We start from the raw sequence: 115,343 nt of genomic DNA on the forward strand, positions 1-115,343 counted from the left end.
ATATCAAAACAACCATTGGTCATCACAATACGTTCACCGCGTAAACGTGCCTGATCCATCGCATAAGCTAATTGATCTTCTGTCATCACCCCAAAGCCAGACTCGCCATGGTTAAGGGCTAATGCCTGAATTAATTCGATGCGGCTGACCGTCGAGGTACCGAGTTTACCCACAACCACGCCTGCTGCGGTATTGGCAATCGCACAAGCTTGCGCTAACGTCGCGCCCGCAGCAATGGATGTCGCTAAGGCTGAGATCACGGTATCACCGGCACCCGTTACATCGTGAACTTCACGGGCAACCGTTGGAATGTGCAGTTCAGGTTGATCTTGCGATACTAAGGTCATGCCTTTTTCTGAACGAGTCACTAAAATGGCATCAAAATCATGCAATTTAATCAGTTTTAGGGCTTTTTCGATTAAATCATTTTCGCTGGTCACCGTACCGACAACCGCCTCAAACTCACTCATATTTGGCGTAATTAATGACGCACCATGATAACGGGCAAAATCATGCCCCTTAGGATCAACTAATACTTTTACCCCTTTGGCTCGCGCTTTAGCAATAAAATCCTTAGGTTCATCAATGGCGCCTTTGGCATAATCTGACAATACCAATACATCAACATTGTCTAAAATGGCTTCGCTTTGAGCGAATAACGCTTGGCTAGTGGCTTTATCAAACGGTTCTTCAAAATCTAAGCGGATCAATTGCTGATTGCGCGACAAAACGCGTAATTTAGTAATCGTTGGCTTGTCGGCGACCGTTAACCACTGTGGCTCAACGCCAAACACTTTCACCCCTTGGGTTAATGCTTGCGCGGTTTCATCTTGACCTACAATACCCGCTAGGTGGACATGCCCACCTAATGTAGCAATGTTTAATGCCACGTTGGCGGCACCGCCGGGTCTATCTTCGATTTGATTAATTTTAACAACAGGTACCGGGGCTTCGGGTGAAATGCGTCCCGTAGGGCCTACCCAATAGCGATCTAACATCACATCGCCAATCACTAAAACGCGCGCATTTTCAAAAGCGGGGAGAGAAACCTTCATGGTGTATTCGCTGTCTTGTAAAATTTAACCATGATTGTACCTAATTTTCAGCAAAATATGAGGTAGAATAACAAATAATTTTTATGAACTAGACGAGTTATCTGTGGTCGAGAAAGCCGAATTTTCTTCTGATTTATATCATCCTAAACATTGGCTAATGTGGTTTGGCGTCGGGTTAATGCGCTTGACCTTGTTATTACCCTTACCGTGGCAAATGAATATTGGCAGTGCACTTGGCCGATTAGTGATGAAAATAGCCAGTGGTCGAACCCATACCGCAAGGCGTAACATCGATTTATGCTTTCCAGATATGAGTGATACAGACAAACAACAACTGCTTAAGCGGACCTTTGAAGAAACCGGCAAAGCCTTATTTGATACCATTAACGCCTGGTGGTGGTCAAACGATCGCGTCCAGCAACACATGACGATTAAAGGCACTGAACATGTTAGTCAAAGCTTGGACAGTGGCAAAGGGGTGATTTTATTTGCGGTGCATTGCCTACCACTTGAAATGGGCGCGCGTATATTTGGTCAATTTGCCCCTGGTATTGGGGTATATCGTCCACACAACAATCCGGTAATGGAATACTTACAAGTAAAAGGTCGCTTACGCTCAAATAAAGGCTTAGTGCCTAAGCGTGACGTGCGCCAAATGATCCGCAGTTTACGCAGCCCTGACGTGATTTGGTACACAGCGGACCAAGACTTTGGCCGCTCAAGCGCGGTGTTTATTCCTTTCTTTGGGGTACCGGATGCAGCCACCATTACCGGTGCAACCTCTCTGGCGAGATTAGGCAAAGCCAATGTTGTGCCTTTTTTTGTTGAACGTAATGCTGATGATAACGGCTATACCCTCGAGATCATGGCGCCTTTAGATAACTTTCCCGGCGACAATGAAACTGATGACGCCATCCGAGGCAACCAGATAATTGAACAACTGATTAGCCGCAACAAACCACAATATATGTGGCTGCATCGTCGCTTTAAAACGCGTCCCACCGAAGATACACCCTCGTTATATGACTGAAGTTAGTTAATCGAGCGGCCGTATTGGTCATAAAAGCGTCTTTAGACGCTTTTTTATTGGCTCATCATTTACCACTCGTTTGATTTGTTACACCTAATACCATGCCAATTTATCAATGTGGTGACACGATTATCGATGTTGATTTGAAAAGCCACACCGCAAAGCGCAAAAACATTGCCACTACCAACGCAGTTTTGATGGCGTTTATTGAGAACATAATGATCCGAGCAGTATGGGGGGAACTTAGCATGAAGAGGCATATTGACACCCAAACCTTCACCGCACTAGCCCGGCAGGAATCGTCATTATATAAAATCACACATTTCACTGAGCGACTTCTTTTCCAGTGCATGTTGTGGGATGGTCGCATCATCTGCAGGATACCCAGCAATAATAAGCATATAGGGGCGTTCATTATCATTGTCGCGCCCACACACTTTACTTAAAAAGCTCATCGGTTTTGGGGTGTGCGTTAAAGTACCAAGGCCTGCGTGATGCAATGCTTGGATTAAAAATCCCGTCGCAATCCCCACTGATTCATGGACATAATAATTACTCTTTTGTTCACCCGCCGCTTCGGTGCGTTTTTTACTGAACACAGCAATTAGCCAAGGCGCATGTTCTAAATACGGTTTATCGGCGTTAGTCCCTAAAGGTTTCAATGCCGCTAACCATTCCTCGCCGGCACGACCGGCATAAAACGCTTGCTCTAATGCCTCAGCTTGTTGACGAATTTGCGCTTTTATTTGCGGACTGTTAATTGCCACAAAATGCCACGGCTGATGGTTGGCCCCATTAGGTGCCGTGCCCGCCGCTAAAATGCACTGTTCAATAATGGCTTGCGGGACTGCACGGTCAGAAAACGCCCTAATAGAATGACGCCGTTTAACCTGCTGGTAATTATCTTGTGCCCGTTTGAGCATTTCATCGGGTGAATATTCAATAAAATCGGTCAGAGGTAAATGCGTTTGGGTCATAATGGATCCTAATGATTACGCTTACTTGTTACTGTTATGTTGAGCTTACACTCATGTGTGTTGCGATAACGCTAGTTTTTTGGAATAACACTAATATTTCTGCAAAAACACTAATATTTCTGCAAAAACACTAATATTTCTGCAAAAATACTACGCTAACAAACAGGATAATAATGACTATTAAAATATTCTTATTGAAACCATTGGAGCGACAGATTAGAGTCTATGCGAGTCAGTTTAGCTTTCTAAAGGATCATATGATTGCAGTAATAATAGGTGCGACGGGGTTAGTGGGTAATACCTTACTGGCTCGCATCATTGAAAGTGAACAGTATAGTAAAGTATTGGTCATTGGCCGTTCGGAACCTAATTTGGTCGAACATCAATTTGGCGCCGAAAAAGTACAGTTTATTGACAGCCAGCTTGACGAACTTCATGAACTTACATTGGCAGACAAAGTGGATCATGCCTTTTGCTGTTTAGGTACCACTATCAAGCAAGCTGGTAGCGAAGAGGCCTTTATTCAGGTTGATAAATTAGCCGTACTGGCCTTTGCTAAACTGTGTCAAACCCAAGCAAATCCTTCGCTTAAATTTATGGTAGTGACCTCACTGGGTGCGGATGCTAAATCAAGCGTGTTTTATAACCGGATAAAAGGCGAGGTTGAACAAGCGCTTAAGGCGTTGTCCTTACCGGTAATGAATATTTTTCAACCCAGTTTATTATTAGGACCTCGAGATAATAGACGTCTTCTGGAAGATATTGGCCAAACCATTTTGGGGGGGTTATCGTTTTTGTTTATCGGCCCGCTGCGTCAATATCAGCCCATTGATGCACAAATGGTCGCGGAGTCGATGTACCAAGTCGCTCTGAAGCCTCAAGTCGCTCCCACCACTCAAATTATCACTAATGCCATGATGCATCACTGTCATTATTCATAAGAGTACGCTCGACAATAATGCATGTTTGTGACAAGTTAATACCAATGTGTTGTTTAATGCTAACGACATAAAAGTATAACTGTAACGATTAAGTAAGGAGAACGAGATGAGTGATGCTAACGATTTAACCTTAAATGAAGTCTGTGAAATACTCGACAAAAGCCCTACTACAATTAAGCGTTATGCTCGCGAAAATTTACTGTTCACTGAACAACACGGTAATGTGCTTAGTTTTAATAAAGCCGAAGTGATGCGTTATTTAGCGTTTTCTGAACGTTAATCCCTCTTTACCCGTTTAACGTTCTTTGCTCAAAGTTCTTTACTAAAAGTTCTCTGCTAAAAAAATCCCCAAACCGTCATTGACAGTATTGGGGATTTTTTTATCGGCTTAGTGAGTACTGCACAGCAAGACGTTAGTCACCAAAGTCATCGAGTAAAATATTCTCCGACTCAACCCCTAAGCTTTCTAGCATAGCAATAACCGATGAATTCATCAGCGGAGGGCCACACATATAATACTCACAATCTTCCGGCGCTTTATGCTGTTTTAGGTAATTCTCGTACAGCACGTTATGGATAAAGCCTGTGTATCCGGTCCAATTATCTTCTGGCAATGGATCCGACAAGGCCACATTCCAAGTAAAATTGTCATTTTCAGCGGCAAGTTGATCAAAATCTTGTTGATAAAACACTTCGCGAGTTGAACGAGCCCCATACCAAAAGCTCATTTTACGCTTAGTGTTAACACTTTTTAGCTGATTAAAAATATGCGACCGCATTGGCGCCATGCCAGCACCACCACCAATAAACACCATTTCAGCATCGGTTTCTTTGACAAAAAACTCACCAAATGGACCCGAAATAGTCACCTTATCACCGGCTTTTAAGCTAAAGATATACGACGACATTTTCCCTGGTGGTAAACCGGCTTTAGGCGGGGTAGCGATACGTACATTAAGCAGTATACTGCCTTTTTCATCAGGATAATTGGCCATCGAATAAGCACGTAATACGTCTTCATCCACCGTAGAGACTAAATCAAATAAACCATACTTAACCCAGTCATCACGGTATTCGTCCGGAATATCAAAATCAGCATAACGGACTTGATGGGCAGGCGCTTCAATTTGAATGTAACCTCCAGCCTTAAATAACACGTCTTCGCCTTCGGGAATTTTTAATAACAGTTCTTTAATAAAGGTCGCTTGGTTATTATTTGAAATAACCTCACATTGCCATTTTTTAACCCCAAAAATTTCTTCATCAATCTCAAGATCCATGTCGGTTCGCACGGCGACTTGACACGCCAAACGAGAGCCGTCTTTGGCTTCTTTTTTCGAGATATGATCCAGCTCAGTCGCTAAAATATCACCGCCACCGGCTTTCACTTTTACGCGGCATTGACCACAAGTACCACCACCGCCACAGGCTGATGGAATAAATATCTGTTGCCCAGACAATGCAGCCAATAATTTATCACCCGCAGGGGTTTGCACGCTTTTACTGGCATCACCATTAATGCTAATCGTCACATCACCGGTGTTCACCAATTTTCGTTTGGCGACTAAAATCACCACCACTAGCAAACTTACCACTATGGTAAACATGCCAATACCTATTGCCATTTCCATTAAATAACCCTTTTCTTTAATGCGTTATAACGTAATGCCCGCAAATGACATAAAGCCCAGAGCCATTAAGCCGGTGGTAATAAATGTGATCCCAATGCCTTGTAATCCATCAGGAATAGCATGAAACTTCATCCGTTCACGCAATCCTGCTAATAACACGATGGCCATCGCCCAACCCACAGCAGAACCCGCAGCAAAGACCACTGACTCAGTAAAGTTATAGTCACGGTTAGCCATAAAGATAACTCCGGCAAAAATGGCGCAATTGACCGTTAATAGCGGTAAGAAGATCCCTAATGACTGATATAAGGTCGGAATATAACGGTCTAAAAACATTTCTAAAATTTGCACTAACGCGGCTATCACCCCGATAAAGGTAATCAACTGTAAATAGCTTAAATTAAGTTCAGCAAACCCCGCCCACGCTAATGCGCCTGGCGCTAAGATATTGACGTAGATAATTTGATTGAGTGGCACTGCCAGCATCATCACCACAATCACTGCGATCCCTAAGCCAAATGCAGTTGAGACCTTTTTTGATACGGCTAAAAAGGTGCACATACCTAAGAAAAATGACAGCGCCATATTGTCGATAAACGCCGCTTGGATAAATAAATTAATATAGTGTTCCATGCTGTTTCCTTATCCGCGCTTGCGCTGAATGATTTTAATGACCCAAATCATCACGCCAATGATAAAAAAGGCACTGGGTGGCAATGTGAACATCTCATTCGCCAAATACCAGCCGCCATTTTCGACAGTGGTTAAGATTGAATGACCAAACAAACTGCCACGACCCAGTAGTTCACGAATAAACGCCACGCCCATTAAAATCACCCCATAACCCAAGGCATTGCCTAAGGCATCGAACACGGCTAGGTGAGGAGGATGTTTCATCGCAAAGGCTTCGGCGCGGCCCATAATGATACAGTTAGTGATGATCAAACTCACAAACACAGATAACTGTTTCGATAGCTCATACGCCACATCTTGTAGCACCATATCGACAATAATCACCAAGGACGCAATCACGGTCATTTGCGCAATAATGCGCACACTGTTGGGAATAAAGTGGCGAATGCTTGAAATAATCAAGTTCGAAAACACCAACACAAACGTCACCGCGAGTGTCATCACAAATGCGGTTTGCATCGAATTACTGACCGCTAAGGCCGAACACACACCTAATACCTGCATTGCCACTGGATTATTGGCAAAAATAGGCGATGTCAGGATCTCGCGAGTTGAAGTGGTATTACTCATTTACTTATCCTCTGCAGCGGCTAACGTGTGTAGATAAGTTTGGTATCCCTCTACGCCAAACCAAAACTCGACTAAACGTTGGATACCGACACCCGAACGAGTCGCACCACTGACACCATCGATGCCGTGAATGTCACCGTCTTTTGCACCGCCCTTAATCACTTTAATGGCAATGTTACCTTTGGCATCAAATAGCGTTTTGCCTTGCCACAAGGCTAACCATTGTGGGTCAGTAATAAAGTCAGCAATACCTGGGGTTTCGCCATGCTCATAAAACACGATGTTCTCAATGGTGTTTAAGTCAGGTTTTATCGCCATGTAACCGTAAATAATCGACCACAAACCTTTGCCGTAAATAGGCATAACAATACTGGCAAGTTGACCCTTGGTGTCGTACACCTCAAAAATGCGAATATCGGTCGCCATGGTTTTAATCTTGGCGATGTCTTTTTTAGGTTTAGTAGACGTTTCAGGGTTAATGGCCGCCATGCGTTCGTCAAAATCAAGTAAGTTAGCTTTTTCAGTCACTTTACCTGTCGCCAAGTTAACCATTTTCGGTTGAACTCGCTGAGTAAACAACTCGCTAAAGTCACCTTGGCTGATGTCGATGTCAGCAGCCTTTAACACATACTGCTGCACTTCTTCACGCTTCTTGGCTAATTTGCGCTCTTTTAAAATCTCGACAGTACCCGTGATCATAAACGAACAAACTAAGCTTAAAATGATAATAAAAACCATGGTTCCAGCGACGGTATCTTTCTTAAAGGCCATGACGTTTTAGTCTCCGTTTAATATTAGCGCGAGCGACTAAGTAGTCGAATAACGGTGCCCATAAATTAGTAAACAAAATAGCCAACATAATACCCTCTGGCATTTTGGTATTGAGTAAACGAATAATAATGGTCATAAAGCCAATCATAAATCCAAAAACAAACTTGGCCTTACGGGTATAGGATGCCGTCACCGGATCGGTGGCCATAAACATCATTCCCAATGCAAAACCACCGGTCACTAAGTGCCATGTCCACGGCATTGCCGACATGGGATTTCTGCTAGAACCAAAATAGTTGAACAACAAGACGGTAATGATCATTCCCAGCATAACGCCGGCTACCACACGCCAATCAGCTACGCGGGTTAGGAGTAAAATACCGCCACCAATAAGAATGGCTAAGGTACTGGTTTCACCCACAGCACCTGGGGTAAAGCCTAAAAAGGCATTCCACCAGCTCGGATCACTCACCACGCTAAACCAACTCACATCGACAAAGCTTAATTTTTTAGCCACGGTAAGAGTTAATGTGGTTGCACCAGAAAAGCCATCAACCGCAACAAACTGTCCTAACGCCACCACTTCGGTTGGATAAGCAAAGTAAATAAACGCATAACCCGCTAGCGCAGGATTTAAGAAGTTGTAGCCCATGCCGCCAAACAGTTCTTTTGCCACCACAACCCCAAAACTGATGCCTAAGGCCACAATCCATAATGGTGTAGAAATGGGTAAAATTAACGAGAACAATAAGGCAGTGATAAAAAAGCCTTCATGTAATTCTTGGCGACGCACTTTGGCAAACACCACTTCCCATACCAAGTTTACTATCAGCGCCGTTAAGTAAAACGGCACATAAAAACTGGCACCATAAGCGAATAAACTGATCAAACCTGCACTTTCAGTCAGCGAGCCAAACATCGCGTTATACAAGGCTAATTGCCATACATCAGGCTGGGTTGCCCCGGCAATAATGGCCATTTGCGCCTGAAGACCAATATTGTACATACCCAATAACATGGCAGGAAATAAACACATGCCGACAATGTGCATGGTGCGCTTAACATCAATAGCATCACGAATATGCACATCACCTTTAGTGCTGCGGCCATTGGCTATCCACAAAGACCGTAGATAACTCCGCATTGAGTTACCATGGGCGTAGTAACTGTCTTGGGTGCTGGTTTTTTTCTGTTGCTGACTCATTAACCTTCCCTCTCGATAATATCTAGGCAAGCACGTAATTCTTTACCGAAGTCATATTTCCCAGGGCACACAAAAGTACATAGTGCTAAATCTTCTTCATCTAGTTCTAATGCCCCTAATAACTGTGCCTCATCGGTATCGCGTACCACTAAGTCGCGCACTAAAAGCGTGGGCAGAATATCTAATGGCATCACACGATCAAGTTGACCAAATGCCATCATGGCCCGTGGAGAACCACCAGCTTGGGTCGTAAAGTCGAACAGTTTTTTGGTGCGACTAAAGCCTGACATCATGATGCCGGTCATTGAGAATTTTCGGCTATCATGGCGAACCCAAGGTAAAATCTCTTGTTGTCCATTTTCAGTGAGCACACTAATTTGATTATGAAAGCGGCCAAGATAATCATAAACGCCGACAGCCGTATGGCCTGACAATAGTGATCCAGAAACAATACGGGAATCTTGTTGATTGATTTCATCCAGGGTCAAATCGCTTAGCTTCGCACCCAATTGAGTTTTCATTAATCGTGGCATTAACACATTAGGGCCGGCTAATGACACGATACGATTGGTATACAGTTCGCCGGTTAAAAACAGTTTGCCAAAGGCAATCACGTCTTGATAACCCACATGCCACACTTGGCGTTCAATACTGGCAGGTAACAGATAATGAATATGGGTGCCAACTAATCCGGCAGGGTGCACACCGTTAAAACGCTGAACACTGACTTGCGATAAGTCGTGCTCAATGCTGGCATCGGCCAATAACGAAGCGCCATCGTCTTGGCATAGATACACCTGACCGCTAGTCAAAAACGTTAGGGCAAATAATCCGGCCTGAAAAGCCTGTGGTTGAGTCGCAATAATAACCCGTGGATCGGGCGCAAGAGGATTGGTGTCAATGGCGGTGACAAATATACCGGCAGGGCTTGCATCTAACTGGGGCACTCGAGAAAAAGGACGTGTGCGCAACGCGGTCCATAAGCCACTGCGGACTAAACCGTCTTTAACAGCTTGATGTGATAGTGCCTTAATATCCATAGACTCAAGAATGAAACAGGGCTCTTGCTTGGCATCACAATCAATGACCACCGACTGCAGGACCCGACGCTCTCCGCGATTAATAGCGACAACAACTCCGCTTGCTGGCGCGGTAAATAACACCCCTGGCGTTTTTTTGTCTTCAAATAACACTTGGCCTTTGACGACACTATCGCCTACTTCAACCGACATTGTTGGCTTTAAGCCCACATATTCTTCACCAATTAACGCCACTTGGGTCGTTTTAGGTGCGTCATCTATTTGCTGTAGTGGTTCACCAGCAACCGGGATATCAAGTCCACGCTTAATAGTTATCACTGGATTGTTAGCACCAGCCATCACATTCACCATCTAAAAATATTCGATAGCTAATATTATATGTTTGCAACTACTAATATAACAACAAAGATCACAGTCCGAGTGAGAACTGTAATTTTTCAACATAACCGAATACCAAATGTGTGAACCAAATCAATTTATTGACCAATATGATGCAATTTGTGTAATTTTAAAGTCAAAAAGGTTTTTACATTTCGACGTCATTTCCGCGGCGATTTACTAATAATTATTAACAAAAATAGCCGAAAGCCACTTCATTAAAGGCCAACTTACGCCCATTAATGATGTCGCATTAAAATGGCGAACCGCTGATATTCTATATCGTTAGCCAGAGACGTTAATCAGCCAATTGTTGAATTAACCGTCCTTGCTGAAAAAGGTACACCGAATCCATTTGTTCTAACGCGGTCAAGCGATGGCTGATCATTAGCAGGGTTTTGTGCTGGGCAAAATCGAGTAAGACGTTGAGGATTTCACGCTCGGTACGTTTATCGAGTCCTTCAGTAGGTTCATCTAACAGCAGCAAAGGAGCATCACGCAATAATGCCCGAGCAACGCCAATTCTGCGCTGCTCGCCACCGGATAATTGTCGGCCGCCCTCACCGATCCAACAATCTAATGGTTTATCGCCTTGCAACAAGGTTTGCAGACCCACTTGCTGTAACACTTCAATAAAACGTTGATCATGTTCTTTTTGGGCCTCACCGTGCAGATACGGCAACGCTAACGCTAAATTGTCACGTAAAGTACCTGAAAACAGGTAAATACGTTGACTAACCACAGTCATCGCAGCACGAAGATTGGCATCGCTGTAGTCACTTATTGGTTGACCATCAAGCGTAATGGACCCCTGCTGCGCCGCCCAGTCACGGGTGATCAGTCCCAATAAGCTTGATTTACCACAACCAGTAGGACCTAAAATAGCCACCTTTTCACCGGCTTTAATGGTTAAGCCAAGGCCTTGTAACACCGGAGAGTGCGCGTGATAACCAAAGTGAACGCCACTGATCTGCAAAGCTCCGTGATGGGCTTGTAAGTGACTATCAGGATTAAATACCACACTCGGTGTTTGCTCGGTTATTTCCGTCACCCGCCGCGCAGCCAGTACCGTGCTTGATAAATGTTGGAATGCACCGGCTATCGGCATCATCATTTCAAGACTGGCCATAGTGGCGAACACCATTAATGCCATTAACGGCCCTGGCGGCGAGAGATCACCGACACTTTGGCCCGCTAAATACAGCATAGAGACGACCGCACTGCCATTGATTAATATCAATAATGCTTGGCTTAGCCCGGTAATATTGGCCATGGTGGTTTGCTGACTAAATAAACTGTGCTGCGCTTGTTCAAGTTGAGCCAAATAGCGCTTATTAGCGCCAAATAAACTTAACTCGGCCTGCCCCTGAATAACATCAAGTAACTCAACTCGATATTGCCTTTGCGCCTGCATTAATACTTGCCCAGGCGCCTTACCTAAGTAATAAAATACTAGCGGTAAGATAAACCAAGCGGCTAATAACAGAGTGCATAAACTCAAGGCTAAATGGTTATCAAACCAACCGAGAAACGCCAACAATACACCAATCATCATCAAAGATGCGGCCATTGGCGTGAGTAAGCGTAAATAGAGATGATCTAAGGTATCAATATCGGCAACCAAACGATTGAGTAAGTCACCTCTTCGCAGACCTTGCAAGTTAGCCGCGCTTAACGGCAGTAACTTCTTCCATGCCCAAACACGCAGTTGCGTCAATAATTTAAAGGTCGCTTCATGGGTTGCTAACCGCTCACCGTAACGGCTTGCAGTACGAGCGATGGAGAAAAATCGCACACCTCCGGCGGGGGTGAAATAGTTAAACGTCTGCGCGGTAACCACCGCTAAGCCTGCTACTGCACTGGCAGATAAAAACCAGCCCGATAATGACAATAAGCCAATGCCCGTCAGTAATGTCGTCGATGTGAGCAAGAGCCCCACTAACATCATCAGCCACTGGCGGCGAAACAAAGCAACAAAAGGGCGTAATACCTGGATGATACTGCGCGGTTTCGCGTCAACGGATTGTGACATCAGCACACCTCCTGTTGTTGATTCTGTTGTTGATTGCGCATTTGCGACAATAACCCATCAACCTGTTGTAAATCATTAACATGGCCTTGTTGTACGACCCTTCCTTTGTCCATGACCAAGACGCAATTCATCGTGTGTAAATCATCTAATTTATGGGTCACGGTTAATCCCGTTGTCGACTGCATTGCGCGCTGCAACGTGGCCATCACAGACTGCTCACTTTGGGCATCTAAACTGGCTGTTGGTTCATCTAATAAAAATAACTTCGCCGGTTGTGCCAACGCACGAGCCAAAGCAAAACGCTGAGCTTGGCCTACCGACACACCCGCGCTTTGATCGCTGATGATTAAATCGAGCCCTAATGGATGCTGTAACACAAACTCACTGATGTTGGCCTGTTCAAGCAACGCCATAATCTGCTCATCGTTTAATTGCGGGTTGGCCAAAGCAACATTTTCTCTAACGGTGCCATGGAATAATTGCGGATCTTGGCCTAACCAAGCCAGATGCTGACGCCATTGCGCCACATTAAGGTGCGATAATTCATGACCATTAATCAGCAATGATCCCTGATAAGGTAAAAACCCCAATAATGCATTCAGCAAACTGGTTTTTCCCGCGCCACTTGGACCCACAATGGCCCAGTGTTCACCTGCGGGTAACGTAAATGAAACAGGCCCAACTAAACGCTGACCATCTAAACTAAACACTTCAGTCCCAATGGCTTGGATACCTATGCTATCGGCAGAGAATGTATTATTTTGTGGTATTGAATCGATAGCCACTGTGCTGACTTGGTAATCAAGCAGCTCAACTAGCGCTTCTGCTGCGCCAATGGCTTGAGCTTTGGCGTGATAATGGGTGCCTAAGTCGCGAAGCGGTTGATAAAATTCTGGCGCTAAAATCAACACAAACATACCGGTAAACAAACTCACCTGCACGCCATAATGACCAAAGTCGAGATGACCTAAGTAACTAAAGCCAAAATACACCGCCAATACCGCAATCGACACTGCGGCAAAGAACTCTAATACCGCTGAACTGAGAAAGGCTAAACGTAATACCGACATAGTGCGGGCGCGAAAGTCTTCTGAAGCCTGTTCAATATTGACTAACTCCGCGGCGCCGCGATTAAACAGCTTTAACGTTTGCAGTCCTTTTAGCCGATCCATAAAGTGGCCGCTTAAACGCGACAACGCCTGCATATTTTTACGGTTAGCATCTGCCGCACCCATGCCAACTAAAATCATAAACATTGGAATTAAAGGCGCAGTGGCCAACAAAATGATCCCTGCAGCCCAATTAAGCGGAAACACACACGCTAAGATCAGCAAAGGAATAAACCCCGCTAACATCATCTGCGGTAAGTATTTAGCATAAAAGTCATGTAAATCTTCAACCTGCTCAAACACTAAGGTTGCCCATGCTCCAGCAGGTTTACCTTTAATAAACACCGGACCCAGTGCCACTAACTTATTAAGCACAGCTTGACGTATATCTTCGCGTAAACGTTTTCCAGCCTCAAAACTAAGCCGTTCACGCACTTGGGCTAACAAGGCTCGTATCAATAACAAGCCAATAAGTGCATAGAATTCATTGCTTAATGCGCCAGGTACGAGGTTATCAATAATGACACCCTGCAAAATCTGGGCAATAAAATAGGCCTGTCCCACAATGGCAATGCCATTTAACACCCCACATAACACAGATAATTTAAGGAAAATACCACAAGAAGATTGTTGGTTTTTAAGCCATTTTGCTAATGACTTTTCTAACGACTTGTCCATGAAGCTCCGGCGCAGTTATTGATGACCACTTTTATCACGCAGTATCGCAGTACTGGCATCTAGTTAACACTTAAAACGGTGTAAATGATATCTGATTCACATTTTGCTAATAAAGCCTGATTTAATAATTAAATTTAGTAACAATATCAATTACCTTAAATATCTTCTCGAAACATATCGCATTCAGTAAAGTACCTCTTGTGAAAATAGCCTAGTTTATCCCAAGCCAATATCACATTGCTCAGCATAATAATGATGAATCGTATAACCAAGCTAATTGATGAACAGAACACAGAGGGAGGCGATAGGCTAATATCAGTTTAGCATCGATAACACTCTTTACTGAGTGGTACTCTCACCGTATTTAACCAACACGTGCCAGAGTAACTTTAAGTCTTGTCGTTTTTTAGAATGTGCTCCCCGCTCACTCCAAGAAGCAGGTTGTTTTTGTAATTGGTATGCCGCACGGCCAATAATTTCTGCATTGATCAACTCATTTTCAGCAATACTTTGTGCCAAAATAGGCATGGCAGCACCACGAAAATCATCCGGTACTTGCGCCACATTAATTTGACGCCCTTTATGCCAATGCAATTCAATTTCGTATTCGTTACACAAGGCGATTAATGAATCCCCTATGGCGCTCCCCATAAATGACGGATCCGCGACTAATATGGCGACATCTTCCTCCAGCATCACATCACCGTGAATTTGGGCTTCAATATAATGATCTAAATTAGCGCTTGGCATAGCGTCAAAGCGGCGGCTGATATCATCGGTTAAATGCTGACTAAAATGTTCAATTAGCTTACTCGGTTTAAGCCCTGGAATGCCCAACGCATATTGACGTTCAAAACTTTCACTTAATAATGCCGCTATAATCGCATCAAAACACTTTATGGTGCCCTTTTCTTTGGGCAATCGATAAGAGTCCAGGTAACTAAAGGTACATCGCGACAATATTTGAGGATGGGTGACAAAATAACAACTGCCAAAGCGAGGCGCTGGGCCTAGCGGACATAAACCAAAATCTAACGCACCATATTTAGGCCGATGCTTAATACCAGAATAAGTGTGACCAAATAATTGGTTTTCCCAATGGTCGCGAGACCCGCCTAATTCTGGCGATAAGTGGCCATTAGAAACATGAGTTTCAAACTGACTTTTATACACACCATCACGCAATAACCCATCAACAACGGTGAGGCCGCGGTTATCAATTTGATCGGGATGAAAATGCAAAGCGACTCGACTATGTTGCGCTAGCTCACGCATAGCGAGTTGGAGTGATAAGGTTGAAATATTAGACATTAACAACACATTCTTGATCACGGCATGAGCATGATCTCGCAGCTCATACGCCATTTTCTCTATGTGTGTTTGTGCCGTTAATTTCATCAGTAAGAGACTCCTAAGTTAAGTAACCTCAGCTCGGGATAATAAACGGTTATCAAACAACCCTTCCCCTGCTAACTGCGTTGTATTGACTTGCAATTGAGTCGCTGTTGAAGCGTCAATCCTCTTTATTAGCAAAACACATGGCAAATTAGCGATAAATTAGCTGAAATGTTCTGATTTTAGCTTACTTACCCCATATATTAACCCGAGATCAGCTTAGTAAAACCCTGCTAAGTCGCTGAATATTGCATTAGAAAACAGCTTATCGTTTTATTGTATGTAATAAGTCGACGTTTAGCACTGTTGCAAGTCTTAAGATTAACACGATTTCATTCAACCGCTGTATTTGGGATAATAACCTCTGTATTTGAACGATTAAATCGCCCATTATTGATTGCAACCCAAGAGGATACATCATCGCCCACTAAGGGATTTGATAGCACTTATAGCGGTTTTCAGGTAAGCTTCACGGCCGCCGTTACTGGCTACCTTTTATTCAAAGCAACAATGCGTTGCCCAAAGAGATTTTTCTATGAGTTTTTCCTCACTTGGTCTGAATGCTGCTATTTTAAAAGCGGTTGAAAAACAAGGTTACGACACCCCCACTCCAATTCAAGCACAAGCAATTCCAGCCGTTTTAGCGGGCCAAGATGTAATGGCAGCGGCACAAACTGGGACAGGAAAAACAGCTGGTTTTACCCTGCCAATTTTAGAATTGTTGTCTAAAGGTGAACGCGCGCAACGTGGTCAAGTCCGTGCGCTCGTGTTAACACCAACACGTGAACTTGCAGCACAAGTACAAGAAAGCGTCGCCACTTATGGCGTCAACTTACCGTTAAAATCAGCCGTGGTATTTGGTGGTGTGTCTATCGTGCCACAATTAGCTGCGCTCAGAAATGGGGTCGACATTTTAGTCGCCACCCCTGGCCGTTTACTCGACTTATGCCAGCAAAAAGCCCTTAGCTTCAGCAAATTAGAAATTCTCGTGTTAGATGAAGCAGACCGCATGCTAGACATGGGCTTTATTCGTGACATTAAAAAAGTATTATCGATGTTACCTGCTAAGCGTCAAAACCTGATGTTTTCAGCGACTTTTTCGAATGAAATTCGTGAACTGGCTAAAGGTTTGGTTAACAATCCGGTAGAAATTTCAGTAACGCCTCGCAACGCTACCGCCGCCTCGGTGACACAATGTGTGTACCCATTGGATAAAACACGAAAATCAATGGCACTAATCGAACTGATTAAAACCAATGATTGGAAGCAAGTATTGGTCTTTTCGCGCACCAAACATGGCGCCAACCGTTTGGCCAAGAGTTTAGATGCCGCCAACATTAAAGCTGCAGCGATTCATGGTAATAAAAGCCAAACCGCACGCACAAAGGCTTTGGCTGATTTTAAAGCTGGCGCAGTACAAGTGATGGTCGCAACCGACATTGCCGCTCGCGGTATCGACATAGATCAACTGCCATGTGTTGTGAACTTTGACTTGCCCAATGTACCTGAAGATTATGTACATCGTATTGGCCGTACAGGCCGTGCAGGTTCAACAGGTCAAGCGGTATCATTAGTTGGCTTAGAAGAAGTTAAGTTACTGCATGATATTGAGCGCTTAACTAATCGCGTCATTGAGCGTAAGCAGCTTGATGGTTTTGAAGCACCGTTCACAATTCCTGAACCTAACCTCAAATCAAGTGGCAGCTCAAAAAGCACTCAAGCGAGAAAGCCAAACCCGAACCGCAGTAAACATGCTCAGCAACATGCTAATGATGGTGCTCAAGGTGATAAGCCAGCGCGTAAGTTTGACTCACGCCAGCAATCACGTGGCCACGACAATAACGCTAACCCTGCTGATCCTAAGGCAGAAGCTAGAGCCAATGGTAATAAACCACCACAACGTTCACGTCCGCCACGTCGAAGTGGTACTGCACCAGTAACATCGACAAGCAGTAATCCTTATGCCAATGCTAAAGTAAAAAGCTAACTAGCGATAAAGCATAAAAAAACCGGTGAACATTGTTCACCGGTTTTTTATTATTCAGGCATCATCAATCGACTATAAATTGACCGATTACACATTAATTGGTCACATAAACCAAGCGCGGTAATTACGGCCTTTTAACTTACCTTTACTGATGATATTCATCGCTTGTTTAGACACATTGCTTTTTACTGCAACGTAAGCGCGAAAGTCAGTCACTTTGATTTTACCTATATCGTTAAAATCTAAACCATTGCCACCCGTTAATGCCCCAACAATGTCACCTGGACGGATTTTTTGCTTTTTACCCCCTTCAATCTGAATGGTGATCATCGCAGCCGCTAATGGCTGCTTGTTGAGTACGCTCATTGCAGGTAAAGGCTCACTGACTACGTCTTTGTTCATGGCTTCTTCAATCATCGCCATTTTGTAACCGTCTTCTTCACCAAACAAAGTATATGCGGCCCCTGAACTGCCAGCTCGGCCAGTACGGCCTATACGGTGAATATGCACTTCAGTATCGTAAGCAATATGATAGTTAAATACTGCGTCTAACTCATCAATATCCAATCCACGCGCCGCAACGTCGGTGGCCACTAAAATACGTGCACTACGGTTAGCAAACTGCAATAACATTTGATCGCGATCGCGCTGCTCTAAATCGCCATGTAATGCTAATACACTAAAGCCAAATTCATGTAGTGAGTCAGCTACTTGTTGGGTTTCACGCTTGGTATTACAAAACACTACTGCGCTTTCAGGCTGCTTATCTAATAACAATAAACGCAATGCTTCAAGACGGCCCTGGTTATCTTCGATACGATAAAAATGTTGATCGATAGTTAGGTTATCGTGCTTAGCTTCCACTTTAACCATTACCGGTTTATACAGAATTTGATCGGCAATCGCTTGGATCTGATCAGGGAACGTGGCGCTAAACAGTAACGTTTGACGCTCACGAGGTGCGGCAGCAATGATTTGGTCAATGTGCTGTTGGAAGCCCATTTCTAACATGCGATCTGCTTCATCTAAAATAAGCATGTTCATGTTACTTAAATCTAAACGGTTGCGATCTAAATGATCAACAATACGACCCGGTGTACCGACAATAATATGCGCACCGTGCTCTAATGAACCAACTTGCGGTCCCATAGGTACGCCGCCACAAAGTGTTAATACTTTAACGTTATGAATACCACGGGCCAAGGTACGAATGTCTTTCGCCACTTGGTCGGCTAATTCGCGCGTTGGACATAACACCATAGTTTGAATGCGAAAACGTTTTACATCCAGCTTATTGAGTAGCCCCAAACCAAAGGCTGCGGTTTTACCAGAACCTGTCATCGCTTGGCCAATGACATCTTCACCAGCCAAAATAGGCGGTAAACTTTCAGCTTGGATCTGAGTCATCGATTCAAAACCCATAGTGTGGAGGTTTTCAAGCAATTCAGGTTTTAAATTAAGTGATGCGAAAGCCGTGTTAACGGCCTGTTCTGTAGACTGACTCAAGGCAAATATCCTCTGATATCGAAAGGTAAAAAAGCAGACAAATGCTGCAAAAAAATACCAATACCATTACATAAATGAGCCATTATCGCGCAAAAACAATCATTTAATAGCGAAACAAAATTAGCATATAGAATGGAGCTATATGAAAAGTGCTTACCGCAATATGCGAACGATTTATCTTGCCAGAAGGAACAGATAATAAATAAGATTGGTGTTAGCAAAGGTGTTAAAACAAACCTAAGCCAGATATCAGCTATTGTAGCAATTTTATTGCCCGTTCGCTGACAAATATTTACCCATAACTCAGCTTATGTTGAGCGCAATCCTAGAAAATTTGCTCAAAAAGACCTTGCTGATAATCGAGTACTGCTTGCTCTATCTCAGCTTGACTATTCATCACAAACGGCCCCATATAAACAATTTCTTCATTTATAGGTTTTCCCGCAAGCAACAATAATCCTGCACCTGTCGATTCCGTTTGAAAATGACTAACGTCATGTGGATCTAATACCAAAAACTGTCCTGCTCTGGCCGTTTCTCGCAGACCTTGTGCATCAACATAGTTAAGTTCACCTTGATACACATAAGCACACACCGTTTGGTATTCTGCAAGATTAAGTGTGCCATGGCCATACTCAGCTAAGGTTAAATCGGCAATAGCACCATGGCCGGCTAAACCTTGAATACTTGAGCTAATTTCATGTGGGTCATGATTAAAGCCCCAGCTCCCCGCCAAGGCAACAAGTTTTGCGCCGTGTTCGTTATCTATACACGGATTAGCCTGCTTGCTGGTGTCTTGATAAATGGGCGGACGCATTTTATGTTTTGCTGGCATATTGAGCCAAATTTGAAACCCATGCAGCCCTTTTTTAGCATCCGCTAATGGCATTTCAGAATGCACCACACCACTGCCAGTACTCATCCACTGCACGTCTCCGGCACGAATAGGCTTAACATTGCCCATTTGATCGCGATGTTCAAAGCCACCTGTACGGATATAGGTAAAGGTTTCTATGCCGCGATGAGGATGAGGCGGAAAACCACCAATAAAATCTTGCTCGTTATCAGACTTTATTTCATCCATCATTAAATAGGGGTCAAAACGAAGCTTATCGAAATCGGCAATACGATTGATGTTAACACCATCACCGTCCATAGCAGGCAATGCACTGTAGCGATTCAATACTTTCATCATAAACCCCATTTATTTAACCTCAACTCAAGATAATAAACGGTTATCAACCAGCTATTTTCTCGTTCACTGCATTTTACTGACTCGCAGTAGCACGCTATTGACGCGTTATTAACGTGTCATTGCACCTCGTTAACAGAACAAATGATGAGCTTGATATGACAGATAAATAGATAATTTATTTTATCTCTATAACCCGAGCAGAGGTTATTTATATCAATATCACTTGAGCATAGCAGGCAATATAGTTAATGAGTATTGTATAATAGTGTGATTTTCATTCGATGACATCGACTGCAAAAGCATGCTCACGCGCTTATGGTGTCGCGATAAAGCGAGTTAATCCTCTGAGGTTTACGGCTCAAAAAACGATCAAAGCAACAACAAAGATACAATAGAAACAAACGGCGATAGCTTGAAAAGGATGTATGCCAAGTAGGTCGACATTCCCCAAGTCATCGCAAATCGCTCAACCTAGGTGGCTAATTGTAATGCCACACGGCGGTATGCAATGACATAAGGAATATTGCAGAGCCAACGGCGTTGGCCATGTATAAGGTAGGATTATTATGCTCAATCTATATCGAATTAATATTGACGTTCAAAACGTCTAATTAAACTGTGACACCAACTCTGTTTGGCGAACACCTTGACCACTAATTTCTTGGCTATGTATTGCAGCATTATGGCAATTTTGTTCGAATTGATTGATACCAGCTTGTAATGCCATCGCATTATTATAAATTTGATTAACGACAGTGGCTTGTTCTTCAGCAGCAACTGAAATTTGCTCTCCATTACCCTCGATAATGTTCATCACTTCACTGACAGAAATCAGGCTTTGCTCAAGCATGTTACTGGAGTCAATGCTCTTGTCTATTAACAAATGACTTTGATCCATTTGCGCTACAGCCTCTGCAGTCGTGTGACTGAGTGTATTGATAATAGCGTGTATTTCAAGAGCAGACGTTGCTGAGCGGCTTGCCAAGTTACGCACTTCATCGGCGACCACTGCAAATCCTCTGCCCGTCTCTCCAGCGCGCGCGGCTTCAATGGCCGCATTAAGCGCCAGTAAGTTTGTTTGCTGCGCAATACTTTCTATCACATCGACGGCTTGATTCACGCTTTGGCATTGTTGATTCAGGGTAGAAATAGCAACACGCGACTCTTCGAGTAAGCTATTAATTTCAGTTGTGGCGGTTTTACTGTTAACTAATGCCACCTTAGTTGCCTGTATTTGTTCCACTAATTGATGGATTTCTGCCGTTGAGTTACTGGTGTTTTGGGCAATGTCAGTAACAGAAGCGTTCATTTGCCCAATGGCTGTAACGACTTGTTCTAAATTTTGTGATTGCTCAACCAACTGGCTCTGATTGGCTTGATTTTGTTGTTGATGCTCTTCTAAACCTTGCTGGAGTTCTTCACCACTGTCTTTGATACGTCCGACCACGGCAAGTATTTCTGCTTTTTGCATCCGTAGGCTTAATTCTATGTGAGAAAGCTCATCGGTATAACCCGTGTAAACAAATTGATTGAGTGGATTATCATGTATTTTTTTACTCAAAATAAGTATGTTATCAAAACGCTGTTTAAGAACATAAAGCGGTCGACAAAAACATATAATGGCGATAATAAAGGTTAACATAGTGAAGAAAGCACTGGCGTAAGGTAAGGACATGAATAACCCTACTGAAAACAACCAGCCCAATAGCAGTTTAGTGATAATACTGGCGCCAAACTTTGGCTTGGCTGCTTTGCCAGCATTGACCGCATCATAACAGGCTTGAGCACGTTCAGTGAGCTCAACTTCAGGTTGAGTTCTAACCGACTGGTATTCACAAATAGTACCGTTGCGTTTAATGGGGGTGACATAGGCGTTAACCCAATAGTATTTGCCATTTTTGCAACGGTTCTTCACTAGCCCCATCCAGCTTTGTCCTTGCTTAATAGTATCCCAGAGGTCAGCAAATGCGGCTTTAGGCATATCAGGATGGCGGACAATATTATGTGGCTTGTTGATTAATTCTTCTTTTTGGTAGCCACAAACAGTAACAAAGTCATCATTAACATGGGTAATGATACTGTCTAGATCTGTTGTTGAAAGAATTTTATAATCTGACGGATACGTGATTTCTTCATCAATAATTTCTTTTACAGTCATGGTGATACATTAAACGCAGTCAATTAAATAAGTGAGGCGATTATTAATCAGTCAGCACGACATTGATGTGATGATTAGCTAATTTAATCGCCAAATATTTAACATTTGTAAAATACACGAGTTAAGTCACATGGATGGTTTTTAAGATCGAGGTGATGTCTCAAGCATTAGCCGCTCATTTGGATGGCATCGGTAAATAATGTTAATATTTGTTCACCTTGTTAGTGACTTTTTTCTTCAGACGATAGCAGCGGATAAGGTCATTAAGCGTCAGCTATAAGGCCGATCATCTATTTAACCAATAACATAGCGAAAAATATCTTGGTAGACAGACTTTGATTTGTTGCCCATCAGCAAACGACCATTTGAAAAACATATTTATGGCGCTATTTTAGATCGACTATTTTAATCTAGCTGACTCTATCTCAACGGTGTTTTAATATAAAAATGAAAAGTCATATTCATTCAAAGAGGTTAATTCCAGGTATGGATCGCTTGCTCTTTTGTGGTTGCCTTTTACATAATAGTCGCTTAATACCCACCATTTTTCTCATCGCCAACAGCGAGAAAGGAACGGGAGTTGAAGCAAAAATAAGCGTTTATACTGTGACGATTCTCTAGCAATTAGTTATCGCACCATGATCACTCTTGATGTGTGCTGGATAACGTTAAAATAATCAAAACACAGTATAATCATGGTTAATTAATGATTGGTGGGAAACGAAGTGCTGACACAAATTCTAGTCACGATATTAGTAATCGTTGGCGCTATTGTATATTTACGCAGTGGCCGGGGCAGTAAAGCGAGTCGCAGTGCTGCAATAGCAGAGGAACAAAGCTCGCCATTTTTTAGTCGGGTGATTATTTACGCTATGATTGCAGTGTCGATGTTAGCCTCAACTGGCTATTGGGGTTGGAGTCTGTATGACGAAAACACCGTGGTTGAAGTGACGATTACATCACCCATTGAAGCGATGACCACAAGCTACAAAGTACGTAAAAAAGATATTGAAGCCAAGCGGATTACCACCGTTGATGGGATTCAAATCCGTTTATCTAATCAAGAGCGATTAACGATTAAAGCGGCAGAGGCACAGTAATTATTTGTACCTAATCAGAGTCACCCTGCCGCCCACTCATCTGGCGCTATTTTACTGCCACTATGCCTGATCGCAAAGCGCCTGCCATTGGGCGCTAGCAACAGGGTCGCCATTTTTAAAACCAATATAGCTATTCAGTTTACGGCTGATATCACTCTGGCATTGAGTTTCTACAGATGTGGGGATTTCGATCAAATGCAGCCCGCCTGTGGCTGTTTGTTGTAGGGTCTGTATCAGCTGTGCCTGAGTCTGACAATAATGGCCCTGCCCGCCGTAAGCTTGGATCAACAACTTAGGATCAAAACCTTCTGCATTGCAGTGATATATGGGCGCATTGCCTGCTTTGCCTAAATGAAACACATTGTTTCGCATGTAAAGTATCGTGACATTGGCATGCTGTTTCTGCAAATTAATCAACTCATTAGCCTGAAAATTAAACCCGCCATCACCTGTGATAACCAAAATAGGCACTTGACTGCCAATGTAAGCGAGTTCATCGGCTACCGCTCTGGCATAGGGAAGGCTTGTGCCCATGGCGGCATACCAAGGATTGGCCAAAAAACTGCGTCCAAGTTCAGTGCTTAAGGTATTAAGCTCGAAGCTGGCGAAGAAGGCATTGCCTATTTCAGGAATAAATACATAGGGCTGAGGCAAAGTGGCTTGAGCTACATTGATCACCTTTGCCAAATTGGCATAGCTTAGGCTCTGCTGGGCTTCAATGTTTTCTCCCATAACGGCAACAGCATCTTGCGGCGCAGCCTGCGGTGATAGTTGAGGTTGTTTTGTTGTGGCTTCTAGCCTGTGCTGCAGCCCCAACTCTAGCAGGGTGACGACGGCGATGATGTCTTGCTCCCGGTGAGCAGTGCCCTTTAACATCGTCTTATTCTGGTGCTTGTCTATGGCATGAGTCTGGCTGCCAAAGGCATTGTTGGTGTCGGATGGAAAAATAGCTGTGCCTATTTCCAACACATAATCGGCGATGGTTTCAATGTAGATTTTACCTGGGGTGTGGCTGAATACGCCGTTATAGCAGCCAAGACAGAGAGGATCACTTTCATCGACCATACCCTTGGCAAACCAAGTGACGGCATAGGGTAGTTGCAACTGATGACATAGCTTGACCAATCTTGCCAATAGATCGGGATTAAGGCGCAACTTTTCCCCAAGAAACAGTAAGGGAGCCTTAGATTTGCTCAGCTTATCGAGTATGTTCGCGGCGATAAGTTCAGCGCCGCTCAAATTAAGGTGTTGTCCTTGGAGAGAATCCAGACTTGGGGGTAAAGACAAGGCTTGGGTCGGTTGCTGCACCAGATCCCTGGGGATCTCGATATACACAGGTTGGCGATGTAAATAAGCATGAGTCATTAATGCTAAGCATTGCTCAGCGGCAATATTAGGCTGACCAGTATGACGCTGTCCTTGTAGTCGCTCTGCGCGAATACCTAGGGCTTTAAACGCATTGAGGGCAGCATTGAGATCCGTATTCCACGCGGTATGAGGATGCACAGTATGGTGCAAGGAATGCTGGGCGATTTCATTCTCCCCAGGAGCACCGGATATAAAAATAACAGGTAAGCCTTCGGTGCGGGCTAGGGCCGCGGCAGAAATACAGGGTAAGCTGCCGACTGTGTATGTTGTAAGGCAGACACCAAGGCCTGCTACCTCGGCTTGAGCACATGCGCTAAAGCCTGCGTGCATCTCATTACTTGAGGGCAGCACAGTAAGGCTCGGCTCAAGTGCATTAATAAGGTTGGCGACAAAATCGCCACCCACACCATAGAGCCGCTTCGCCCCAAAAAATTGCAATAACTGGGCAAGGCTATGTCCTAGTTGTGGCAAGCTGTCATGGTACTGCTTGCCAAAATTGTGTTGAATCGATGAGGTCACATTACGCTCCTATAGTCGTTAATGGCCTTAGACTAAGCGCAAGTGCTAGATCATGTATTGATCGAGATCAGCTTTATAAAATTGCCCTGCAGATGCGGTTGTCACAACGCCCTCCCCATAACCAAGCAACCCATTTTGCTAATCCTCTCCCAATGGCCAATCGGCCACACCACTAGAACAACTCATTTCACCGCAGCTCAAACCAAGTGACCCATTGAAAATTTAAGCGAGGTTTAAGTTTGGGTTAAGTAACCTACTCCTAAACCACAATTAGGCGCGTCACATCATGCCATTAAATAACTTGCACACCATTAACGTCTGGGATGTGTTGATCCGCATATTCCATTGGTCACACGTTGGTTTTTTTACTCTAGCCTATTTAACCGAGGGCGAAGATGAGTGGATGACCATTCACAGCTACGCGGGTTACAGCATCTTAATCTTATTAGTTTTTCGCCTGTTATGGGGATGCATCAAAAGACCCGCAAAGCAATCGACCCCATGGCACAGTCCATTACCATCGATCGCTTAACCGACAGTGCCAAAATAGAAAAATGGTTCACTCGTAACTTTAGTCGCTACGCCACAGCTAATATAAGATGCAAACTTCGGCATTCCCTTTATATAATTACTTTCAAACCAATCGATAGTGAACCCGCTGCTTTGTATATTTTCAATCATAGGCCTATTTAAATTACAGCCACCAAAGGCGTTACCCCATAAACGATTTAAACGATTTTGCCATTTTTTAATTGAGTCATCAGGAGCTTGACCATGCTCACAGAAAAGAATTTTACCATCGGGCTTTAATACTCTGTGTATTTGCTTCATTGCGGCACGCCAATCAGCAATAGTGCAAAGCGTGTACGTTAACACGACTGAGTCAACACAATGATCATCAAGCGGAATTTGTTCACCGGGGAGACTTAGCCACTCAACCTGAATAGGGGATTTAGCTAGATTTTTTAGCGCTTTTTTACGCATTCCAAGAGAAGGTTCAAGCCCCCATATCATGTTTACTTTCATAGGATTATATAAAGTCATGTTAACAGCAGACCCCATACCAACCTCTAACACATTGCCATAAGCTAAAGGAACGACTTTTTGCCTAAGTTCCATTATGACACTTGAAGAACAAGCGCAATTGATAATGTGTGGAAGAATATTGTTTTCATAAAAACTCAAAGGTAAAACCTCTCTATAATTTGAGATTTACATGTCGAACGTTCAATATAAACCGCGCGAGCTTCAGCGGCTATAGGGCGCGAATGTATATTATGGTTAGCGCGCAATGTAAACCTCATCGGCTATTTCCCCTCGGCTCAATATGTATCTATATGCCTATATTGCCCTTATTTCTTGAATCCAGCCTTAACCGTAACCAGTGTAGTGGCCTTCTGGTTCGGAATTATAACTCCCGCGCACTTTATTAACTGAGGGGATTGGTACCGTTTATTTAACACCGAGATCCGATCCAGTCGATCACAGTTCAAACCAATAGCAGATCTTGTCATTAAAAAATGATAGCTAACTTTAGCCTAATCCCGCTGTTTTTATTACGATGGGCATAAGAACTTACACAGCTTAAAGTAAACTACAATATGGCAAAACCGAATAAGAAAGGACCTTCCCGAACCGTCGACATCTTCTGCGCTAAGTGTAAAACCCAGCTGTTTAAGTATCGCAAGGGAGGTAAAGGCGCCTTAATCAAATGCTTCAAGGAGCGTATTGTCGAAAACAACACCAAAGTCCCCTGCACTTGCCCTGAATGCGGCCAGGTATTTGCCCGAGAGACTTTAGTCCGCGGCGCGCCAGCCTTTAAAATGGTGGGTGGAAAAGTCACGTTTAAATAATTCCTAGCATCATCAGTAACAATGACACTACTGCGGATCTATCCATGGCGAGTGTGGGTCTCAATGTGAATATGAGTAAAAACGGCCACCTTGTTGCAAAAGGCTCATCATCCCCGCGCCAGTGAGTATACTAACCCCCGATAATGGCAAACACTGCTTTCTGCCACCACAATCAAGCAAATAATCACCATCAGCCATTTTTTAGGGGGACATGAGTCGCATCAAAAGCAATGATAAAAGTGAAGCAATTGAATAGAAAACTAAGGCCAACAGCCTTCGAAGAGTAGACGATTGCCCTGACTCATCGACAGCGTCCATATATGACATGTTTATTACGGCTATTTTATTTATGGAGTGATTAATCAGTGATTAATTGACCGAGTAATAGAACGCGGAAAAGCCAAATGCTAACTCAATCAATAAATGAAACGTTAACGCAGGCCATAAACTGCGAGTCTTAATGGTTAAATAGGATAATAAAGGCGAGGCGATGATCATGCCGATGGCTTCGTAGATAGGTTTTTTTATGTGGAATAATACTTCGAAGATGCACACGATAATGGTCATTATAATCGCTGCCGCCATTGGATTAAGTTTGTAATGCTTGGTTAAACAATATTGGCCACCGCCCAATAAAAATCCTCGGTGGAGGACTTCCCAGCCTATGATGGTCGATGCGGTAAAAATGAGAAAACGCTGAAACTTACCCGCTTCTCTGAGATCCTCTAAAGAACGTCCATGGCGATAGTGAGAGAAATAATCTGCGGCAAAAAATTGTAGATAAATAAATAAACAAAGCAGAAGACCAAAAAAGACAGCCATAAGCAGCAGGTTTTCACGATTAATTGTAGGTTTAGAGAAATACAGTTGTTTTAACGGTATCGCCAGCAAAAAAACCAGAACAAAAGGAAAGACTAATCGGCTTAAAACCCAATAACCTTTAAAGCCTCCCGACGCTAAAAAATTATTGCTGACATACACACCAACCACCTGTAACAGTAATATTACTATTAATAATATGCAGAACGGAGCCGCCATTTTGGCGCTAAGGATCTGGTCTTGGTGTGACATGTTTGTTATTTCCTTTTATGCTTTTTTAGAGCATTTTTTAGGGCTGCTTTAGCAATTGACGCCACAATATCTTATGTGGGCTCCCTTGAATGCCACCCATTCATCTAACGAATGGACGCCTAAGAATGCCACGACTTCTTAAAAATGCCACCCATTCTTCTGACGATAACGTTTTAAGTTGACGCGACTTCTTAAAAATGCCACCCATTCTTCTGACGATATTCGTCTAACGAATGGACGCCTAAGAATGCCACGACTTCTTAAAAATGCCACCCATTCTTCTGACGATAACGTTTTAAGTTGACGAAAGTGACTATTGCGACGTGTTAATAGTGGCTGTCTACATTATTTGTCTCTAGATGATGCTCTAATTATGTGTGGGATAGCCGATAAATGTCTCAAATTTGGCCTTCTGGGTCGCTCCATATCCTAAATCCATTGAGTCGAGGTGCCACTGATATTCGAAAGGATTAGAAAGCGTCAGGCAACATTATTTATTTTAAAAGAATTCGCAACAAGAGTGCCTCTATATGCGGTGTTTTTCAAGGTAGTTGGCACTCTTTACTTAAATTTTAAGCTGCATTTCTTGTTTCTGTTTCAGACTTCTTATCTGGGTTCAGTGTGACTTCACCTACAGCGTCACAATTCCTTATACCGTTTGGCCAGCGTTTAGGATTTCTTGACCTCGCTTCCTCTAGCACTATCTTACGCTTAGATAAAATAGTCCTGTCTTGCATCGCATGACGCTCACTCGGTGACACAAAGTTGAGCTTGCTGTGTTTATGCTTAGTATTGTACCAAGTCACAAATACTTCGACCCATTCTCGTGCTTCGGTGATGCTTTTAAAGCCAGAGCTGGGCCATTCTGGCCGATACTTTAATGTTCTAAACAGCGACTCGGAGTAAGGGTTATCGTTACTGACACTCGGGCGGCTTAATGACGCGGTAACGCCCAACTCTTCAAGCTTGGCTTTCATTGTTAACGACTTCATCGGAGCACCATTATCTGAGTGCAATACCAGTGGCTTCTTAAAGCATTGCTCACGCAGCATATTGCGTTGCATTAACTCGGCCGCTAGCTCACCACATTCACGTTCATGGACTTCATAACCCACAACCTTACGGCTATAAATATCCTCAAACATATATAGATAATAAAAGCGTCCTTTGATGACCGAAGCTAAATAAGTGATATCCCAAGACCACACTTTGTTCGGCCCATCTGCAACATAAGCATCTGGTTTACTTCTTTTTGTTATGCTTTGGCTTCGTCCACGTCGATTTAATTGAGCATTGGCTTTTAACACTCGGTAAAAACTCGACTCTGAAGCGATATAGACCCCTTCATCAAGCAGCGTCGGCACGATTTGTGAGGGAGGTAGACTCGCAAACCTTGCCTCATTCGAGGTTGCCAGTATCAGCTTTTCCTCGTCATCACTAAGCTTGTTGGCTGGCTCCTGTCTTACCGCCGAGGGCCTTAAATCAGCTTGTACTTTTCCTGCTCGATACCAGCGCCGATACGTCCGCTTACTTAGCTCTGCTTCAGCGCAAGCCTTGTAAAGACGTGCACCGTGGGCATACGCTTCTTGTATTAAATTCACCAATGTTATGCGCTTAGGCAAAGGCGTTAACTCTCCTCGTTGTCGTCCTCCCAAAGCGCATTGAGCTTTTTTCTAAGCACCAGTAAAGCCGCTGTTTCTGCTAACGCCTTCTCTTTGTAGCGTAGCTCTCGTTGCAGGGATTTGATTTCTGCTTTGTCTGATTTGGCTTGCTGCTTAATCGTTTTGGCTTGAACTTCACTTGTCGTAAAGCCCCCTAAACAATCTTGTTTCCACTGCTGAACTTGTTCTCGAAACAAACCATTTTCTCGGCAATATTGGCTTACTTCAGCTTCAGACATTGGCGCTGTTTCAATGAGAACGGCAAACTTAGCTTCGGCCGACCAATCATTACTGGTCAATTTTTTACCTGGCACTGGGCGACCCTCTTTTTTAGCTTTATCGCGCCAATGATACAGGGTTTGGTAGGCGATCCCTTCACTACGTGCCACTTCCATGACGGTCATATTGTGGGGAGGCAATAACTTCTTTAAAACTGCTTCTTTACGTTCAGATGAATATCGTGCCATTGAGCTCTCATTGACCGCCCCCTCTATTTAATTATTGGATGATTTTAAGGGGTGACAACAATCCTGACACAGGGGGTATGTGTTGGCATCCTTTTACTTGCAAGCGCACGACGATTTAACCGCTAACCGACATACGAAGTAGATGAATCAATAGCCAAATAAGCCACTCACTTATCGAGTTCCATAACGTTTGGTTTCATTAGCAGTTGCGATTATTTGCGAACTTGATCGCGTTTTACAAGGCTACACTGCATAATTTTCGTTTATTGTGCTAAATTTAGAACTCACAGTTCTAAATTTATATATTGAGAAGCAACAATGGCGCATCGTTGGCAAATTGCAATTTCTGCGGGTTTATTAGCGGCTATTTGGGCTGGTCTTGCTGATGTGTTTCATCTAGTGACATGGGTTGGCTTTCTCGGTTGCAGTACTTTTTTTGCTCAAACTGAATCTGGCGCTAAAGGGATGATGATGGCGATGATGACCAATCTTTCAGGTGTATTCTGGGGATGGTTAATTATTGCGGGGAGTGGTGTACTGGGTTCGCCAATAATAAGCTATGCATTAACGGGTATTGTCACTGCAATGATGTGCTTACAAGCCAGTAATAAAAACTTCGCTTTTATTCCCGGCACGTTTATTGGTTGTTGTATTACATTCGCGTTAAATGCTGATATCGCAGCAATTATTCCACCTCTAGTTATAGGCGCAGCGCTAGGCTATAGCATGAGCCTACTAACCGGCTTATTGATAACGTTAACGGCTAAAACAGCTGAATCGTTGAAAGATGAAACCGTAAAAGAAATCTAAGCACAGATTCGATGCCTCAATCGAGTCTGACACAAACGTTGAACGAGGCACTAGAGACTTAGAACAAAACATGCCGCCCATTTTATAAAACATCAAAACATAGCAACATCAAAACATAGCAACATCAAAACATAGCAACATCAAAACATAGCCACCCATTTTATTATGAATTAACATAACCAAAACATAGCCACCCATTTTATTATGAATTAACATAACTGCTTTTAGCTTTGATTGCGATAGCCTTCAGCACTATTCAAATGTATAAATTAAACGGGAATTATCAACAAACTGAGCGTTAGATAAAAAAACAGTAAGCAATACGGCAGATTCAAAGCAGCACTAGTGGCTTGATTGATATCAAGCTGGAAATGAAAGTATTGTTTTAGTGTTAGTTCTAGATTTAGAGATTAAGCCTTAAGCACACAGCCAGCGCAGGCAGTTTGATGCGCCTTGTCGACGTTTGCGTTCTAGATGTTCACAATATTCTGTTAATGCCGGTAACGCCCCTACTGCGCCTTTAAATAATGACCCAAACTCAGTGGTAATTTTCAGCCAGTTTTCTGCTGGAATATTGAGTCTGTTAAGAATATGTTGGCTACTGGCACTAATTGCACCACGCTTATCCTCTCGAATAATTCGCCCTGTATCTTCCACCAGCACAATATAGTCTTTAACACTGAACATCAGGCCATTTGGCATATCCTGACGTTCATTACCGACAAAAGGCAGTAACTCTTTTGGTTGCTCGCCTTTTATCGCTGAGTGTATTCGGCGTTGAATGCTGGTGTAGTCTGAAGTTTCTGCTGTGGTGGCCATTTTGGCGCGGATAGGATTCAAGTCGACATAAGCCATACAAGCTAAGACTGCGGCTTCATCGAGCAGCGCTTGGGATTTAAACCGCCCTTCCCAGAATCTGCCTGTGCACTTATCTTCTTTATTGGCCATTCGAGCAATCGGCTCACTCAAGGAGCGCATAAACCAACTGATATCGACCAAGCGTTGTCTGTACTGGGTTATGCAATCATTCACTGTGTTAAGTTCAAATTCGTTTAGGTCTTCACCCTTAACAAACTTCTGCGTCAGTAACGTCCCCTTAAAGCCTTTGTGCCACTGCATAAGCACGTCTTTATCTGACCAAATTTTAGCTTTGTCGCCATCGACTTTAATCACCACATGCAAATGATTACTCATCACTGCATAGGCACAGATATCAATGGCAAAGATGGTGGCAAGTTCCAGTATACGAGAATCAACCCATGTACGCCGATGCTCAAAGTCCTCACCTGTTGAATTATCAATCCCACACAAAAAGGCTTTACGCACTACCCGTGAGCAACAGTGATAATAAGGCGTGTCATCTAAGCTAACAATTGTTTGTCTTGGTCTGGCCATCTTTAATTACCATTTTGAAAGGGTAAATAAAGCGTAGGTTATTGTGCATAATTTAGCCAATAATTTTGGGTGGCCATGTTATTCTTTAGCAACAGTGATAATAAGGCGTGTCATCTAAGCTAACAATTGTTTGTCTTGGTCTGGCCATCTTTAATTACCATTTTGAAAGGGTAAATAAAGCGTAGGTTATTGTTTGTTATTTAGCCAATGATCGTGGGTGGCCATGTTATTCCTATTGTTTGTCTTGGTCTGGCCATCTTCAATTACCATTTTGAAAGGGTAAATAAAGCGTAGTTTATTGTTTGTTATTTAGCCAATAATCATGGGTGGCCATGTTATTCTTAATATTCGACCACTCGATATCTATTTTACCGTGTCTAACGATGATAAAGGCATCAAAGAAGCCGTGAGACTCATAAAAAAACACAACCCTGAACGTATTGTTATAGAAGCGACTGGGAGGCTTGAAATGCCCTTTATCATCGCTTGTGCTAATGCCAATTTACCCTTCGTTATCGCTAATCCTGTACACATAAAACGCTTTGCTGGTGCAATTGGCCAACGAGCTAAAACCGATAAGCTAGATGCACAACTTATCGCTCATTACAGTGAGGCCATCAAACCTCGTCTATCAACGCTAAAACCCGATATCATGCAGGCTATGAGCGATTTGGTCGGAAGACGAAATCAACTACTGGTCATGCAAACTATGGAGAAGAATAGACTTCAAATTCTTCCGAAAGAACTTGCGATGACCATCAAACCTATCCTGACGGTGTTTAAAAATCAGATTGCAAAAATTGAAACTAAAATCGTCAATCTCATCGAGTCAAACCCTGACTATCAAGCTAAAAACCTCATCCTGCAAAGCATGAAAGGGATAGGTAAAATTGCCGCAGCGTCAATCATCAGCAATCTACCGGAATTAGGCTATATCAATAACAAAGAAGCCAGTTCGTTAGTCGGTGTAGCACCAATGAATAAAGAAAGTGGACGCTTCAAAGGCCACCGAAAAATCCAAGGAGGACGACATCAAGTTAGAACCGTTTTATACATGGCCATGATGTCAGCGATACAGTCTAACCCCGTTTTTAAAGGGACTTATCAGCGATTAGTGGCTGCAGGAAAACCAAAGAAAGTGGCTATTATTGCCTGCATCAGGAAGATGGTTGTGATCTTAAATTCGATGCTAAGAGATGGTGTTTTATGGGAAGCGCCAAAAGCATAAAATTAACTATTGACGCCATAGTCTCTTGTTATGTTTCCGATTCATCATCGAAGTACATATCCCACAATATATCCAAACCTAATACTGAAAGTCTACGCATTAACTCTACTGTTAAAGATGGACCACCTTGCCCCGTAGAATCCCAGAAATTTGTAATCTTAGTTTCACAACCTTTATTCCTCAGGTTCTCAAGAACACTTTCCTTACCCTCTAATTTTTTGAGAATAATATTTAGATGTTCGATGTTATCAGTGGTTTTACATAAATCCTGAGTCGTCCATTTCCAAATATTACGCTCTCTGCGGTGTTTATATTTATGTTCGGGATCTTTTACCCAAATATCATGAGCAAAGAAGCCTAATGACTTATTGATTTCATCAGGAGTAATATCCTCAGAAAATATTAACAAGGTTGAATAAGTTTCAGTACACGCCAAGTGAATCTAACTCCGAACTTTACAAGGAAACATAACGCCGCGTTAAGCGGACTAAAATTGTTGGTTATAATGTGTAGCGAAGCGAAACCTAACCAACTGTTTTAGTTCCGTTTTCAACGCCTTGTTATATTTTTTATTTACCTTTTGCAAGAGATATCACACCCATCATAGAATGAGAAAAGCCTTTCCCTTCTGCCTTTTCATCCAATTTATCAGAAACATATTTCCCTGCGGCAGCGGCTCCAATTGGTAATAAAGCACCTAAAAATGGAGCTAAAACAGGAAGTATTGTCACTCCTAGAGTACCCCCAGCAATTAAAGCAGTATACTTATGCTTTGCTGCATATTTATCTTTAAATGCAGACACTTGCCTTTCATGTTTTGACACTGCTCTTTCAACATGAGAGCAAACTTCAGATGCAACATAACCCAGATCTTCTAGTTTTGTTTCTGGAAGGCTATTAACTAAATCTCTTAACTCTCTCCTGAACTCTACGTTTTCGTTAGTTTTTCTTATTTCTATTAGCTGAGCATCATTTATATTTGCTAAGTAATCTAGCCTCTGAGAGTTTAGTGATTGTAAAATTGCAGTTGTAGACGGATCAAATGAAGCTTTTTCGGATGCTTTTGCATTCTTCATTTTGGCAATTAATTGGTAATAATGAGCTTGAGCACTAATACATAAAAATGGGTGACTTCTAAGTTCGTCTGCATTCTCTAAAAGATGAAAATTTGGTGATACACGTTCAAAAATAGCATTGGTAATAATACTAATATCTCCATTTTTAAAAAGGTTATTACACCATTCCTCAGAGCGCCATTGTCTCATTTCAGCTTTGTAGTTCTCAATCTCATATTTTATTGTTTCGCCAGGTTCACTTCCTGGCGAAACAAATAAATTATTTTTTTCAATTTGTTGTAAATATTTCTCAGGGTATTTGGTGGCAAATTCCATTATATTTTTAGGATGCTTTATTCCAGAATCTACATAATGCGAAAATACATCTGTAATCAATTGAATTGTATTTTCCTGTGTCTGAGGATCATGCTCTTCAAGTGATTTCTCAAAGCTTGGAAAAACAAAGAATGGAGGAATATCAAATTCAGAACCAATCAAATCCGATAGATGTAATATGAAAAAAGCCATTTCTAGTATTCTGACTAAGTTAAACTTTTCTTCATCTCGCCTTTTTTCAAGCCATGGCATTATCGGGTCAGGAATTAGAACAGTATCAGAATATAATAATGAACGTCGGGTTGCATTTAAATGAGTTTGAAGAAAGCGACTACCACCGCCTAAATTTATTTTACAAGCATCTATTTTTTTCGCAGAACGAAAAGCTATTCCGCCTTCATCTTTATATAACTTAAGAAGTTTTTCTTCCAAAATAGAATACGAGGCTATAAATTTTTCTGTTTTTTGGGTGCTTTTTACAACAACCCCTGCCATTCTTTTAACCGAATCAGAGAAGTCTTCGATTGATGAAAAATCTCGTGGCAACGAACCTGTCACATTGACAAAAAACTCAGTTAATATTTCAAAGTATTTGTCTTGATAAATAATCAAATCATGAATTTCTTTCTGAGACATGTAGCAACCTCGATAAAATATAACGCCCGCAGCAACAGCAGGCTAAAATTGGCGGTTTTTGTGCGTTCTTTTGCACAAAAGGTGACAGTTTTAGACTGTCAGATTGACTGCGTTTGTTATGAGTTGATTTCATGATTATGTTTAATGTAATTAGTTTTTTCAGAAATACTATTACGAAGTTTATCCAAGTAGTCATTAGCCTTTGGGAGCATAGAATAGCTGCCATCTTCTAGTTTTTTAGTAAGCACTAAATCGTTGAAAGAGCCCATACCGCCATAAGCACCAAGGACTCTCTCTATGCCCTGATAATCACTATTTTCTATCATTGAAAGGCACCTCTTAAACCATGCACACCAGTGACTTTCGTTTTCTTTGTCTAGGAAAACTACCAGTTCTTTAAGCTCGCCGATTAATTCGATAGTTACATTACCCATAAAGACTCATAACGCCCTATTAAGAGGCAAATGATAGTTGGCTAAAATAAGCGACGAAGGAGTAAATAGCCAACTGTTATTTGTCCTGCTTGAATAGCTTGTTGAACGAAGCCGCTCTGCGGCAGAAAAGATAAAAACACATCTTTAGCCCCATCATAAATACTTACTAGACCCTGCCTACCTTGGCAGCTATCTAGGAGTATTACTATGAACGCTCACGAACAACAACGCTTTGATTGTCTTTATGAACAACATCTTACCAATTTAACGCTGCAAGGCAAGCGGCCTGCTACCATCGACGCTTATAGCCGCGCTGTCAGGCGTATTAGTGCTTATTTTGACTGTTGCCCTGATAACCTTTCAACCGATGATTTAAAACGCTACTTCGCTGATTTAATTGCCTCTCACTCCTGGAGCACCGTAAAACTCGACCGTAATGGATTACAGTTTTTCTATCGATATGTTCTTAACCAGCACTGGGAGTGGCTGAGTATTGTGAAGCCTCCGCAGGTTAAACGTTTACCCGATATATTGACCCCTGCCGAAGTATCCATCGTCATTAGCCTCACCCATAAGCTGCGATATCAAGTGTGCTTTTTAACCCTTTACAGTATGGGGTTGCGCCTCGGCGAAGCAATTTCATTGCAGGTTGGCGATATCGATTCCGCGTTGATGCAGGTGCATATTCGTGACGCCAAGGGCGGTAAAGACAGGCTGGTCCCTTTACCTCAACGCACATTACTTGCACTGCGATATTACTGGCAAACCCATCGCCATCCCCGGCATGTACTTCCCGGTAAAGATGGCAAGCCAGGTTCAATGATAGATAAAGGCGGTATTCAAAAAGCACTAAAGCGAGTGATTAACGACTGCAACATCCACAAATCCATCAGCCCACATAATTTACGTCACAGCTATGCGACTCATCTGCTCGAACAAGGGTTAGATTTACGCTCAGTACAGCACTTACTCGGCCACAACAGCCTTAACACTACCGCACGCTATACCCGCCTCACCACCATCACCCGCAAGAACACTGTCCTGTCAGTTAACCAGCTCACTGATAATTTGGTGCTTAAGTGGGAGTGTGACTCATGACATTCATCGATATTTTACGTGACCATCTTGATGCCTTTAATCAGGCTTATGATGGCCAAATTACCCCGTCAATGCGCCAAGCGATTAATGCCATGCTCAGTTGCCGCTCTCATTCCCAAAGAGCCAGCCACTGGGCTTGCCAGGGTTGCACGCATACCGCTGACTTTCCGCTGTCATGTGGTCATCGCAGCTGCCCGCAATGTCAGTACAACACCACGGCAGATTGGCTCACTAAGCAACAAGCCAAGTTACTGCCCGTCGACTATTTCATGGTGACTTTTACATTGCCATTTGAGCTGCGTGTTGTGGCTAAATATCACCCAGAAGCGCTCTATCCAGCCATGTTTGCCGTCGCTGCCAGTGTGCTCAAAGACTTTGCCCTTAACTCACCAAAGCTTGCCGGTGATATTGGTTTCACCGGCGTGCTGCATACTCACAGCCGGCGACGGGATTTACATCCGCATATTCACTTTATTATTCCTGCGGGCAGTTTTAACAAAACTCAACAGCACTGGAAAAAGAACAAAGGCAAATACCTGTTCAACGCCTTTAATATCGCCAATGTCTGGCGTGCACGCTTGCTGGAGTATTTGGCAAAGCTTAATCTCACACTGCCAACCTCACTGCCCAAAAAGTGGGTAGTAGACTGCCAACATGTGGGCAAAGGCTTGCCTGCACTGCAGTATTTATCACGATATCTTTATCGCGGCGTACTGGCTGACAAAAATATCAAAAGTCATGTCGATGACAACGTGAGTTTCGAGTATGAAGACAGCCAAACAAAGTCGACAAAAGTACGCACCTTACCCGCCATAGAATTTCTCTGGTTAATACTGCAACACGTATTACCGAAGGGATTAAGGCGAGTGCGTGACTATGGATTACTCAGAGGTAACGCCAAAAAGCTCAGGCTACAAATACAGCTTATGCTGGCAGTTGCAGGGGCAACGTTTCCAATCATTCCTGAGATAAAGCGCAGATTAGCAACCCGCAGTTGCCCCTGTTGCCAGCAACCAATGCGCTTTATGGGCGTAGTGGCACGACCGACAAACTTAATGACCTCAACCTAATGTTGAAAATAATAAGAATAATGGTTTAACTGAATACCGTGGAGGATTAATTTAACGCACTGAAATTAATAGAGTTAAATAATTAGCAGAGGGGCTAAGGGTACTTGCTGACTACAAAAAACTAGCACGATAACCATCACATCAAACAGCGCGTTTTCTCGAGCTGTTATTTACATAATAAAGAGTCACTCTCGGTGTTCGGGCTTGTTCAACACTTGGGATAAGGACGCGGCTTCGCGCGGCCTATCCTTATTTGTTAGTTGCTCTTTATTAAAAACACCAAACTTACAATAAGTTACCATATTTGAGGGCTCTGCGAAAGAAACCAAAAACACAGGCCACAACTTAGCCGCCCAACGCGATTTTGAGCCATTTACACTTTACGAATTATGCCACCTAAAAGTAAAATGGTGAAAACTTTATTGCCAAAACGCAGAATAAATTATAAAACTTAATATTTGCCAAGTAAAAGAAATGATACAAGTACAAATCTTTTAGGTAAAACACCACAAGTTAAAAACAAATTCTATTGGAACAAGTTGTGCAACTAACAGCTTATTGAACGGCTCGACCGATAAAGCCGACCGTTTAAGTTATTGATTTATATCATCCTACATTTTCTATCTCATTGATGTAAAGCAATTTAATGACTCTTAACCTCCGATATAAAACTTCGATTGCGCGTTAAAAGTGTCGGAATTAAATACTAAAAAAATTAATCACCTAATATCAATAGATTAGGTTTTATCTATTTATTCATCTTTAGCACTTTAGATTGTTTTTTGTACACGTTTTATTGCAATTCATTCAAAACCCATTATAACTGTATGGATGCACAGTACAGGTAACATAAAGGGGGACTTTATGGCGGGAGCAGGATATATAGAAGCAATTCGACAACAAATTCGAGTGAGGCATTACAGTTACCAAACTGAAAAATCATACCTTTATTGGAACCGTTATTTTATAAAATATTTTAAGTTTACTGCTGCAAAACATATTTTACCTACACACATTGAACAGTTTTTATGTTTTTTAGCAAACGAACGGCGTGTTTCCAGCAGTACACAACAGCAAGCCCTTTGCGCCCTTGTTTTTGCGTTTAAACATGTACTAGCCATCGATACCGACAATTTGCAGTTCCCGTATGCAAAAGCACCAACTCGAATTCCGCAGGTTTTAAATGATGCAGAGGCCAAACAGGTCATCGACCATTTACACGGTAAATACCAACTGATTGGCTGTTTATTATATGGCGCGGGGTTAAGATTAACTGAAGCTTTAAGTATTAGACTTAAGGATATCGATTTTGAAAATCGAACACTTTTTGTATTTAGAGGTAAAGGTAAAAAAGATAGAGTTTGTATTTTACCTAAAATGACCATTGATCCCATACAGCAGCAGATGTGCCACGTGCGAGAGACTCATGCTCACGATTTGTCTCAGGGATTAGGGATGGCTTCATTACCTCCTAGCTTACTCAAAAAGTTTGGAACAAGCCCCAAACAATTACATTGGCAATACCTTTTCCCTTCGGTTCACTGCGTGTCGCATCCTGTTAATGGCTACATATGCAGACATCATATTGACCCAACAACATTTAGAAAGGCATTAAAAAAAGCAGTTCAGAAAACGACGATCACTAAACGCATTACCGCTCATACTTTTAGGCATTCTTTTGCAACAAACTTACTGAGGCGTGGTCACGATATAAGAACCGTGCAGGAATTACTCGGCCATAATGATGTAAAAACAACCCAAATCTATACCCATGTTGCAGGTTTACACCAAACAGGTGTACAAAGCCCAATGGATTACAGTTAAAAGTGATAATTAGCCCGCCTGTGAATAAGCCTACAAGGTAAATATTTTCTAATTTACACCCACAAAAAAGGACTCTTGCGAGTCCTTTCTAATTCATTTTCTGCGTGTTACGTATTAGCTACGCAACCCAATGCCGCGCGATATCAAGTAATAAGCCAGTGTCCATAAGCTGACGCAAAAGCCCAGCATAATGGCAATGGATAACGGTACGCTGAGATCAGCAAACCCTAAAAAGCCGTAGCGGAATACGTTGATCATATACACCACAGGGTTTAAGCCCGACACACCTTGCCAAAAAGGTGGCAATAACGATAACGAGTAAAATACCCCACCTAAATAGGTGAGTGGCGTAAGAATAAATGTCGGAATAATACTGATATCATCAAAGCTTTTGGCAAACACCGCATTAATTAAGCCACCAAGTGAGAATAACACTGAGGTTAAAAACATGGTTAAAATAACCAAGCTAACGTGATGCAAGGAGATATCAACAAACAACATCGCCACCACGGTAACAATTAAGCCAACGCACAAACCGCGGGCGACACCGCCACCAACGTAACCGGCTATCATCACATAATGGGGTACGGGTGCCACCATGATTTCTTCAATGTTACGTTGAAACTTGGCGCTGTAAAACGATGAGGCCACATTAGAGTATGAGCTGGTGATCACCGACATCATGATTAAACCAGGGGCAATAAACTCCATATAGCTCACGCCGCCCATTTCACCGATGCGGCTACCGACTAAGTTACCAAAAATTAAAAAATATAACGTCATGGTAATCGCTGGCGGTACTAGCGTTTGGATCCAAATACGGGTAAAGCGATTAATTTCTTTGGTTAAAATACTTTTAAAAGCCACAAAATACAGGTGGTTCATTATTTTGACTCCTTGGCTTTCTCTACCCGCTCAACAAACAATTCTTCTAAGCGGTTGGCTTTGTTGCGCATCGACAGTACTTCAATATTGGCTGCGGTCAACTGGGTAAATAACTCATTAATGTTGTTCGATTTAGCCACGTCGACTTCTAATGTGTGGTCATCCGTTAAACGGCAAGTCATGTTGGTTAACTGCGGCGCTACGTCGAGATGCTTTCGTAAATCGAAAATAAAAGTTTCAACATCAAGCTTACTCAGCAATGCCTTCATGGTCGTACACTCAACCAGTAAACCATTATCGATAATACCTATGGTTCGGCAGAGCATTTCGGCTTCTTCAAGGTAGTGAGTGGTTAAAATAATGGTCACGCCTTGTTGATTGATTAGCTTTAAAAAGTCCCACATTGAGCGACGTAATTCAATGTCTACCCCCGCAGTGGGTTCATCTAAAATCAACAATTTAGGTTCATGCATTAACGCACGGGCAATCATTAAACGGCGTTTCATTCCACCGGATAGCTCACGTGCTTGCGCGTGGCGTTTATGCCATAAATCCAATTGGCTTAGGTACTTTTCAGCACGCACTAAGGCAACCTCTTTTGGCACCCCATAGTAACCCGCTTGGTTAACGACTATTTGTTGCACGGTTTCGAACTGATTAAAGTTGAATTCTTGCGGTACTAAACCAATACATAACTTGGCATGTTCGAGTTGCTTATCTATATCAAAACCAAATACCGACACCGAGCCCGCTGTTTTTTGTACTAACGAACTGATGATGCCAATGGTGGTAGATTTACCTGCACCATTGGGGCCAAGCAGAGCAAAAAAGTCGCCTTGCTTTACCGTCAAACTGATTGATTTAACGGCTTCGACACCGCCTTTATAGATTTTTTTAAGGTTATCAATTACTAAAGCATTGGCGTTATCGGCCATGTTGAAATCCTCTACTCGATGAAAACAAAAAATCCCGCCTGTGCGGGAGTCTGGCAAAGAATACCGTATTAATCTAACGGTACCACTTTTGCGATATAAGGCAGGTTGCGATATTGCTCTGCGTAGTCGATACCGTATCCCACAATAAATTCGTCAGGGATGGTAATGCCAATAAAATCGACTAGCACGTCAACTTCGCGACGTTCAGGTTTATCGATTAAGGTACATAATGCTAAGCTTTTAGGCTCACGTAATAACAACATTTCGCGCACTTTATTTAACGTGTTACCGGAGTCGATTAAGTCTTCAACAATCAATACATCACGACCGGCGATGTCTGACTGCACATCTTTAAGTACTTTCACATCGCGAGAGCTGCTCATGGTATTGCCGTAACTTGATACTGCCATAAAATCGATTTCGACATGGCCTTTGATCCGGCGACACAAATCGGCCATAAACACGACTGAACCTTTTAATAAGCCAACCATTAATAAGCGTTCACTGTTGGCATAATGGGCATTAATACGTTCAGCTAACTGGTCTAGGGTTTTATTGATTTCTGCTTCAGAAATCATCATTTCAATTGTGTGCTTCATAAATCTCTCAATTGTCGATGTCGTCATGTAGCTGAGTATGTCCGTATCCCCAGCGACTCGTTAAGTCGTGGTCAATACCCAAATGGTCAAGTATTCGGGAAACCATGAAGTTTACCAGATCTTGTACTGATTTGGGATTATGATAAAAGCCTGGCGCCGCTGGCATGATGGTCGCACCGTTACGCGTTAGGCTTAACATATGCTCTAAGTGTATGGCACTAAACGGAGTTTCTCGTGGCACTAATATCAATTGGCCGCGCTCTTTTAATACTACGTCTGCTGCTCTTTCGAGCAAATGATTACTCATTCCGGTCGCCACGGCCGCTAATGTGCCGGTTGAACACGGGCAAATTACCATTTGTTTCGGTGCAGCGCTACCCGATGCTGGCGGCGAAAACCATTCATCCTTGCCTAATACCACTAACTCGCCTTTGGGTGGTTCATCAGGGTTTGCTAACTGTTGTAATAACTGCGCTTTGGCTTTGTCAGGATTGGCGCTGAGTTGCAAACCGTGTTCGGTGGCGAGCACCACACGCGCCGCACTGGATATCATTAAAAAGACTTGGTAATCGGCCGCTAGCAAACATTCCAGCAGCTTAATGCCATAAGGTGCGCCAGACGCTCCGGTCCAGGCGAGGCTGATTGCTTTGGCTTTTTTGGCGTAGGCCATGTTGTCCCCTCTGTTGGTGATAGCGGTTACGCTAACGCCTTAATAATTTTTTGGTGGATACCGTTAAAGCCCCCATTACTCATGATCACCACGGTATCGCCATCGCTTGCGGTATTAGCTACCGAGGCAATAATGTCTTCAATGTTGTGACACACAGTTACCGGGATGGGCGCATTGGCCATACTGGCGTTTATGTCCCAATCAATATTGTCTGCTTGATATAAATAGCCCACATCGGCTAATGCCATCGAATTGGCTAAGGTGTCTTTATGTACGCCGCTTTTCATGGTGTTTGAGCGCGGCTCTAGCACCACAATAATTTTACCATTAGCATTGTTACTGCTAGCTACTTTGGCTCGTAACCCTTGAAGTGTGGTGGCTATGGCCGTGGGATGATGAGCAAAATCGTCATACACCGACACACCATTGACTGTTGCTAATAGCTCTAAACGACGCTTTGGTGGACTAAATTGCGTTAGCGCTTCAATGGCATGATTTGGTGCTACGCCCACATGGCGTGCTGCCGCTATCGCCATAATGGCGTTTTCAATATTGTGTTGACCTATCAAAGCCCAGTTTAATATCCCCTGCGATGTGCCATTTAACAGCACCTCAAACTCATGGCCATCGTCGGCAATAGTACGCGACTGCCAAGCACTCGGTTCACCTTGGCTCGCTGAAGGCGTGACGGGATGATGGGCGACATCCGTGGCTATGGTTGCGGCTTTAGAATAAATTTCTTGTTCGCTCCAACAGCCCATATCAATCACTTGTTGTACCGCTTCAACATCGCTAGGCCAAATCACCTTGCCTTCGCCAGGTACCGTTCGAATAACATGATTGAATTGGCGCTGGATAGCCGCGAGATCGGCAAAAATGTCGGCATGATCAAATTCAAGATTATTGATCACTAGCGTACGTGGATGGTAATGAACAAACTTAGAGCGTTTGTCAAAAAAGGCGCTGTCGTATTCATCGGCTTCAACCACAAAAAATGGCGAATGACCTAAACGAGCTGATACGCCAAAGTTTTGCGGCACGCCACCAATTAGAAAACCGGGTTGATAACCGCAATATTCAAGGATCCACGCGAGCATGCTTGAAGTAGAGGTTTTACCGTGTGTACCAGATACAGCCAAAACCCAACGTTCTGGCAAAATATGTTCAGACAAAAACTGCGGTCCGGAAGTGTATTTTATGCCGCGATTTAATACGGCTTCAACACAAGGATTGCCCCGGCTCATGGCATTACCAATAACCACTAGGTCTGGTTGATTGTCGCCTTCTTTGCCTAATTGCGCCGGATCAAAGCCTTGAATTAGCTCGATACCTTGCTGTTCAAGCTGGGTGCTCATCGGCGGATAAACATTGGCATCGCTACCCGTCACTTTGTGGCCCATTGCGCGGGCAAGCAGGGCTAAACCGCCCATAAAAGTGCCACAAATCCCTAAAATGTGTACGTGCATGACTCAACTCTAATTGATCCGTAATATGACGGTTATTCTAATCTATTGCGCTGCAGAATGTCAGTTAACAATTAGCCATCTATTTGGGGCTAATACAAAATAAAAAACAATCCCATACTGAGTACTGTCGTTAGCAAGGTGTTGCGGGTCACGTAAGCCAGCACTGTCGCCACCAGCGCACAGGTTAAATAAGGATTGTGCACACTAATAGCCAGTTGGCCTTCTGGCACAAACACAATCGGCGCGAGTATGGCGGTCAGTACCGCAGGGGCTGAATAACTTAAAAACGTTAAGGTGTTTTTACCTAAGCGAATGGGCAGTTTAGGCTCAAGTAATAAATGCCTGCTGGTAAATACCACCACAGCCATTGCTAAAATAATCAGCCAAGTCATAGGTTTTCATCCTTGTTTACTGTAACTGAGCTTTCTGCGGCCGGATCAGCAGTAACTGAATGAGCTGCGGCCGATTGAGACGACCCCGAATGAGCGGTATTCGAAACGGCACTACCCGAATTACCCTCGTTAGTGAGTTTGGCATAAGTCATGCCTGCTGCCATGCCCGAGATTGCCGCAATAAGCAGCCCTGCTTGAATGGTAAATACCGCGCACACCACCGCTAAGGTAAGCGACACTAATACGCACACCAAAATAGATGGCTTGCTAACTGTTGGCACCACAATGGCGATAAAGGTGGCTGCGATGGCAAAGTCGAGCCCCAGCTCATCTAAATTGTCGATAGACTGACCTGCGACAATGCCGAGCAAAGTGGCAATATTCCACCCGATATAAAAGGTTAAGCCACCGCCTAAAGCATACCAGCGATCAAACTGATGTTGCGCTGGCGTATCACCTTTATGAGCTTGATTGGCTATAGCAAACAGTTCGTCGGTGAGCAAGAAGCCCAGGCCTAAACGCCATTTAAGCGGTAACGGGCTAATATGAGTGCGCATGGCCATGGCATACAGTAAATGCCGAGAGGTAATAAGTAAGGTGGTGATCAAAATACTGCCGATACCAATACCGGCTTTTATCATCCCAAGGGCGACCAATTGGGCACTGCCGGCGAAGATAATGGCCGACATCGCTTGGCTTTCAACAGGAGTGAGGCCAACTTCGAGCGCAAATGAACCCGCTAGAATGCCCCAAGGGACCACGGCTATTGTAAGCGGCATCACCGCTAATGCTCCTTTTAGAAAAGAACGGCTTTTGGTTAGTGTAATCGAAGTTAACTCAGCTGTGCCCACGTCATATCCTTATTTACTTACAGCCATTGACTCATATCGTCATTTTCCCCAGTACATAACAATGGGAGACAAGAAAATTAACTTAGCGTAAATATGTCTATAAAGCGCTTGAAAACTGATCAGGGATGTTACGACGATATCGGTTAATCAATAAAGCATTTTGCTGTTATCAATTGCTCGATAAACATATCGATGTAGCCCGCTATTCATTGATCCTAAACCTAGCGTTTTGTGGGTCAGTTTAGGGTTATTGATGCTAAGTGTCGCAATACTCCATGCGGTGACACATGTATTCATGTTTAACAACAAGTCTTAACGATAATATAAAAAATACTTACTTATAATCATACGGTTACTGTTACAAGGTATAAATGCATGAATTCATCAATAAATCAGTCTAATTGATGATTAGTAATATTATCTGAATTTGGATTTAACGAGTAACTAAAGGATAATGCCAACTTAACTATATTAGCTTAAGCTTTAATAGTATTTGTGATAAAACGATTAACCTCTTATTCCTTTGTACTGCATACCTTAAAAATAATATCTAGATTTTTATATTTACCATTTACATTTATCAAATATCGATAGTATCACCAAGATTACCGCAAATATTTTACATTTCTAAATTGCAGTATAATAAATATGTAATTTACATATTTATTATCGATAACGACAAATACCACATTATACATTTATAGCATTAACATCATTAACAAAAATGCCAGCAATAATGGCTATAGAACAAGTAAATAAAATGCATGCAAAAAGATTACATAAGATGTAATTAATATGCCTATTGAAATGAATTTGTAAATCAAAAAATAGAATATAAAAAATACTCGGGAGTTAATTTTTAAAGATTTAAGCTAAAATCATTCACTCAAATTCATTCTAAAAAGTTAAGTTAATGCTATATTTTAAATAGCTTCCTACAGCAAAATAAATCATTATTCAATAGCGATTAACGGTTCAGAGGGTCGACAGATAATAGTCAGAAAAAAGATAATAGTAAGACAAAAATGAAATACGCGGGTTCACATCGAAACATATATCGATAATGCATTTATAGCGTAAACAAAAACTGCGTAGACTTTATTTTTCAAACAAGCTCATGGGTTAACTCGCGGATCTGCTGTTTTAACCACGTCGCATCTTCATTTTCTGCATTAGGATGAGTCACTAAGACTAGCTTTAATGGTTCTGCAACTTCAAAAATACGATTTACTTCACATTCAGATAACTGACAAGCATGTAAACCAGAGTCCTCGTCTAGCATATCGTAAACCGCTTTATAGGGTGTCAAAGCCAGTGACTTACAATCTGAAAGATAATCAAATAAAGAAGATACACCAGTAATGGTCATTTCGTTATGAAGAGGCAAATCCTTAATCCGACAATACTCCTGAAATGGGTTAAGTGTTGCTGGTTGGATCCCGATAAAGGTATTGATATAAGGATATGAAGCAATGCTTTCTAAGTTGATTTCTTGTTTTAAAATGGGGTGGTTTTTACAGCTTATTAAGTATAATTGGGTAAATGTCGCGAGCACTTCAATCTGCAAATTTTGGTTAAAACAAAGGATCTCTTCTGGGTTTTTGCAGCAAAATGTAACAATACTGTTAGGATCATTCGCAACGTTCTCTAGGGAATGACTATTCCAGTTACTCACATTGATATGAATGTCTTTATGATGACCTTTAATCTCCTGCATTAATGCTCGTGGATAGGCATAAGCAATCATTCCAGGCATAACCAATTCAAAGTATCGACTATGTGACGATTCTGAACTATTCATCCGATTAAAATTCTTTGAGCAATCAACAATTTCTTTTGCAATCGGATAAATTTTGCCGGCAAAATCATTGGGGACTAATCCATATTTTCTTCTTATAAAGAGTTCATCACCAAAAATAGATCTTGCCGTTTGTAAACAACGACTTATTTTTGAAGCTGGCACATCCAAAATCCTAGAAACATGAGTGGCGGACTTATTTTCATAAAGGCTCACTAATATAGTCAATGTTAATAAATCTAATTTATCTAAGTCAATCTGTCTCATCTGAAACGCTCCTTTTGAGTTATATAGCCTAATATTCTACCTTTCCCCTAATAATTCATAACATTATCTTAATTTTCCACCTATTACTTATTCCAGATCATTAAATTTGAGTTATTTTAAATATCATTTATCATATATTAAATTTGAACAAACGATACATTAGCTGCGGACGTTGATTTCAGGAACTGAAATATCCGATTTAACAAAATAGATTTTGATAAGTTGCATTTACACATTTTAGTTTATTAATTTATCACTTATTATTTTCACTATCTTTAATTAAAACTAAATGACAAATGCCATTACTTAATTTGATTAATCAAAAACAATAACCTATTAATTAATAATACCAATAAAAGCAATAAGAGCCAGATCATAACTACAATCAAATAAATTAAAATCACCTCATTTAATTGATTACGATCAATTAATTAATTAAACATAAGGATAGTATTAATCGTACATCAATGACGTATTGATGATTCATAAAACAATAAATTAAAAACTGATTTTTTTGGAGGCTTATATGATTACTTCAGTCTTTTTAAGTTATGCGTTTATATACTCTGTGTTGTTTATCGCAGTTCCTTTTATATTGGTTGTTTTCATTATGACTTGTATAAAGTTCTTTAAACCTGATACAGAGGATCACGCAATTAAGTTTAAGAAAATGCTTTTTGATACTCAAAGCTTTGACTTTTTAAAATCACTAAAAACAATGGTGGGAGGAAAATATGACGTTTGTTGCAACGTTCCAATCGATACCGTGTTTGAAATGGATGCCCAAACCGCAGCCGAAAATCATGCGCGATTCGATTATGTTGTGATTGACCATGACTCGTCAGAAGTGAAATTAGTTATCTCTGATTTCAGTGAGCAAGATGATGCTAACGCAAAAAGTTTGTTCGAAAAATTCAACATTAAGTTAGTTGAAATCGTTCGAGGCAAACCTTACGACATGCAAATGCTAAAGCAATCCCTACCGGTATGAAGACCCTGTCGGGTGATAACAAACTGTTTTCACCCGATATTTTGTATTAATCAATTATTGTAAAGAGGGCTGATTATGTCCCGGAATTACTGGCTACTGATGTTATATGTAGGCTTATTGTCGCTTACACTTATCAGTCATGAAGCAAATAGCGCGGACTCTACTGAGCAAATTAATAATGACTCATGCATGAAATGCCATAAACGCAATGGCTCAATGCAAGGCAATCATGCCCAAGACCGGCTAAAAATGAGCTGCAGTTCATGCCATGGTGAAAAAGGCAATCACCCTAGGAAGCCTAATGATTTGATGGTGTTCTCTTCGGAAAACGACATCACAATTGACGCTAAAAATGGCGTATGTCTTAAATGCCATACCGTTAAAAAATTAGCCAAAGCAGAGTGGACTCATAACGTACACGCACAAAAAACGAGCTGTACATCTTGCCATAAATTGCATCCTAAATCTGACCCTATGATGGGGTTAAGTGTAAAAGATCGCAGTAATGTGTGCCGCAACTGCCACACGGTGCAGAGGTAACTAATCATGGAAAATTCAAGAAGACATTTCCTTAAAAGCACCTGCGCATTGGTTGCCGGCGTGTCGGTATATCCGCTCAGTAGCAACCAGGCCAATGCCGAAACGGCCGTAGGAACAAACAATACAAAATACGCCATGCTTCACGACGAGACCAAATGCATTGGCTGTAATGCTTGTGTGGAAGCCTGTAGAGAAGTTAATCATGTACCCGAGGGCGTTACGCGGCTAAGCATCGAAAGATTGGGCCCGTTTGGAGAATACCCTAATCAGTTTTATCATTTTACTCGACATTCTTGCCAGCATTGCGAAGATGCGCCTTGCGTTAACGTCTGCCCGACGGGTGCCGCCTTTATCGATAAAGAAACCGGTATTGTCTCGGTCAACGCCGATAGATGTGTTGGTTGCCAATACTGTATTGCAGCCTGTCCTTATGAAGTGCGATTTATTAACCCAGTGACCAAAGCAGCGGACAAATGTGACTTCTGCCGTGAAACCAATCTCAAACAGGGTAAACAGCCAGCATGTGTAGAAGCATGCCCTACAAAAGCACTGGTGTTTGGCAATCTTAAAGATCCCGAGTCTGAACTGGTTGCGCTATTAAAAGCTAATCCAACTCAGCGCTCTAAACTAGATTTAGGCACCCGACCTAAACTCTTTCGTATCAAAGCGAAGCAAGGGGAGATTATATTATGAGTGCTTTCCATTTTGACACCTTGGTCTGGCATTGGCCCATTGCCATATACCTGTTTTTAGCTGGGGCATCCGCAGGTGCAATGTTCTTTGCGGTGTTGCTAAAACATGTTTGCCTTAAAGAAAAAGCTTATCAGTCTGGATTTGTCCAAGCAGCGTGTATTGTTGCGGCGATTGCCGTCTTAGCAGGCTTGGGGATCTTGGTATTAGATTTAACCAAACCTTGGGATTTTTGGAAAATTCTGGTGTTTTATAATCCCACCTCAGTGATGTCTATGGGGGTGTTGATCTTAATGCTTTATCAAGTGTTTATGTATGCTTGGATTGCAATAACATTCCGACAACCTATTGATGATTTTTGCAAAACCCGTTTACCCATTGTCGGTAAACTAACGAGTATGCTAGCCCGTTATGAAGCAGGTATCACCGGTTTACTGGTCATATTCTCTGTGTCATTAGGGGCCTATACCGGATTTCTATTATCGGCTCAACCTCACTTCCCTATGTGGAATACCCCTGTGTTACCCCTGCTGTTTTTAGTTTCGGGCTTGTCTTCAGGTGCTGCAGCATCGCTACTGGGTGGTGTGTTACTTAAAGGTAGTCCTAATGGTCAGGAAGTGCGATTTATCCATAAAGTAGAGATCCCACTGATATTAGGCGAGATGTTACTTATATTTACCTTCTTTTTAGGTTTAGTCTTCAGTGGTGGTCAAAGCAAGGTAGCAGCATTTAATGCTATCGGTGAAGGCTTTTGGGGATTGGTATTTTGGTTCGGTATTATGGGATTAGGATTGTCGGCACCATTAGCGATGAATTTATTTATGACTGCCACTTCAAAGCGCAAGTATTCCTATGTTGCCGGAACCGCCTGTCTGAGCTTATTAGGTGTAATACTGTTACGTAACTTTGTGCTTTATACTGGCCAAATGGTGGTAAATTAGTCTCATAAACGGTGATGGCACGCATTAACAAGCGGACTGTCACCGTAACAGAATGAATCACTCACCTTGTCATTAGCTGATAACAGGTTTAATCCCCATCAGAAACAGTTGTTTAAACAACTAACATTAATTCAATTGATAAAGCTCTGTCACCGTAACAGGATTAATACCCATCAGAAACCGTTGTTTAAACAACTAACATTAATTCAATTGATAAAGCTCTGTCACCGTAACAGGATTAATACCCATCAGAAACAGTTGTTTAAATAACTGACATTAATTCAATTGATAAAGCTCTGTCACCGTAACAGGATTAATACCCATCAGAAACCGTTGTTTAAACAACTAACATTAATTCAATTGATAAAGCTCTGTCACCGTAACAGGATTAATACCCATCAGAAATCGTTGTTTAAACAACTAACATTAATTCAATTGATAAAGCTCTGTCACCGTAACAGGATTAATACCCATCAGAAACAGTTGTTTAAATAACTGACATTAATTCAATTGATAAAGCTCTAACGGTAGGCCGTCTGGATCACTGAAAAAGGTGTAGTATTTTCCGGTATATTCGTCGATACGGATCGGTTCAACCACCACATCATAAGCCTGCAAATGAACCACCACCGAGTTAATATCATCGACTTTAAACGCTAAATGACGCAAGCCTTGTGCTTCGGGATAACTGGGTCTTGGCGGCGCGCCATTAAACGAAAATAATTCAATTTGACTGCCATCGGGTAAGGCTAAATCAAGTTTGTAAGAATCACGGGCTTGGCGGTAATGCTCAGCAATAATCTTAAGCCCTAAAACTTGCGTATAAAACGCTTTTGAACGTGGGTAATCGGCACAAATAATCGCGACATGATGAATTCCGTTTAACATGGCTGTCCTTGTAAACCTATTTTTGGCAAAAAATGCTTTATACACAAAACATAAAACCCTGATAGCGCAAGTCTATCAGGGTTTTATCCTAGTTTACATATGGGCAATTTACATCAGCGAACGTTAGATTGTCGCTAAGTAACCGCCCATTTATGGCTGCGGATTATATACCCACTTCACCACCATCATTTTTACGGATCATCACAGTTGCGGCACGTGGACGCACCAAAGTGCCAGCTGGTGTGGCTTGGTCAGCTTTATCAGAATATGGCCAGTTGCCAGGATGCTGAATATTAGCAAATACTGTGGTGTAGTCTGGCGTAATCGCAAAACCGGTGACTTCACAACCATTAGGGCCAACAAAGAAACGCTTAAGCTGGGTTTGGTTTTCAGCCGTTACCACTTGTTGGTTACCATCGGCATCAAGCATGGCCGAAGGTACAATCGCCAACATTTGATCGTTGGTTGCTTCAGTAACTTCAGAGGCACCGTTATCGGTTTGTACCCACAAAATACCCCGTTGATCGAACGCTACACCGTCTGGACTAGCAAACTGGTTTAAGTCCGTTAAGCCAGATAAATTTGTTTCGGCATCACCATCAGTAGGTGAACCAAAGACAAAGATATCCCAGCTAAACTCAGTAGCCGAATCACCTTCATCCCAACGAATGACATGACCAAAGCTATTGTTTAAACGGGGATTGGCAACGTTAGTGCTGTCGGTACGCTTGGTATTGTTGGTCAACGTTAAGTAAACAGTGCCGGTAAACGGATCAACCGTTGTCCACTCTGGACGGTCCATCGGTGTCGCACCGACTAAATCCGCCGCGCCAGCAGTATTTAAGATAATCGCCGCTTGCGAATCAAAAGTACCAGCAAGGGTGCTACCGTCTGTCGTCACGCCATCTAATGTTAGCGGTAGCCACTCTCCGATACCGTCTTCAGTAAACTTAGCCACATATAAGGTCCCGGCATTCATGTACTTATCGCCTACCGTTAAGCGATTTGTGCTATTGGCATCGACGGGATCCCATGCTGCGTCAGAGACATATTTATACATGCCTATGCATCTGAGTCAGTTTTGGCCTATTCTTATAGTATAAATCAAGACTAGAAGTGAGATTTGCTATGAAAATGCCTGAAACGAGTTTTTTTGAATGGCAACGTCAATTCAGCGCTGAAATTGATTGCTTAAATCACATTAAGAAAATGAGATGGCCTAATGGTTTTGTTTGCCCTAGATGCTCTTGTGAGCATGCCTATGAGCTTACAACCCGCAATGTATATGAATGCAGTCAATGTCATAAACAAACATCGGTCACAGCAGACACATTATTCCACGGTAGCCGTATTCCTATCACTAAGTGGTTTTGGGCAATCTACTTTTTAGGCTCAGATAAAGGCAGTATTTCAGCATTAAGATTGAGCAAGCACATTGAAGTTAATTGGCGAACGGCACGTTTGATATTAAGTAAGCTGAGAACGGCTATGGGCCATAGAGACAGCTTATATAGACTGTCAGGCGTTATTGAAATTGATGATGCGTTAGTGGGTGGCAGAAGGAAGGGCAAGCGTGGACGTGGAGCAGAAGGTAAAACACCTGTTTTAGTTGCCGTTGAAAGCAAAGGAAAAAGAGCTGGATTTATTGCTATGCAGGCTGTGAATAGCGTTTGCCATGATAGTGTTGAAAAGTTCGTTGCCAAACACTTAACGAGACAGCAAAAAGTGCATACAGACGGCTTACCTGCGTTGAACATTATAGATAAGACTCAACAACATGAAGCGAGGGTTACCCCCAGTGAGCTTGTTGATGAATGGCTGCCTTGGGTTCATATTGCCATTGGTAACTTAAAGGCATTTTTACTTGGGACATTTCATGGTGTTTCAGGAAAGTACCTACAAGAATACCTGAGCGAGTTCTGTTATCGGTTCAATCGTAGACAAATGGAAAGAGAAATACCTAACAGATTGTTAAATTTGGCAATAATTCACACGCCAATACATTCTTACTGAGCCAACTGCATAGGCATGTATTTATATAAATATTCAAAACGTGAATCATGGCCTGAGTAGAATGAAATGGGTTTGCCTTCTTCAAGCTTACCAAAGGCACAACCTTCATGGCGGAAGCGACCTAATGCAGTACGCTTAGTCGCGCGAGAGTTTGGATTGTATGGGTCAATTTCAACAATATAACCGTGGCCATTAGCTTCGTTACGGTAATCGTTCGCCGCGCTTGAGCCTGTTGGCGTGACATCAAAACGAGCAAACTCGTCTAAACGTTCGTCGTCATCACCGGCTAAATGGTTCCAGCCATAACGAGTATCAGAGGTAGAAATACCAATTCGAGTTTGTTGCTCGGTTAACGCGCCTTTATTAACAAAATATCCTGGCCAGTTTTCCTCACAGGTTAGATAAGTGCCCCAAGGCGTATAACCATTACCACAGTTATTTAAGGTACCGCGCGCTTGACTGCCGTCGGGAGAATAACGCGTTTCAAGGTATGAACTGTACGCTAACGGACCGGCGATATCCATCACGGTTGCGCCGGTGAAACGGCGGTTATGGCTGTCGTTTTCGACCACTTGCCATAGGTTGTTGACTAATTTAATCCGTACAACTGAAATACCATGGGCATTGATTTCTTTGCGGATTTCATCAATAACGCTGCGCTTACCATCAGCATCAAACGTTGGGCCGCTTGGGTGCAATGCATCTTGGTCGATGTATTCATGGTTGATACACAATAAACCGTCATCTGCCGCATCATTCAGCGGGAAGAAATGCATACCATCATGGTGCATCCCGACAGAGTTTGCTTGGTCTATAGCGGTATTGCTGCCATCGGCTTTCCATGCTGCCGCTTTTGAATTTAATGGTGTTCCCCAAGGCGCTAGCACATAAGCTGAATATCCTGCAGGAACCACCACAGCATCGGTTTTAGACCCTGCAATAGACTCAAAGCCTAATACCGCAGAACTCTGAATTGGTGCAACTGGCGCTGTAGCGGCACTAGGCGTTGTCGGGGTTTGCGCTGCGGTGTCGTTATCAGAACCACAAGCACTCAATCCGAATCCGCCAAACGCAGTCATCGCACTAAGGCCTAGACCACGCTTAACAAAATTACGACGAGATAGATGATTATCCATCACTTCATTGAAAGGAGTATTTTTGCTGTTGTTAAAACGAGTTGGATCAAATGTCGCCTTGCTCATAAATTGTCCTTAGCTATGCTCTGAAAAAAAACGGATCAAATATTAGGTATAATTATTTGTTAATTAACATAAGCGTCTAATGTGACAACAAGGTACAAACTGGATGACAAAAATGTGGCAATAAAAAGACAATCAGGATACCGCAGCATCTGATGACATCAATATACACACTCTAATTCTAATACTGGCGACTAACGACTAACGACAGATGACTAAATACGAATATTAACGACTCATAAAAATAGATTTTAGCGTTTTTTAGCGCCAGTAGATGATGCCGCTAGGGCTTTTTTACGTGCTTGTTGTTTTAATGCAGATTTAGTTGTTTTACGGGTAACCGGAGCGATCAAATTAAGGTCTGGCTCAAATCCGCCCAGCCATTGCTGCGGTAAACGGCGGTCTAAAAAGGCTTCGAGTTTAGTCAGTAACGGCTCGTCATCAACACTTAATAAGGTAATAGCTTGGCCTTGCTTACCCGCTCGGCCCGTTCGGCCGATCCGGTGTACATAGTCTTCAACTTGAAACGGTAATTCCATATTAACGACAAAATTTAACTCGTTAATGTCTAACCCTCTTGCAGCCACATCGGTGGCAACTAACGCGGTCACATCACCCGCTTTAAAAGCAGCCAACACTTGTTCGCGCACGGCTTGAGTCAGATCAGCATGAAACGGTTCTGCAGCTACGCCAGCTTGCTTCATTTGCTTAACCAATGCGTCTGCGCCTTGTTTAGTACGGCAAAATATCAAGCTTTGTTGCCAGCTTTCTTGGGCAATTAAATGACACAGCATGGCGCACTTTCGGTTGGCATCGACATTAAATACCCGCTCGACAATATGGCTAGCGGTGGTATTACGTTGTGCCACTTCAATCACTTGCGGCGAGCGCAATAAACGGCGACTAAAGCTGAGCATACGATCATCTAAGGTGGCTGAAAATAATAGGGTTTGCCGTGTACTTGGCAAGCGCTTGAGTACCTCGACAATTTCATCTTTAAAGCCCATGTCCAGCATGCGATCCGCTTCATCAAATACCAAATGGGTTAACTGCGACAACGACAATGCGCGCTTACGTAATAAGTCCAATAAACGCCCTGGTGTTGCTACAAGAATATCGGTGCCTGCGGCTAATTGTTGTACCTGAGCCCCAATACTCACCCCGCCATAAACCATCACACAGCCAATATCACTGCCTTTGGCGTATTGCTCGATACTCAACTGTACCTGTTGGGCCAATTCGCGCGTGGGCACCAACACTAAACAGCTAATTACCGCTTTGGCGCTGGGTGTTTCTGCACCGCTATGGGGATCAATAGATACATTACGTCGACTCAATATATTGTGCAGTATTGGTAACGCAAAGGCAGCCGTTTTACCGGTACCTGTTTGCGCTCCCGCCATCACATCTTTACCGCTTAAAATGACCGGAATAGCGCGTAATTGGATAGGGGTCGGTTGCTGATAATTGAGCTCAGCTAAGCGATTAACCAAAAAGGTATCTAATGATAACGCGGCAAAAGACATACAAACTCCAAACATGTGGATGGCCTGTTTACCACACTCATCCAGGTCAAAACAAAGGCTCTACGCTTTACTTGCCAGCATTCTCGTCAATAAAAGTGGCGCTTAAATGTGATGTTGAGCACATCTCAAGTACGTTAGGCTTATGGCGAAAGATAATACTTGACTAAAAAAGTAGGAATTATACAATTAAATACATGCAAATAATAAGCATGTTTAGCTTTCGTCATAAGCTTTCACCACGAAATTCCACCAAGTGACTCTATTACGAGGTATTACCATGAGTTTTTCAATTAGCGGTATTTTCAAGCCAGCCAAGCAAACTGAACCTGTTAGCAATGTGGCACCTAAAGCCGATGACACGAATGCAACAGAAACCAAAGCGCCTCAAACTGAAAACACTGCCAAAAAAGAAGGTAATGGTGGCAGTTGTTGTGGTGGATGTGGCGGCAGCAATCATTAGTCCACTAAATGTTAAACGTTACCACGTCTGAATAAACGTAAATTGTCTTTACTGATGAGTTGCGAATACTGCGCTGTAACGTCGAAAAAGCCATTGGCATACGCTACTGCTACTGAGCCTTGGTTCTGTTTATCGATATAAGCAAAAACAGGGCTCGAAATAAATTCCTTTAAAAACATTTCCACTGCTTTGGTGGCAATGCCCTTGCCCCAATGTTCACGTCCAATCCAATACCCCACTAAACGCATTTGCGGGTCGGTCTTTGCGGCTGAGTCGGTATTAATCCACGATACGACATTACCCACTAAAACATCATCTATCCAAATCCCTTGTGCTATAGCCTTTTCATTAGCCAATACTTTTTGCTGCCAATGCAGGTTAAAAGCTTTACGTTTACGCGCCGGAAAATCTGCCATTTTATTAGCAATAGGGTCGTGTTCAAATTCAAACAATATATCTAAATCCGCTTCAGTAATGGGATGAAGAGAAATATTCATTTCAGGTTCGCCTTTTCTATGTTGTGTCACCAAGATCATTTATATTATATATAACCTCAAATCTGTATAAGAGATGAGATCAATCGTTAAAAAAACGGGTTTATTTCAAGTCTTCAATCTCAAACTTGCCATGTGTTTTGCTAACATAGCGTATTGACGCATCAATAGCAGGCCTATTGTAAGCCGATACACCTTAGATCGCGAAACAAAGGGCTGTTTAATAAACAATTATTATCCAGTATTGAGGTTATTACTCTCATTTATCGACACGCTTGACGATGAATTATCGTATCAAGATGCATTAAAGGATGACAGGATGAAAAGCATTAAAACGTGGCAATGGTTAGGCTTTGCTGGCCTTTTACCTTTTATTATTCTCAGTGTGTTGGCGTTCAATCATAGTCTATTAGCACCCGAACATACTATATTGGGATTTGTGAGCTACAGTGCCATTATTTTAAGTTTTGTTGCCGGTTCACTTTGGGGCAAAGCGGTAATCTTAACCTTAGATGACAATATCGCTAAGTTACTTATTATTAGTAATATTATCGCACTCGCAAGCTGGATTGCACTGTTAACTCCGTTTGTATTATCCGCGCTTATTCTGCTCGCTAGTGGTCATCTGTATTTATTATATGTTGAATTTAAAGCCAAACAATTATCAACCACCAACGGCTATCTCACATTACGCACAATATTAACCTCTGTCGCCGTAACATGCCATGTGGTTGTCATGCTCAGTCTGTTAGGCGTTTAGCAAAAGATTAAATCGAATAACAAGCCTATGCAGCTAAGCATGAGCTTTTTATTTGTCACACAAAATAGCTCAACTCAAAAACTTATAAGCCAGTTTGACACTGCTCTTGCTGGTTTATCATCGGTGATAAAATAGGCATCATGCCTTTAAGCACTTGTAATGGCAGTGCTGAAGTAAAGCTAAAGTCGTCAGCTTTCTCCCCTGGCACAAACGCCGTTAGGGTACCAAAATGATGATCGCCTAAATAGAACACAAACGTCGCAGTGCGGTTAATGGCCGTTGAAGACACTTTGCGGCCATTACGAATTTCAGTCGCTATGCGGTTATCACCCGTACCGGTTTTGCCGCCCATAACCACAGGTTGGCCGTTGTTATCCAACAAGCTACCTTTGAGCCTTCTGGCAGTACCATTTTCAACCACATTTGCCAGCGCCCGCTTTAACGCGCGGGCCACTTCTTGATGCATTACGCGGGTGATCATTTGCTTGTCGTTGACTAGCGTCACTTCGTAAGGCGTGTCTTTAGCAAACTGTAATTCATCAATTCTGACCGTTGGGTAACGATAACCATCATTTTGAATAATGCCCATTAGCTCAGCCAGCGCCGCAGGTCTATCACCCGAGCTACCTAATGCAGACCCCAATGACGGTACCATGTATTCAAACGGATAACCCATTCTTACCCAACGTTGGTGAATGCTTAAAAAGGCCTCGACCTCTAACATCACTTGAATACGCACATCGCGTGCATTTTGATGGCGGGTTCGAAATAACCAACGATACACTTCTTGTAATTGCGGTTGCGCGTCTTCTAACACTTGGCTCAGGCCGGTTTCTGGGTAGTCATTTAAATAGCGCAATACCCACAGTTCTAACGGATGCACCCGAGCAATATAACCTTGATCCGCAAGGTTGAATTTATCTTCACCGTATTTGTTGTACAGCAGATTAATTTGTTTCTCGCTAAAGTCTTTTGCGGGTAAGCGTTTGACTAAAAAGGCCTTTAACTCTTGGACGCCATCGTAGGGTTTTAAATAGCGATAAACAGCCGTTAACTTATGATCTTGTTGTTGAATCCCGTCAAACAACACCTCAAGGCGTTGCTCTGGGGCCAGCTGACGATATTTGCGATAAAAACGTTTTACAAACGAACTGCCTTCACGTTTAGCAAACGCTTTGAGGTATTCTTCACGACGAGGATCTTTGTCGTTACGCAATAACTGCGACACACTGCCTTCGCTGTTATAACTACTGCTGTAATTAACAATGTCTTGCATTAGCCGCACAAATGGCAAGTTTATTGACTCTTGTAATGCCTGATATAACGTTGGTACGCGACTGTTTTCTTTGCTATTAAAATTATTAAATACATGTAAACCACCACCAGTGAAAAAACGCTCATTTGGTGAGGCCGAATACTCACGCAGTAAGGCTGCATCCAACATCCGGGTTAAATTGCGATCTCGAGTCGTCATCAAATAATCGACGACCCAACGCGTAATGTGGTCTTTACGTTCCACATCCACTTGGCGCAAATCAGCCACCGTCATGGCCGAAAAACGCTGTTGTAACTCGGCAATAATGTCTAAATATGTGGCTAACACCCGTAATTTAGCCGTTGAACCTAGCTCCAATTTACTGCCTTCATTGATATCAAACGGCTGATCAATACTGTCGGTTTGAATGCGAACGCGGTTGGCACTGTCGGTACTCTCGTACAACGTAAAACTGTACAGTACTTTATCTAACTGTTGCACGGACAGTAAACGCTCACCCAGCAATCCAATACGCTCAGCGGTTGGCTCAGAGGCTAAGCTGCGTAAGTAATCGCTAACTTGTTGCTGTATATCACCATGGAACGTGCTGTTAATCGCTAAGTCGTAGCGATTTAAATCATACAAACTTAACCCCAGCATCCCAGCAGTACGAATTCGTACCGCATTAATACCTTTATTGTTAGATACGTTAGTGGTTGCTAACTTACTGGTATTAAATTGCAATGTTTGCTCAAGTGCCGACACCATTAGTTGCGTTTCAATCAGACCATCACTGCCCAATAAACGTAAATAACTGTCTACTAACGATTCTAAATTGTCATGGCCTTGAAGTAAGTAATACGACGGCCGACGCTGGGCTATCATTAATGCCACGACTTGACGAAACACCTTGCCGCGCTGTGCCGCATTTTGTTGAGTATGATGGCTCAATAATAATTGATTAGCCTGATTAAAATCAGTTTTGAACCACGCCCATAAACCATCACCAATACCATGGACTTCACCAAAACCGGGAGCTGATGATAATGGTACTGTGTTGAGATAATCTTGTACGATGCGTTGACGAGCGCCAATGGTGCTTTCACCTTGCTGATACACTCGCACTATTGCGGAACCAATTTGCAATAGCTTATCTTTGATACTCAAGGTTAGACCATGATTAGAATGTCTAAATTTTTCAATTTGAGTCGCTAAAGTACTGCCTCCCGCTTTAGACATATCAGCCCCGAAACTGCCAGCAACTTGGCTCGCGCCAGCCAGCACAAACCGAGGCCAGTCAACCACAGGATTATAGTTAGCTTCTGGACTCAACATTTCGCGGTTTTCAATAAACAATAGTGTGTTAATGACTTGATAGGGGATCTTATCTTGGTGTTGATAAACACGTTTAGGATATGAGAAATCGAATACCGTCATGTCACGGCAATCTTTTATCGATAAGCCTGATTGTGCTTTTTCATGATACGGCGGGAAAAAACCCATGTTGGTATAATCCATCAACATCGGTGAAAACGCCACTTGCTGAGTAATTTGATAATTACGCTCAATTAAGCGGGCTATTTTCTGCGGTAATTGGCTATAACCATGGCGATCATCAAACGGGCCATATTTAGGGTAAATTACCGCATTACTGCGATAATCACGTAATGTATAGGTTAATTTGGTGGCATATTGATGCAAAAAATAAGATTGATAATACGATGTCCGCACCTCAAATTCGACGAGATAAGCCGTTGCTAACAATAATACTATGAATAACCAACCCGCTTTACTGCGACGAACCGGAGTCGGTTTGGCGGAAGATGTATTAGGTCGAAAATTATCAAACTGACTGTCAGGATGTGGACTAGACACAAACTCTCCATGTAACGCATAAAATCACAATAATGCACCATTATACTTTTGGTTGAGATGTTCAACACATAGCGGATCTAATTTGTGATAATTTTATCAGATGGATAAAGCCATTAGATATAGACAAAATAACTAAATACTGTTTTTTTAAGCCTTTATTGCCACAATATCGGTGTTTTTATATAAAAGCCCTTACCGCTAATTTAAGGATTATTTTGGATAGCTGCACTTCAACTCCCACAACCTATCCACCATTACGATTAGGTTTAGCCATGTGGTCACAAAATCAATGGCAAAAAACAATATACGGCAATAGCCAAGCGCATCGTCTTGCGCGCTATGCACAAATATTTAATACCGTAGAAGGTAATACCACCTTTTACGCCACTCCGTCATTACAAAATGTCCAAAATTGGCATGCCGCAACCCATGACGGTTTTAAATTTACCTTTAAACTGCCCAAACATATCACCCACGAATTACGGTTACAAAATGCAGGCCCAGCCTTACAACAATTTTTTAGGGTAATGGACCCCCTTATGAGCCGAACAGGGATGTGGAAAATTCAACTTCCCGCCAGCTTTGGACCACAGTCTTTGCCACAATTAGCGCAATTTTTAACACAAGTACCCCAAGGGTTAACCTATGGGGTAGAAGTGCGTAATAGCGCCTTTTTTGCCAAAGGAGAAGCCGAACAAGCATTAAACCGTTTATTGATAAGCCATCAATGCAATCGTATTATTATGGACTCGCGCCCAGTATTCGCCGCCCCACCAACGACCTCTGCTGTGATCGATGCTCATCAAAAAAAAACCAATGTGCCGGTGCATGCAATCGCAACGGCCAGCAATCCAGTAGTACGCTTTATTGGTCATCCGCAAGCAGAGGCCAACGTGCACTTTTTCCAAAACTGGCTTAAACAGTTACCTTTATGGATCGCGCAACACAAGCAACCCTATTTGTTTATCCACACCCCAGACAATCACGATGCGCCGCAATTAGCCGTCGATTTGTACCGTTTACTTCAACAAGAACTGCAACACAGCTCATCGCCACTCACTGATATCAATTTGCTACCTCAACATCAGCACACGACAACGCAACTGGGCTTTGATTTGTAAGACTCATTTTTATAACATAGGCCAGAATTCAGATGATAACCTCTGCAGGGGATAATAAACTGTTAGCTCTTTGTGCTGCTATTTTATGATATTATCAGCGCCGATCAGGTCTGCCCTCGCAGCGCGTTTATGTTGATAAAGGAACCACAATGAGTGAATCTGCAACCCGTCTAAATAAATACATTAGTGAGAGTGGCGTTTGCTCACGTCGTGAAGCAGACCGCTACATTGAACAAGGTAATGTTTTTATCAATGGCAAACGAGCCAAAATTGGTGACGCCGTCGAATTAGGCGATAAAGTCAAAGTTAATGGTCATGATATCGCCCCTCGTGATGAAGCAGATTTAATCTTTATCGTGCTAAATAAACCTGTTGGTATAGTCAGTACTACCGAAAGCACCGAACGCGATAATATTGTCGATTTTGTTAACCACAGTGAACGAGTATTTCCAATAGGTCGCTTAGACAAAGATTCACAAGGATTAATATTTCTCACTAGCAATGGTGACTTGGTCAATAAAATCCTTCGCGCAGGTAACAATCACGACAAAGAATATGTGGTCACGGTTAATAAACCTATCACTGAAGCATTTTTACAAGGCATGCGAGCAGGCGTTCCCATGCTGGGTGTCACCACTAAAAAGTGCAACGTTGAACAAGTCTCAACGTTTGTATTTAAAATCATTTTAGTTCAAGGGCTTAATCGTCAGATCCGCCGCATGTGTGAACATTTTAACGTTGAAGTCACCAAGCTTGAACGTCAGTCAATTATGAATGTGTCACTTAAAGGGCTGCCTGTAGGAGAGTGGCGCGATTTAGACGAACAAGAACTCAGCACCTTAATGAAATTGATTGAACACTCATCTTCGGAAGTCAAAAATACCCCCAAAAAAGCCAAGAAAAAGCCCAACCAAAGCTTACGAGATAAAATTGAAGGTCCAGAACACTTTATGCAAGGTAGAGGGGCAAAGCCTAAAAAGCCAACCGCAAATAAAGGTAAAGTGAGCCATTCAAGAAAACCGAAACGCTAAGCTCAAGCATATGCAGTAACAACCACAACATCCTTAATATCGGCTTTAAGATATAAGATATGGTGTACACCGAAAAACAGTCACTTTACCGTATGCAATAGGTTTAAAGTCTGTAGGCTTGTATTTTGAGTGCTATAAAAATGAACAAATACTGTGTAAAGATTAACAAAAACATATTCCTATATAGTTTACTAAAAAAATAACATTGAATAAAATTCACACAAAATTCTTTTCTATTTATATATTGCGTGTTAGGGTCCGCATAGATTTTCTACAATATTAGCTAAAGCATATAAACGAAATATTGTCGTGAAAACAAAAAATGACAGCAACAGGATGCTGGGTTTTTAAACAAGGAATGTGACATGTTCAGCAATAATATTTTAATCGTAGATTTCCCTGATCACCTTTATGGGCAATTTCGGCACTTCGCGAATTTGATTGAATTTAATCTAATTTCAACCAATGCCAACAACGCATTATCAACAAAATCAAATGCCGAAAATGGCACTACCATTATGGTTCATTATCTTGAGAATCCATTACAAGATATTGGTTGCTTATCTGCCGAATTATTTAAAAGCGACTTGCATATCGCATTCTGTCCTGCGCTGAATGTGGAATTAGAAGTCATCTTTATTTCATCGGGATTTCATGGTGCTATTAGTGTCGATGACGCTATCGCTCAGCAAATACAAAGCATCAAAAAAGTACATGATGGCGACATTAGTTTTCACCCAAAAGCGGTATCCAAATACATTTTACAAAGAAAGCGTATTCCATCTTCAGGTAATCGCGCCAAAATACTCGCGGTGACCACCAAAAAAGAACAGCAAGTCTTGTCCCTCATATTGCATGGATTAACCAACGAAGAAATAGCCAAAGAGCTTAGTATCTCAGTTAATACCGTAAAAATGCATGTCCAAAATATTTATAAAAAGACCAAGATTAAAAATCGTGGTCAATTATTTGCTTTCGCTGCCAGCTGAACATTCCCCCAATAATATTATTCGACTAAATACCGAAAACAGACTCGGCAATCTATTGATGACTTAATACATTGCTTTGTATGAATCAATTTTATGTTTCAAATACACTCTATAAGAGCAAAAAAGCTCTACCCATAATGTAAGGACACATTAATGCATCATAAAAGCTTATTAGCCATGTTAATTTCTGCCGCAATGTTAGTGGGTTGCGGTTCATCTGACGACGATTCTAGTACTGACATTACTCAACCTGATTCTGGCACACCAACAACGCCTGTATCAGAATACAATCACCAGGTTACCGGTTTGGCGGTATATCAAGGTGCATTATTTGGTGCGACTGTTTGCGCCGATTTAAACAAAAACCTAGCTTGTGATACCGATGAACCCTATTCCATTACGGATAATGAAGGTAACTACCAAGTTGATTGGAACAGCGAAATTGAAACACCCGATTATTATTTAGTGGCGAACTGGGAAGCAGCAAAAGCAACTCAAGCAATTCGAGCACGCTCTTTAGCGCTTAACATTAAAAACTCAACCACCCGATCTGCGCCAAAATCTATCGTTAGTGATGCAGGGAAAGGCACATTAATCGCTAGCCCACAATACAATGGGGCGATTAACAACCTGACTCATATTAAACTCTCTCGTGTGATGGAGATGAAGAGTCAAAATCTGTCTGACAGCGAAATTAACCAGTTATCTACTCAATTAGATGGTTTGCTGGCAACCCTATATCAGTTAGACACAGCAACCTTATATGCTGTGTCTGCTGAAGCCTCAGCAACAGCCAGTTTTATTCGTCTTGAATATGCTATTGCGTATTTACAACAAGTGATCGCGACCCAAATACCAAACTTAATTGCTGCTGAAATAATTATTAATGCTATTTATGCTGAGCTTTGGCAAATATTAAGTGATAGTGGCCTTTCTGCAGAAGAATTTTTCTCAACTGACGTATTTACTTTAGCAGCCAACATACTGTTTAGTGACGCCGCTATAGCTTTAGGATTTACTGAATTACCGATTGATTCACGTATTTTGTCACAAAATGATTGGGATATTGTGCTTGGTAACATAATTAATGAAAACGGCTTTACAAATACCTTATCGCTTACCTTATCTTCTGATGTGAATGCTTTTTCAATACAAAATGCTGATAATACAAAAGCTCTTAACTGGGTATATAGGCAACCTAATCTGGAGTTTGCTTTTGAGGTTACGTTAAGAGAGGATGAGGAAGATGATACTCAAACTGAATGCTGGAACAAAACTGATAAGCGCTGGTATACCGAAGACAATGGACCAGTAATTGAACCTACCATTACAGGTAACACTTTTAATACGGTATATGCTGGAGCGAATGTGCCTATTACCATCGATATAGATAAAATTACTGGCGCAAATAATAGTGAATATTGGCAATCGGTTTTAAATATGTCCCCAGAAATCTTAAAGTTAGACACATTAACTTGGCCTGACACTTTATATCGATTAAACATAACTCAAACAGCCGACGTTATGTGTCGTGTCGTTGATGACTATCAAACTTATGAGCTATCAAGCTTTGTGACTGAAGAAACGTTCTCTACTACTATGATTGCGGAAATCTTATTTGATTTTTATTTCCCAGACAATATTAGCATAGATGAAGAAAATCAAACTATTGCACTGCTTGACGATGATGGCAGTATTGAACAACGTTTTCAAATGACTAAAAGCAATAGTCCGAGTGATCAGTTATTAATTGAAGTGGCTGAAATCGTCGAAGGCTCTGCACAACAATATGTGTATCCAGACTACTTTGTACTTGATAACCAACAACTGATTGAAGTTGAACTCAATAAAGCAATGCAAACATCTACAGCAAATAATGTATCGGTAACGTTTGATAACAACACAGGGTTTACCCAAACCTTGTATCAACACCTTTACGACCAAGTCAAGCCATTGATTTTTGGTCAATAAAGGCCGCTACTGATAGAAATAAAAACCCCCATAGCGTTGGTTTATGGGGGTTTATTCATTCAGCAGCGAAATATTATCTAGCTTTAATCATATTGCCTTGTTTATCTTTAAAATTGCCAACAGCAATAATGATAAAAGCGATATGTGATCAAACGCTAAAAAAACATACAACCATTAAAAAATAGATCTACACGCCGAGCTTTACTGCTCGTCATCCTCTTCCGCTTGCATACGTTCTACATCTTCTTTGGTATAGCCCATGGCTTCGGTTACATAACATATCTTCACCAACTGGAACATTTGCACAAAAGAGCTAACCCGTCCTGCATGCATTTGTACATTTAATAACGCCATGGTGGCACCTGCATTATCGCCGGGGGATACTGTAGCGCTCAATTCAGATAACGACTGGTTATTAGCAGAGACCTCATCAATCAAGCTGTTATATTCTGTGACGTTTTCTGGCGTATAACAGGTAGATGTTTCAGGTAATTGCGATAAAAACTGCTCATACTCTTTTACAAACAGCCTAGCTTGCACCAACGTCTGCTCACCGAGTGCTTGTAATTCTTGCACCTTGCCACTTTGGAATACAGCCGACGCATTGCCAGAATCCATGAGCTGATTAAACTCTTGCATCAAGACTAGCTGCTTATCGGATAGCACTTTTGCATCTTGTGCTATGGGTTTGGTTTTAGCTTCAAATGCATCAATAGCAACTTGGTTACTAGCCAATGCAGCAAAACTCATTGTAGTAAACGCCACCATCAAGCTGACTTTTCTCATCATATTCATCGATAACATCCTGTTAGTTGGGTTTTAAATAAGTGCTTTAAATAGATCCATTGTCTTGCGATTCAGATATGGCATTTACCAGCTGTGAATGGCATAGCTGTATTTAGTGGGAATTTTATAGGCTAATGATTCAGTGCCATGCCAAGTGATCAAATAAGTAAATTTAGCAACAACAATGCCACCCATTTTTATAATGAAATAACTTACTGCCTTTTCACTTGAATTACGATAGCCTTTATGACTATAAAAAAAACCAAATACATCCTTTTAAACAGTAAATAAGTTTTTAAGCTTGATAATTAGCTTATAGGCCGAAATCGAGACAACACTAGCTGATTGATATCAACCAAAGTGTCAAAAACATTATAGTTTTCTCGATATTAAGCCTTAAGCACACAACCAACGCTGGCAGTTTGCTGCGCCTTGGCGTCGTTTTCGCTCTAGATGCTCACAATATTCAGTTAAGGCAGGTAACGCCCCTACCGCGCCTTTGAATAATAACCCAAACTCTGTAGTTATTTTTAGCCAGTTCTCGGCAGGTATGTTTAGTCTATTAAGAATAGCTTGGCTGCTTGAACTAATTGCACCCCGTTTATCTTCTCGAATAATTCGGTCGGTATCTTCCACCAGCACAATATAGTCTTTTACGCTGAACATTAAACCATTAGGCATGTTTACACGCTCATTACCTATAAAAGGCAATAACTCTGCTGGTTGTTCACCTTTTATCGCTGAGTGTATTCGGCGTTGAATGCTGGTGTAGTCTGAGGTTTCTGGTGTGGTGGCCATTTTGGCTCTAATAGGGTTTAAATTAACATAAGCCATACAACTCAGAACGGCTGCTTCGTCGAGTAACGCTTGGGATTTAAACCGCCCTTCCCACAAATTCATCGAAAATGAATTTGAACAGCTTTAGCTGGCTCGAAGGGTGAGTGCCATGGATGGCAGCGAATAGAATCTGCCTGTGCACTTATCTTCTTTATTGGCCATTCGAGCAATCGGCTCACTCAAGGAGCGCATTAACCAACTGATATCAACCAAGCGTTGTCGATATTGGGTAATGCAATCATTCACTGTTTTAAACTCAAATTCGTTTAGGTCTTCACCTTTTACAAACTTGTGTGTCAGTAAGGTGCCTTTAAAGCCTTTGTGCCACTGCACCAACACGTCTTTATCTGACCAGTGTTTCACTTTATCTGCATCAACCTTAATCACGACATGTAAGTTATTGCTCCCTGCTTTTTAACAAGAATGCATAAGCACAAATATCAATAGCAAAGATGTCAGCGAGCTCAAGAATACGAGTATCAACCCACTCACGCCGATGTTCAAGGTTCTCACCTGTTAAATTATTAATCCCTCAAAGAAAAGTCAGACGTACTAAACGGGAACAGCAGTGATAGTAAGGCGTATCTTCTAAGCTAACGATAGCTTGTCTTGGTCTAGCCATCTTCAATTACCATTTTTAGAAAACATAATTAAAGTCTAGTTGAGTGTTTAATATTCATTCAAGTGGAATGATTGGCCATATTTAATGCTTACTTAGATATTCGTATTAACGAAAAATTTAATCATAAAAAACCAGTAATAAATACTGGTCTTTTAATTGAATAATTAAAAAATTTAATTATTGTAATTCAATGGTCACGACATTTGTCACACCTTTATCTAGTTTGATCATACCGCTGGTATAAAACTTACCATCCTTTTTAGCTTGAGACTTTAAATAATAGTCACCGCTATTAATAATAATGGCTTCAGCATAATGAGATGTAACTGGATTCTCATTTAACCAACCATTACTATCTTGTGCATATAAATAGGTTTGATTCTCCATAGCTGCACCACTATCTTGATGGAACGCAACAAATCGCACCATTGTCATACCTTTAGGATTTTTCTCGTGTTCAATCGAACGAATAGCACCATATTCTTGAGATAGCCTTGTGTTTTCAGTAATGTAAAATGACTCAGACTTATTCGAATACTGTTGCGTAGGATGTTTGTAAACAGAGCCATTATTAATTGCTGTATCCTTGCCAATACCCGTAATGCCTGATACTGAATCGCTAATCATACGTATATCATTACTTTTACATCCAACTAAACTTAACACTAAAGCGCAAAATAATATTTTTTTCATCTCTAAAGTCCCTTAATTTAATTTTCCCATTACTTTCAGATGCGGTTCTTATAATTTATGTATACATATATTTGCATCAAAGTTTATATACTCTTATTTAAGCAGTAAATTATCAACTGAAATAATATTAGTCAACATTCTTAGAGAGTAATCAATAAACTAGACACAACAACACACCCTAAATAACTATTAATTACAAAAATAACATCACAAGTGATGCAATAAATCGATATCTAACATTTACGCCTAAATTAACTCGTAAAGTAACTGAGTAATACTTATATTCGTTATAAATCAGAAAAAATATTGAAGGTCTTGGGCAATACACCTGTCCCAAGCTGCTTGGGTCACAGGTGATTCATCACTGGTTTTATCAGGCGTTATTGCCTAAAGAAGTGAACTTTTCAGGCTCGTTACGATCAGCTCCTCTGAACACATCACAGGAATCGATATCAGATGGGCAAATCCAAGCACTGCATCACCAACTGGCCTGAATATAACAAAGCCTTGGTCAACAGAGGCTGACTCACTTTCTGGATAGATGAACAAGCGATAAAACAGTGGTGCAGCACCGAGCATCATGGCGGCCGAGGACGAGGTTTTCAGTATCGCGATACCGCTATCTAATGAGCTAATGCTCAAAGGTCTGTTTAATCTGCCTTTGCGGGCGCTAGAAAGTTTCATCAACTCATTGTTTTATCTAATTAATGTGCCTTTATCTTCTCCAGGTTACAGCTGTATTAGCAAGCGGGCTCAGACAGTCGATATCAAGTATCGAAACCCTTGCCGTGGGCCGATTACCCACTTGGTTGTTGATGCCATAGGGCTAAAAGTTTACGGCGAAGGTGAATGGAAGATGCGCAAGCATGGCAAGGAGAAACGCCGTACTTGGCGTAAGTTGCATATTGCCATAGGTACGCGGACCCACGAGGTTATTGCTGCAGAAGTGAGTATGGTCAATGTCGCAGATAATGAAGTATTACCGACTTTTGAAATCCACTCAGGCGTAAGATAGCGCAAGTGTCTGCTTATGGTGACTACGATACAAAAGACTGCCATAAGCTGCTTAAGCGAAAGGGCTGTAAGCCCACCATTCCGCCGAGAAAAAATGTGGCTTACTGGGAGGACGGCCATCCTAGAAATGAAGCAGTTAAGGCGTTGAAGAATGATGCGTTAAAGCAATGGAAGAAAGATAATTATTACCACCAACGCTCACTCTCAGAAACGGGCATGTACCGTTATATGCAGCTCAACAATGCTAAGTTGAGCCTACGAAATGATAACGCTCAAGTGGGTGAGGTTTTAGCAGGGGTGAAGGTCATGAACAAAGTCATAGGACTCGGTATGCCTGTTCGTCAGGCGGTGAATTAGTATCGGAAAACGAGCTGGGGATTGGCTTGCCCAAGACTGATTTGATCAACAAGGTCGTTTGATTAAGCAATTTGCTATTAATCCACAACAAGTTGAAGCAAAAGGGGTTGGTGAATATTCACCTATCGCTAATAACTTTGATGACGCAGGCCAAAAGCAGAATCGACGAGTTGAGTTGGTGATTCGTTCGGACAATAAATAGCCTCAATTCAGGATAATTAACAGTGATAAAACTGAATAAGCAGTCATAAAAAAGTAGCCTTGACGGTAATGCCGTTTAGTTAACAAAAAACTATTGGCTAATCTATCTAATACAGCCGGCTAAATCCGAGTGAATTTAACACACTCGGATTTTTTATGGACATTGCTATTGTGCTCGACATTATCAATGATTGGGAATCATTATAAAATTTATTTTAATACCAATTTAGTTAATAACTGCAACTGAGTCATTAATGCGACATCTTTATGATGTTGACCATTGATACTTAATGTCACTTGCGGATTGTCTAAAAACTCACGGGCGTCTTCCTCACTATAAATAACAGGTGTTGCGAGCTCATAACGCTGATTATCATCCACATTTAATGTTAAGTATAAGGGTTCAGAACGAACCCAACCCCCTGAATCATCAGCATTGTCTTGAAAAATATCTCGATAGTTAATTTCAACCAATTGTTGTCCATGGTTAAGCCCAATGGTATGTTCAAAACTCACGTTTTTACCGTTAATAGTTTCGACTATTATGGAATCCGGTACAGTAATACTAGACGCTTGAGCTGACGCGCCGAATAATAATGCTAAGCCGATTGTGATAGAGCTGAGTAGCGTTTTAGCAGAAAATGAAGTCGTCATAGTCATATTCATCCATATTTCATACTTAACGATTAAGTATGTTGGTCATAATTTAATAGACCTCGAAATATGCCAATAACTTTCAATTTTTTATATTAAAAATACCTTAACAAAAATGAGTGCCTGTCATTAATGGTTATCTTATTGTATTAATAATGGTTTATTACTCAGATTAATACAGAGATAATATTACGTAGACAAAATGAATCAACCGCAATGATAATACCAGGCGATTGACAGCTCCTTATCAACAGAGCCAAATTCAAATAACATACGAGTCTTTCAATAACGTGTTATTTATCCACAGCATAGATTTTTCCTTTACCAAAGGCTACTGCCGATGAAACCAGATCTTCATATTGCAGATCTAATCCGAATATGAAGAATGAGTTGAAAACCCACCGTTTAATGACTTGACTTTACTAGGGGCTTGATAAAATAATCTGATCTAAATCCGACCATGACCAGTGTTTGGCATACTCGGCCACAATATTATTAACATAATGATAAAAATAGACTAATTTTTTATTATTACCCAACTTGAGCTACAGTTAAGCAAGGCAACGCCCTTATTATGTGGAGAAAAAATGGATAGTTTTTTCAGTTTGATGAGCAACGCCGTATTGTTACTGGCTCTTGTGGTCATTTATGACGTCATTACCTTACAAAGGCTAACGCCCGATAAATATAAAAATGTCTTGAGTGGCATTTTTATCGGGATGATTGCGATCAGTGTAATGAATAATCCTTGGGAGCTTAGGCCTGGGATTGTTTTTGATGCTCGCTGGATATTATTAAGCTTGAGCGGTTTATTTTTCGGTTTTATTCCGACATTAATTGCCACTATCCTCGCGGCTTGCTTTCGTATTTATCAGGGCGGAGCAGGTTTATACGTTGGCACATTGGTTATTTTCATCAGTTCTGCCATTGGTTTAGGCTGGCGATACTGGATGCAACATTCAAACAAACAACCCAATTGGCAAAACCTATTGGTTATGGGGATTGTGGTCGAGCTTGCCGTTTTATCGAGTTGGTTATTAATGCCTATAGCAGATAAATACGACATCATGCTTACCATTGGTCCTACATTACTCACCGTTTACACTTGTGGCACTATGCTACTTGGATTACTGCTTAAAAAACATCAACAAAGGCAACAATTAGCACAAGAATCACATCATAATAAATCGCTCCTCGAAGCCGAAAAAAACCTGTTACAAAGCATTATTGATGGTATTCCCGATATTATTTTTTATAAATCAACCGATGGCATTTATTTGGGCTGTAACAAGGCTTTTTCTAATCTGTTGCAACTCAAATCAGAGCAAATAAAATATCATAACGATTATGACTTATTTGATTGCCAACAGGCGGATAAATTTATCAAAGCGGATCAGTTTGTGTTGCAAGAAAATCAGTCGTGGATGGATGAAGAATGGATCACGACACCAGATGGAGTTGAGCATATATTTAGAACCCAAAAAACACCTTTTACTCATTTATCCGGCAAAATTCAGGGCATTGTTGGCGTAGGCCGAGATCTGGCCGCTCAAAAGCATATCGAAAAACAATTACGTCGCAGTGAAATCACTTATCGCAACATTATAACGACTGCCCAAGATGGTTTTGTCATTGTGTCGGTCGATGGCAGGATAATCGAATCAAATCAGAGTTTCGCCAATATGACGGGGTATACTCTAGATGAATTACTCGATAAGCCTATTAATCAAATTGAAACCAGTGAAAAACATCAGTTTTCAAGCCAAAATATCCTTACAGCAAAGCAAACTAAAACCATCAATTATACTTCGCTGCACAAACATAAGCTGGGGCACTTGTTTCATGTTGACGTGAATATCAGCTTTTGGGATGGTGATGACAGTATGTTTTTCTGCTTTGTTAAAGATATTTCAGAGCGAATTAATGCAGAGCAAAAGCTGCTAAACAGTGAATCTAAATTCAGACAAATCTTCGAAAAAATCCCCTCGATTTCGGTGCAGGGTTATGATAAAAACCGTTCGGTTATTTTTTGGAACCAAGCCAGTGAAAGCCTTTATGGCTATTCAAAAGAGCAAGCATTAGGTCAACAACTCGAAAATCTAATTATTCCATTACCTTATAAGAACCACGTAATTAACAACATCAATGCATGGATTAATGATGGTATCCCCATTCCCGCTGGAGAGTTACTCCTTAGACGTGCAGATGGTAGTAGTGTCGCGGTTTATTCATCCCATACGTTAATCAATAACACAGACAACGAAGTGGAAATGTACTGCATCGACATTGATTTAAGCGCTCAAAAAAAGGCTGAGGAACGAGCCCTCACGCTGTCACAAGCAATAGAACAAAGCCCTATCTCAATGATATTAACCAGTATCGACAGCAAAATTGAATATGTTAATAGTGCATTTGAAAAAATTTCTGGCTACACCGCAAGTGAAGTCATTGGCCAACCAGCTAGCATGTTAAAGTCGGGGTTAACCCCTAAATCACTTTATAAAGAATTATGGGATTCGATTTCTCAAGGACATGCGTGGCAGGGTGAACTGCAAAATAAAAAGAAAAACGGTGAGATTTTCTGGGAACATGCTCATATCGCACCCATTTTTGACAATGCGGGCATCACCAAACACTATTTGGCACTAAAACAAGATGTAACGTATTACAAACAGCAAGAAGAAAAAATCCTCCATCAAGCTCATTACGATAGCTTAACAGGCTTGCCAAATAGACTGCTCTCCCTTGATAGATTGTCGCAAATGCTCAAAGACGCTTATCGTGCAAAAAACAGTGTGGCAGTACTGTTTTTAGATTTAGACGATTTTAAAAAGGTTAATGACACCTTGGGCCACTCTGTTGGTGATGAACTGTTAATTAAAGCGGCTGCAAGGTTAAAACACACCATTAGAGACAATGATGTAGTGGGTCGGTTAGGAGGTGATGAATTTATCATTATACTGAGCAACATCAATAATCCCGCTGACGTTGAGATCATTGCCACTAAACTGCTCAAGAAATTTCACATTCCTTTTAGACTCGAAAGCCGTGAGTTAGTGTCAACTATCAGTATTGGTATTGCACTTTACCCGCTAGACAGTGAAGACCCTAAAGAATTACTAAGACAGGCAGATTCTGCCATGTATTATTCAAAAGACCGCGGCAGAAATACCTATAACTTCTATACCCATCAAATGAACCACGATATGAATCGACGCCTTAGGGTTGAAGAGCAATTACGAAGTGCATTGAAGCGCAAAGAGCTCGAGGTTTATTTTCAACCCTTTGTAGACATTAGAAGTCGTAAAATCATTGGCGCAGAAGCGCTGCTTAGATGGAATAGTGATTTACTTGGCCAAGTCACTCCTGATGAATTTATTCCTATCGCAGAACAAACGGGATTGATTGTCTCTATCGGCCAATTTGTTATCGAGAACGCATTTACTGCAGCCAAAAAATGGCAGCTCGAATTTAATCCTCATTTTAAAATAGCCATTAACGTTTCTCCCAAACAATTCCGAGAAAATACCTTTGTTGATATGCTTAAAATTCAGCTAGATATACACCAAATTAATGCTACTTCTGTAGAACTTGAAATCACCGAAGGGGTACTACTCAGTGGCGATCCTATTATAGACAGTAACTTAAGCTGGATTAACGATATTGGTGTCAGTATCTCGATGGACGATTTTGGTACCGGATATTCGTCACTCAGTTATCTGCGCAGTTACCCTTTTAATACCTTGAAAGTAGATAAGAGCTTTATTCACGATATAACGGTTGATCCGGGCGATCTGGAACTGGTCGGCGCGGCGATAGCAATGGGACATGGGCTCAATTTAACGGTCGTTGCAGAGGGTGTTGAAACAGAAGAGCAGTATCATCTGCTCAATGCACTGAAATGTGATTACGGCCAAGGTTACTTATTTAGTAAGCCATTACCTCGAGCTGCATTTGAAGAGCTGTTAAAGACACAGGCAAAAAATAAAAGACCGAATAAGAAGCCCTTATTAAGGCGCTGATCAAAATGCCTATCAGCAAACTGACAGGCATCAATAAATCTGCTTCGCGATAAGAGTTCTCGGTTAACCACGCGCTATTGAAAATAAGCACGCTTAGCGACTTAGCGATTAAACTAAGTCGTTTTCACTTTCCAATTCACTTTTTGTCCGGCAAAAAATGGCACGATAGGATTACCGTTAGGTAAAATAATCTCTTCTGGCACAACCCATTCTTGTTTCACTAATGTCACGGTTCCGGTATTACGAGGGAGACCATAAAAATCGGCACCGTATAAGCTGGAAAACCCTTCGAGCTTATCTATAACACCTAAATTATCAAACACTTGAGCGTATAATTCTAATGCACTCCATGCACTGTAACAGCCTGCACAGCCACAAGCGGACTCTTTACGGTGTTTCTCATGGGGGGCTGAGTCGGTGCCTAAAAAGAACTTACTTGAACCAGTCGCTACAGCCGCTTGCAAAGCTTGCTGGTGAATATTACGTTTCAGTACCGGTAAACAAAAGTTATGCGGGCGTACGCCACCGACTAACAAGTCATTGCGATTTAACAGTAAATGCTGTGGGGTAATAGTGGCGGCAACATTGGTTGAAGCGGCCGCAACAAACTCAGCGGCTTCTTTAGTCGTGATATGTTCAAACACCACTTTGAGGCTGGGAATTGATTCGACAATGCGCGATAAGTAACGATCAATAAAGAGCTTTTCGCGATCAAAAATATCGATATGCGCTTCGGTCACTTCACCGTGAACCAATAGCAACATGCCCTGCTCGGCCATAACCTCAAATATCGGAAACAACTCATCCAATGCTTTTACCGCCGCATCTGAGTTTGTAGTGGCACCTGCTGGGTATAACTTCCCCGCGACAACACCTGCCGCTTTAGCATCGATAATGTCTTGTGCTGAGGTATTATTGGTTAAAAATAGGGTCATTAACGGCTGAAAATCACTTCCGATTGGGCGAGCCGCTAAAATACGATCCCGATAAGCAACCGCCATCGCCGCTGTCGTTACTGGCGGGACTAAATTAGGCATCGCAATCGCGCGTTGAAACAAACGAGCCGTAGCAGGAACCGTCTCACCGAGCATATCCCCATCACGAAAATGAAGATGCCAATCATCGGGAGTCGTTAAGGTAATTTGGGTCATGTGGGTTCCTTGGCTTAAATAACAGGTTGTTAGGGGCTGTTGATCTTTCACATTGGCAGCCAAATTATAGAGCAAGCTAGAGCCAGCAGGCTTTCAAAATTAATTTTCAATTTATCATAGCGGGTAGCTATCGCTCTAAAATGCTTGAGCCGAGCAAAAGCATTTTCAACTAAATGCCGATATTTGTATAAACACCAATCGATATCGCCATTTCCTTGCTTCGAATTTTGTCTTCTAGGGATCACTGGCTTTGAACCACATTCACGCACTTTATCTCTAATCGCTTCACTGTCGTAGCCTTTGTCTGCAATAATAAAATGACTTTGTGGCAATAGTTCAATAAGGGCATTAGCTGCTTTGCTATCATGAACTTCTCCACCTGTAACAATGAATTCTATCGGTAAACCATAGCTATCTACCGCGAGATGGATTTTGCTTGTATTACCACCACGACTTAACCCAATTGCTTGATTTTCATCAGATGATGCACCTGAACTGTGTTGATGGGCTTTTACATAACTTCCATCAATAAATTCCCATTCAGTATCACTATTAGTCGATAATGTTTTGAACAGCCTAAGTAAAATACCTTTTCTTGACCACAGTAAAAATCGACGGTAAATGGTATTCCATAAGCCAAAATATTCAGGTAAATCTCGCCAAGGGCAGCCAACACGCAATCGGTAAAGGATACCTTCCATCGTAAATCGATGCTCTTGCTTGTTATAAACTCTATCATCAAGCAGAATAGCTTTTAGCTTCGACCACATCTCATCAGTGAGCATTAATCGGGGCATGGTAATCTCGTTGTATTTGTTTTTGGCGAAGTGAATTATACGAGATTACCTTCTTCGCACAAAATTCAAACAAAGATCAACAGCCCCTAGTGTTATTGTGCCTGAAATCGCTTTTTCTTAATAGATGCATAATTTGAACGCAGACTTTGCTATATCAAAAAGTCCTAGCTTATCGCTAAATAGAGTGAGATGTTGCATCAGCAGTGAATAAAACCAGCGGTATGGCACTATGCTATTATGTTGAAAGTATCATTTTTTATAAAGGAATTATATTGTTAGCCAACGCCAGATCTAGCTTACCGCGCAATGTGTGCCTTATTAGTGCAATCATGGTGACGATGATGGCTATCTCAGGCTGCAATCAAGCTGTGGTCATGAAAAGACCCGATAACATTCAGCGACTCGTTAACGAAACGCTCGTTGATGGCATACTGTCAACGGATGCCAGTATGGCGGTTACATTAGGCAGAAGCCGCACATTATCGATATGGAATGTAGCAACAAGCCAATTATTACACCAATGGTCTGACGATGACTTTGATGACACTAATTATCTGCTGGCGTTGTCAGGTAACAAACAATACCTTGCCACTGCAGGCAAACAAAAAATTTCTATTTTCAATCTTGAAACGGGCAAATTAGATATACGTTGGCCTGCGCAGGGGTTTAATCCCGATGCCAGTATTTCGAGCCTTTTTCTGAGCCAAACAGGCAGCACTATTTTAGTGGGGATGAATGATGGTTCAATTACTGTGATACAAAGAAGCAGCATGACGATGTCATTGTTTAAACAACACAGTGCTGCCGTTAATCATATTGAGCTCTCTAATTTTGAACAACAGGTATTATCGACTGGGCTTGATGGTGATGTACACATTTGGGCCACTTATAACGGTGAGCTCATCAGCAGTTTTTCCCGCCCTCAACGGATCACCAGCGTGAGTTTTGATGAAACTAATCGACGCTTATTTATTGCTGATGCACTCGACAATAATGTCATTATCGATACCCAAACTACGCAGCCAGTGAGCCATCTTGATTACCTTGAACGTTATCGCTATTTTCGACAGGCTTTATTCACCAACCATGGCAACAACTTAATTACCGCAACCTCAAAGCAAAGTGTTATCTATTGGGATGCCTCATCGGGAAAGGAGCTTTCTCATTGGGATATCACTGCCTATAACGCTGGCACAACGGTATTTTCAATGGTGATCAAACCTAATGGTAAGCTATTGACCTTAAGCTCAGACGGCGCACTTGAAACATGGAGCTTGTGAGTTAACCTTAGCTTGGAATAATAAGCCCAAGCGTTAACGACTATGCACATTAATTTTAGCCTTTATCATTATCTGAGTTACCTACGGTGACATAATAGATATCATTAAATGTCATTGGTCATGTCAAAGATCAGTTTACATATCACAGTAAAAAAAAGAATAGATCTTGCAAGTGCGAACTAAATTCAGTATATATAGCATATGCCAATAATGAGGTGTTACATGGCAAGACCAAAAATTCCCCGAACCATATGTGGCCAAGCAGCCAATATTTGTTTTAAACCCAATGGGATTCCGATGGCACAGTTAGAACAGGTGCCACTTGCTGAAGATGAAATAGAGGCTTTGCGCTTAGTTGATTTGCTCGGAATGCAGCAACAAGAAGCCGCTAAGTCAATGGGAATATCCCGCCAAACGTTAGCTAACTTGGTTAAAGGGGCTCGATATAAGGTGGTTGATAGTTTAATCAATAGCAAAGCCTTGATGACAAAAAATATCAACTAAAAATTAAACACTGGTAACACGTATTGACGTGTTTAGGTAAGTCTAATGCAAGCAGTATTGAAAGACTCTGGCCTCAAAATAACCACTCAAAGATGTAAGTTGCTTGAGTTTCTAACTCAAGTCGATGAGCAGCATTTAACAGTAGAAAATATCTATCAAGGCTTAAATGCGCAGGGAGAGACCATAGGTCTCAATACTGTGTATCGAATTATGGCGCATTTTGAGCAAGCAGGCATAGTCGTACGACGACTATTTGAGTCTGAAAATGCTGTTTATGAACTCAATAATAAACCGCGTCATGATCATTTAATTTGCTTAACCTGTGGCAAGTTAACTGAATTTACCGACCCCTTGATTGAGCTTCGTTTAGGCTTAGCAGCAGAACATCACGGTATGATTATTCACCACCACAGCCTCAATATGTATGGTCACTGCTTTGATTGCCAACAAGCACTTAATAGCCAGTCTGCTAGACAGAAAGTCGACTAGATAGCCGCTAGGTTAATATTAAATTTTATCGGAGAAAACAATGACTAAAATAGTAATTATCGGTGGGGTTGCCGGTGGGGCATCAGCAGCAGCAAGAGCAAGACGTGTATCAGAAACGGCTGAAATTATCATGTTAGAAAGGGGCGAGTTTGTTTCATTTGCCAACTGTGGTTTGCCTTATCATATCAGTGGTGAAATTGAATCCAGAGATGCATTATTGTTGCAAACACCCGAAAGCTTCAAATCACGTTTCAATGTTGATGTCCGGGTGTTTAATGAAGTGATTGCTATTGATAGGCAAGCTAAAAGGCTAAACATACGTAATCATATTACCCATGAAATATATCAAGAGTCATATGACAAGTTGCTACTAAGCCCGGGGGCATCACCAATAAAACCACCCATTAGCGGCATCAATAACCAGTTCGTCCATAGTCTACGTAATATTCCTGATATGGATAGAGTACTGGCGAACCTTGTGCTGCATAAGCCGAAACATGCCACTGTGGTAGGGGGTGGGTTTATTGGTTTAGAAATGGTGGAAGCGCTGCGCCACCGAGGATTAGAGGTGAGCTTACTCGAACTTGCCGACCAAGTTATGGGGCCTGTGGATATTGAAATGGCCAATATACTGCATCAAAAGCTAGTTGATAATAAGGTTGATTTACGCTTAAAAACAGGCTTAACCGCCGTCAATGAGTGCCAAATTCAACTTGCTGAAGCCGATATTACCGATGACTATGATAAACCGGTACCGCCCCATTCCCATTTACAATTAACCTTGAGTGATAACAGCACCTTAGCAACAGATTTAGTCATCCTCGCCATCGGCGTTAAACCTGAAACTAGCTTGGCATCAGAGTGCGGCTTAGTATTAGGCCCGCTCGGTGGTATTCGTGTAGATGCCGGGATGCGTACTTCCGATGCAGATATTTATGCTGTCGGCGATGCCATTGAAACCGCTGATTTCGTCAGCGGTAATCCTTCACTTGTTCCACTTGCTGGACCGGCTAATCGTCAGGGACGATTAGCCGCAGATAACATGTTGGGTGGTGATAGGTTATATCGCGCTACCCAAGGGACCGCAATCTGTAAGTTGTTTGATATGGCCATCGCCTCGACGGGATTAAATGAGAAAAGTTTGCTAAGGCAAGCTATCCCATTTGAAAAAATTTATGTCCACACAGCAAGCCATGCCAGCTATTATCCTGGGGCTCACCCTATTACTTTAAAACTGTTGTTTTGTCCTGATAATGGCCGCATTTTAGGTGCTCAGGCTGCTGGGATTGATGGTGTCGATAAGCGTATTGACGTATTAGCGGTAGCGCAACGCGCGGGGATGACGGTATATGATTTAGCCGACCTTGAGCTCACTTACGCGCCTCCTTTTGGCTCTGCGCGAGACGTGGTCAATCAGGCAGGTATGGTCGCGGCTAATGTGTTATTAGGCGATGAAGTGACTTGTCACACTCAAGATCTACAGGCCTTGACTGCGACACAAATTATTGTCGATGTGCGTAATCCTGGCGAACTAACGGCTGTGGGTGCGATTGATAATGCGATTAATATTCCGCTGCCGCAACTTCGAGACCGACTCAATGAACTTCCCAAAGACAAAGAATTATTGCTGCTCTGTCAGGTAGGGTTGCGCGGTCATGTCGCCTGTCGCATGTTAGTCCAGCATGGTTTTAAAGCACGCAACCTCAGCGGTGGCTATAAAACTTACCAAATGGTCAATGCGCGTTTTTAGTACATTAGTTAAGAAAAACCTTAACAGCCATCTGTCCCTATTAATAAACAAGGCTTAGTGTGAGTAGTTATCAAGATTGTAAACAAAGCCACAGTCAATGTGTTGTCTGTGGCGACGCTAAACAAAATCCATTGTCATTACAATGTAAGTTTTTTGCAGACGGTGAAAATCAAGTTGTTGGTTATCATAAAGCAAGTCAGCAGCTTCAAGGCTACACTCACTTCTTACATGGCGGCGTAGCAAGCACCTTAGTCGATGCTGCCATGACTCATTGTTTGCTTATGCAAGGCATTAAAGCCTTAACTGCAGAAATGACAGTACGCTTTGTTGCCCCAATAAAAGTTGGCGATGCCATCAAAATTGTCGGTCATCTGGTGAGCAAACGCTTAGGAATGTACCAACTAGAAGCCGTACTCTATGTAGAAAATAAAGCTTGCGTGACGGCTAAGGCGAAGTTTATTCAACCTAGGAACGGAGTCATAGGCTAGCTTAGAACCCATCTCAGCAACAAGGACGAGTCTATATTTTCATTTAAATCTAGCCAAAAAAAACCAGCCTGATGGCTGGTTTCGTTTTATTGGCTTAGCTGACTAGCGATTAAGCTTGTGGGCGCATCGCTGGGAATAAAATCACATCACGGATAGTATGCGTGTTAGTGAATAGCATCACCAAACGGTCGATACCAATACCTTGACCCGCGGTTGGCGGTAAACCGTGCTCGAGTGCAGTGATGTAGTCTGCATCGTAGAACATGGCTTCGTCATCGCCGGCATCTTTGGCATCAACTTGCGCTTTAAAGCGGCTGTCTTGATCTTCAGCATCATTGAGCTCAGAGAAGCCGTTAGCCACTTCACGGCCACCGATAAAGAATTCAAAACGGTCGGTGATGAAATCATTGTTATCATTACGACGTGCTAAAGGCGAAATATCCGCGGGATAGCCAGTAATGAAAGTAGGTTGCATCAGTTTAGTTTCAGCGGTTTCACCAAAAATTTCTTCCAGCAACTGGCCACAAGTCCAGAATTTTTCTAGCTTGATGCCTAGGCTCTTGGCCAAGTCGCGCATAAAGTCTACGTCTTTAACTTGCTCGTACGTCATCGCTTGTATAGTGGCGTTATCAGGATTGTATTTCTGAATGGCTTCTAACATGCTTAAACGGGCATAAGGACCACCAAAGTCTACTGTGTCCTCGCCGTATGGCATTTGCGCACTACCGAGTAAATCAATCGCAATTGAACTGAGCATTTCTTCAGTTAAATCCATTAGGTCTTTATAATCCGCGTACGCCATATAGAATTCCATCATGGTGAATTCTGGGTTATGACGTGGCGATAAACCTTCGTTACGGAAGTTACGGTTAATTTCGAACACACGCTCAAAACCACCAACCACTAACCGCTTTAAATACAGTTCTGGCGCAATACGTAAGTACATGGCCATGTCTAACGCGTTGTGATGAGTGACAAATGGACGTGCAGTAGCACCACCAGGAATAACGTGCATCATAGGAGTTTCAACTTCCATGAACTCTTTTTTGACCATAAAGTGACGAATAGCGGAAACCACTTTAGAACGCATAATAAAGGTATTGCGAGACTCTTCATTAACGATTAAATCAACGTAACGCTGACGATAGCGCGTTTCTTGGTCGGTTAACCCGTGGAACTTTTCAGGTAACGGACGTAATGCTTTAGTCAGTAACTGATATTCTTCCATATTAACGTACAAGTCGCCCCGGCCCGATAAATGCAGCTGACCTTTAACACCAATGATGTCACCGATGTCTAAACCTTGATAACGCTCTTTTAAATCACCTTGCACTGGCTTACCAGCGTAAGCTTGAATACGACCAGACACGTCTTGAATGACTAAAAATGGACCTCGTTTTGCCATAACACGGCCGGCAATACTGGTTTGAAACCCTAACACTTCTAGCGCTTCTTTGGTCTGCTCACCATATTGCGCCTGTAACTCAGCCGCTTTATGGCTACGTTGCCAGGTATTTGGATGAGCATTAGCAGGACAACTGGTGCGGATGTGGTCTAATTTAGCGCGACGTTCAGCAATCAGTTTGTTTTCATCTTGTACGTGTTCAGTCATATTATATTCTCGCGTTTACTCGCCACACTTTGTGATGGCGAAAAAATTAATTTACTTAAAGTCCTGATTTTAGGCTGGCTTCAATAAACTTATCTAAATCACCATCCAGCACAGATTGAGTATTGCGGTTCTCAACCCCCGTGCGTAAATCTTTGATACGGGCGTCATCTAATACGTATGAACGAATTTGACTGCCCCAGCCGATGTCTGATTTTGCATTTTCAGCAGCTTGTTTATCGGCATTTTGCTGGTGCATTTGTAACTCGTATAACTTCGCCTTTAACAGTTTATAGGCAGCGTCACGGTTTTTATGTTGCGAGCGATCGTTTTGACATTGCACCACAGTATTGGTTGGCAAATGCGTAATACGTACCGCTGAATCTGTTTTGTTGACGTGCTGACCACCTGCGCCAGATGCGCGATAAGTGTCAATACGTAAATCAGACGGATTAATTTCAATTTCAATCTCGTCATCAATTTCTGGGTAAACGAAAACGGAACAAAAAGAGGTATGACGTTTACCTGATGAATCAAATGGTGATTTACGCACCAAACGATGAACACCGGTCTCGGTTCGCATCCATCCAAAAGCATATTCTCCGGTGAACTTAATCGTTGCACCTTTAATACCCGCTACATCGCCGTCAGTCACTTCAATTAACTCTGGGCTAAAACCATGTGCCTCACCCCAGCGTAAATACATGCGCAGAACCATATTGGCCCAGTCTTGTGCTTCGGTGCCGCCTGAACCAGATTGAATATCCAAGTAACAATTTGATGCATCATTCTTACCAGAAAACATGCGGCGGAATTCGAGATCAGCCAAACGAGTCTCTAACGACTCAAGTTCTGAAGCGGCATCATTAAAGGTTCCTTCGTCATCTTCTTCAATGGCCAGTTCAAGTAACCCTTCAATGTCTTCTAGACCTGAGTCCATATCATCAATGGTTTTGACCACTAAGACTAACGCAGCACGCTCTTTACCTAATGCTTGAGCACGTTCAGGCTCATTCCACACTTCAGGGCTTTCAAGCTCTCGACTGACTTCTTCTAACCGCTCACTTTTGGCAGCGTAGTCAAAGATACCCCCGAAGTAGCTCAGTGCGTTCGGCGAGCTCTTTGATTTTGAATTTTACCGGATTAACTTCAAACATGAATATTCAACTTAAATTTAGCCGTTAACGAAAGGTGCAACGGCGTATTTTACCCCATGAGAGGCGCTAAACCTAGACCAGAAGAGCGATTATTAATAAACAAATGACGAATATATTGCGCAGAAACAACATCAAAAAAATCATTAACCTGTAATAAACAGATTAAATGGACCTATTGTTATCATTAAAAAATGATTAAAAAAAATGAACCCCTTCGGGTTCATTTTTAACGATCGGTTTGGTAAAAATTATACTTTAAATTGACCCACTAACTGAGCTAAGGTCTGACCTTCATTCGCCACGGTTTTGCTCATATCAGATGCCTCTTCACTGGCTGCTAGTAACGTATTCACAATCTCTTGTACTGAATTGATATTGCGATTAATTTCTTCAGTCACTGAGCTTTGCTCGGTAGCGGCGGTGGCTATTTGGGTACTCATGTCATTAATACTGGTCACCGATGAGGTTACTGAACCTAAGCTTTCAGAAATCGCCCGCGAGGACTCAACCGAACTTAAACAACTGGTTTGGCTTTCTTCCATGGCTTGTACCGCTTTGGTGACTAACTTATGCAGTTCAGACAGCATTTCATTAATCTCGACCGTACTGGCTTGGGTACGACTGGCTAAATTTCTCACTTCATCGGCAACAACGGCAAAACCTCGACCTTGTTCGCCAGCTCGGGCAGCTTCAATCGCCGCATTAAGAGCCAGTAAATTGGTTTGTTCGGCAATTCCGCCTATGACACTGAGTACAGAGTTAATTTTTTTCGATTGTTCACTTAATGACTTCACATTGCCAGCGGCATTGTCAATTTGAGTCATTAAATTGGACACTTCCGTTAGTGAGGTATCAACACAATCTTGTGCTTTACCTACGTTATCAGAGGCTGCGTGTGTTGCCTCTGCAACCATATTGGTATTATGTGCCACATCATTAGCCGTAGCCGACATTTCAGTGATGGCAGTAACAATTTGATCAACTTCACTATTATGGTGGTTGAGTTGCTCAGTCATCGACACCGTTTGGCCATTGATGCTTTGAGCAGCATGCTTAACTCTGTCCGTTGCGCCAGCCACATCACTAATAATATGCTGTAATTTGTCGATAAACAGATTGAATGCACTGCCTAACTGTCCAATCTCATCTTCACTGGTGATATCTAAACGTTTGGTTAAATCGCCTTCACCTTTGGCAATATCATTTAACGAGGTAGCCATATTCTGGATTGGCACCACCATTTTATGTGCCATCACCACCACGGCAAAAGCCGTTATGCCTGTAAGACCTATAGCAATGAGTAAAAACATCAGTGCTTTTTGACCCATCTCTTCCGTTTTATAGGTTTTATAAGCCGCAATGGACTCTTCAATATCATCAATATAGGCACCCGAGCCTAACATCCAATGGGTGTTGGGGATCATTACCGCAAAGCCGAGTTTTTCAATAAGCTGGCTACTACCCGGTTTTTGGTAGTAATAAGAAAAATTACCAGTACCCGCTTGAGCGGCCTCTAATAAGCCAACAATAATTTTGGTGCCACTAGGGTCGGCCATATCTATTTTGTTTTGGCCTTCAAGTTCAGGCATAGTCGGGTGAAAAATATTGACCCCAGCATCATCATATATATAGAAATAGCCTGCAGTGCCAAAACGTAAATCTCTTAATGCTGCATTGACATTTCCCTTGTCACCCAAAGCAAGTTCATATTCAACAACGCCCTGAGCAATCTGGACTGATTCTTTTAGTTGGTTTTGGCGCTCTGAAATTAATTCACTGCGAAAGTTATCAATATCTTTGGTTAAAGATGACTCTTCATTAACATAAAAAATACTCAGTAATACGGTGAGGATCAACGAAAGCGGAATTAATGATAAGCCCAGGAGTTTATTGCGTAGTGAAGATCTCAGCATAGTGGCAAGCCTTTTGAGGGTAATAATCGATTTAGCATACTAATCTATTTTTTATAGATACTTAAACTAACTAACTATATACCTCCCAATAAAGTGAGACCGGTCTCAAAAAAGCACAATATAGTAACTTTTTTATAACATTGATAATCCGCTGCCCATGGCAGCAAATCCTATCACCAACCACACTAAGCTGGGCTTGAAGACTTTTAACAGACTAAAGCCAATAATCACTAAAGCCATATCCAACGGCATGATCACCGCACTGGTAAATACCGGTTGATAAAGTGCCGCAAGTAAGAGTCCGACAACAGCCGCATTCACTCCCGCGATAGCGCCTGCTATGGCCGGACGTTGGCTTATTGAATGCCAACTTTTTAAGCCCACCAGCATCAGTAAAAAACCCGGGAGAAAAATAGCTAACGTCGCCACTATAGCCCCAAGGATCGGCGACTCTAACCATAAGTCAGCCCCTAAAAAAGTGGCTAAGGTAAACATAGGTCCAGGAATGGCTTGTGCAAGCGCATAACCGGTCAAAAAACGATCTGGGGTAATGTATTCACCGACGCTGGTTTCAAGCAAGGGCAATACCACATGCCCACCACCGAACACTAAACTACCGACTTGATAGAACTGCGCAAAAATTTGTCCAAGGCTATCGGGTTGATTGATAAGATATAAAGATGCCGCTATTCCTATAATAAATAATGCTAACCAACGATAATCAAGCTCAATAGCAGGAGAGTCCGGTGTAATACTGTCACCCCTAGTCATCAGCGTGACCCCAACAATAGCCGCCACAATTAACACGGCTATTTGGATCAATAATGAAGGCATTAATATAATAGCAACAGCTGTTGCTGCCATTAATATTTTTGCGGTTTTTCGTTGGCAAAATTGAGTGAACATTGACAAGGTTGCGTCAGCTACTACCACTACAGCAAGTAACTTTAGGCCGTGAATAGCCCCCGCAACGGTTGTTAATTGCAACCATTGCGCACTGGTAACCGCAAATAAAAACAACAGTAAAAACGATGGTAAGGTAAACCCCAAAAAGGCGGCTAATCCCCCCAGTAAACCGCCACGGTGATAACCAATCGCAAAACCGACCTGACTTGAACCAGGCCCTGGCATAAACTGACTCAGGGCAACAAAACTAGAATATTGCTTATTGTCTAGCCATTGCAGTTCGTCCACAAAGGCTTTTCTAAAATAGCCTATGTGTGCCGCAGGTCCTCCAAAGCTGATCAAACCTAATGCTAAAAAGCGACTGAATATTTGCCACATCGTCCTGGTACCTTTTTGTGTTGGTAAACAATACTATGACATTGAGGTGACATTTTTATGACGACAAAAAACACCCTTCTCTAGTAGCCTCTTATACTAAACCTTATCAATAAGTGATCAACTCAAAACGAGTGTTGAATGACGACTCAAGTACCGCTTACTTTACAAAAAGAGTAATGCAGCGGTTCTAACATGACCAATACTTCAAATGATCGACATGAGAAAACATATCAAACAAATCGGTTACTATTGTTATTTTATACTGACTTGCTCAACCATTGAGAGCTGAATATTGCGGCATGACAGACCATCACCACGCTCAAAATAATCATCTTTCACAGCTGCTTCCCGCGCCAGAATTAAGCATAAAAAATGCCTGATCACACAGTTGCTTCAATTGTTGTAAATCTTCAATACTGCCACCAACTTTACAGCGCATTTGCTCAGGAATACTCAATGCTTGCTGGTATAATTGCTGGCCTTGCTCAGTCACATGTAACACACGCACGCGTTCATCTAACTCGCTGCGACCTCGAGTCACTAACGTTTTACTTTCTAAGCGTTTTAATAACGGGGTTAACGTTCCAGAATCAAGATGTAATTTCTCACCTAAGGTTTTGACACTTATCCCCGGCTCTTTCCAAAGCACCATCATCACCAAATACTGTGGATACGTCAGCGACAACTCATCTAATAAGGGTCGATATGCGCGGATCAAAGCATTGGTCGCGCTGTATAATGAGAAACACACCTGATTTTCAAGTGCTAGCGGATTTTTTGCTGTAGGGAATTGAGATCCAGTAGACGCTTTACTAGGCATAGGCTTTACTCCGCTAACCAATAATATGAGTCAATGATAACATTGGTTGTGCACAACCTATAATTAAAAATTCAGTAAGCCACTTTTTGATAAAAATGCATCAAGCGCGGCGATCCTTGGTCTATAGAAGACTAACATTCAGTTTTACATTAAGGTTAACCATGTCACTTAGCGTTAATTCTCCTTCTTCAATGCCCACCACGATTGATTCAGGCAACAGCTTAAAAGTTGCCGTTATGGCTAACTATCAGCAAAAAATTGAAGGACAAATGGCATTATAACTTATCGCTGCAGCGCAACTATCTGCGCAACGACCTGCGCCGCAGCAATAAGCTAACAGTGGCCATATAAACGGATTATCACAGCATCAAAACCCTAGCGAATAGTCTCTATAAAATCACTAAGGTAAAATCAACGCTTCATACCGCGAACGACATATTGATCAATCCACATCCGCTTATTTTGGGCATCAGTGTTAATATCGAAGCCATTTTAAGGCGTCATCTTGGTCTTCGAAATATTTAATCTCACCTGCAATAAACCAACTACCTACTTTGGCCGCCCATTCTTGCCAGCCTTTATTACCCCAAATCGCCACTCTTTCAAACTCTGATTTATGGTTTAACCCCAGCTTTAAATCATCCCAAGCAGCATGCAAATCCCAACCGTCGAGCTCAGTCGCATCGAGAAATAAACTCACTTGAGGTTGATCAACTTGGCTTAATGCCCCCTCTAGCATTGGGGTAATGACGAGGTAATCTTGGTGGGTTAATGTGCCCGTTGCTTTTAATGTCACAAAAAACACATTTTCAATTCGGTTTATGCCAATCGATAAACCATGTTTCTTCATATCCATATCGAGACTCCTTTACTATGCTTTTACACAATTAAATGCACGCGCGCCCATATAATGTTTGTGCATGCTTATATTTTAGCCACAGATACGAGGAAATGTATGCCGGAGTGCACAAAATAAACGTTAGAGTACTTATGGTGTAATGGGTAATATTAACCATTTAACGATCACAGCAAACGCTCTCTCTAGAGCGGCGTAATATGAGAATAGCCAAGACATGCAAACAAATGAGAGGTTAACATTCTGTTAATATGCATCAGTGGCATGAACACCATTATCAGTGGCAGTATGCCACGACGGTGATGAACAACAGGATCAATGGTCATCAGGCGACTCATCGATAAAACAACAATAGCGTTAGGGTATTCTTCCGACGGGTGCGCCTAAGACGTGATTTACTCTACGGATGCTTTACTCGACGTCCATCTTCTTTAGACAATTGCGAAAAGATCGTTGCGGCTAACATCGTCATAATGCCAACCGTAACGAACGTCAGTTGGAAAGCTCTAAGCACAGTGCCCACTCCATCACTGTCGACATCAGTGCTAAAACCGCCAAGTAAAGCCCCTGCACAGGCAACCCCCAGACTTAATGATAATTGCCCTACCACCGACAACAAACTGTTGCCACTGCTGGCACTGGCATCATCGAGGTCTATTAGAGTTACAACATTCATCGCCGTGAACTGCAACGAGTTGATTGCGCCCAGAATAGCCAGCATTCCCAACAATAACCAGTATGGAGTCTGTTCGCTTACCAAGCTCATGCTCATTAGCATGAGCCCCAGCGCCAACGTATTAGTAGTCAGTACGAAGCGATAGCCTAAACGTTCGATAATCGGTCGTGCCACATACTTGGCCAGTATCGCCGCAGCCGCTAATGGCAACATACTCATCCCAGCCTGAGATGGCGAATAACCCAGCGCCACTTGCAACAGCAATGGCACCAGAAACGGCAACGCGCCACTGCCCAAGCGAGCAAACAGATTACCAAATAGGCCAATAGCAAACGTCCTCGTCCGAAATAATGATGGCGCAAACAGCGGATGCTCAATACGCCCTGCCCGTAACCAATATGCTATCAAACACGCCATACCACCAAATAACAGTAACATCACCCGTAGGTGTGGCATATGCAGTTCGCCTAGCCCTTCCATGGCAATGGTGATCAACAACATCGCCGCACCAAACAGCAAAAAACCCAGACTATCGAAACGCAACTTTTCCTTGCCACGGAGATCAGGGATGAACCGCCACACGGCATAACAACCCACCACGCCAACGGGCAGATTGATCAAAAAGATCCAATGCCATGTCAGGTATTGCACCATCCAACCGCCCATCGTTGGACCGATCAACGGACCGAGTAGACCCGGAATGGTGATAAAGCCCATGATCCGTACTAATTCCGAACGCGGATATGTCCGAAGCACCACCAGTCGCCCCACAGGCAACATTAACGCGCCGCCCAACCCCTGAATAACCCGAGCGCCAATGAGCATGTCTAATGAATAGGACAATGCACAAAGCAATGATCCAACACTGAACAATAAGATGGCACCAAAGAAGATTTTTTTGGTGCCAAAGCGATCAGCAATCCAGCCAGAAGCAGGGATCAACAAGGCAACGGTGAGCATGTAAGCGATAATCACGCCTTGCATACGCAGTGGATCTTCATTTAAATCGCTGGCCATCGCCGGGAGTGCTGTATTGAGGATCGTCCCATCAAGCGACTGCATGAAAAAGGCAATCGCGACGACCCAAGGTAACCCACGGGCAGTCTCTGCATCGAGAAGTTGGCTATCAGGCATTAAACCTCCATTTACCACATGAGTGTAGCCACGCCAAGCAGTGCAAACAATACAGCACAACCTCGATGAATAAGCTTCATGGGTAATTTATTAGCACTAAAATGTCCAGCGAGTACAACAGGGACATTGGCAATCAACATTCCCAATGTCGTGCCGATCACAACCCAGGTGAGTGATTGATATTTTGCCGCCAAGACTACAGTGGCAATTTGAGTTTTATCCCCTATTTCAGCAATAAAAAACAAAATAAACGTCGCAGTAAAAGCACCGAGTTGATAGAAACGGTTATCATCATCATCGATTTTATCGGGTATAAGCACCCATAACGCAATAGCAAAAAATGAACCGGCCACCAGATAAGTCGCCCATTGTGGATCAATCCAAGTAATTGCCCACTGGCCAAGCCATGCAGCAAGGAAATGATTCAATATTGTGGCGAGTAAAATACCTGAGATAATAGCGCTTTTATTGCTAAATCTCACCGCGAGCAGCAAGGCTAATAATTGAGTCTTGTCGCCTATTTCAGCGATGGCAACAGTAAGAGTTGAGGCGAATAAAGCTTCCAATGTGATATTCCTAGGGGTAAATGACAACTAAGCACGAGCCACCGCATACCCCTTGATGCAGTTACTGTGCTTAGGTCTCGCTTGGTAAAACCACTGATTAACAGTGAGTTACTGTCTGCACCATGGCGTGAGGCCAATTATGTTGATACAGACATCTTGTGTGCCATAACAGCAAGACAAGATTAGCTACTCCCCTAAAACAATTCGCATTATAACGATTAAATAATTTTATTCAATGGACTCATTTTACAGTGTAAATTCGGCATAAAAATAACCTCACCCCAACAGTAACGCCGTAATGCTACGCTATTGCAAAAATCACGTGTAAAAAAGTTTGGTCTATTGTTGTGTAATTGTTTACAAACACCGCTGTTAGCCTTTAACAGTCAAAGATCCTTGCCTGCTCTGTCACCCTTCTGCTAATGTCCGATACAAATAAAATAAAAATTAGACTGGACATTTTCTGTGAATTTTAAAACGTTAGGCTCTATTTCAATTGTAGCTGGAACGGCCATTGGGGGAGGCATGTTAGCGCTACCATTAGCAACGGCAGCCTTGGGTATGATCCCCGCATTAATCTTATTAGTGGTTATTTGGGGGTTATCAGCTTACACCTCGTTATTGATGTTAGAAATTAATCTTCACTCTGGTGTCGGCGATAACGTCCATGCCATTACCGGTAAAACACTGGGAAAAGTTGGCCAGCTCATTCAAGGTGGCTCATTCCTGAGCTTATTATTTGCGTTAACCATGGTGTATCTGATGGGAGGGTCATCGCTATTAGAAACCCGTTTACAACCCATCGGCATTAACATGAGCAACCAAGTAGCCATCATACTGTTTACGGTTATCTTTGGTGGATTAATTGCCATTGGCGTGAAGTGGATTGATAAAGTATCACGCATTTTATTTACTTCTATGGTGGTGTTACTCGTCATTGTGGTGGCATTTTTATTACCAGACGTTAATTTAATCAGTGCATTAAACAATTACTCAACCGATGTTGCTTCAGGCACAGCGCTACAACAATTATGGCTAGCAGCCATTCCTGTAGTGTTTACCTCATTTGGTTTCCATGTGTGTATTGCGACGATTGTGCGCTACTTAGAAGGTGATGCCGTTTCACTCAGAAAAGTGTTATTGATCGGCTCGAGCATTCCACTGGTTTGCTATATCCTGTGGTTGTTAGTGACCTTAGGGTCTTTAGGCGGCGAAACCGTCCATAGCTTTGGTGGTTCACTGCCTAAACTCGTTGCAGCTTTACAAAGCTTAGCTCAATCAAGAATTATAATCCAAGCCATTGATTTATTTGCTAACCTTGCATTAATCACTTCGTTCTTAGGCGTTACCATGAGCTTGTTTGACTATGTTGCCGAACTCACTCGAGCCAAGGATGATGCCTCAGGTCGCGCTAAAACATGGCTCATTACCTTTATACCACCGCTATTGTGTGCACTTTACTACCCAGATGGCTTTTTAAGCGTCCTTGGTTTTGCAGCTATTCCATTGGTGGTGATAATTATCTATTTACCCATTGCAATGGCATTAAAGCAACGTTCACAGCCATTGGGCGGCTACCAAGTCTCTGGTGGCAGTTTGGGACTTATCATCGCGGGCTTACTCGGTACCTTGATTGTTGTTGCCCAGTTGATGGTGGCATTAGCCTGAACCATATAACTCATAAAATAGATTTGTAAGCGAGTTTTACAAACCCTATTAAGATGATAAAACATTTGTTAAAGTCAGGCTAAGCCTGACTTTTTTGTTTTACGCTTCAATAACATCGACCAATATAATTAAACAAGAATTAAACAAGCATGAGACATGACTGGCCATACTATACATCACACGCTAACACCTCCTCCCCAAAAAATAACGGAATTACATAATGAAAAAATGGTTATTAACTGTTGCAATAGCAGCCAGCTTTGGCGCTATGGCAGATGAAGGTATGTGGCAACCACATCAACTACCTGCGATGGCCGATGAACTCAAGGAAAAAGGCTTAGAGATCAGCGCTGAATCAATCTCTAAATTAACTGAATTTCCAATGAATGCCGTGATCAGCCTTGGTGGTTGTACCGCTTCATTTGTATCGCCAAAAGGCTTAGTCGTCACCAATCACCACTGTGCCTATGGTTCAATTCAGTACAACTCAACATCCGATAAAAACCTGCTTAAAGACGGGTTTTTAGCCAAAACTTACGCAGAAGAACTACCTGCTACACCGGGTTCGCGTATTTTTGTGACTGAAACGGTCACTAATGTTACCGATAACGTTAAAGCAAACCAAATGGATAAGGTGGGTAATGATTTTTACCAAGGCATAGAACAGCAAGAAAAAGCCTTAGTGGCAGAGTGTGAAAAAGAAGACGGTTACCGCTGCCAAGTGTATAGCTTCCATGGTGGCTTAGAATATTATCTGGTTAAGCAGTTAGAAATTCGTGACGTGCGTTTAGCTTACAATCCAGCGGCTAGCGTAGGTAAATACGGCGGCGATATCGACAACTGGATGTGGCCACGCCATACTGGTGACTTCTCGTTTTATCGGGCTTATGTATCTAAAGACGGCAAACCCGCCGATTTCAGCAAAGATAATGTTCCATATGAGCCAAAAAGCTTCTTAAAAGTATCAGCTAAGGGCGTTAGCGATGGCGACTTTGTGATGGTTGCCGGTTACCCAGGCAGTACTAACCGCTACCGCACTGCCGATGAAGTTAACAATCAGTTTGAGTGGGCTTATCCTGAAGGGAAAGTCCTGCAAGAGCGCATGATTGAGATCATCAAAGAAACCGCGCCAGAAGGCAGCGACGAGCGGATTAAATACGAAAGCTTGATTGCTGGTTTAGCCAATTATGCCAAAAATTTTACCTCGATGATTGAGTATTATGGTAAATCAACCATGCTCGCTGATCGTGAGAAAATAGAGAGCGATTTAGCAAACTGGATCGGCAAAGATAAAAAGCGCCAACAGCAATATGGCGAAACACTATCAAGCTTAGAAAAACTGGTTGCTAAGAGTCAGCAAAATCAGCAAAGAGACACTTTATTAGGTTATATCGGTTACACCACCATGGTCACCACCGCACGTGATTTGTATCGCTTAGCTAATGAGAAAACCTTAGCTGATATGCAACGTGAGCCCGGATACCAAGAACGTGACATGACCAACTTTACCTCAAGCATGGAACGTATTGATCGCCGTTATGCCGCCAGTGTCGATAAATCCCTGCTAGCCGATTTACTGACGCGCTATGCCGCATTACCTGCAGAGCAGCATTTAGCCTCTTTAGATAAAGCCTTTGGTATTAGCAAAAAATTTGATGCTAAAGCGTTAGCGAACACATTGGATAAAATGTACGCCAACACCAAGCTAAACAACAAAGAAACTCGCTTAGCATGGATGAACAAATCGGTTGCCGACTTTAAAGCCTCTAACGACCCGTTCATTCAATTTGCGGTTCAAACCTACGCTGCCGACATGGCGCTAGAAAAACAGCAAAAACAATTAGAAGGTGACTTAATGAAAGTACGTCCACAATATATGGACGCGATCATTGCCTATAACCGCGAGCAAGGTAAACCGGTTTATGCCGATGCAAACTCAAGCCTGCGGGTGACAATAGGTAACGTTAAAGGTTACTCACCACAAGATGGCCTAGTGGCAATCCCTTTTACCCGTTTAGAAGGCATTTTAGCCAAAGATACTGGAGTTGACCCATTTGATGCACCAGCAAAACAGATTGAGCTGATTAAGCAAAAGCAATACGGCGATTATTATGTCAAAGCCATTGACTCAGTCCCGGTTAATTTTTTATCGACCCTTGATACAACCGGCGGTAACTCAGGATCACCCACCTTAAACGGCCGCGCTGAATTAGTCGGTTTGCTGTTTGACGGTGTGTACGAAAGTATCATTGGTGACTGGGGATACGACGCTCAAAGCAATCGTTCCATCCAAGTTGATAGCCGTTATATGCTCTGGGTAATGCAGTACTTAGATCATGCTGACAATTTATTAGCTGAAATGGACATTGTTAAATAATCATTGTTTAACAAAATGCTCAGCTTACTGCGCATTTAAGACTCAATAACTCTGCGGCCGTTAATGGCCGCATTGTTTTTTCTGCTAATTCAGCAAGACACACATCCAGCAACTGGGTACGCATTAAATCAATCACTTTATAGCTCAACGCCTGACACATACGCCTAATTTGCCGATTTAATCCTTGGGTTAATACGATCTCAAATCTGTCTTCATCCGCCTCAGAGCTCCATCGCCGAATGTCACACGGTCGAGTTTGCACTTGCCCATATTGCACGCCTTGCGCCATCATCAATAAAAATTCTGCGCTAATAGGCTTATCCACTTGGACGACATAAGTCTTTGGATGATAAAAATCGGGATGCATTAACGCTTGAGTCAATTGGCCATCATTAGTGAGCAGTAATAATCCGCGAGAATTTTTATCTAAACGCCCTGCAGGATACAGCCTGGGTGACTCGGGTAATAAATGGAGCAGACTATGGGGATCATTAGCTAATAAACGGCAATCAACGCCAACAGGCTTATGGTACAGCCAATACTGTTTAGCTTGCACGGGCAAAATGGGTTTACCATCCACCAAAACCGTCACCGCTTCTGCGGGGTTAATGCGATCAGTATGCTTGGCTAATTGATGATTAAGACTCACTCGACCACTATCGATAAGTCGCGCAGCTTGCCGTCTTGATGCCACGCCACACACAGCTAAATAATGACTTAATCGCATCGATGTCATGGACAATACTCAAGCAAGAATGGACATAAAATAACGGGTTCCGAGAAATAGGTCCACATTAGTTTGTTACGTGTTAATTGTTATTAGCATGCTTAACCCGAGGCAGATGCAGCATAAAATATTCACCTGGGTTAATTCCCATATAGCCGATGACACAACATAGGTAAAAATTTATCAAACAATTGGCAAAATCCAACTGACGCTAATCCAATAGCATCAATGACATGAACACAATCATTAGGTGTCAATCATGATTGCAGACACTCCTCGGTCACGGGTCGATACTTAAGCAAAAACAGGCATGGGCATGTTAACCCGGAAAACCCAAAAGTAATGACCAAGAACCAAGAACAGTAATAGCCAATCATTACTGATTGGCTATTACTTGATTATCGTAAAATAGCTACATTCGTCGCCACTTAAACTGGGTAAGCAAGTGATGATTGATCATATAACCGATTTAGACTCGTTTACGAAATATCACAATGATCACTGCCATGACGGCCAAAATCATACAATACCAAGCATTAGACACTGCGACTAATGGACTAATGGTAAACACAGAGGCAATTAATAGTGCTTGGGCGCCATGTGGAATTAATCCCTGAATAATACAAGCAAAAATATCGAGAATACTGGCCGCTCGTTTGGGGGAAACCCCATGCTTTTCGGCTAGCTCCTTGGCGATATCACCCGTCACCACAATCGACACAGTATTGTTAGCTACACATGTATTGGTAGCGGCAACAATCGCGGCCATGCCTAACTCTGCCGCACGGCTTGATGCTTCGCCATTCGCTTTTGAAAAACGTTTGATTAGACGTTCAATCTGCTTGCTGACAAACGTTAGTCCACCCTGCTGCTGCATTAGTGCCGCTAAACCACCGACTAACATCGACAGAATAAAAATCTCCTGCATATTGGTAAAACCGGTGTAAATGTCATTACCAAATTGGATAAAGGTATAGTGAGAACTTAACACGCCTGTCACGCCGGCTAATACTATCCCTAATGACAGCACCACAAATACGTTTAAGCCGACCACCGCTAACACTAGAATGGTTAAATACGGTAGTACTTTTAAGATTTCAATATCCTGAGCAACAATATCTGCTTGCCCTTGACCGACAAATGAAAAAGCAATCAAGGTGAGGATCGACGCCGGGATAGCAAACACTAAGTTCTCACGAAATTTATCTTTCATTTCACAGCCCTGAGTTCGCGTTGCCGCAATCGTGGTATCTGAAATAATCGATAAATTGTCACCAAATAACGCACCAGACATTACCGCACCCGCCATTATGGCATAGTCAATATGTGCTTGATCAGCGACCCCTAACGCCACCGGCGCAACAGCAGCAATGGTGCCCATCGACGTCCCCATCGATGTTGCAATAAAAGCGGCTATAACAAAAAAACCAGGCAATAATAAATTGGATGGAATAAACGATAAACCGAGTGCCACCGTCGCATCAACGCCGCCAGTTGCTTTTGCAACAGCAGCAAATGCACCAGCCAATAAATAAATTAAACACATAGCAATAATATTACTGTGGCCAATACCTTCAATAAAGGTTTCTATCGCACTATTGATTTGCTGCTTTGACAACAATATTGCCAATACAATGGCAGGTAAAATAGCAATAACACTGGGTAATTGGTAGAACGCATAATCAACACCCTGACTTTGAAAATATAAGCCTGCACCAATAAACAATCCTAAAAACAAAAAAAGTGGCAATAATGCCACAAACGATGCCGGGCTGTTTACTGCCGAGGGGGCTGATGAAATAGCTTTAGTCAAAGTGGTCTCTCTTTATCTTAACGAATAGGGATTGGCGGATGAGAAAAGCGAGTACGACTCAATCTCGATCATCAATGAATATTTAACAATATGTTCAACGCTGCTATATATTGCAGTCACATCAAAACAAGTTGTGCCAAGAATAAGAGAACTCTTCACCACTGTCAATATAGACGTCTAGACTTCCTTTATTTTGGCGTATTTAATTCTTAAATCTGAAAAATGCTACAAATAATTTACATAAATATAGAGTCTGTTGATGTTTGGAGATCAATTTTGCAGCAGTTTGTGGCGATTTGATACCTGGCGGGTTTATCTAAAGAGCCATACTATTTATCTCGAATAAATTTGGGTCAAGAAAGAACCATAAGCCCTGATCAACTTATCGATTTGTCACCCCTTTTTAAAGTAAAAATTGATTTACGTTAGTATTAACCTAATGTCGATTTGCTATTCTATATAAGCATTCACACATTTATACCATCGCATTATGGCCTCGTCTAATAGTACAAGGATAAATGTGCAGGGTATTCAGCGTAGGTGAAATATGACCCATAAACCCGATCGGATCACTGCAATGAAACAACTCATTGCCCAAGTAAAACAAACCTTCCCATTAGACTCCCCTGATCTCTTTCGTTGTGGGCCCGCTAACAGTTGTGTGGGTTGCCCAAAAAAACTATTAGATCTTATCGATTCTGAGGTCACCTACTGGGAAGCGGCAATCGCACAGGGCGTTATGCCCTCTTTAGGTGATATCAGCCGCTTTGGTAAATTATGCCAAAACGTCGGCCGAGGATTAAAACGCAATAATATTCAACTGTCACCCGTTCTTGTAACTCAGTAAGCAACTCTGTATGCAACTCTGTATGCAGCTCTGAACGCCTCACTTATTTTTAGGGAAGACATATTAATACGGCTCTGAATTTACTCCTCTTGCTGTCAATAAGCGTAAAAGCGAACCGTCCAATTAGTGGCATAAAAAAGCCCACATAAGTGGGCTTAAAAGATAAAACACATTACCTTACTCGTCAGTGTCGCCTAACGATAGCAATGTCGCATTACCACCAAGAGCGGTAATGTTGTTGGTACGCGTTTTTTCAGTCACAAAACGGGTTAAGTAATGTGGACCACCGGCTTTAGGACCTGTACCTGATAACCCTTGACCACCAAATGGCTGCACACCCACTACGGCACCAATTTGGTTACGATTAATGTACACGTTACCGACATTCACTTTATCGGCTAGATTAAGCGCATGGCCTTCATTACGGCTGTGGATCCCTAATGTTAACCCAAACCCAGTGCTATTGATTTCGTCAATCACTTTGCCTAAATCAGCAGCCTTATAACGGATTACATGCAAAATAGGCCCAAAATGCTCTTTTTCTAGCATCTTTATCGAATCGATTTCAACCGCGGTTGGGGCAACAAAGTGACCCTTCTCAGTACCCGCTGGTAACTCAAGTTTATTAATTAACTTACCTACTTGGCTAATATGGTCAATATGGGCATTCAAGTTTGCTTTAGCCGTTGCATCTATCACTGGGCCCACGTCCGTCTTAACGAAGCTAGGATCGCCAATGACCAATTGCTCCATTGCACCTTTCATCACTTCAATCACCCTATCGGCAATATCTTCTTGTAAAAACAACACTCGCAGTGCTGAACAACGTTGACCAGCACTGGTAAATGATGAAGAAACTACATCATTTACCACTTGTTCAGGCTGTGACGTTGAGTCAACCACCATGGCATTTTGACCACCGGTTTCAGCGATTAATGGAATAATGGCGCCATCACGGTTGGCTAAGGTACGGTTGATAAGCTTTGCTGTACCTGTAGACCCGGTAAAACACACACCGCCAATACGCTCATCAGCCGTTAAGGCAGAACCGACAACAGCCCCCGTACCGGGTAAGAACTGCAATACATCTTTAGGGATCCCCGCTTCATGAGCAAGCTGCACGGCACGATAACCCACTAAGCAGGTTTGTTCAGCTGGCTTGGCAATCACGGTATTACCCGCGGCTAACGCCGCTGATACTTGGCCGATGAAAATCGCTAACGGGAAGTTCCATGGACTAATACAAACAAAAATTCCGCGACCTTGTAAAAACAACTCATTAAGCTCACCTGTTGGGCCAGGAAGTAATTCAGGCTTAGCCATCATTTTCTTCGCTTGCACGGCGTAGTAACGACAGAAATCGACCGCTTCACGTACTTCATCGATACCGTCTTGAATGCTCTTACCCGCTTCACGGGTACACAACACAATCAGCTCTTCTCGGTTTTCTTCCAGTAAATCGGCTAGTTTTTGCAGTGCATTGGCACGCGTCTCAACCGGAGTCCGCGCCCAACGGCCAAAAGCGGCATCAGCACCCACGACCGCTTGCTCTATTGCTTTAGCATCAGCAAACGCCACAGTGCCTACCGTTAATGAAGTATCAAAAGGACTCACTACCGTTTGTACATCACCCGTTAAGGTCTGACCGTTAACCAACGGACCCGCAGTCCACTGAGTGGCACTGTACGTTTCTAATGCAGCAAAAAATGGCTCTGATTCAGAAATAATGTTCATGTTTAGTCCTTTAGAGTTTTTACGTTCTGCACCAAAAATATCTGCTGGCTGCACAATTTTTTGATTAGCTAAGGTTTTATAACCTTGTAAGGTCACTAATGGGTGAACCACTAAGCTTTCAATAGGGGTATGTGGGTCTACTAACTTGTGCACAAATGAGGTATTCGCACCGTTTTCAAGTAAGCGACGGACCAAGTAAGGCAGCAAGTCTTTATGGGCACCGATTGGCGCATAAATACGCACGGCTTTAGCACCACTTTCAGATAAAATGGTGTCGTACAATTCTTGCCCCATACCATGTAAGCGTTGGTACTCATAAAGGCGATCGCCGGCCATGGCATTAATACTGGCTACCGTTTGCGCGTTATGAGTAGCAAATTGCGGGTAAATAGCACCGCGAGTGGCATCTGATAGTAAGAAGCGTGCACAGGCCAAATAAGACACATCAGTGCTCGCTTTACGAGTAAATAAAGGATACCCCCCGTCACCCGCTTGCTGAGCCCATTTAAGCTCACTATCCCAATACGCACCTTTTACTAAACGTAATGGAATTTCATCACCTTGATCTTTTGCAAGACGAGTCACCCAGCATAAAACAGGTAAGCAGCGCTTCGAATAGGCCTGCACCACAATACCCAGTAAGCCCCATCCTTTGGCGGCATCTGACTGATACAATTTCTTGAACAATGTTAACGATAGTTCAAGACGATCCATTTCTTCGGCATCAATTGAAATACCAATCTTCAGCTCACGGGCTTGAACAATCAGCTTAATGACAGTGTCGTATAGTTCGGTTAATACGCGATCTTCATTGGCGACTTCATAACGAGGATGCAATGCTGACAGTTTAATTGAAATTGTTGGCCGTGGAGCGTCAGACTCATCAAATTGCTGCGCACCTAAATCACCGATAGCGTTACTGTAATCGATGAAGTATTTTTGCGCATCACTGGCCGTTAAAGCTGCCTCACCAAGCATGTCATAACTGTGGGTATAACCTAACTTACGCTTAGCTTCGCTATTTTTGAGCGCTTCTTTGACATTGCGCCCTAATACAAACTGCTTACCCATAATCTTCATCGCAGCTAACATCGCTTGACGGATCACAGGCTCGCCAACGCGGTTAACGAGACGCTTAAGCAAGTTACTCGGTGTACCGTCAATGTTACGATCTAACTTAACGATTCTTCCGGTAAGCATTAACCCCCACGTTGAGGCATTAACCAGTAGTGAACCACTTTTGTTAAGGTGTACATCCCACTTAGCCCCAGACAGCTTATCTTCTATTAACGCATCGGCAGTTTCAGCATCAGGAATGCGCAACAGAGCTTCAGCTAAACACATTAGGATAATCCCTTCTTGTGTTTCTAAACTGTATTGTTGTAAAAAGGCATCAACCCCTACCATTAAACCTTTTTTCTCAAACTGACGTACTTTGCTAACGAGTTCGTGAGCGCGACGAGTGACTTGCTCAATGTCTGTATCAGACGAAGGCACTAACTTGATTAATTCAGATAGGTATTGCTCTTCATCGACAATATAGTTATCAGTAATGGCTTTAAATAACTCATCAAGAGTGGCATTGTCATAGCGGCCTTCCAGTACTTCACTCGCTTTGAACATAGTATTCGATTCCATCTAGGTCAGATTAAGGATGGTTGTTGTGGCTATTAAATGAACACAGTATTCATAAATATTCTATTTTGTATACAATGTACGATCTATTTTTCGGCGATTATACCTTCAAAATGTGAACTTGGACACTATAGATAAAAAATTGCCAACAATTGTTTGATTTTCATCACTGCATTATCCGTGCGCAATGTGATAAGACGTGAAAGTTGACAGGTAAAGGTTTTTAACAGCTTGTTAAGTAACAATTAATATTTATTTAACATAATAAAAAAATGAATGACTCTTATAGAAAAAAATGAAATAAAAAAAGCCAACGTTTGAATAGTTGGCTTTTTAGCAAGGATATGAATCGCATAAAAGATGATTTGATTCTATAGAAGCTCATCATCAACGGATATTATTACATCCAACGACTATTTTTACGACGCTGCGGACGCGGTAAGTACACCAATATAATACCAATCAATGCACCCATACCGCCAATCAAGCCACCTTGCTGCCACATTTGATAACGACGATTATCAACCCCTTGCTGCACTTTTAACTCGGCTTCATCTCGCTGTTTAACCGCTATCGTTAATGCAGCGTTTAATTCAGTCACCTTTTCGTTAGCCAGAATTAAATATTCTTCAGTATTGTCAGTATTTTGAGTAATTTGATTTAATTGCTCATTAGCTTGCTTCAGTTGGGCTTCCATCTCTGGAAAACGTTCACGAAAACTAGGCTGATCGGTCACTAAACTGGTTAATACCCAGCCTTCTCGGCCTTTATGATCAATAATTTGAGTGAAATCACCATCGGTATTATCCAATAACGTGATCGGTTGACCCGCTTCTACGCTACCAAGAATACGAAATTCTGTACCCGGTCCACCATGAATAAACGTATACACATCATCAGAAATAAAACGCGTTGGTGCTTGGGCCGCAAATACGCCACTTGGCGCAAGTAAAAATATAAGGATTGAAAGTACTCTTAACACGGTATTTATCCAAACTCAGAAAACTTATGGTCATGCTATTTATTAAATGCTCTGAATGCAAGAAGGAAGTCATATGACTTCCTTCTTAAATGCATTCGCACTCACACTTCTGTTAATACTTCATTGGGTCTTGGCTAAATTAACTAAAGATGCTCTTAATAATGAAGAAGAACACAATAGATAATGCAGCACCTGCTGGCAGGGTAATAACCCAAGACACAACAATGTTACGCACCACACCAATATTGATTGCCGCGATACCACGCGCCATGCCCACACCTAACACTGCGCCCACTAAGGTTTGTGTGGTCGAGATAGGTAAACCGGTACCAGAAGCAATAACCACAGTCGATGCGGCAGCTAATTCAGCAGCAAAACCACGGCTTGGCGTTAAATGGGTGATGTTTTTACCAATGGTTTTCATCACACGCTGACCAAAAATAGCCAACCCCAACACAATACCCACTGCGCCTAATGGTAAAATCCACCATGCTAGAACAGCTTCAGCACCAATAACACCGCCACTTTCAACCACAGAAACCACTGCAGCTAATGGACCAATCGCGTTAGCAACGTCGTTTGAACCATGTGCAAATGCCATACAACATGCAGTTACAACCATTAAAATGGCGAAGACTTTTTCAACATTACCATACTGAGTTTGACGGTCAGCTTTGTCGCTCATTTTTAAACGGCTAATGGCCACTTTACCCAAAAGACCAACTACGGCCGCAACAGCCGCCGCTAAAAGATAAGCTTCTACGGTTGAAAAATTGATGCCTACATGCTTTAAACCTTTGGTAATGGTCACAAGAGACATCACAAAACCGGCTAATGCCATGTAAAAAGGCACATAACGCTTAGCATTTCCCAACGGATCATCGGTATCAAAAATCAGCTTTTGCACACTTTGGAAAATGATATAAGCAATAAAACCCGAAATTGCGGGTGTCACAACCCAAGAGCCAATAATACCGCCAACCTTACCCCATTCAACAGCGTCAGCATTGACACCCACTGCGGCAAAACCGACAATCGCGCCAATAATCGAATGGGTTGTAGAAACGGGCCAGCCTAACGCTGACGCTACCACTAACCAAATACCTGCAGCAAGTAATGAGGCAATCATGCCGTATACCAATAACTCTGGTACGTCAGTAAAATAACTGGCGTCGATAATACCTTTACGAATAGTACTTGTGACTTCACCACCGGCTAAAAATGCACCGGTGAACTCAAAGATCATTGCAATAATAATCGCTTGTTTAATGGTAATGGCATTAGAACCTACAGAGGTCCCCATTGCATTGGCTACGTCGTTTGCACCAATACCCCATGCCATTAAAAATCCGAATGCAGCCGCTATCATAATAAGCATAGGGCCATTGGTGACTAATACATCAACCATTTTGTTTCCTTGATAACCTTTGTAATTAGTTACGAGCTAGCATTAGCTCTAGGCGGGAACCGACACGCTCAGCAAGATCTGCTAAACCTCCAACCCATTCGATAATTTTATACATGAACATTACATCAATCGGATTCAATTCAGCTTCTAATGCAAACAATTGACGACGCAATTGAATTTGCAAGTCATCAGAATCGCCTTCGATAAGATCTAATTCATTGATCATTTTGGCAACTAACTCAACTTGACGACCCCGGAAACCGGTTTCGAGCAAATCATCGAGTTCGTTAATAGCCCGCTTAGCAAGTGATACCGCATCTAAACAACGTTGTAGATAAGCACCAAAAGCTTTTTGCATAGGCTGAGGAAGGACTAATTGACGGCCAATAATACGGCCAGAGATATCTTTTGCCTTGTTGGCGATTTTGTCCTGTTGAGTTAATAACTCAAGCAAGTCAGTCCGTTCAACAGGCATAAATAATCCACCAGGAAGAGTCAGGCGAATTTCACGTTTAAGTGAGTCAGCGTCTTTTTCCAGCAAACTAATTTTTTTGCGTATCTTTATCGCTTCATCCCAGTCACCTGAGATAGTTGCGTCAAAGAAAGGAACAAGAAGTGATGCACACTCATGTACTTTGTCGATATGCTGTTCTAAAGGCTTAAGAGGTGATTTTGCAAACACACCTAAAATAGAGTTTACTGGCATTGCCGTTTACCTATTTAATAAATTCCAATTTGGAAAAAGCGGGCGCATGTTAACCCAAGCGTACACATAATGAAACTGTGTTTTTTAATTTCGTACGACAGTTTCTCTGTTATCGTTACTCAGTATATATGATGCGAGCAACGCTATACTAAGATAATTTTATTACAGCAATGTGACATTATGAAGATAATATGACGCATTAATGAACATTTGATGACAAGGCAAACATAAAGTCAATGGACGCAGAAATAGAGTTAAAACTATTCATTCAAGCACAACACCATGATTTATTAAAAAAAATATTGAATGACTACCCTAATTCGACCCCTCAAGGCCAGAAAAACCTCACCAACGGATATTTCGATACAGACGATTTACAGTTGCGTCGTTGGGATATGGGCTTACGCGTAAGGGGTTTTGATAACCAACTCGAACAGACCATAAAAACAGCAGGTAGGGTCGTAGGAGGGATCCACTCTCGTCCCGAATATAATGTCAACATAGATCAAAAAATACCGATCCTGTCACGTTTCCCAAATAAAATTTGGCCGGTAGGATATAATATCGACAACATCTCCGCATCACTCGGGTGTATTTTTGAAACCAATTTCAACCGCCAAACCTGGCATATTTACCTCAATAACAGCCTCGTTGAGGTCGCATTGGATGTGGGTGAAATCATTGCAAAAAATAACCTTGATCCCATATGCGAGCTAGAATTTGAATTACTTGCAGGTGATACTTCAGCCTTAATAGAATTGGCAATTGAAGTGGCTAAATCAGTGCCCTTGCGGTTAGGTAAGGCCAGTAAAGCTCAGCGAGGTTACCAGCTTGCGGGTAAATCAAAACCCGTCACCCTCGAGAATATTGATTACGTCTCGTTGTCAAAGAGTAATAATTTACAGCAAACCCTTAGCGCCATACTAGAAACGGGGCTTGAGCGCTGGCAACTGATTGAAAATATGTTAACTGTCTCTAATGACGACGAACAACAACAGTCAGCATTATGGGGTGAATTACGTCGTTGTGTGCGCTTACTCAGGCTCACCCTAGATCAATTTGGTTTACTCAATCAGCACACTAGCCCATTATTTGATCATCTTGAACAGGCGCTAACATTTGTTAGTCCACTGCAAAGCTGTTGCTTATTGTTGCAAGACTACGCAAAACTGCTTGCCAACATCAATAATAAACCTCTGGTGTGCCAACGACTAGAAAACCATATCAGCTCGATGTCTATTTCAACTCAATTAGCCTCCATATGGCAACAACCTGAGTATGGTCAATTACAATTGGCCTTAGTCGATTTGTTATTAACCACTGAAAGTGGTCAACATCAATGGGGCAATTATCCAGAACTGGGCTTGTTTGCTAACCAATTACAACAAGCCTCATGGAAACGTATTGGCAAATTAATGCCGATAACATCTGAAATGAATAGCGTAGATTACCAACACGTTGCAGACGCACTGGATGAAAGTATCTTAGTTGGCTTTGCTTATGGAGAAATGTACCAAGCCAAAAAGCGCGAGGCTTTTCGTGCACCGTGGCAAGACTTAGCGTTGGGGATCAGCACGCTATCTGCGTATAAAATATTAAGGTTCCTTAGTGAGCAGTATCAACTTAATATTGAAACCTGGTTAGACAATAAAGAAACCAGTTTATTGTTTGCCATGGAGCAGTCACGTAAAAGTGCCCTAAAAGTGCCTATATATTGGTAAGTTAACACATTATTGCGTCAGCAAATGATTGTGAGCAAAACAGTAAGAGGATGATTATTATCGTGTTTTTGATAGACGACCAATTTATAGCATTTAGGTATAAATGGTCGCCTATTGCTTAGCTAAATGGCTGTAATTTGGCTAAAGCCTGTTTAATACCAATCGTATTAATTATCTGGTTATGCAGCGGGAATTCAAATTGCTTTAATCAAGGCGAAGACTTAACGGCATAGTGTTATTCGGCAACGGATCCTGCGTTGCTCTATCTCCGCTGTAGTGAAATGATCCCACTCTCTTTTACTGAACATCTAAGGGAGGCTTACTTACGATGCCGGCCAGCGTTTCTATTAAATACCAATTTTGTCAACGTCGTGGACCACCTTCGCCAGCAGACATTGCGTTTTACACATCTGCCACGATACACCGTTTTGACTGGTTAAATAATTAACTTGAGTTATTTATTGTTCTTTATGCGCGGTCGGCTAACCACTGTTCAATTAAGTCATAAACGGTTGCCATATGAATACTCCTACTCCAAACCACCATTTGATGGACACATTATAGAAGCGCAAGAGGATTAATTATAATGATTAAAATAGATAGCCAAATACGTTAAAAGCGATTAAAACTATTTAAATTAATCCAAAAAATAGTGTAATGACAATAAAAAAGCCAACGTTGTCAGTTTACCTTTTTGGTATTAAATCATTGAGTAAAGGAATGATTAGTCTGTGGGCGGGGTTGGTTTACGGTATAACTTAATCAAATAATAGGCATCAATTAACACAATAAAAAAATTAACCAAAGCAACGGGTAATGCATCTATGGCCAGGCCGTAAGCCACAAATAATCCAGCACCAATTAAGTTCCACCAGCGTAATTTTTTGATGTTCGCCATCATCAAGGAAATAGCAACAACGACCGAAGCTAAGTAGCCGACCCATTCCCAAGGGTTAATATTGTCCATGGATTTTCCTTATATTACGATGCTGAATAAACAAGTTGAAGCCAAAAACACTCTGTTCAGCTAACAAATGTCCGAGCACTTCCCCTTAGCCCTTGTACATTCATTATGATTAAACAAGCAGTAACGTTATCTACATAATAAATAGGCAGCAAGACTAAAATGTTGATCTACTGTAGATTTAGTCGCTATTGTTCTAACTATAGCTTATCGCTCTACAACTGCAGCTGTCATTCTTGAAATACAGCAAAGTTTGCCAGCGCTATTGTGCACTAATATTTCCCATACAGAACTGCGCTTGCCAATGTGTACAGGTTTTGCTGTCGCGGTTAATTCGCCATTACGTGATGCTTTTAAATGATTGGCGTTGATTTCTTGTCCGACACAATAATAGCGCGTGAAATCGACCACAAAATTGGCAGCATAACTGGCTACCGTTTCCGCGAGTGCGACATTCGCGCCACCATGAACCATCCCTAATGGATTATGCACAGCGGGATTAGCAGGCATGGTGGCGACCATATAATCATCGCCAATTTCAGTGATTTTAATGCCCAAAGTTTGCATTAAGGTGCCCTTTCCCTGCATCCCTGCATCCAAACGAGCACAATCTTCTAAAGTGACCGTTTTAAACCAAATACTCATTCTTAATATCCATCATTATCATTACTAGAAAGCTCAGTGTACTGATTAGCTTAAGCTTTTAAAAGATAAACGCGATAGATAACACCACCCCATTAAAAAGGAGCCTAAGCTCCTTTTTGTCGTTATTGTCGTTATTGTCGTTATTGGATAAATCGTCCAGTACGTTAACTCACCAATTCCCAGTGACTTTGATAAGTTTGTGCCCAACGTAATAACTCAACTCGGTTGCGTGACTCTGTTTTACGGAAAATAGAGGAGATATGGGCTTTAACGGTATGTTCACTAATACACAATCGCTGGGCAATTTCTTTATTACGCGCGCCACTAGAGACAAGCTGAATAATAGTTCTTTCTCGATTGGTCAACCTTTGGAGAATGGCAACGGTATCGGCAGGGATTTCAGTACGAGTATCTAACTGCTGAACTAAACGTCTAAAGATTTTACTGATCAATGGCCGGTCGTACCACAATTCGTCAGCCACCATTTTACGCAAACCCGTTAGCATTAAATCCATGCGTTGATCACTGTACAATAAACCACGCACGCCTTGGAGCAGTGCAGACTCTTGATCAAGTGAACCTCGTTCAACTTGATATAAAGCAACCGGAACATGTTCGACTAAACGCGACACCAATAACGGAATACCTTTACTGTCTAAGGCTGCGCCCTTTTGTGAAATAAGATAAAAGTTATTGGATTTTTTTTCTAACTCAAGCTCAGCCGCATGTTTTACAATGCGAGTTTTTAACCCGATAGATTCAGCCAAAATAGCTAAATGGCAAGGTGCTGCGATTTGGTGCAAGAACACCAACTCATCGATATTCGAACTCATCACTCTTCTCCCTGAAAAGTACATTATTGCTCAACATACCTTGATCACATCCTGAGGTTATATACTATACGTAAATGGAACTCATTTACTAGCCTTCAGAACTAGGCAGAGCAGATAGTTTACTTTCATCTCTTTATATTTAGAACATTTTATTTGGTTATTAGTTAATCGCCTTATCTTGTAAATGGATTAACCGACAGATTAGATAATCGTGGTTAATCGGTCACTCTCAATAGCTACTGTTATGATAAAAACCTTTCTATACAGCAAGCATAGTAAAAATTTGCTGGTTATTATGGCTATTATGTAAGTCTAAAGTATTAATAGTAAGTTTGACTGACTTGCCATAGACTTTATCACTAATTCAAGACTGATAAGCCTCATACTTTACATTCGCTTAAAGCCATTAATTAATTCTCAGGCTAGCAGCCAAATTTAGCTATTTTATGATGCCTTTTATGCCACGATAAGCCCAGCCTGCGCAGTCACACCAAATGGTTATTGACCGCCATTTTGGTCGCTATCTGTTTGTTATGAAGAGATGAAAGCAACAATACGCCACACACGCCACCAATTAATGCTAAAAACATGTCAGATTGAGTATCCCAAACATACCCTTGAGTGCCTAAAAAAGCCTCCGCATTTTCGCCAGTAGCAATGGCGACCCACCATTCAACTAATTCATAAAAAGCTGAAAATGCGAGCACAAAACATACCGCTAAAAACTGGCACCAAGCACCTATTTGTATCACCTGCTTACGGATAAAAATTTCACGCGCCAATATCACCGGAATAAAACCTTGGGCAAAATGGCCGACTTTATCGTAATTGTTTCGCTCACTGCCCATCAGTTGAGCTAGCCAGTCAAATAATGGTACTTCAGCATAGGTGTAACGAGCTCCCACAAATAACACACAACAATGCACTAGAATAAGGCCATAAGCTAACGGGGTTAGCGGAAAGCTTTTACGACTAAAAAACAATATCGGTAATGCGAGTAATGCAGGGATGGCTTCCAGCCACCAAGTAAACATATCTTTAGGGTTTATCAGCGACCACAACAATACCAACAGATAAATTGTTATCCATATCACACCTTTTTTCATCGAAAATTCCTCTTCTGCGATATTGTTCTCAATTAAAAATATTCCTTCAGCCATCTAGCCCTCCACAAGCCCTAAAAAAAGTGCTACTTTGGTATTGCGTCGGAAGTCTGCATTTATATCATAACTGTTAGTATAAGCATTAGCATAAGCACCATTTAATGATAAGAGGGTACCCATATCATGGCGAAACATTCGCTTGACAAGGATAAGATTAAAATCCTGCTGTTGGAGGGCGTCCACCAAACTGCGGTCGATGTACTAGAACGTTCAGGTTACACCAATATTGAATATCACAAAGCCTCACTCGGCGAAGCTGCATTACTGGTTTCAATCAAAGATGCGCATTTTGTTGGTTTACGCTCACGCACGCAACTGACAGCTGAAGTATTACATCATGCAGAAAAACTAGCTGCTATTGGTTGCTTCTGTATTGGGACTAATCAAGTCGATTTATCGACAGCTGAACAATTGGGTATTCCGGTCTTCAACGCGCCATTTTCCAACACGCGTAGTGTTGCAGAATTGGTGATTGGTGAGATCATCATGTTAATGCGTGGTATTCCGCAGCGTAATGCGATTTCACATCGCGGCGGTTGGCTAAAAAGCGCCAATGGCAGTGTTGAAGTCCGTGGTAAAACCTTAGGTGTTGTTGGTTATGGTCATATCGGTACTCAGCTAGGTATTTTAGCTGAAACCATAGGCATGAGAGTGATTTTCTTTGATATTGAAGATAAATTACCGTTAGGTAATGCCTCACAAGTTCGCTCTATGGATGAGTTATTGGCTCAGGCCAATGTTGTCAGCCTGCATGTACCCGAAACGCCACAAACCAAAGACATGTTCGCTAAGGCTGAATTTGCTAAAATGCGCCAAGGCAGTTTCTTTATCAATGCCTCCCGCGGCACCGTGGTTGATATTGAAGACCTAGCCCAAGCGCTAAAATCTGAGCATCTTGCTGGCGCAGCAATTGACGTATTCCCGGTTGAACCTAAGTCTAATGATGATGAATTCATCACTCCACTTCGAGGTTTAGACAACGTATTGCTCACGCCACACATTGGCGGCAGTACTGCAGAAGCACAAGAAAATATCGGGGTTGAAGTGGCTGGCAAGCTAGTGAAATACTCAGATAATGGCTCAACCTTATCTGCAGTGAACTTCCCTGAAGTGTCATTATCTCAACATAGTGGTACTTCACGCTTATTGCATATTCACCATAACCGTCCTGGTGTGTTGATCAAAATCAACCAAGCGTTTTCAGAGAAGCACATTAACATTGCCGCACAATACCTACAGACTACTGCTCAAATTGGTTATGTGGTAATGGAAGTTGATTCAGACCAAGCCGAAGAAGCATTAGTTGAGTTGAAGTCAATCGAAGGCACTATCCGTGCGCGAGTATTATTTTAACTTTTGCTTCGCAATGGATTAACTCAGGTTAATTGGCTTACTCGAAAAGCTACCTTGCTCAAAAGGTAGCTTTTTTATTGGCTTTTAAAACCTTGCCCCCTGTTGAGCATTGTATTATTCCGTTACACTCCAAGCATACCGTCTTATTCTCAGCTTAGGGATAGTTATGACTATTTCAGTAAACCAACCAGATTGGGATTTCATCGCCACATCTCCTGCATTAATGTTATCAAGTTTAGCTCATATGGGATTAATCGAAATCACCGGAGAGCAAGGGCGTAGCTTTATTCAAGGCCAAGTCACTACAGACATTACCTCTCTTGGTACATACGAGTGGAAATGGGGCGCGCATTGCGACCCTAAAGGTAAAATGCTTGCCAGTTTCCGAACATTTGCTGTGGGCGATAGCTTATTCATGTTACTGCCCAAAAGTGCCTTGAGTTTAGATTTACCACATTTACAAAAATACGCGGTATTTAGTAAAGCTGAACTGGCTGATGTCAGTGATGACTACCACATAATCGGCATAGCTGGAGCAGAGGCACAAGCCTTTGCTACTGAACATTTTGGCGATGTATCGCAAACACTTAACTTTGTAGATCAGGGCGTAATCATTCGCGATGGAGATCGTTTTATTGCCATTATTAAATCAGCCGCAGCCGAAATAATCATCAACCAATCGGGTCAAACATTGTTTGATGCCAGTGCATGGCAAGCATTAGAAATTAAAGCCGGTTATCCCAACATTGATGCCGCTCATTCAGGCCAGTACGTAGCACAAATGTGTAACTTACAAGCCATTAATGGCATCAGCTTTACTAAAGGCTGTTACATGGGCCAAGAAACGATTGCTAGAATGAAATACCGCGGTGGTAATAAACGCGCTTTGTATATTTTGTCCGGTACCAGCAATCAAAAAATCACCACTGACACTACGTTAGAAATTGCGCTTGATGACGGTTTCCGTCGTGGCGGTAATATTATTGAGTGCGTCCAATATGGCGATAAAGTACTGCTTACAGCGGTACTACCAAATGATACCGAAAACAACGCTCAACTTCGTCTTGCTGGAGATGAAAGCTCACAGCTATCTATTATCGAGTTGCCGTATTCTTTAGCAGATGCCTAATTAACTCATATTATTAACCGACTAAATACATCTACAAAAGCGAACCTTGGGTTCGCTTTTTGTTTTTTTATAGCCAAGGCGATCTATTTGACTCATATTAGGTATATGATTAATATTGTTAACGAATTAAATAAATTCATTAAACCCAAATAACTCATTACATTCATCAGTTATGGAGTCACTATGGAACCTCTCGTTACCTTAGAAAATATTAATAAAGGGTTTCGCGATGGCGAGTCATTCCATTCTGTGCTCAATCAAGTCAATCTGACGTTATACCAAGGGCAAACCGTTGCCCTTATGGGCCCTAGTGGCAGTGGTAAAAGTACCTTACTTAATATCATTGGCGGCTTTGAGACTATCGACAGCGGCGAATTATTCATTCATATCGATGGCCAGAAACAATCGGTAACGCCCTGGAAAGATAAGCAATGGAGTCAATACCGCCGTCAATATCTTGGGGTCGTCTTTCAGCAATTTAATTTACTGACGCCACTTAATGTGCGTGACAATATCATCTTTTCATTGGCAATGAATGGCCAAAAATGGACGCCATGGTGCGATGAGCTCTGCGAACAACTGGACATAAGTTCGTTACTTCAACGTAAGGTAGAGAATTTATCCGGTGGGCAACAGCAACGTGTCGCAATTGCCAGAGCCTTAGCCCATAAACCGCCTTTATTGCTTGCCGACGAGCCCACAGGTAATTTAGACCAACAAGCCGGATTGCAAGTCATGACGCTACTGACCTCACTGGCCAAGCAAGCTAATACCTGCGTGGTGATGGTGACCCATAGCCAGCAATGTGCTGACTTTATGCAAACTCACCTTCATTTACACGGTGGTAGCATAGAGCATCTGCGCAACATCACCCCATTAGCTTATGAGTGATTGCCATGTCACTAATTAACGTCCGTCTCTGCTTACAGGTTTTTTACCGCCACTATAAGCACTCACCCATACAAGCGAGCGCCATTTTAATCGGTATTATACTCGCCGTCACCTTACTGATTGGCGTCAAAGCAACTAACGAAAATGCCATACAAAGCTACAGTAGCGCCACCGAATTATTAAGCCAACGGGCCAGTTTTAACCT

The 115,343-nt window shown here is 42.1% G+C and carries 93 protein-coding genes, 7 pseudogenes and 1 riboswitch (2 of these 101 only partly in view); of the genes and pseudogenes, 40 read left to right on the forward strand and 60 right to left on the reverse strand.

The window, feature by feature from the left end:
- Positions 1-1,055, reverse strand: the 5' portion of a protein-coding gene (gene hldE / locus EGC80_RS00940) for a bifunctional D-glycero-beta-D-manno-heptose-7-phosphate kinase/D-glycero-beta-D-manno-heptose 1-phosphate adenylyltransferase HldE (RefSeq protein WP_124013501.1). 376 nt of this gene lie to the left of the window's left edge; 1,055 of the gene's 1,431 nt are visible here — the first part of the coding sequence; it begins with the start codon at positions 1,053-1,055; the stop codon falls past the left edge of the window.
- A gap of 103 nt (positions 1,056-1,158) precedes the next feature.
- On the opposite strand from hldE, the gene lpxL reads away from it, so the two are divergent.
- Positions 1,159-2,085, forward strand: coding sequence for an LpxL/LpxP family Kdo(2)-lipid IV(A) lauroyl/palmitoleoyl acyltransferase (gene lpxL / locus EGC80_RS00945; protein WP_124013500.1), 927 nt, complete (start codon positions 1,159-1,161; stop codon positions 2,083-2,085).
- A 305-nt stretch (positions 2,086-2,390) separates the two neighbouring features.
- On the opposite strand, the gene EGC80_RS00950 is transcribed toward lpxL, so the two are convergent.
- Complete coding sequence (locus EGC80_RS00950; protein ID WP_124013499.1) at positions 2,391-3,062, reverse strand: nitroreductase family protein; 672 nt, start codon at positions 3,060-3,062, stop codon at positions 2,391-2,393.
- Positions 3,063-3,319: 257 nt separating this feature from the next.
- On the opposite strand from EGC80_RS00950, the gene EGC80_RS00955 reads away from it, so the two are divergent.
- Both EGC80_RS00955 and EGC80_RS00960 read left to right on the forward strand, forming a co-directional pair.
- Positions 3,320-4,003, forward strand: coding sequence for a Rossmann-fold NAD(P)-binding domain-containing protein (locus tag EGC80_RS00955; protein ID WP_164839402.1), 684 nt, complete (start codon positions 3,320-3,322; stop codon positions 4,001-4,003).
- Positions 4,004-4,109: 106 nt separating this feature from the next.
- The gene (locus EGC80_RS00960) at positions 4,110-4,283 is read left to right on the forward strand and encodes a helix-turn-helix domain-containing protein (protein WP_101032811.1); all 174 of its coding nucleotides are present in this window, start codon (positions 4,110-4,112) and stop codon (positions 4,281-4,283) included.
- A gap of 133 nt (positions 4,284-4,416) precedes the next feature.
- Here the strand turns inward: EGC80_RS00960 and nqrF are convergent, their stop codons facing one another.
- The 9 genes from nqrF to EGC80_RS01005 all read right to left on the reverse strand — a co-directional run bounded on the left by nqrF (position 4,417) and on the right by EGC80_RS01005 (position 15,507).
- Positions 4,417-5,634, reverse strand: coding sequence for an NADH:ubiquinone reductase (Na(+)-transporting) subunit F (nqrF, locus tag EGC80_RS00965; protein ID WP_124013497.1), 1,218 nt, complete (start codon positions 5,632-5,634; stop codon positions 4,417-4,419).
- A 24-nt stretch (positions 5,635-5,658) separates the two neighbouring features.
- Positions 5,659-6,267: an NADH:ubiquinone reductase (Na(+)-transporting) subunit E gene (gene nqrE, locus EGC80_RS00970; protein WP_101032813.1), complete on the reverse strand. Its 609-nt coding sequence runs from the start codon at positions 6,265-6,267 to the stop codon at positions 5,659-5,661.
- Between the two features lie 9 nt (positions 6,268-6,276).
- The gene (locus EGC80_RS00975) at positions 6,277-6,897 is read right to left on the reverse strand and encodes an NADH:ubiquinone reductase (Na(+)-transporting) subunit D (protein ID WP_101032814.1); all 621 of its coding nucleotides are present in this window, start codon (positions 6,895-6,897) and stop codon (positions 6,277-6,279) included.
- A complete protein-coding gene (locus EGC80_RS00980) occupies positions 6,898-7,668 on the reverse strand; it encodes a Na(+)-translocating NADH-quinone reductase subunit C (protein ID WP_101032815.1) in 771 nt (256 codons plus the stop codon).
- Positions 7,658-8,872, reverse strand: coding sequence for an NADH:ubiquinone reductase (Na(+)-transporting) subunit B (locus EGC80_RS00985; protein WP_101032816.1), 1,215 nt, complete (start codon positions 8,870-8,872; stop codon positions 7,658-7,660). The genes EGC80_RS00980 and EGC80_RS00985 overlap by 11 nt, the downstream gene beginning before the upstream one ends.
- Entirely contained in the window at positions 8,872-10,251 is a 1,380-nt protein-coding gene (locus EGC80_RS00990; protein ID WP_101032817.1) for a Na(+)-translocating NADH-quinone reductase subunit A, read from the reverse strand. The genes EGC80_RS00985 and EGC80_RS00990 overlap by 1 nt, the downstream gene beginning before the upstream one ends.
- A 337-nt stretch (positions 10,252-10,588) precedes the next feature.
- Complete coding sequence (gene cydC / locus EGC80_RS00995; RefSeq protein ID WP_124013537.1) at positions 10,589-12,286, reverse strand: heme ABC transporter ATP-binding protein/permease CydC; 1,698 nt, start codon at positions 12,284-12,286, stop codon at positions 10,589-10,591.
- A 35-nt stretch (positions 12,287-12,321) separates the two neighbouring features.
- Positions 12,322-14,109, reverse strand: a complete 1,788-nt coding sequence (cydD, locus tag EGC80_RS01000; RefSeq protein ID WP_101032818.1) for a heme ABC transporter permease/ATP-binding protein CydD — start codon at positions 14,107-14,109, stop codon at positions 12,322-12,324.
- Between the two features lie 339 nt (positions 14,110-14,448).
- On the reverse strand, positions 14,449-15,507 hold the full coding sequence (locus EGC80_RS01005) for a DUF3626 domain-containing protein (protein WP_101032819.1): 1,059 nt from the start codon (positions 15,505-15,507) through the stop codon (positions 14,449-14,451).
- A 532-nt stretch (positions 15,508-16,039) separates the two neighbouring features.
- Here EGC80_RS01005 and EGC80_RS01010 point away from each other — a divergent pair.
- On the forward strand, positions 16,040-17,491 hold the full coding sequence (locus EGC80_RS01010; protein WP_124013496.1) for a DEAD/DEAH box helicase: 1,452 nt from the start codon (positions 16,040-16,042) through the stop codon (positions 17,489-17,491).
- 102 nt (positions 17,492-17,593) lie between these two features.
- On the opposite strand, the gene dbpA is transcribed toward EGC80_RS01010, so the two are convergent.
- The 3 genes from dbpA to EGC80_RS01025 form a co-directional block, all read right to left on the reverse strand.
- Positions 17,594-18,997: an ATP-dependent RNA helicase DbpA gene (gene dbpA, locus EGC80_RS01015; RefSeq protein ID WP_124013495.1), complete on the reverse strand. Its 1,404-nt coding sequence runs from the start codon at positions 18,995-18,997 to the stop codon at positions 17,594-17,596.
- 325 nt (positions 18,998-19,322) lie between these two features.
- Positions 19,323-20,189 (reverse strand): pirin family protein, encoded by an 867-nt coding sequence (locus EGC80_RS01020; RefSeq protein ID WP_124013536.1) that lies wholly within the window; start codon positions 20,187-20,189, stop codon positions 19,323-19,325.
- Between the two features lie 610 nt (positions 20,190-20,799).
- Positions 20,800-22,350 carry a methyl-accepting chemotaxis protein gene (locus tag EGC80_RS01025; RefSeq protein ID WP_124013494.1) on the reverse strand — a complete coding sequence of 517 codons (1,551 nt, stop codon included), beginning with the start codon at positions 22,348-22,350 and terminating at the stop codon, positions 20,800-20,802.
- A gap of 725 nt (positions 22,351-23,075) precedes the next feature.
- Here EGC80_RS01025 and EGC80_RS01030 point away from each other — a divergent pair.
- Entirely contained in the window at positions 23,076-23,450 is a 375-nt protein-coding gene (locus EGC80_RS01030) for a hypothetical protein (protein WP_101034746.1), read from the forward strand.
- Positions 23,451-23,510: 60 nt separating this feature from the next.
- Here EGC80_RS01030 and EGC80_RS01035 read toward each other — a convergent pair whose 3' ends face one another.
- Positions 23,511-25,337, reverse strand: coding sequence for a thiamine pyrophosphate-binding protein (locus tag EGC80_RS01035; RefSeq protein ID WP_124013493.1), 1,827 nt, complete (start codon positions 25,335-25,337; stop codon positions 23,511-23,513).
- Between the two features lie 286 nt (positions 25,338-25,623).
- Here EGC80_RS01035 and EGC80_RS01040 point away from each other — a divergent pair.
- Positions 25,624-25,806, forward strand: a pseudogene (locus EGC80_RS01040) (cytochrome b/b6 domain-containing protein); the annotation flags it as partial.
- A pseudogene (locus tag EGC80_RS01045) lies at positions 25,800-25,907 on the forward strand (DUF1924 domain-containing protein); the annotation flags it as partial. The pseudogenes EGC80_RS01040 and EGC80_RS01045, both read left to right, overlap by 7 nt.
- On the opposite strand, the gene EGC80_RS01050 reads toward EGC80_RS01045, so the two are convergent.
- Complete coding sequence (locus tag EGC80_RS01050; RefSeq protein ID WP_124013492.1) at positions 25,866-26,456, reverse strand: class I SAM-dependent methyltransferase; 591 nt, start codon at positions 26,454-26,456, stop codon at positions 25,866-25,868. The pseudogene EGC80_RS01045 and the gene EGC80_RS01050 overlap by 42 nt on opposite strands.
- A 482-nt stretch (positions 26,457-26,938) precedes the next feature.
- On the opposite strand from EGC80_RS01050, the gene EGC80_RS22600 reads away from it, so the two are divergent.
- Complete coding sequence (locus EGC80_RS22600) at positions 26,939-27,190, forward strand: hypothetical protein (protein ID WP_124013491.1); 252 nt, start codon at positions 26,939-26,941, stop codon at positions 27,188-27,190.
- 369 nt (positions 27,191-27,559) lie between these two features.
- Here the strand turns inward: EGC80_RS22600 and EGC80_RS01060 are convergent, their stop codons facing one another.
- Together EGC80_RS01060 and EGC80_RS01065 are read right to left on the reverse strand one after the other, a co-directional pair.
- Entirely contained in the window at positions 27,560-28,261 is a 702-nt protein-coding gene (locus EGC80_RS01060) for a CPBP family glutamic-type intramembrane protease (protein ID WP_124013490.1), read from the reverse strand.
- A 572-nt stretch (positions 28,262-28,833) separates the two neighbouring features.
- A protein-coding gene (locus tag EGC80_RS01065) for an IS3 family transposase (protein WP_124011615.1) occupies positions 28,834-30,389 on the reverse strand; the annotation gives its coding sequence in 2 pieces (ribosomal slippage) (positions 28,834-29,936 and positions 29,936-30,389; 1,557 coding nt in all).
- Positions 30,390-30,707: 318 nt separating this feature from the next.
- Here EGC80_RS01065 and EGC80_RS01070 point away from each other — a divergent pair.
- Positions 30,708-31,199, forward strand: a complete 492-nt coding sequence (locus tag EGC80_RS01070) for a DUF1097 domain-containing protein (protein ID WP_124014346.1) — start codon at positions 30,708-30,710, stop codon at positions 31,197-31,199.
- A gap of 417 nt (positions 31,200-31,616) precedes the next feature.
- Here the strand turns inward: EGC80_RS01070 and EGC80_RS01075 are convergent, their stop codons facing one another.
- The gene (locus EGC80_RS01075) at positions 31,617-32,594 is read right to left on the reverse strand and encodes a transposase (protein WP_164839404.1); all 978 of its coding nucleotides are present in this window, start codon (positions 32,592-32,594) and stop codon (positions 31,617-31,619) included.
- A gap of 346 nt (positions 32,595-32,940) precedes the next feature.
- On the opposite strand from EGC80_RS01075, the pseudogene EGC80_RS01080 reads away from it, so the two are divergent.
- Positions 32,941-33,822: pseudogene (locus EGC80_RS01080) on the forward strand (IS110 family RNA-guided transposase); the annotation flags it as partial.
- Between the two features lie 28 nt (positions 33,823-33,850).
- Here EGC80_RS01080 and EGC80_RS01085 read toward each other — a convergent pair.
- From EGC80_RS01085 to EGC80_RS01095, 3 genes are all read right to left on the reverse strand, one after another.
- Positions 33,851-34,258, reverse strand: a complete 408-nt coding sequence (locus EGC80_RS01085; RefSeq protein ID WP_124014350.1) for a DUF4279 domain-containing protein — start codon at positions 34,256-34,258, stop codon at positions 33,851-33,853.
- A gap of 133 nt (positions 34,259-34,391) precedes the next feature.
- Positions 34,392-35,849 carry a hypothetical protein gene (locus EGC80_RS01090; protein WP_124693445.1) on the reverse strand — a complete coding sequence of 486 codons (1,458 nt, stop codon included), beginning with the start codon at positions 35,847-35,849 and terminating at the stop codon, positions 34,392-34,394.
- 116 nt (positions 35,850-35,965) lie between these two features.
- The gene (locus tag EGC80_RS01095) at positions 35,966-36,283 is read right to left on the reverse strand and encodes a DUF6966 domain-containing protein (protein WP_124014348.1); all 318 of its coding nucleotides are present in this window, start codon (positions 36,281-36,283) and stop codon (positions 35,966-35,968) included.
- A 207-nt stretch (positions 36,284-36,490) separates the two neighbouring features.
- Between EGC80_RS01095 and EGC80_RS01100 the strand changes: the two genes are divergently transcribed.
- The 3 genes from EGC80_RS01100 to EGC80_RS01110 all read left to right on the forward strand — a co-directional run bounded on the left by EGC80_RS01100 (position 36,491) and on the right by EGC80_RS01110 (position 40,275).
- On the forward strand, positions 36,491-37,381 hold the full coding sequence (locus EGC80_RS01100; RefSeq protein WP_124693446.1) for a tyrosine-type recombinase/integrase: 891 nt from the start codon (positions 36,491-36,493) through the stop codon (positions 37,379-37,381).
- Positions 37,378-38,451: an IS91 family transposase gene (locus EGC80_RS01105; protein ID WP_124014279.1), complete on the forward strand. Its 1,074-nt coding sequence runs from the start codon at positions 37,378-37,380 to the stop codon at positions 38,449-38,451. Before EGC80_RS01100 ends, EGC80_RS01105 begins: the two co-directional genes overlap by 4 nt.
- 864 nt (positions 38,452-39,315) lie before the next feature.
- Positions 39,316-40,275: an integron integrase gene (locus tag EGC80_RS01110; protein WP_124014278.1), complete on the forward strand. Its 960-nt coding sequence runs from the start codon at positions 39,316-39,318 to the stop codon at positions 40,273-40,275.
- A gap of 114 nt (positions 40,276-40,389) precedes the next feature.
- On the opposite strand, the gene EGC80_RS01115 is transcribed toward EGC80_RS01110, so the two are convergent.
- The 8 genes from EGC80_RS01115 to EGC80_RS01150 form a co-directional block, all read right to left on the reverse strand.
- Positions 40,390-41,160, reverse strand: coding sequence for an ABC transporter permease (locus tag EGC80_RS01115; protein WP_124014277.1), 771 nt, complete (start codon positions 41,158-41,160; stop codon positions 40,390-40,392).
- Positions 41,160-42,095 carry an ABC transporter ATP-binding protein gene (locus tag EGC80_RS01120; protein WP_124014276.1) on the reverse strand — a complete coding sequence of 312 codons (936 nt, stop codon included), beginning with the start codon at positions 42,093-42,095 and terminating at the stop codon, positions 41,160-41,162. Before EGC80_RS01120 ends, EGC80_RS01115 begins: the two co-directional genes overlap by 1 nt.
- Positions 42,096-42,163: 68 nt before the next feature.
- Positions 42,164-42,694: a hypoxanthine phosphoribosyltransferase gene (gene hpt, locus EGC80_RS01125; protein WP_101032838.1), complete on the reverse strand. Its 531-nt coding sequence runs from the start codon at positions 42,692-42,694 to the stop codon at positions 42,164-42,166.
- Between the two features lie 7 nt (positions 42,695-42,701).
- A complete protein-coding gene (locus EGC80_RS01130) occupies positions 42,702-43,364 on the reverse strand; it encodes a flavin prenyltransferase UbiX (RefSeq protein WP_101032839.1) in 663 nt (220 codons plus the stop codon).
- Between the two features lie 26 nt (positions 43,365-43,390).
- The gene (gene mpl / locus EGC80_RS01135) at positions 43,391-44,830 is read right to left on the reverse strand and encodes a UDP-N-acetylmuramate:L-alanyl-gamma-D-glutamyl-meso-diaminopimelate ligase (RefSeq protein WP_124014275.1); all 1,440 of its coding nucleotides are present in this window, start codon (positions 44,828-44,830) and stop codon (positions 43,391-43,393) included.
- Positions 44,831-44,919: 89 nt separating this feature from the next.
- Positions 44,920-45,222 (reverse strand): AzlD domain-containing protein, encoded by a 303-nt coding sequence (locus EGC80_RS01140; RefSeq protein WP_101032841.1) that lies wholly within the window; start codon positions 45,220-45,222, stop codon positions 44,920-44,922.
- Complete coding sequence (locus EGC80_RS01145) at positions 45,219-46,073, reverse strand: AzlC family ABC transporter permease (protein WP_233768579.1); 855 nt, start codon at positions 46,071-46,073, stop codon at positions 45,219-45,221. Before EGC80_RS01145 ends, EGC80_RS01140 begins: the two co-directional genes overlap by 4 nt.
- Before the next feature lie 1,105 nt (positions 46,074-47,178).
- Positions 47,179-48,138 (reverse strand): LysR family transcriptional regulator, encoded by a 960-nt coding sequence (locus tag EGC80_RS01150; RefSeq protein WP_124014274.1) that lies wholly within the window; start codon positions 48,136-48,138, stop codon positions 47,179-47,181.
- Positions 48,139-48,664: 526 nt separating this feature from the next.
- On the opposite strand from EGC80_RS01150, the gene EGC80_RS01155 reads away from it, so the two are divergent.
- The 4 genes from EGC80_RS01155 (at position 48,665) to nrfD (ending at position 51,300) form a co-directional block, all read left to right on the forward strand.
- Positions 48,665-49,129: a DUF2726 domain-containing protein gene (locus tag EGC80_RS01155; RefSeq protein ID WP_124014273.1), complete on the forward strand. Its 465-nt coding sequence runs from the start codon at positions 48,665-48,667 to the stop codon at positions 49,127-49,129.
- Positions 49,130-49,204: 75 nt separating this feature from the next.
- On the forward strand, positions 49,205-49,669 hold the full coding sequence (locus EGC80_RS01160; protein ID WP_101032843.1) for a cytochrome c3 family protein: 465 nt from the start codon (positions 49,205-49,207) through the stop codon (positions 49,667-49,669).
- Between the two features lie 6 nt (positions 49,670-49,675).
- The gene (locus tag EGC80_RS01165; RefSeq protein ID WP_124014272.1) at positions 49,676-50,362 is read left to right on the forward strand and encodes a 4Fe-4S dicluster domain-containing protein; all 687 of its coding nucleotides are present in this window, start codon (positions 49,676-49,678) and stop codon (positions 50,360-50,362) included.
- Positions 50,359-51,300, forward strand: a complete 942-nt coding sequence (gene nrfD, locus EGC80_RS01170) for a cytochrome c nitrite reductase subunit NrfD (RefSeq protein ID WP_124014271.1) — start codon at positions 50,359-50,361, stop codon at positions 51,298-51,300. Before EGC80_RS01165 ends, nrfD begins: the two co-directional genes overlap by 4 nt.
- A 501-nt stretch (positions 51,301-51,801) precedes the next feature.
- Here nrfD and gloA2 read toward each other — a convergent pair.
- Positions 51,802-52,188 (reverse strand): SMU1112c/YaeR family gloxylase I-like metalloprotein, encoded by a 387-nt coding sequence (gloA2, locus tag EGC80_RS01175; RefSeq protein WP_124014270.1) that lies wholly within the window; start codon positions 52,186-52,188, stop codon positions 51,802-51,804.
- 163 nt (positions 52,189-52,351) lie between these two features.
- Positions 52,352-53,248 (reverse strand): annotated as a pseudogene (locus EGC80_RS01180) (PhoX family protein); the annotation flags it as partial.
- A gap of 68 nt (positions 53,249-53,316) precedes the next feature.
- Between EGC80_RS01180 and EGC80_RS01185 the strand changes: the two are divergent.
- Positions 53,317-54,201, forward strand: coding sequence for an IS1595 family transposase (locus tag EGC80_RS01185; protein WP_124693443.1), 885 nt, complete (start codon positions 53,317-53,319; stop codon positions 54,199-54,201).
- A 14-nt stretch (positions 54,202-54,215) separates the two neighbouring features.
- Here the strand turns inward: EGC80_RS01185 and EGC80_RS01190 are convergent.
- Both EGC80_RS01190 and EGC80_RS01195 read right to left on the reverse strand, forming a co-directional pair.
- Positions 54,216-55,403, reverse strand: a pseudogene (locus EGC80_RS01190) (PhoX family protein); the annotation flags it as partial.
- 248 nt (positions 55,404-55,651) lie between these two features.
- A complete protein-coding gene (locus tag EGC80_RS01195) occupies positions 55,652-56,926 on the reverse strand; it encodes a DEAD/DEAH box helicase (protein ID WP_101032848.1) in 1,275 nt (424 codons plus the stop codon).
- A gap of 277 nt (positions 56,927-57,203) precedes the next feature.
- On the opposite strand from EGC80_RS01195, the gene EGC80_RS01200 reads away from it, so the two are divergent.
- Entirely contained in the window at positions 57,204-57,386 is a 183-nt protein-coding gene (locus EGC80_RS01200) for a hypothetical protein (protein WP_124014212.1), read from the forward strand.
- 11 nt (positions 57,387-57,397) lie between these two features.
- On the opposite strand, the gene EGC80_RS01205 is transcribed toward EGC80_RS01200, so the two are convergent.
- Positions 57,398-57,883 (reverse strand): GNAT family N-acetyltransferase, encoded by a 486-nt coding sequence (locus tag EGC80_RS01205; RefSeq protein ID WP_157822216.1) that lies wholly within the window; start codon positions 57,881-57,883, stop codon positions 57,398-57,400.
- A 316-nt stretch (positions 57,884-58,199) separates the two neighbouring features.
- On the opposite strand from EGC80_RS01205, the gene EGC80_RS01210 reads away from it, so the two are divergent.
- A complete protein-coding gene (locus EGC80_RS01210; protein ID WP_101032851.1) occupies positions 58,200-58,640 on the forward strand; it encodes a DUF3429 domain-containing protein in 441 nt (146 codons plus the stop codon).
- 82 nt (positions 58,641-58,722) lie between these two features.
- Here the strand turns inward: EGC80_RS01210 and EGC80_RS01215 are convergent, their stop codons facing one another.
- Positions 58,723-61,770 carry a transglycosylase domain-containing protein gene (locus EGC80_RS01215; protein ID WP_124014211.1) on the reverse strand — a complete coding sequence of 1,016 codons (3,048 nt, stop codon included), beginning with the start codon at positions 61,768-61,770 and terminating at the stop codon, positions 58,723-58,725.
- Between the two features lie 215 nt (positions 61,771-61,985).
- Between EGC80_RS01215 and EGC80_RS01220 the strand changes: the two genes are divergently transcribed.
- The 4 genes from EGC80_RS01220 (at position 61,986) to EGC80_RS01235 (ending at position 66,882) form a co-directional block, all read left to right on the forward strand.
- Positions 61,986-62,891 carry a DUF72 domain-containing protein gene (locus EGC80_RS01220; RefSeq protein WP_407695560.1) on the forward strand — a complete coding sequence of 302 codons (906 nt, stop codon included), beginning with the start codon at positions 61,986-61,988 and terminating at the stop codon, positions 62,889-62,891.
- A 149-nt stretch (positions 62,892-63,040) separates the two neighbouring features.
- Entirely contained in the window at positions 63,041-63,922 is an 882-nt protein-coding gene (gene rluF / locus EGC80_RS01225; RefSeq protein ID WP_124014209.1) for a 23S rRNA pseudouridine(2604) synthase RluF, read from the forward strand.
- Positions 63,923-64,287: 365 nt separating this feature from the next.
- The gene (locus EGC80_RS01230) at positions 64,288-64,911 is read left to right on the forward strand and encodes a response regulator transcription factor (RefSeq protein ID WP_124014208.1); all 624 of its coding nucleotides are present in this window, start codon (positions 64,288-64,290) and stop codon (positions 64,909-64,911) included.
- Between the two features lie 153 nt (positions 64,912-65,064).
- Positions 65,065-66,882: a hypothetical protein gene (locus EGC80_RS01235; RefSeq protein ID WP_124014207.1), complete on the forward strand. Its 1,818-nt coding sequence runs from the start codon at positions 65,065-65,067 to the stop codon at positions 66,880-66,882.
- 201 nt (positions 66,883-67,083) lie between these two features.
- Here EGC80_RS01235 and EGC80_RS01240 read toward each other — a convergent pair whose 3' ends face one another.
- From EGC80_RS01240 to EGC80_RS01250, 3 genes and pseudogenes are all read right to left on the reverse strand, one after another.
- Positions 67,084-67,677, reverse strand: coding sequence for a hypothetical protein (locus EGC80_RS01240; RefSeq protein WP_124014206.1), 594 nt, complete (start codon positions 67,675-67,677; stop codon positions 67,084-67,086).
- Between the two features lie 387 nt (positions 67,678-68,064).
- Positions 68,065-69,127 (reverse strand): annotated as a pseudogene (locus EGC80_RS22605) (transposase).
- 177 nt (positions 69,128-69,304) lie between these two features.
- The gene (locus tag EGC80_RS01250) at positions 69,305-69,820 is read right to left on the reverse strand and encodes a hypothetical protein (RefSeq protein WP_124014205.1); all 516 of its coding nucleotides are present in this window, start codon (positions 69,818-69,820) and stop codon (positions 69,305-69,307) included.
- A 456-nt stretch (positions 69,821-70,276) separates the two neighbouring features.
- On the opposite strand from EGC80_RS01250, the pseudogene EGC80_RS01255 reads away from it, so the two are divergent.
- Both EGC80_RS01255 and EGC80_RS22320 read left to right on the forward strand, forming a co-directional pair.
- Positions 70,277-71,191, forward strand: a pseudogene (locus EGC80_RS01255) (IS5 family transposase).
- A 58-nt stretch (positions 71,192-71,249) separates the two neighbouring features.
- Positions 71,250-71,393 carry an OmpA family protein gene (locus EGC80_RS22320; protein WP_164839394.1) on the forward strand — a complete coding sequence of 48 codons (144 nt, stop codon included), beginning with the start codon at positions 71,250-71,252 and terminating at the stop codon, positions 71,391-71,393.
- 209 nt (positions 71,394-71,602) lie between these two features.
- On the opposite strand, the gene EGC80_RS01260 is transcribed toward EGC80_RS22320, so the two are convergent.
- Entirely contained in the window at positions 71,603-72,046 is a 444-nt protein-coding gene (locus EGC80_RS01260; RefSeq protein ID WP_164839406.1) for a DUF2057 family protein, read from the reverse strand.
- Between the two features lie 587 nt (positions 72,047-72,633).
- Here EGC80_RS01260 and EGC80_RS01265 point away from each other — a divergent pair.
- A complete protein-coding gene (locus EGC80_RS01265) occupies positions 72,634-76,068 on the forward strand; it encodes an EAL domain-containing protein (RefSeq protein ID WP_124014203.1) in 3,435 nt (1,144 codons plus the stop codon).
- A 113-nt stretch (positions 76,069-76,181) separates the two neighbouring features.
- Here the strand turns inward: EGC80_RS01265 and pyrC are convergent, their stop codons facing one another.
- A complete protein-coding gene (pyrC, locus tag EGC80_RS01270; RefSeq protein WP_124014202.1) occupies positions 76,182-77,219 on the reverse strand; it encodes a dihydroorotase in 1,038 nt (345 codons plus the stop codon).
- 47 nt (positions 77,220-77,266) lie between these two features.
- Positions 77,267-78,016, reverse strand: coding sequence for an IS5 family transposase (locus tag EGC80_RS01275; protein ID WP_124011573.1), 750 nt, complete (start codon positions 78,014-78,016; stop codon positions 77,267-77,269).
- A 272-nt stretch (positions 78,017-78,288) separates the two neighbouring features.
- On the opposite strand from EGC80_RS01275, the gene EGC80_RS01280 reads away from it, so the two are divergent.
- The 5 genes from EGC80_RS01280 (at position 78,289) to EGC80_RS01300 (ending at position 82,527) form a co-directional block, all read left to right on the forward strand.
- Positions 78,289-79,296, forward strand: a complete 1,008-nt coding sequence (locus tag EGC80_RS01280; protein ID WP_232772084.1) for a WD40 repeat domain-containing protein — start codon at positions 78,289-78,291, stop codon at positions 79,294-79,296.
- 222 nt (positions 79,297-79,518) lie between these two features.
- Complete coding sequence (locus EGC80_RS01285) at positions 79,519-79,800, forward strand: DUF134 domain-containing protein (protein ID WP_101032858.1); 282 nt, start codon at positions 79,519-79,521, stop codon at positions 79,798-79,800.
- A 45-nt stretch (positions 79,801-79,845) separates the two neighbouring features.
- Positions 79,846-80,289 (forward strand): transcriptional repressor, encoded by a 444-nt coding sequence (locus EGC80_RS01290; RefSeq protein ID WP_101032859.1) that lies wholly within the window; start codon positions 79,846-79,848, stop codon positions 80,287-80,289.
- A gap of 40 nt (positions 80,290-80,329) precedes the next feature.
- On the forward strand, positions 80,330-82,039 hold the full coding sequence (locus EGC80_RS01295) for an FAD-dependent oxidoreductase (protein ID WP_124014015.1): 1,710 nt from the start codon (positions 80,330-80,332) through the stop codon (positions 82,037-82,039).
- A 59-nt stretch (positions 82,040-82,098) separates the two neighbouring features.
- Complete coding sequence (locus tag EGC80_RS01300) at positions 82,099-82,527, forward strand: PaaI family thioesterase (RefSeq protein WP_124014014.1); 429 nt, start codon at positions 82,099-82,101, stop codon at positions 82,525-82,527.
- 109 nt (positions 82,528-82,636) lie between these two features.
- Here EGC80_RS01300 and lysS read toward each other — a convergent pair whose 3' ends face one another.
- From lysS to EGC80_RS01340, 8 genes are all read right to left on the reverse strand, one after another.
- Positions 82,637-84,139, reverse strand: coding sequence for a lysine--tRNA ligase (gene lysS / locus EGC80_RS01305; RefSeq protein ID WP_101032862.1), 1,503 nt, complete (start codon positions 84,137-84,139; stop codon positions 82,637-82,639).
- Positions 84,140-84,194: 55 nt separating this feature from the next.
- Positions 84,195-85,293, reverse strand: a protein-coding gene (prfB, locus tag EGC80_RS01310) for a peptide chain release factor 2 (RefSeq protein ID WP_164839407.1) whose coding sequence is annotated in 2 segments (ribosomal slippage) — positions 84,195-85,217 and positions 85,219-85,293 — 1,098 coding nt in all. Because the reading frame shifts where the segments join, the coding sequence is not laid out codon by codon here.
- A gap of 248 nt (positions 85,294-85,541) precedes the next feature.
- Complete coding sequence (locus EGC80_RS01315; RefSeq protein ID WP_101032864.1) at positions 85,542-87,206, reverse strand: methyl-accepting chemotaxis protein; 1,665 nt, start codon at positions 87,204-87,206, stop codon at positions 85,542-85,544.
- Positions 87,207-87,338: 132 nt separating this feature from the next.
- Positions 87,339-88,490 (reverse strand): chromate efflux transporter, encoded by a 1,152-nt coding sequence (gene chrA, locus EGC80_RS01320; RefSeq protein WP_124014013.1) that lies wholly within the window; start codon positions 88,488-88,490, stop codon positions 87,339-87,341.
- 328 nt (positions 88,491-88,818) lie between these two features.
- Positions 88,819-89,310 carry a MarR family winged helix-turn-helix transcriptional regulator gene (locus EGC80_RS01325; RefSeq protein WP_124014012.1) on the reverse strand — a complete coding sequence of 164 codons (492 nt, stop codon included), beginning with the start codon at positions 89,308-89,310 and terminating at the stop codon, positions 88,819-88,821.
- Between the two features lie 475 nt (positions 89,311-89,785).
- Complete coding sequence (locus tag EGC80_RS01330) at positions 89,786-90,166, reverse strand: SpoIIAA family protein (RefSeq protein ID WP_101032867.1); 381 nt, start codon at positions 90,164-90,166, stop codon at positions 89,786-89,788.
- A gap of 400 nt (positions 90,167-90,566) precedes the next feature.
- Positions 90,567-91,976, reverse strand: coding sequence for a multidrug transporter subunit MdtD (gene mdtD / locus EGC80_RS01335; RefSeq protein WP_124014011.1), 1,410 nt, complete (start codon positions 91,974-91,976; stop codon positions 90,567-90,569).
- A gap of 11 nt (positions 91,977-91,987) precedes the next feature.
- A complete protein-coding gene (locus EGC80_RS01340; RefSeq protein ID WP_124014010.1) occupies positions 91,988-92,542 on the reverse strand; it encodes a TMEM165/GDT1 family protein in 555 nt (184 codons plus the stop codon).
- Positions 92,543-92,637: 95 nt separating this feature from the next.
- Positions 92,638-92,749: riboswitch (yybP-ykoY riboswitch) on the reverse strand.
- Between the two features lie 258 nt (positions 92,750-93,007).
- Here EGC80_RS01340 and EGC80_RS01345 point away from each other — a divergent pair.
- Positions 93,008-94,210 (forward strand): aromatic amino acid transport family protein, encoded by a 1,203-nt coding sequence (locus EGC80_RS01345; protein ID WP_101032870.1) that lies wholly within the window; start codon positions 93,008-93,010, stop codon positions 94,208-94,210.
- A 220-nt stretch (positions 94,211-94,430) separates the two neighbouring features.
- A complete protein-coding gene (locus tag EGC80_RS01350) occupies positions 94,431-96,587 on the forward strand; it encodes a S46 family peptidase (protein ID WP_124014009.1) in 2,157 nt (718 codons plus the stop codon).
- 19 nt (positions 96,588-96,606) lie between these two features.
- On the opposite strand, the gene EGC80_RS01355 is transcribed toward EGC80_RS01350, so the two are convergent.
- Positions 96,607-97,314 carry a 23S rRNA pseudouridine(2604) synthase RluF gene (locus EGC80_RS01355; protein WP_164839524.1) on the reverse strand — a complete coding sequence of 236 codons (708 nt, stop codon included), beginning with the start codon at positions 97,312-97,314 and terminating at the stop codon, positions 96,607-96,609.
- 469 nt (positions 97,315-97,783) lie between these two features.
- Positions 97,784-99,127: a Na+/H+ antiporter NhaC family protein gene (locus EGC80_RS01360; protein ID WP_206191883.1), complete on the reverse strand. Its 1,344-nt coding sequence runs from the start codon at positions 99,125-99,127 to the stop codon at positions 97,784-97,786.
- Positions 99,128-99,674: 547 nt separating this feature from the next.
- Here EGC80_RS01360 and EGC80_RS01365 point away from each other — a divergent pair.
- Positions 99,675-99,974, forward strand: coding sequence for a hypothetical protein (locus EGC80_RS01365; protein ID WP_124014007.1), 300 nt, complete (start codon positions 99,675-99,677; stop codon positions 99,972-99,974).
- Between the two features lie 177 nt (positions 99,975-100,151).
- Here the strand turns inward: EGC80_RS01365 and putA are convergent, their stop codons facing one another.
- The 4 genes from putA to EGC80_RS01385 all read right to left on the reverse strand — a co-directional run bounded on the left by putA (position 100,152) and on the right by EGC80_RS01385 (position 106,439).
- The gene (gene putA, locus EGC80_RS01370; protein WP_206191882.1) at positions 100,152-103,346 is read right to left on the reverse strand and encodes a bifunctional proline dehydrogenase/L-glutamate gamma-semialdehyde dehydrogenase PutA; all 3,195 of its coding nucleotides are present in this window, start codon (positions 103,344-103,346) and stop codon (positions 100,152-100,154) included.
- 397 nt (positions 103,347-103,743) lie between these two features.
- Positions 103,744-104,325 carry a TIGR04211 family SH3 domain-containing protein gene (locus EGC80_RS01375; protein ID WP_124014005.1) on the reverse strand — a complete coding sequence of 194 codons (582 nt, stop codon included), beginning with the start codon at positions 104,323-104,325 and terminating at the stop codon, positions 103,744-103,746.
- Positions 104,326-104,464: 139 nt separating this feature from the next.
- Positions 104,465-105,733: an inorganic phosphate transporter gene (locus EGC80_RS01380; protein ID WP_101032877.1), complete on the reverse strand. Its 1,269-nt coding sequence runs from the start codon at positions 105,731-105,733 to the stop codon at positions 104,465-104,467.
- Between the two features lie 25 nt (positions 105,734-105,758).
- Positions 105,759-106,439 carry a TIGR00153 family protein gene (locus EGC80_RS01385; protein ID WP_124014004.1) on the reverse strand — a complete coding sequence of 227 codons (681 nt, stop codon included), beginning with the start codon at positions 106,437-106,439 and terminating at the stop codon, positions 105,759-105,761.
- A 236-nt stretch (positions 106,440-106,675) separates the two neighbouring features.
- Here EGC80_RS01385 and EGC80_RS01390 point away from each other — a divergent pair, with 236 nt between their 5' ends.
- A complete protein-coding gene (locus tag EGC80_RS01390; protein WP_124014003.1) occupies positions 106,676-108,160 on the forward strand; it encodes a CYTH domain-containing protein in 1,485 nt (494 codons plus the stop codon).
- A gap of 724 nt (positions 108,161-108,884) precedes the next feature.
- On the opposite strand, the gene EGC80_RS01395 is transcribed toward EGC80_RS01390, so the two are convergent.
- From EGC80_RS01395 to EGC80_RS01410, 4 genes are all read right to left on the reverse strand, one after another.
- Positions 108,885-109,127 carry a YgjV family protein gene (locus EGC80_RS01395; protein ID WP_101032880.1) on the reverse strand — a complete coding sequence of 81 codons (243 nt, stop codon included), beginning with the start codon at positions 109,125-109,127 and terminating at the stop codon, positions 108,885-108,887.
- A 204-nt stretch (positions 109,128-109,331) separates the two neighbouring features.
- Positions 109,332-109,769 (reverse strand): PaaI family thioesterase, encoded by a 438-nt coding sequence (locus EGC80_RS01400; protein WP_101032881.1) that lies wholly within the window; start codon positions 109,767-109,769, stop codon positions 109,332-109,334.
- A 164-nt stretch (positions 109,770-109,933) separates the two neighbouring features.
- Entirely contained in the window at positions 109,934-110,602 is a 669-nt protein-coding gene (locus tag EGC80_RS01405) for a helix-turn-helix transcriptional regulator (protein ID WP_101032882.1), read from the reverse strand.
- 485 nt (positions 110,603-111,087) lie between these two features.
- The gene (locus EGC80_RS01410) at positions 111,088-111,708 is read right to left on the reverse strand and encodes a DUF2238 domain-containing protein (RefSeq protein WP_101034750.1); all 621 of its coding nucleotides are present in this window, start codon (positions 111,706-111,708) and stop codon (positions 111,088-111,090) included.
- Positions 111,709-111,888: 180 nt separating this feature from the next.
- On the opposite strand from EGC80_RS01410, the gene serA reads away from it, so the two are divergent.
- The 4 genes from serA to EGC80_RS01430 all read left to right on the forward strand — a co-directional run.
- Positions 111,889-113,118, forward strand: a complete 1,230-nt coding sequence (gene serA, locus EGC80_RS01415) for a phosphoglycerate dehydrogenase (RefSeq protein WP_101032883.1) — start codon at positions 111,889-111,891, stop codon at positions 113,116-113,118.
- 166 nt (positions 113,119-113,284) lie between these two features.
- Entirely contained in the window at positions 113,285-114,247 is a 963-nt protein-coding gene (gene ygfZ, locus EGC80_RS01420; protein ID WP_124014002.1) for a tRNA-modifying protein YgfZ, read from the forward strand.
- A gap of 183 nt (positions 114,248-114,430) precedes the next feature.
- Positions 114,431-115,138: an ABC transporter ATP-binding protein gene (locus EGC80_RS01425; protein WP_101032885.1), complete on the forward strand. Its 708-nt coding sequence runs from the start codon at positions 114,431-114,433 to the stop codon at positions 115,136-115,138.
- A gap of 5 nt (positions 115,139-115,143) precedes the next feature.
- A protein-coding gene (locus EGC80_RS01430) for an ABC transporter permease (RefSeq protein WP_124014001.1) crosses the window boundary here: on the forward strand, positions 115,144-115,343 show its 5' end (the start). The gene runs 2,374 nt beyond the window's last position; the window shows 200 of its 2,574 coding nt (coding positions 1-200); the start codon lies at positions 115,144-115,146; the stop codon falls past the right edge of the window.

The sequence above is a fragment of the Shewanella psychromarinicola genome, from assembly GCF_003855155.1.
Classification (GTDB): Bacteria; Pseudomonadota; Gammaproteobacteria; order Enterobacterales; family Shewanellaceae; genus Shewanella; species Shewanella psychromarinicola.

Coding starts and splice junctions, on each gene's coding strand:
- EGC80_RS00950 (WP_124013499.1), bottom strand. CDS start 3,062: ATGACCCAAACGCATTTACCTCTGACCGATTTTATTGAATATTCACCC.
- EGC80_RS00955 (WP_164839402.1), top strand. CDS start 3,320: ATGATTGCAGTAATAATAGGTGCGACGGGGTTAGTGGGTAATACCTTA.
- EGC80_RS00960 (WP_101032811.1), top strand. CDS start 4,110: ATGAGTGATGCTAACGATTTAACCTTAAATGAAGTCTGTGAAATACTC.
- nqrF (WP_124013497.1), bottom strand. CDS start 5,634: ATGGAAATGGCAATAGGTATTGGCATGTTTACCATAGTGGTAAGTTTG.
- nqrE (WP_101032813.1), bottom strand. CDS start 6,267: ATGGAACACTATATTAATTTATTTATCCAAGCGGCGTTTATCGACAAT.
- EGC80_RS00975 (WP_101032814.1), bottom strand. CDS start 6,897: ATGAGTAATACCACTTCAACTCGCGAGATCCTGACATCGCCTATTTTT.
- EGC80_RS00980 (WP_101032815.1), bottom strand. CDS start 7,668: ATGGCCTTTAAGAAAGATACCGTCGCTGGAACCATGGTTTTTATTATC.
- EGC80_RS00985 (WP_101032816.1), bottom strand. CDS start 8,872: ATGAGTCAGCAACAGAAAAAAACCAGCACCCAAGACAGTTACTACGCC.
- EGC80_RS00990 (WP_101032817.1), bottom strand. CDS start 10,251: ATGGCTGGTGCTAACAATCCAGTGATAACTATTAAGCGTGGACTTGAT.
- cydD (WP_101032818.1), bottom strand. CDS start 14,109: ATGGACAAGTCGTTAGAAAAGTCATTAGCAAAATGGCTTAAAAACCAA.
- EGC80_RS01005 (WP_101032819.1), bottom strand. CDS start 15,507: ATGAAATTAACGGCACAAACACACATAGAGAAAATGGCGTATGAGCTG.
- EGC80_RS01010 (WP_124013496.1), top strand. CDS start 16,040: ATGAGTTTTTCCTCACTTGGTCTGAATGCTGCTATTTTAAAAGCGGTT.
- EGC80_RS01020 (WP_124013536.1), bottom strand. CDS start 20,189: ATGAAAGTATTGAATCGCTACAGTGCATTGCCTGCTATGGACGGTGAT.
- EGC80_RS01025 (WP_124013494.1), bottom strand. CDS start 22,350: ATGACTGTAAAAGAAATTATTGATGAAGAAATCACGTATCCGTCAGAT.
- EGC80_RS01050 (WP_124013492.1), bottom strand. CDS start 26,456: ATGGAACTTAGGCAAAAAGTCGTTCCTTTAGCTTATGGCAATGTGTTA.
- EGC80_RS22600 (WP_124013491.1), top strand. CDS start 26,939: ATGGCAAAACCGAATAAGAAAGGACCTTCCCGAACCGTCGACATCTTC.
- EGC80_RS01060 (WP_124013490.1), bottom strand. CDS start 28,261: ATGTCACACCAAGACCAGATCCTTAGCGCCAAAATGGCGGCTCCGTTC.
- EGC80_RS01070 (WP_124014346.1), top strand. CDS start 30,708: ATGGCGCATCGTTGGCAAATTGCAATTTCTGCGGGTTTATTAGCGGCT.
- EGC80_RS01075 (WP_164839404.1), bottom strand. CDS start 32,594: ATGGCCAGACCAAGACAAACAATTGTTAGCTTAGATGACACGCCTTAT.
- EGC80_RS01090 (WP_124693445.1), bottom strand. CDS start 35,849: ATGTCTCAGAAAGAAATTCATGATTTGATTATTTATCAAGACAAATAC.
- EGC80_RS01095 (WP_124014348.1), bottom strand. CDS start 36,283: ATGGGTAATGTAACTATCGAATTAATCGGCGAGCTTAAAGAACTGGTA.
- EGC80_RS01100 (WP_124693446.1), top strand. CDS start 36,491: ATGAACGCTCACGAACAACAACGCTTTGATTGTCTTTATGAACAACAT.
- EGC80_RS01105 (WP_124014279.1), top strand. CDS start 37,378: ATGACATTCATCGATATTTTACGTGACCATCTTGATGCCTTTAATCAG.
- EGC80_RS01110 (WP_124014278.1), top strand. CDS start 39,316: ATGGCGGGAGCAGGATATATAGAAGCAATTCGACAACAAATTCGAGTG.
- EGC80_RS01115 (WP_124014277.1), bottom strand. CDS start 41,160: ATGAACCACCTGTATTTTGTGGCTTTTAAAAGTATTTTAACCAAAGAA.
- EGC80_RS01120 (WP_124014276.1), bottom strand. CDS start 42,095: ATGGCCGATAACGCCAATGCTTTAGTAATTGATAACCTTAAAAAAATC.
- hpt (WP_101032838.1), bottom strand. CDS start 42,694: ATGAAGCACACAATTGAAATGATGATTTCTGAAGCAGAAATCAATAAA.
- EGC80_RS01130 (WP_101032839.1), bottom strand. CDS start 43,364: ATGGCCTACGCCAAAAAAGCCAAAGCAATCAGCCTCGCCTGGACCGGA.
- mpl (WP_124014275.1), bottom strand. CDS start 44,830: ATGCACGTACACATTTTAGGGATTTGTGGCACTTTTATGGGCGGTTTA.
- EGC80_RS01140 (WP_101032841.1), bottom strand. CDS start 45,222: ATGACTTGGCTGATTATTTTAGCAATGGCTGTGGTGGTATTTACCAGC.
- EGC80_RS01150 (WP_124014274.1), bottom strand. CDS start 48,138: ATGAGACAGATTGACTTAGATAAATTAGATTTATTAACATTGACTATA.
- EGC80_RS01155 (WP_124014273.1), top strand. CDS start 48,665: ATGATTACTTCAGTCTTTTTAAGTTATGCGTTTATATACTCTGTGTTG.
- EGC80_RS01160 (WP_101032843.1), top strand. CDS start 49,205: ATGTCCCGGAATTACTGGCTACTGATGTTATATGTAGGCTTATTGTCG.
- EGC80_RS01165 (WP_124014272.1), top strand. CDS start 49,676: ATGGAAAATTCAAGAAGACATTTCCTTAAAAGCACCTGCGCATTGGTT.
- nrfD (WP_124014271.1), top strand. CDS start 50,359: ATGAGTGCTTTCCATTTTGACACCTTGGTCTGGCATTGGCCCATTGCC.
- gloA2 (WP_124014270.1), bottom strand. CDS start 52,188: ATGTTAAACGGAATTCATCATGTCGCGATTATTTGTGCCGATTACCCA.
- EGC80_RS01185 (WP_124693443.1), top strand. CDS start 53,317: ATGAAAATGCCTGAAACGAGTTTTTTTGAATGGCAACGTCAATTCAGC.
- EGC80_RS01195 (WP_101032848.1), bottom strand. CDS start 56,926: ATGTCTTTTGCCGCGTTATCATTAGATACCTTTTTGGTTAATCGCTTA.
- EGC80_RS01200 (WP_124014212.1), top strand. CDS start 57,204: ATGAGTTTTTCAATTAGCGGTATTTTCAAGCCAGCCAAGCAAACTGAA.
- EGC80_RS01205 (WP_157822216.1), bottom strand. CDS start 57,883: ATGAATATTTCTCTTCATCCCATTACTGAAGCGGATTTAGATATATTG.
- EGC80_RS01210 (WP_101032851.1), top strand. CDS start 58,200: ATGAAAAGCATTAAAACGTGGCAATGGTTAGGCTTTGCTGGCCTTTTA.
- rluF (WP_124014209.1), top strand. CDS start 63,041: ATGAGTGAATCTGCAACCCGTCTAAATAAATACATTAGTGAGAGTGGC.
- EGC80_RS01230 (WP_124014208.1), top strand. CDS start 64,288: ATGTTCAGCAATAATATTTTAATCGTAGATTTCCCTGATCACCTTTAT.
- EGC80_RS01235 (WP_124014207.1), top strand. CDS start 65,065: ATGCATCATAAAAGCTTATTAGCCATGTTAATTTCTGCCGCAATGTTA.
- EGC80_RS01240 (WP_124014206.1), bottom strand. CDS start 67,677: ATGAATATGATGAGAAAAGTCAGCTTGATGGTGGCGTTTACTACAATG.
- EGC80_RS01250 (WP_124014205.1), bottom strand. CDS start 69,820: ATGAAAAAAATATTATTTTGCGCTTTAGTGTTAAGTTTAGTTGGATGT.
- EGC80_RS01260 (WP_164839406.1), bottom strand. CDS start 72,046: ATGACGACTTCATTTTCTGCTAAAACGCTACTCAGCTCTATCACAATC.
- EGC80_RS01265 (WP_124014203.1), top strand. CDS start 72,634: ATGGATAGTTTTTTCAGTTTGATGAGCAACGCCGTATTGTTACTGGCT.
- pyrC (WP_124014202.1), bottom strand. CDS start 77,219: ATGACCCAAATTACCTTAACGACTCCCGATGATTGGCATCTTCATTTT.
- EGC80_RS01275 (WP_124011573.1), bottom strand. CDS start 78,016: ATGCCCCGATTAATGCTCACTGATGAGATGTGGTCGAAGCTAAAAGCT.
- EGC80_RS01285 (WP_101032858.1), top strand. CDS start 79,519: ATGGCAAGACCAAAAATTCCCCGAACCATATGTGGCCAAGCAGCCAAT.
- EGC80_RS01290 (WP_101032859.1), top strand. CDS start 79,846: ATGCAAGCAGTATTGAAAGACTCTGGCCTCAAAATAACCACTCAAAGA.
- EGC80_RS01295 (WP_124014015.1), top strand. CDS start 80,330: ATGACTAAAATAGTAATTATCGGTGGGGTTGCCGGTGGGGCATCAGCA.
- lysS (WP_101032862.1), bottom strand. CDS start 84,139: ATGACTGAACACGTACAAGATGAAAACAAACTGATTGCTGAACGTCGC.
- EGC80_RS01315 (WP_101032864.1), bottom strand. CDS start 87,206: ATGCTGAGATCTTCACTACGCAATAAACTCCTGGGCTTATCATTAATT.
- chrA (WP_124014013.1), bottom strand. CDS start 88,490: ATGTGGCAAATATTCAGTCGCTTTTTAGCATTAGGTTTGATCAGCTTT.
- EGC80_RS01325 (WP_124014012.1), bottom strand. CDS start 89,310: ATGCCTAGTAAAGCGTCTACTGGATCTCAATTCCCTACAGCAAAAAAT.
- EGC80_RS01330 (WP_101032867.1), bottom strand. CDS start 90,166: ATGGATATGAAGAAACATGGTTTATCGATTGGCATAAACCGAATTGAA.
- mdtD (WP_124014011.1), bottom strand. CDS start 91,976: ATGCCTGATAGCCAACTTCTCGATGCAGAGACTGCCCGTGGGTTACCT.
- EGC80_RS01350 (WP_124014009.1), top strand. CDS start 94,431: ATGAAAAAATGGTTATTAACTGTTGCAATAGCAGCCAGCTTTGGCGCT.
- EGC80_RS01355 (WP_164839524.1), bottom strand. CDS start 97,314: ATGCGATTAAGTCATTATTTAGCTGTGTGTGGCGTGGCATCAAGACGG.
- EGC80_RS01365 (WP_124014007.1), top strand. CDS start 99,675: ATGACCCATAAACCCGATCGGATCACTGCAATGAAACAACTCATTGCC.
- putA (WP_206191882.1), bottom strand. CDS start 103,346: ATGGAATCGAATACTATGTTCAAAGCGAGTGAAGTACTGGAAGGCCGC.
- EGC80_RS01380 (WP_101032877.1), bottom strand. CDS start 105,733: ATGGTTGATGTATTAGTCACCAATGGCCCTATGCTTATTATGATAGCG.
- EGC80_RS01385 (WP_124014004.1), bottom strand. CDS start 106,439: ATGCCAGTAAACTCTATTTTAGGTGTGTTTGCAAAATCACCTCTTAAG.
- EGC80_RS01390 (WP_124014003.1), top strand. CDS start 106,676: ATGGACGCAGAAATAGAGTTAAAACTATTCATTCAAGCACAACACCAT.
- EGC80_RS01395 (WP_101032880.1), bottom strand. CDS start 109,127: ATGGACAATATTAACCCTTGGGAATGGGTCGGCTACTTAGCTTCGGTC.
- EGC80_RS01400 (WP_101032881.1), bottom strand. CDS start 109,769: ATGAGTATTTGGTTTAAAACGGTCACTTTAGAAGATTGTGCTCGTTTG.
- EGC80_RS01405 (WP_101032882.1), bottom strand. CDS start 110,602: ATGAGTTCGAATATCGATGAGTTGGTGTTCTTGCACCAAATCGCAGCA.
- EGC80_RS01410 (WP_101034750.1), bottom strand. CDS start 111,708: ATGAAAAAAGGTGTGATATGGATAACAATTTATCTGTTGGTATTGTTG.
- serA (WP_101032883.1), top strand. CDS start 111,889: ATGGCGAAACATTCGCTTGACAAGGATAAGATTAAAATCCTGCTGTTG.
- ygfZ (WP_124014002.1), top strand. CDS start 113,285: ATGACTATTTCAGTAAACCAACCAGATTGGGATTTCATCGCCACATCT.
- EGC80_RS01425 (WP_101032885.1), top strand. CDS start 114,431: ATGGAACCTCTCGTTACCTTAGAAAATATTAATAAAGGGTTTCGCGAT.